This window comes from Sphingobacterium sp. xlx-96 (assembly GCF_011007365.1).
Taxonomy (GTDB): Bacteria; Bacteroidota; Bacteroidia; order Sphingobacteriales; family Sphingobacteriaceae; genus Sphingobacterium; species Sphingobacterium luzhongxinii.
Map to the genome: position 1 here is coordinate 57,672 of NZ_WFKM01000014.1, position 112,916 is coordinate 170,587.

The 112,916-nt window shown below is 39.0% G+C and carries 97 protein-coding genes, 1 tRNA gene, 1 other RNA gene and 1 riboswitch (1 of these 100 only partly in view); of the genes, 42 read left to right on the plus strand and 57 right to left on the minus strand.

All coding sequences use genetic code 11. From position 1 onward, the window contains the following. Together cls and G7B20_RS17175 are read left to right on the plus strand one after the other, a co-directional pair. Nucleotides 1-165 carry the final stretch of a cardiolipin synthase gene (gene cls, locus G7B20_RS17170; protein WP_164112655.1) on the plus strand. It extends 1,314 nt beyond the left edge of the window, so 165 of the gene's 1,479 nt are visible here — the last part of the coding sequence; its start codon lies off the left edge, out of view; the stop codon is at nucleotides 163-165. A 127-nt stretch (nucleotides 166-292) separates the two neighbouring features. Next, nucleotides 293-3,001: a carboxypeptidase regulatory-like domain-containing protein gene (locus tag G7B20_RS17175; RefSeq protein WP_164112656.1), complete on the plus strand. Its 2,709-nt coding sequence runs from the start codon at nucleotides 293-295 to the stop codon at nucleotides 2,999-3,001. 31 nt (nucleotides 3,002-3,032) lie between these two features. Here G7B20_RS17175 and G7B20_RS17180 read toward each other — a convergent pair whose 3' ends face one another. Genes G7B20_RS17180 through G7B20_RS17190 form a run of 3 tightly spaced genes read right to left on the minus strand, consistent with a single transcriptional unit; the run spans nucleotide 3,033 to nucleotide 6,658 of the window. Further along, nucleotides 3,033-3,875, minus strand: a complete 843-nt coding sequence (locus G7B20_RS17180) for a DMT family transporter (protein WP_164112657.1) — start codon at nucleotides 3,873-3,875, stop codon at nucleotides 3,033-3,035. A gap of 28 nt (nucleotides 3,876-3,903) precedes the next feature. Then, nucleotides 3,904-4,908 (minus strand): YihY/virulence factor BrkB family protein, encoded by a 1,005-nt coding sequence (locus tag G7B20_RS17185; RefSeq protein ID WP_164112658.1) that lies wholly within the window; start codon nucleotides 4,906-4,908, stop codon nucleotides 3,904-3,906. Further along, entirely contained in the window at nucleotides 4,898-6,658 is a 1,761-nt protein-coding gene (locus G7B20_RS17190) for an AMP-dependent synthetase/ligase (protein WP_164112659.1), read from the minus strand. Before G7B20_RS17190 ends, G7B20_RS17185 begins: the two co-directional genes overlap by 11 nt. 276 nt (nucleotides 6,659-6,934) lie before the next feature. On the opposite strand from G7B20_RS17190, the gene G7B20_RS17195 reads away from it, so the two are divergent. Continuing rightward, entirely contained in the window at nucleotides 6,935-7,438 is a 504-nt protein-coding gene (locus G7B20_RS17195; protein WP_240452779.1) for a hypothetical protein, read from the plus strand. 155 nt (nucleotides 7,439-7,593) lie between these two features. Here the strand turns inward: G7B20_RS17195 and G7B20_RS17200 are convergent, their stop codons facing one another. Beyond that, nucleotides 7,594-9,330: a M61 family metallopeptidase gene (locus G7B20_RS17200; protein WP_164112660.1), complete on the minus strand. Its 1,737-nt coding sequence runs from the start codon at nucleotides 9,328-9,330 to the stop codon at nucleotides 7,594-7,596. Nucleotides 9,331-9,513: 183 nt separating this feature from the next. Between G7B20_RS17200 and G7B20_RS17205 the strand changes: the two genes are divergently transcribed. Beyond that, nucleotides 9,514-10,377, plus strand: coding sequence for an N-acetylglucosamine kinase (locus tag G7B20_RS17205; RefSeq protein WP_164112661.1), 864 nt, complete (start codon nucleotides 9,514-9,516; stop codon nucleotides 10,375-10,377). A gap of 24 nt (nucleotides 10,378-10,401) precedes the next feature. After that, nucleotides 10,402-10,914 (plus strand): glutathione peroxidase, encoded by a 513-nt coding sequence (locus tag G7B20_RS17210; RefSeq protein ID WP_164112662.1) that lies wholly within the window; start codon nucleotides 10,402-10,404, stop codon nucleotides 10,912-10,914. A gap of 140 nt (nucleotides 10,915-11,054) precedes the next feature. On the opposite strand, the gene G7B20_RS17215 is transcribed toward G7B20_RS17210, so the two are convergent. Then, nucleotides 11,055-11,639 carry a thymidine kinase gene (locus G7B20_RS17215; protein ID WP_164112739.1) on the minus strand — a complete coding sequence of 195 codons (585 nt, stop codon included), beginning with the start codon at nucleotides 11,637-11,639 and terminating at the stop codon, nucleotides 11,055-11,057. 146 nt (nucleotides 11,640-11,785) lie between these two features. Here G7B20_RS17215 and G7B20_RS17220 point away from each other — a divergent pair, with 146 nt between their 5' ends. Further along, complete coding sequence (locus G7B20_RS17220; protein ID WP_164112663.1) at nucleotides 11,786-12,610, plus strand: hypothetical protein; 825 nt, start codon at nucleotides 11,786-11,788, stop codon at nucleotides 12,608-12,610. A gap of 43 nt (nucleotides 12,611-12,653) precedes the next feature. On the opposite strand, the gene G7B20_RS17225 is transcribed toward G7B20_RS17220, so the two are convergent. Next, the gene (locus G7B20_RS17225; protein WP_164112664.1) at nucleotides 12,654-13,136 is read right to left on the minus strand and encodes an ABC transporter substrate-binding protein; all 483 of its coding nucleotides are present in this window, start codon (nucleotides 13,134-13,136) and stop codon (nucleotides 12,654-12,656) included. 146 nt (nucleotides 13,137-13,282) lie between these two features. Here G7B20_RS17225 and G7B20_RS17230 point away from each other — a divergent pair, with 146 nt between their 5' ends. After that, nucleotides 13,283-13,597 (plus strand): YbaB/EbfC family nucleoid-associated protein, encoded by a 315-nt coding sequence (locus G7B20_RS17230; RefSeq protein ID WP_164112740.1) that lies wholly within the window; start codon nucleotides 13,283-13,285, stop codon nucleotides 13,595-13,597. A gap of 20 nt (nucleotides 13,598-13,617) precedes the next feature. Next, on the plus strand, nucleotides 13,618-14,316 hold the full coding sequence (locus tag G7B20_RS17235) for a metal-dependent hydrolase (protein ID WP_240452778.1): 699 nt from the start codon (nucleotides 13,618-13,620) through the stop codon (nucleotides 14,314-14,316). Nucleotides 14,317-14,443: 127 nt separating this feature from the next. Here G7B20_RS17235 and G7B20_RS17240 read toward each other — a convergent pair whose 3' ends face one another. Both G7B20_RS17240 and G7B20_RS17245 read right to left on the minus strand, forming a co-directional pair. Next, nucleotides 14,444-15,301 (minus strand): N-acetylglucosamine kinase, encoded by an 858-nt coding sequence (locus tag G7B20_RS17240; protein ID WP_164112665.1) that lies wholly within the window; start codon nucleotides 15,299-15,301, stop codon nucleotides 14,444-14,446. Nucleotides 15,302-15,498: 197 nt separating this feature from the next. After that, a complete protein-coding gene (locus G7B20_RS17245) occupies nucleotides 15,499-17,223 on the minus strand; it encodes a sugar MFS transporter (RefSeq protein ID WP_164112666.1) in 1,725 nt (574 codons plus the stop codon). Nucleotides 17,224-17,744: 521 nt separating this feature from the next. On the opposite strand from G7B20_RS17245, the gene rho reads away from it, so the two are divergent. Further along, the gene (rho, locus tag G7B20_RS17250; protein WP_164112667.1) at nucleotides 17,745-19,247 is read left to right on the plus strand and encodes a transcription termination factor Rho; all 1,503 of its coding nucleotides are present in this window, start codon (nucleotides 17,745-17,747) and stop codon (nucleotides 19,245-19,247) included. A gap of 157 nt (nucleotides 19,248-19,404) precedes the next feature. Further along, nucleotides 19,405-20,085 carry a CDP-diacylglycerol--serine O-phosphatidyltransferase gene (gene pssA / locus G7B20_RS17255; RefSeq protein WP_164112668.1) on the plus strand — a complete coding sequence of 227 codons (681 nt, stop codon included), beginning with the start codon at nucleotides 19,405-19,407 and terminating at the stop codon, nucleotides 20,083-20,085. A gap of 6 nt (nucleotides 20,086-20,091) precedes the next feature. Here pssA and G7B20_RS17260 read toward each other — a convergent pair whose 3' ends face one another. Next, entirely contained in the window at nucleotides 20,092-20,505 is a 414-nt protein-coding gene (locus G7B20_RS17260) for a hypothetical protein (RefSeq protein ID WP_164112669.1), read from the minus strand. 85 nt (nucleotides 20,506-20,590) lie between these two features. Then, entirely contained in the window at nucleotides 20,591-23,383 is a 2,793-nt protein-coding gene (locus G7B20_RS17265) for a hypothetical protein (protein ID WP_164112670.1), read from the minus strand. Nucleotides 23,384-24,061: 678 nt separating this feature from the next. On the opposite strand from G7B20_RS17265, the gene mgtE reads away from it, so the two are divergent. Both mgtE and G7B20_RS17275 read left to right on the plus strand, forming a co-directional pair. Then, complete coding sequence (gene mgtE / locus G7B20_RS17270; RefSeq protein ID WP_164112671.1) at nucleotides 24,062-25,441, plus strand: magnesium transporter; 1,380 nt, start codon at nucleotides 24,062-24,064, stop codon at nucleotides 25,439-25,441. A 107-nt stretch (nucleotides 25,442-25,548) separates the two neighbouring features. Further along, a tRNA-Asn gene (locus tag G7B20_RS17275) sits at nucleotides 25,549-25,625 on the plus strand. 41 nt (nucleotides 25,626-25,666) lie between these two features. Here the strand turns inward: G7B20_RS17275 and rlmF are convergent. Beyond that, nucleotides 25,667-26,581, minus strand: a complete 915-nt coding sequence (gene rlmF / locus G7B20_RS17280) for a 23S rRNA (adenine(1618)-N(6))-methyltransferase RlmF (protein ID WP_205600268.1) — start codon at nucleotides 26,579-26,581, stop codon at nucleotides 25,667-25,669. Nucleotides 26,582-26,816: 235 nt separating this feature from the next. On the opposite strand from rlmF, the gene thrS reads away from it, so the two are divergent. From thrS to G7B20_RS17310, 6 genes are all read left to right on the plus strand, one after another. Then, nucleotides 26,817-28,742 carry a threonine--tRNA ligase gene (gene thrS / locus G7B20_RS17285; protein ID WP_164112672.1) on the plus strand — a complete coding sequence of 642 codons (1,926 nt, stop codon included), beginning with the start codon at nucleotides 26,817-26,819 and terminating at the stop codon, nucleotides 28,740-28,742. A 48-nt stretch (nucleotides 28,743-28,790) separates the two neighbouring features. After that, the gene (gene infC / locus G7B20_RS17290; protein WP_370626398.1) at nucleotides 28,791-29,315 is read left to right on the plus strand and encodes a translation initiation factor IF-3; all 525 of its coding nucleotides are present in this window, start codon (nucleotides 28,791-28,793) and stop codon (nucleotides 29,313-29,315) included. Between the two features lie 36 nt (nucleotides 29,316-29,351). Then, the gene (gene rpmI, locus G7B20_RS17295) at nucleotides 29,352-29,552 is read left to right on the plus strand and encodes a 50S ribosomal protein L35 (RefSeq protein ID WP_164112674.1); all 201 of its coding nucleotides are present in this window, start codon (nucleotides 29,352-29,354) and stop codon (nucleotides 29,550-29,552) included. A gap of 102 nt (nucleotides 29,553-29,654) precedes the next feature. Next, the gene (rplT, locus tag G7B20_RS17300; RefSeq protein ID WP_079642146.1) at nucleotides 29,655-29,999 is read left to right on the plus strand and encodes a 50S ribosomal protein L20; all 345 of its coding nucleotides are present in this window, start codon (nucleotides 29,655-29,657) and stop codon (nucleotides 29,997-29,999) included. Between the two features lie 314 nt (nucleotides 30,000-30,313). Beyond that, complete coding sequence (locus G7B20_RS17305; protein ID WP_164112675.1) at nucleotides 30,314-31,189, plus strand: glycerophosphodiester phosphodiesterase family protein; 876 nt, start codon at nucleotides 30,314-30,316, stop codon at nucleotides 31,187-31,189. Between the two features lie 65 nt (nucleotides 31,190-31,254). Then, entirely contained in the window at nucleotides 31,255-31,839 is a 585-nt protein-coding gene (locus G7B20_RS17310) for a 2'-5' RNA ligase family protein (RefSeq protein ID WP_164112676.1), read from the plus strand. A 42-nt stretch (nucleotides 31,840-31,881) separates the two neighbouring features. On the opposite strand, the gene lon is transcribed toward G7B20_RS17310, so the two are convergent. Beyond that, nucleotides 31,882-34,359: an endopeptidase La gene (lon, locus tag G7B20_RS17315; RefSeq protein WP_164112677.1), complete on the minus strand. Its 2,478-nt coding sequence runs from the start codon at nucleotides 34,357-34,359 to the stop codon at nucleotides 31,882-31,884. Nucleotides 34,360-34,671: 312 nt separating this feature from the next. On the opposite strand from lon, the gene G7B20_RS17320 reads away from it, so the two are divergent. Further along, a complete protein-coding gene (locus G7B20_RS17320) occupies nucleotides 34,672-35,340 on the plus strand; it encodes a tetratricopeptide repeat protein (protein ID WP_164112678.1) in 669 nt (222 codons plus the stop codon). 153 nt (nucleotides 35,341-35,493) lie between these two features. Here G7B20_RS17320 and G7B20_RS19375 read toward each other — a convergent pair whose 3' ends face one another. From G7B20_RS19375 to G7B20_RS17385, 12 genes are all read right to left on the minus strand, one after another. Then, the gene (locus tag G7B20_RS19375; protein ID WP_205600267.1) at nucleotides 35,494-36,348 is read right to left on the minus strand and encodes a YciI family protein; all 855 of its coding nucleotides are present in this window, start codon (nucleotides 36,346-36,348) and stop codon (nucleotides 35,494-35,496) included. Between the two features lie 2 nt (nucleotides 36,349-36,350). After that, nucleotides 36,351-36,776: a DUF1801 domain-containing protein gene (locus tag G7B20_RS17330; protein ID WP_164112679.1), complete on the minus strand. Its 426-nt coding sequence runs from the start codon at nucleotides 36,774-36,776 to the stop codon at nucleotides 36,351-36,353. A gap of 7 nt (nucleotides 36,777-36,783) precedes the next feature. Then, a complete protein-coding gene (locus G7B20_RS17335; RefSeq protein ID WP_164112680.1) occupies nucleotides 36,784-37,248 on the minus strand; it encodes an SRPBCC domain-containing protein in 465 nt (154 codons plus the stop codon). A gap of 11 nt (nucleotides 37,249-37,259) precedes the next feature. Further along, entirely contained in the window at nucleotides 37,260-37,652 is a 393-nt protein-coding gene (locus tag G7B20_RS17340; RefSeq protein WP_164112681.1) for a VOC family protein, read from the minus strand. Nucleotides 37,653-37,801: 149 nt separating this feature from the next. Continuing rightward, nucleotides 37,802-38,734, minus strand: a complete 933-nt coding sequence (locus G7B20_RS19380; protein ID WP_205600266.1) for a DUF1801 domain-containing protein — start codon at nucleotides 38,732-38,734, stop codon at nucleotides 37,802-37,804. An 11-nt stretch (nucleotides 38,735-38,745) separates the two neighbouring features. Beyond that, on the minus strand, nucleotides 38,746-39,225 hold the full coding sequence (locus G7B20_RS17355) for an SRPBCC domain-containing protein (protein ID WP_164112682.1): 480 nt from the start codon (nucleotides 39,223-39,225) through the stop codon (nucleotides 38,746-38,748). 154 nt (nucleotides 39,226-39,379) lie between these two features. Next, a complete protein-coding gene (locus tag G7B20_RS17360) occupies nucleotides 39,380-41,611 on the minus strand; it encodes a multicopper oxidase family protein (protein ID WP_164112683.1) in 2,232 nt (743 codons plus the stop codon). A gap of 1 nt (nucleotide 41,612) precedes the next feature. Continuing rightward, complete coding sequence (locus G7B20_RS17365) at nucleotides 41,613-42,500, minus strand: DUF3347 domain-containing protein (RefSeq protein ID WP_164112684.1); 888 nt, start codon at nucleotides 42,498-42,500, stop codon at nucleotides 41,613-41,615. Between the two features lie 201 nt (nucleotides 42,501-42,701). Beyond that, nucleotides 42,702-43,073 (minus strand): hypothetical protein, encoded by a 372-nt coding sequence (locus G7B20_RS17370; protein WP_164112685.1) that lies wholly within the window; start codon nucleotides 43,071-43,073, stop codon nucleotides 42,702-42,704. Between the two features lie 165 nt (nucleotides 43,074-43,238). Beyond that, nucleotides 43,239-44,414, minus strand: coding sequence for a glycosyltransferase family 4 protein (locus tag G7B20_RS17375; RefSeq protein ID WP_164112686.1), 1,176 nt, complete (start codon nucleotides 44,412-44,414; stop codon nucleotides 43,239-43,241). After that, on the minus strand, nucleotides 44,398-45,399 hold the full coding sequence (locus tag G7B20_RS17380) for a lysylphosphatidylglycerol synthase transmembrane domain-containing protein (RefSeq protein WP_164112687.1): 1,002 nt from the start codon (nucleotides 45,397-45,399) through the stop codon (nucleotides 44,398-44,400). The genes G7B20_RS17375 and G7B20_RS17380 overlap by 17 nt, the downstream gene beginning before the upstream one ends. Continuing rightward, nucleotides 45,387-46,562 (minus strand): glycosyltransferase family 4 protein, encoded by a 1,176-nt coding sequence (locus tag G7B20_RS17385; protein ID WP_164112688.1) that lies wholly within the window; start codon nucleotides 46,560-46,562, stop codon nucleotides 45,387-45,389. The genes G7B20_RS17380 and G7B20_RS17385 overlap by 13 nt, the downstream gene beginning before the upstream one ends. A 198-nt stretch (nucleotides 46,563-46,760) precedes the next feature. Here G7B20_RS17385 and G7B20_RS17390 point away from each other — a divergent pair, with 198 nt between their 5' ends. Together G7B20_RS17390 and G7B20_RS17395 are read left to right on the plus strand one after the other, a co-directional pair. After that, nucleotides 46,761-47,744 (plus strand): endonuclease/exonuclease/phosphatase family protein, encoded by a 984-nt coding sequence (locus G7B20_RS17390; protein WP_240452777.1) that lies wholly within the window; start codon nucleotides 46,761-46,763, stop codon nucleotides 47,742-47,744. Between the two features lie 111 nt (nucleotides 47,745-47,855). Then, nucleotides 47,856-48,611 (plus strand): endonuclease/exonuclease/phosphatase family protein, encoded by a 756-nt coding sequence (locus tag G7B20_RS17395; RefSeq protein WP_164112689.1) that lies wholly within the window; start codon nucleotides 47,856-47,858, stop codon nucleotides 48,609-48,611. Between the two features lie 3 nt (nucleotides 48,612-48,614). On the opposite strand, the gene G7B20_RS17400 is transcribed toward G7B20_RS17395, so the two are convergent. Next, entirely contained in the window at nucleotides 48,615-49,091 is a 477-nt protein-coding gene (locus G7B20_RS17400) for a copper resistance protein NlpE (protein ID WP_164112690.1), read from the minus strand. Between the two features lie 198 nt (nucleotides 49,092-49,289). Here G7B20_RS17400 and G7B20_RS17405 point away from each other — a divergent pair, with 198 nt between their 5' ends. Next, nucleotides 49,290-49,622 (plus strand): HopJ type III effector protein, encoded by a 333-nt coding sequence (locus tag G7B20_RS17405; protein WP_164112691.1) that lies wholly within the window; start codon nucleotides 49,290-49,292, stop codon nucleotides 49,620-49,622. Nucleotides 49,623-49,658: 36 nt separating this feature from the next. Here G7B20_RS17405 and G7B20_RS17410 read toward each other — a convergent pair whose 3' ends face one another. The 5 genes from G7B20_RS17410 to G7B20_RS17430 are packed head-to-tail and all read right to left on the minus strand — an operon-like array spanning nucleotide 49,659 to nucleotide 52,393. Beyond that, the gene (locus G7B20_RS17410) at nucleotides 49,659-50,177 is read right to left on the minus strand and encodes an SRPBCC family protein (protein WP_164112692.1); all 519 of its coding nucleotides are present in this window, start codon (nucleotides 50,175-50,177) and stop codon (nucleotides 49,659-49,661) included. Nucleotides 50,178-50,231: 54 nt separating this feature from the next. Then, the gene (locus tag G7B20_RS17415) at nucleotides 50,232-51,056 is read right to left on the minus strand and encodes a VOC family protein (protein WP_164112693.1); all 825 of its coding nucleotides are present in this window, start codon (nucleotides 51,054-51,056) and stop codon (nucleotides 50,232-50,234) included. Further along, the gene (locus tag G7B20_RS17420; protein ID WP_164112694.1) at nucleotides 51,053-51,502 is read right to left on the minus strand and encodes a VOC family protein; all 450 of its coding nucleotides are present in this window, start codon (nucleotides 51,500-51,502) and stop codon (nucleotides 51,053-51,055) included. Before G7B20_RS17420 ends, G7B20_RS17415 begins: the two co-directional genes overlap by 4 nt. A 7-nt stretch (nucleotides 51,503-51,509) precedes the next feature. Next, complete coding sequence (locus G7B20_RS17425) at nucleotides 51,510-52,010, minus strand: SRPBCC domain-containing protein (RefSeq protein ID WP_164112695.1); 501 nt, start codon at nucleotides 52,008-52,010, stop codon at nucleotides 51,510-51,512. A gap of 11 nt (nucleotides 52,011-52,021) precedes the next feature. Beyond that, on the minus strand, nucleotides 52,022-52,393 hold the full coding sequence (locus tag G7B20_RS17430; RefSeq protein WP_164112696.1) for a MauE/DoxX family redox-associated membrane protein: 372 nt from the start codon (nucleotides 52,391-52,393) through the stop codon (nucleotides 52,022-52,024). A gap of 133 nt (nucleotides 52,394-52,526) precedes the next feature. On the opposite strand from G7B20_RS17430, the gene rnpB reads away from it, so the two are divergent. Both rnpB and G7B20_RS17440 read left to right on the plus strand, forming a co-directional pair. Beyond that, nucleotides 52,527-52,912: RNase P RNA component class A (gene rnpB, locus G7B20_RS17435), an RNA gene on the plus strand. Nucleotides 52,913-53,085: 173 nt separating this feature from the next. Continuing rightward, nucleotides 53,086-54,450 (plus strand): sigma-54-dependent transcriptional regulator, encoded by a 1,365-nt coding sequence (locus G7B20_RS17440; RefSeq protein WP_164112697.1) that lies wholly within the window; start codon nucleotides 53,086-53,088, stop codon nucleotides 54,448-54,450. A 392-nt stretch (nucleotides 54,451-54,842) separates the two neighbouring features. On the opposite strand, the gene G7B20_RS17445 is transcribed toward G7B20_RS17440, so the two are convergent. The 6 genes from G7B20_RS17445 to G7B20_RS17470 form a co-directional block, all read right to left on the minus strand. Next, nucleotides 54,843-56,024, minus strand: a complete 1,182-nt coding sequence (locus G7B20_RS17445) for a homoserine dehydrogenase (protein ID WP_164112698.1) — start codon at nucleotides 56,022-56,024, stop codon at nucleotides 54,843-54,845. Nucleotides 56,025-56,067: 43 nt separating this feature from the next. Then, nucleotides 56,068-57,375, minus strand: coding sequence for an O-acetylhomoserine aminocarboxypropyltransferase/cysteine synthase family protein (locus tag G7B20_RS17450; RefSeq protein WP_164112699.1), 1,308 nt, complete (start codon nucleotides 57,373-57,375; stop codon nucleotides 56,068-56,070). 243 nt (nucleotides 57,376-57,618) lie between these two features. After that, nucleotides 57,619-57,733, minus strand: a riboswitch (SAM riboswitch). A gap of 126 nt (nucleotides 57,734-57,859) precedes the next feature. Further along, nucleotides 57,860-58,675 (minus strand): AMP nucleosidase, encoded by an 816-nt coding sequence (locus G7B20_RS17455; RefSeq protein WP_164112700.1) that lies wholly within the window; start codon nucleotides 58,673-58,675, stop codon nucleotides 57,860-57,862. Between the two features lie 58 nt (nucleotides 58,676-58,733). Then, the gene (gene clpX, locus G7B20_RS17460; protein WP_164112701.1) at nucleotides 58,734-59,981 is read right to left on the minus strand and encodes an ATP-dependent Clp protease ATP-binding subunit ClpX; all 1,248 of its coding nucleotides are present in this window, start codon (nucleotides 59,979-59,981) and stop codon (nucleotides 58,734-58,736) included. Continuing rightward, a complete protein-coding gene (gene clpP / locus G7B20_RS17465) occupies nucleotides 59,982-60,680 on the minus strand; it encodes an ATP-dependent Clp endopeptidase proteolytic subunit ClpP (protein ID WP_164112702.1) in 699 nt (232 codons plus the stop codon). Nucleotides 60,681-60,750: 70 nt separating this feature from the next. Next, complete coding sequence (locus G7B20_RS17470; RefSeq protein ID WP_164112703.1) at nucleotides 60,751-61,212, minus strand: type I restriction enzyme HsdR N-terminal domain-containing protein; 462 nt, start codon at nucleotides 61,210-61,212, stop codon at nucleotides 60,751-60,753. A gap of 34 nt (nucleotides 61,213-61,246) precedes the next feature. Between G7B20_RS17470 and G7B20_RS17475 the strand changes: the two genes are divergently transcribed. The 5 genes from G7B20_RS17475 to carA all read left to right on the plus strand — a co-directional run bounded on the left by G7B20_RS17475 (nucleotide 61,247) and on the right by carA (nucleotide 65,132). Next, the gene (locus G7B20_RS17475; RefSeq protein ID WP_164112704.1) at nucleotides 61,247-61,447 is read left to right on the plus strand and encodes a hypothetical protein; all 201 of its coding nucleotides are present in this window, start codon (nucleotides 61,247-61,249) and stop codon (nucleotides 61,445-61,447) included. 446 nt (nucleotides 61,448-61,893) lie between these two features. Beyond that, on the plus strand, nucleotides 61,894-62,904 hold the full coding sequence (gene holA, locus G7B20_RS17480; RefSeq protein WP_164112705.1) for a DNA polymerase III subunit delta: 1,011 nt from the start codon (nucleotides 61,894-61,896) through the stop codon (nucleotides 62,902-62,904). A 49-nt stretch (nucleotides 62,905-62,953) separates the two neighbouring features. Then, the gene (locus G7B20_RS17485) at nucleotides 62,954-63,532 is read left to right on the plus strand and encodes a hypothetical protein (RefSeq protein WP_164112706.1); all 579 of its coding nucleotides are present in this window, start codon (nucleotides 62,954-62,956) and stop codon (nucleotides 63,530-63,532) included. A 27-nt stretch (nucleotides 63,533-63,559) separates the two neighbouring features. After that, nucleotides 63,560-63,763: a YwbE family protein gene (locus tag G7B20_RS17490; protein ID WP_079642089.1), complete on the plus strand. Its 204-nt coding sequence runs from the start codon at nucleotides 63,560-63,562 to the stop codon at nucleotides 63,761-63,763. Between the two features lie 268 nt (nucleotides 63,764-64,031). After that, complete coding sequence (gene carA, locus G7B20_RS17495; protein WP_164112707.1) at nucleotides 64,032-65,132, plus strand: glutamine-hydrolyzing carbamoyl-phosphate synthase small subunit; 1,101 nt, start codon at nucleotides 64,032-64,034, stop codon at nucleotides 65,130-65,132. Between the two features lie 59 nt (nucleotides 65,133-65,191). On the opposite strand, the gene G7B20_RS17500 is transcribed toward carA, so the two are convergent. Continuing rightward, complete coding sequence (locus G7B20_RS17500; RefSeq protein WP_240452775.1) at nucleotides 65,192-65,530, minus strand: hypothetical protein; 339 nt, start codon at nucleotides 65,528-65,530, stop codon at nucleotides 65,192-65,194. A 71-nt stretch (nucleotides 65,531-65,601) separates the two neighbouring features. After that, nucleotides 65,602-65,982, minus strand: a complete 381-nt coding sequence (locus G7B20_RS17505) for a hypothetical protein (protein ID WP_164112708.1) — start codon at nucleotides 65,980-65,982, stop codon at nucleotides 65,602-65,604. Nucleotides 65,983-66,182: 200 nt separating this feature from the next. On the opposite strand from G7B20_RS17505, the gene G7B20_RS17510 reads away from it, so the two are divergent. The 3 genes from G7B20_RS17510 (at nucleotide 66,183) to G7B20_RS17520 (ending at nucleotide 69,320) form a co-directional block, all read left to right on the plus strand. Beyond that, nucleotides 66,183-66,575, plus strand: a complete 393-nt coding sequence (locus G7B20_RS17510; protein ID WP_164112709.1) for a hypothetical protein — start codon at nucleotides 66,183-66,185, stop codon at nucleotides 66,573-66,575. A 75-nt stretch (nucleotides 66,576-66,650) separates the two neighbouring features. Beyond that, nucleotides 66,651-68,522, plus strand: coding sequence for an Nramp family divalent metal transporter (locus tag G7B20_RS17515; RefSeq protein WP_164112710.1), 1,872 nt, complete (start codon nucleotides 66,651-66,653; stop codon nucleotides 68,520-68,522). Nucleotides 68,523-68,531: 9 nt separating this feature from the next. Further along, complete coding sequence (locus tag G7B20_RS17520) at nucleotides 68,532-69,320, plus strand: SDR family oxidoreductase (protein ID WP_164112711.1); 789 nt, start codon at nucleotides 68,532-68,534, stop codon at nucleotides 69,318-69,320. Nucleotides 69,321-69,365: 45 nt separating this feature from the next. Here G7B20_RS17520 and G7B20_RS17525 read toward each other — a convergent pair whose 3' ends face one another. From G7B20_RS17525 to G7B20_RS17545, 5 genes are all read right to left on the minus strand, one after another. Next, nucleotides 69,366-70,802, minus strand: coding sequence for a SusD/RagB family nutrient-binding outer membrane lipoprotein (locus tag G7B20_RS17525; protein WP_205600265.1), 1,437 nt, complete (start codon nucleotides 70,800-70,802; stop codon nucleotides 69,366-69,368). Nucleotides 70,803-70,812: 10 nt separating this feature from the next. Then, on the minus strand, nucleotides 70,813-74,031 hold the full coding sequence (locus G7B20_RS17530) for a SusC/RagA family TonB-linked outer membrane protein (protein WP_164112712.1): 3,219 nt from the start codon (nucleotides 74,029-74,031) through the stop codon (nucleotides 70,813-70,815). Nucleotides 74,032-74,116: 85 nt separating this feature from the next. Next, complete coding sequence (locus tag G7B20_RS17535; protein ID WP_164112713.1) at nucleotides 74,117-75,172, minus strand: dipeptide epimerase; 1,056 nt, start codon at nucleotides 75,170-75,172, stop codon at nucleotides 74,117-74,119. 23 nt (nucleotides 75,173-75,195) lie between these two features. Beyond that, nucleotides 75,196-76,416 (minus strand): C40 family peptidase, encoded by a 1,221-nt coding sequence (locus G7B20_RS17540; protein ID WP_164112714.1) that lies wholly within the window; start codon nucleotides 76,414-76,416, stop codon nucleotides 75,196-75,198. 231 nt (nucleotides 76,417-76,647) lie between these two features. Further along, nucleotides 76,648-79,284: a DNA gyrase/topoisomerase IV subunit A gene (locus G7B20_RS17545; protein ID WP_164112715.1), complete on the minus strand. Its 2,637-nt coding sequence runs from the start codon at nucleotides 79,282-79,284 to the stop codon at nucleotides 76,648-76,650. 267 nt (nucleotides 79,285-79,551) lie between these two features. On the opposite strand from G7B20_RS17545, the gene G7B20_RS17550 reads away from it, so the two are divergent. Continuing rightward, nucleotides 79,552-80,190 (plus strand): sterol desaturase family protein, encoded by a 639-nt coding sequence (locus G7B20_RS17550; RefSeq protein ID WP_240452774.1) that lies wholly within the window; start codon nucleotides 79,552-79,554, stop codon nucleotides 80,188-80,190. Between the two features lie 12 nt (nucleotides 80,191-80,202). Here G7B20_RS17550 and G7B20_RS17555 read toward each other — a convergent pair whose 3' ends face one another. From G7B20_RS17555 to G7B20_RS17570, 4 genes are all read right to left on the minus strand, one after another. Beyond that, entirely contained in the window at nucleotides 80,203-83,373 is a 3,171-nt protein-coding gene (locus G7B20_RS17555; RefSeq protein ID WP_164112716.1) for an AsmA-like C-terminal region-containing protein, read from the minus strand. Nucleotides 83,374-84,036: 663 nt separating this feature from the next. After that, nucleotides 84,037-84,759: a murein L,D-transpeptidase family protein gene (locus G7B20_RS17560; RefSeq protein WP_164112717.1), complete on the minus strand. Its 723-nt coding sequence runs from the start codon at nucleotides 84,757-84,759 to the stop codon at nucleotides 84,037-84,039. A gap of 23 nt (nucleotides 84,760-84,782) precedes the next feature. Further along, nucleotides 84,783-85,355 (minus strand): Crp/Fnr family transcriptional regulator, encoded by a 573-nt coding sequence (locus G7B20_RS17565; protein WP_164112718.1) that lies wholly within the window; start codon nucleotides 85,353-85,355, stop codon nucleotides 84,783-84,785. Between the two features lie 57 nt (nucleotides 85,356-85,412). Further along, nucleotides 85,413-87,098 (minus strand): RluA family pseudouridine synthase, encoded by a 1,686-nt coding sequence (locus G7B20_RS17570; RefSeq protein ID WP_164112719.1) that lies wholly within the window; start codon nucleotides 87,096-87,098, stop codon nucleotides 85,413-85,415. Between the two features lie 236 nt (nucleotides 87,099-87,334). Here G7B20_RS17570 and G7B20_RS17575 point away from each other — a divergent pair, with 236 nt between their 5' ends. From G7B20_RS17575 to fabV, 3 genes are all read left to right on the plus strand, one after another. Beyond that, nucleotides 87,335-88,294 carry an aldo/keto reductase gene (locus G7B20_RS17575; RefSeq protein WP_317164255.1) on the plus strand — a complete coding sequence of 320 codons (960 nt, stop codon included), beginning with the start codon at nucleotides 87,335-87,337 and terminating at the stop codon, nucleotides 88,292-88,294. A gap of 90 nt (nucleotides 88,295-88,384) precedes the next feature. Continuing rightward, nucleotides 88,385-88,855 carry a Dps family protein gene (locus G7B20_RS17580; protein ID WP_164112720.1) on the plus strand — a complete coding sequence of 157 codons (471 nt, stop codon included), beginning with the start codon at nucleotides 88,385-88,387 and terminating at the stop codon, nucleotides 88,853-88,855. A 143-nt stretch (nucleotides 88,856-88,998) separates the two neighbouring features. After that, nucleotides 88,999-90,201 carry an enoyl-ACP reductase FabV gene (gene fabV / locus G7B20_RS17585; protein WP_079642060.1) on the plus strand — a complete coding sequence of 401 codons (1,203 nt, stop codon included), beginning with the start codon at nucleotides 88,999-89,001 and terminating at the stop codon, nucleotides 90,199-90,201. 71 nt (nucleotides 90,202-90,272) lie between these two features. On the opposite strand, the gene G7B20_RS17590 is transcribed toward fabV, so the two are convergent. Then, nucleotides 90,273-91,946, minus strand: a complete 1,674-nt coding sequence (locus G7B20_RS17590; RefSeq protein ID WP_164112721.1) for a DNA polymerase/3'-5' exonuclease PolX — start codon at nucleotides 91,944-91,946, stop codon at nucleotides 90,273-90,275. 274 nt (nucleotides 91,947-92,220) lie between these two features. On the opposite strand from G7B20_RS17590, the gene G7B20_RS17595 reads away from it, so the two are divergent. Next, the gene (locus G7B20_RS17595) at nucleotides 92,221-96,078 is read left to right on the plus strand and encodes a TIM-barrel domain-containing protein (protein WP_164112722.1); all 3,858 of its coding nucleotides are present in this window, start codon (nucleotides 92,221-92,223) and stop codon (nucleotides 96,076-96,078) included. An 88-nt stretch (nucleotides 96,079-96,166) separates the two neighbouring features. Here the strand turns inward: G7B20_RS17595 and G7B20_RS17600 are convergent, their stop codons facing one another. The 7 genes from G7B20_RS17600 to G7B20_RS17630 all read right to left on the minus strand — a co-directional run bounded on the left by G7B20_RS17600 (nucleotide 96,167) and on the right by G7B20_RS17630 (nucleotide 102,573). Continuing rightward, nucleotides 96,167-97,480 carry an NAD(P)/FAD-dependent oxidoreductase gene (locus G7B20_RS17600; protein ID WP_164112723.1) on the minus strand — a complete coding sequence of 438 codons (1,314 nt, stop codon included), beginning with the start codon at nucleotides 97,478-97,480 and terminating at the stop codon, nucleotides 96,167-96,169. Nucleotides 97,481-97,658: 178 nt separating this feature from the next. Continuing rightward, entirely contained in the window at nucleotides 97,659-97,991 is a 333-nt protein-coding gene (locus G7B20_RS17605) for a 2Fe-2S iron-sulfur cluster-binding protein (RefSeq protein ID WP_164112724.1), read from the minus strand. 145 nt (nucleotides 97,992-98,136) lie between these two features. Beyond that, nucleotides 98,137-99,141, minus strand: coding sequence for an NAD(P)/FAD-dependent oxidoreductase (locus tag G7B20_RS17610; protein WP_164112725.1), 1,005 nt, complete (start codon nucleotides 99,139-99,141; stop codon nucleotides 98,137-98,139). Nucleotides 99,142-99,145: 4 nt separating this feature from the next. Next, nucleotides 99,146-99,583 (minus strand): MarR family winged helix-turn-helix transcriptional regulator, encoded by a 438-nt coding sequence (locus tag G7B20_RS17615; RefSeq protein WP_164112726.1) that lies wholly within the window; start codon nucleotides 99,581-99,583, stop codon nucleotides 99,146-99,148. A gap of 522 nt (nucleotides 99,584-100,105) precedes the next feature. Then, nucleotides 100,106-100,444: a hypothetical protein gene (locus G7B20_RS17620; protein WP_164112727.1), complete on the minus strand. Its 339-nt coding sequence runs from the start codon at nucleotides 100,442-100,444 to the stop codon at nucleotides 100,106-100,108. 558 nt (nucleotides 100,445-101,002) lie between these two features. Next, nucleotides 101,003-101,452, minus strand: coding sequence for an SRPBCC family protein (locus tag G7B20_RS17625; RefSeq protein WP_164112728.1), 450 nt, complete (start codon nucleotides 101,450-101,452; stop codon nucleotides 101,003-101,005). Nucleotides 101,453-101,577: 125 nt separating this feature from the next. Then, entirely contained in the window at nucleotides 101,578-102,573 is a 996-nt protein-coding gene (locus G7B20_RS17630; protein ID WP_164112729.1) for an acyl-ACP desaturase, read from the minus strand. A gap of 743 nt (nucleotides 102,574-103,316) precedes the next feature. Here G7B20_RS17630 and G7B20_RS17635 point away from each other — a divergent pair. The 4 genes from G7B20_RS17635 to G7B20_RS17650 all read left to right on the plus strand — a co-directional run bounded on the left by G7B20_RS17635 (nucleotide 103,317) and on the right by G7B20_RS17650 (nucleotide 109,219). Further along, nucleotides 103,317-104,540, plus strand: a complete 1,224-nt coding sequence (locus tag G7B20_RS17635; protein WP_164112730.1) for a cysteine desulfurase — start codon at nucleotides 103,317-103,319, stop codon at nucleotides 104,538-104,540. 44 nt (nucleotides 104,541-104,584) lie between these two features. Next, nucleotides 104,585-105,007 (plus strand): SufE family protein, encoded by a 423-nt coding sequence (locus G7B20_RS17640; protein ID WP_262886572.1) that lies wholly within the window; start codon nucleotides 104,585-104,587, stop codon nucleotides 105,005-105,007. Between the two features lie 448 nt (nucleotides 105,008-105,455). Then, the gene (locus tag G7B20_RS17645) at nucleotides 105,456-107,690 is read left to right on the plus strand and encodes a glycoside hydrolase family 2 protein (RefSeq protein ID WP_164112731.1); all 2,235 of its coding nucleotides are present in this window, start codon (nucleotides 105,456-105,458) and stop codon (nucleotides 107,688-107,690) included. A 26-nt stretch (nucleotides 107,691-107,716) separates the two neighbouring features. Beyond that, nucleotides 107,717-109,219, plus strand: coding sequence for an alpha-L-fucosidase (locus G7B20_RS17650; RefSeq protein WP_164112732.1), 1,503 nt, complete (start codon nucleotides 107,717-107,719; stop codon nucleotides 109,217-109,219). 27 nt (nucleotides 109,220-109,246) lie between these two features. Here G7B20_RS17650 and murI read toward each other — a convergent pair whose 3' ends face one another. Both murI and G7B20_RS17660 read right to left on the minus strand, forming a co-directional pair. After that, nucleotides 109,247-110,059 carry a glutamate racemase gene (gene murI, locus G7B20_RS17655; protein ID WP_164112733.1) on the minus strand — a complete coding sequence of 271 codons (813 nt, stop codon included), beginning with the start codon at nucleotides 110,057-110,059 and terminating at the stop codon, nucleotides 109,247-109,249. Between the two features lie 75 nt (nucleotides 110,060-110,134). Then, entirely contained in the window at nucleotides 110,135-111,550 is a 1,416-nt protein-coding gene (locus G7B20_RS17660) for a glycoside hydrolase family 125 protein (protein WP_164112734.1), read from the minus strand. A 926-nt stretch (nucleotides 111,551-112,476) separates the two neighbouring features. Between G7B20_RS17660 and G7B20_RS17665 the strand changes: the two genes are divergently transcribed. Continuing rightward, a complete protein-coding gene (locus G7B20_RS17665; protein ID WP_164112735.1) occupies nucleotides 112,477-112,863 on the plus strand; it encodes a hypothetical protein in 387 nt (128 codons plus the stop codon). Nucleotides 112,864-112,916: the final 53 nt, after the last annotated feature.

Sequence of the window (112,916 nt, forward strand, 5' to 3'; positions counted from 1 at the left end):
ATTGCAGCTGTCGTTTCGGACTCCTCACTATGTTTACGAAGTGAGCAACAATTTGATCTGGACAAGCGGGACTGTGTGGTTTTAACTTTGGAAGATTGGAAAAATCGTCCACGCTGGAAACGAGGGGCTGATTCGATATGTCGCTTAATGGCGCCACTATTATAAGACCTAAAAATGTGTTAAATTAAGCGCTTAATTAGGTGTTTTGAAGTAGATAGAATTTAATTTTTTTATCTTTAGCTGAATACCTGTTTTAATGATGCCGTAAGTCGGTTTAACAGAACTTAATTAAATGAAAAAGACACACCTTATTTATTCCTTATTTCTATTGTTTTTATTTGTTCAAGCGGTGCAGGCGCAAGAAGTGCCTAAAATACCTATTAACACTGTTGTAGAGCGTGTACAGAAGTACTTTGGGGTATATCCCTTAGAAAAAGTACATTTACACTTTGATAAACCTTACTATGCTGTGGGGGATACCTTATGGTTTAAAACGTATTTATACCATAATCAGATTGCCTATGATCCGAGTAAAATTGCTTATGTGGATGTGATTAATGGAAGAGATTCTTTGATTCAAACCCTTCGTATCCCTTTAAAGAATAATAGTGGAGCAGGGTATTTTGTTCTTGATCCGCAGGTTATAAAGCAGGATAATTATCGAATTAGAGGATATACTAAATGGATGATGAATTTTGATGTCAATTACTTTTTCAATAAAGTTGTCACCGTAGGAGATGCTATAAATAAGAAATTGGGAACAGAGATTACCTACACCCCTGATGGTAATAAGACCAAAGCTACTATTCAATTTAGGGATTCTAAAGGCGCATTGTTGAGCAAGAAGAAGGTGACCTGGGAAGCGATTGATGGTTGGGATCCGTTTGATAAAGGGAAGTCTGAAACAGATGATATGGGAAGGGTGACTCTGTCATTCTCATCAAAAGACAAGGAAATGTTGAAAAAGGGACGTTTGATTGTCAAAGTAGAGGGCGAGTCATCTATGGTGGGAGACTTTCCTTTAAAGAATGCTTTGGCCGATGCAATAGATGTGCAGTTTTTTCCGGAGGGAGGGGATCTTTTGGAAGGAGTAGCTAAAAATGTAGCTTTTAAGGCTATAGGTACCAATGGTAAAGGGGTGAAGTTAAGCGGTAAGATCGTCGATAGCAAAAAGAAGGTGGTGGTAGAATTTGCTGATCTTGGATTGGGGATGGGGTATTTTAACTTATTGCCTCTTGCGGGGGAGCAATATAAAGCCTTGGTTACACCGGAAGGTGGGACGGAAAGATCTTTTGACCTGCCTGCGGTTAAAGCTGATGGTATTAATGTTGTGATTTCAAAAATAGATGCAGAGGCGGTACAAGTAGGCTTGGTAGCTAGTGAGAGCTATTTTTCAAAGATTGTAAATCAACCTTTTTATATTTTTGGACAGATGAATGGCCAGCTGATTTATGGCGCACAGGCGACGATGAAAAACTCGAGCTTGGCGTTGTCTGTTCCAGTGAAAGAGTTGCCTAATGGTATTATTCAGTTTACGTTGATGAGCCCAGCTGGTAAAGCGCTGAGTGAGCGTTTGGTGTTTTATGATTTGGCTGAAAACTTAACTATTCAAGTTAAGTCTAATAAGGCAAGTTATACTAAAAAAGAGCACGTTAAGTTGGATATCAGTAATGGTACATCGGAAAAATTGTTGAGTTCTTTGTCGGTAGCCGTTATTGATGAATCTAAAGTGCCATTTGATGATCATCAAGAAAATGGTATACTAAGTAGCCTATTATTGACATCAGATTTGACTGGATTTGTTGAAAAACCTGGCTATTATTTTGATCCAGAAGTCTCCAATAGAAAGCAGGCCTTAGATGCCTTGTTGATGACGCAAGGATTTCGTCGGTTTAGTTATGATGAACTGGTTGCAGAGAAATATCCTCCTGTTAACTTTATGCCAGAACAGGGGATAACATTAGCAGGAACATTGCGCTTGAATACTGGAAAGCCCTATCCTAATGGAGGATTGTTGCTTTCTATTCCTGCACGGGCTCTGCGAAAAGATACCTATACGGACAAGGATGGCCGTTTTGCATTTCAAGATTTAAATTTTCCTGATTCGGTGAAAGTGACCATTAATGCTCGGAGTAATGACAATTATCGCAATTTGGTGATCAATCTGGATCAGTCTTTCTATCCAGAAATAGATAGTAATAATCCTTATAAAGCAAATGATATCTTAAATATCGATAAACAGATGGTGGATTATCTTGCAAACAGTAAGAATGAATTCAGGACATCTAACCTTATTGATGAGGTTACAGTAACGGCTTCGCGTAAAGAGGTGCGCACGAGTAAAGAGTTTTCGGCATTATCGGGATTATCTATGGCTGATCATCGTATCGAAGGAGATCGTTTAAATGGTTGTAATATGCTGACAATGTGTTTGAATACCTTGTTGACGGGGGTTACTTACGACAGTCAAACGTTAAAATATTATTTGACGCGAAATTATAATCAGGGCAGTAGGGTGCCCGTACAGTTTTTTTTAAACGGGATGCCTATTGATGAAAATACATTGAACTCCATAGTACCTATGGAGATCGAGGCGATTGAAATATTCAATCGCGACGATTTGGGTACAGTAAGTAGATTGTATCAGAATGACGGTGTCGTATCAATTATTACCAAGAAAGAAAAGCCTAAGGGCCCACGTATGACAATGGCACAAATCGAGGCTTTATTACCTAAATCTAATGTTGTTGATCTCTATCCACTAGGCTATATTAAAGAACGTAAGTTCTATACGCCGAGGTATGATACGGACCAAAGTAAATCAACAAATGATTACCGAACTACGGTTTATTGGAATCCAGACGTGTTATTGGATGAGAAGGGAACTATTAGTTTGGATTATTTCAATGCAGATGGTAATGGAAAATATAAAGTTGTGGTAGAGGGTATTGATAATGCCGGCAGAATCGGTCGAACTGTCTACCATTATAATGTGAAGTAAAAAATAAGGGGCTTACAACAAATAAGCCCCCTTATTTTTGCAGTTTAATAGGCCGTATCTTCATTAAGATTTTTTGATCAAAAAGATTAAGAAATACGCCGGTCAATATAACGAGAATAGCAATAAAACTCATGGTATTAAAACTTTCATCGAAGAGAATGTAACCAAAACCTAAAGCATAAATTACACCTAAGTAATTTAGACTTGCTACTTTTGCCAGATTTGCTGTTTGATAGGATAATGTCATGTAATATTGTGCCAATTGGGAAAAGATCCCAATGAATAAGAGGTAAATCCAGTCTAATGCTATTGGGGTGACCCAATTGTAAAGGGAGTATATCCCGGCTACTGGTATAGTCAATAAAGGAAAATAGAAGATGATGACGAGGGGATGTTCATCGTTTTTGGCTTTGGCGATCATATTATAAGCAAGGCCTGCAAAAAAGGCGGAGCTTAATCCGATGATTAGATCTAATGTGTTGATCCTGATGTCAAATCCTTTTAATAGGATGACACCGGCTATAGAGATTGCAAAATATAAAAATTGTAGGGCTCTTACTTTTTGTCTGACAATAAATATTCCTAATATCGCTGTAAAGAAAGGGGATAGGTAGTTGATCGTCACTGCTGAGGCTAAGGGGATATGTTGTAAGGTGTAGAAGGAACCGATCAAGCCGAGACAGCCCGCTATACCCCGTAGTGTTAGTGTTACTTTGTTTTTACCTAGCGGAGGAATGTTGTTTTTACGTAGTAAATAATAGGTAACACAAAGGCTGAAAACTGAACGAAAGAAGACGACTTCCAATGTTGGAAGATGTGATACATATTTGACACATACATTCATAATAGCAAAGAAAAATCCCGCTAAAAGCATGTGTTGAACACTTTTGTCTTGCACTGGCTTATTGTACTGGATTATTATGTTTTTTTACCAATTCACGTGTTCCGGTTTGGGGATCTATCTCCAATTCAGTTTGTTTTACCAACACTGCAAAGGAAGAGGGGGATATCCCTTTGCCATATTTAATAGCATACTCCTTGGTGAATTCAGCACCGTAATATAAAATGGCAGCAGAGTAATATACCCATGCTAAAAGAATGATCATCGATCCTGCTGCGCCATAGGCAGTAGCCGTGGCGCTGACAGATAGGTATAAGGAAATGCCATACTTGCCTATCATGAATAAAACGGTCGTAAAAATAGAACCTCCCACTATATCACGGAAGCGAACCTTGGCATCTGGGAGGAATGCAAAGATGAATCCAAACAATACAGCTATGATGACAAAGGTTATCCCTGAATTAATTAATCCCCAAAGCTCTATATTCCAACCACCAAGTATACGTTCTATATTCTTACTCAAGATACCAATGACACTACTGATCAGTAAGGATGCAATGAGGAGAAAACTAAGTCCAAGTATCATGGAAAAGGATATTAGACGGTTGATAATCAGTTTTATCCAACCTTTTCTTGGTTTTGCTTTAACTTTCCATATGGTATTAATGGAGTTTTGTATATCGACAAAGATGGTGGTAGAGGTGATGATTAAGGTAGAAAAACCTATAATAAGACCAATGTGGGATTTATTTTCAAAAGAGATCTTCTGTATAGCGCTTTCCAACAGTTTAGATATTTCAGGACCGAATAGTTCGGTTAATTCGGACATTACTGTGTCGCGTGCGCCGTCTGGCCCTTCTAAATGGCTGCCATACAGAAATCCCAGGGCCCACACGAGTATAATCAACAGTGGGCCAATGGAGAAAACGGTATAGTAGGCTAGAGAAGCGCTGAGCTTCATACAATTGTCTTCTATAAAGCCGTTTCCTGCATCAACGAGTAGGCGGCCAAAACTCTTTATCTTCTGAATTACTGATTCTTTTTCCTTTACTGTACTATGCTGCATAAATGCCTTTAATCGTTGTCTCAAACTTCTGGAGGATGACCTTTCTTTTTAAGGATAGTTTTGGCGTAAGTTCACCGTTGTCTATGGTCCACTCTTTGGGTAGCAATACGAACTTCTTGATTTGCTCCCAATGTCCAAAGTTAACATTTGCTTTATTAACTTCTTGCTGATACTTTTCTAAAATCTGTTTATTTTCAAGGATTTTTTCTCTGGATTCGAATGGGATTCCTTTAAATTTGCAGTATTTTTCCAGTTCTTCGAAAGCAGGTACAATCAAAGCTGAGGGAAAGCGTTGATTTTCGCCGATGACCATTACCTGGGCTATTAAAGTAGATTCCATAAGCTTGTTTTCCAATACTTGAGGCGCAACATATTTGCCTCCAGCGGTTTTAAACATTTCTTTTTTACGATCGGTAATCCTAAGGAAGCCATCCGGAGTCAGTTCGCCAATGTCGCCGGTATGGAAATAATTCTGGGCGTCGATTGCTTCCTTGGTGGCCTCTTCATTTTTGTAGTATCCAGAAGATATAGAGGGCCCCTTGACTAAAATCTCTCCGTCTTCTGCTATTTTGACATCTAGGTTCTCTAGCACTCGGCCTACAGAACCAAATTTAACATCTTTTGGATCCCAAGAGTTGACTGCAATAACAGGCGAAGTTTCGGTGAGGCCATATCCTTCAAGTACTTTGATACCAGCAGCCCAAAATACACGGGCTAATCTTTCCTGAAGTGCTGCCCCCCCAGAAATAATAAAGCGTATGCGTCCTCCGAGTGCTTCTTGCCATTTAGAAAAAATTAGTTTTCGGGCTATACCTAATTTAAAGTTGTAAAAGGCAGAATTTAAAGCAGGTTCTTTGTATTGATGTCCTAGATTGACAGCCCAAAAGAAAAGTGATTTCTTAATACCGGTAAGTGCTTTTCCTTTTTCGATGATTTTGTCGTAAACTTTTTCTAAAACACGTGGAACAGTGGTGAAGACCTCTGGTTTTACATCGTTGATATCTACGACAATATTGTCGAGATTCTCGGCATAGTAGATATGGACATTTTTGGAAAAGTACATATAGACAACCATCCGTTCGAAAATATGGCACAAAGGCAGAAAGCTAAGTGCTTTATTAATGTCATCGGTAAGTAGGTGTCTACTGGCTTCTACGTTGCTGATGACATTTTTGTGCGTCAGACAGACACCTTTCGGTTTGCCTGTCGTTCCTGATGTGTAAATGAGTGTCAGCAGATCATCGGTGGTTACGGCATCATTGTAGCTTGTTAGGTCAATAGTTTGTTTTTTACCCTCTTCAATTAGCTCATTGAAGTTCTTGTAAGACGTTATTTGTTCAAAGGTATACAGGTCGATGTTTAAATTATTGTCCTGAGTTACTTTTTTCGCCTTATGGGTTAGGTCTTCATTACTGACAAAAAGTAGCTTTACATCGGCATCGTTCAATATGTACGTAAGGTCTTGGGCAGAAAGTGTGGGATAGAGGGGGACCAGTGCAATGCCAATTTGATTACAAGCAAAGTCCACGAGATTCCATTCTGGTCTGTTACCAGACATCAGTGCAACACGGTCTCCTTTTTTCAGTCCTTTGACGAGCATTCCTTTGCTTAGATTGTCGACAAGGTCTATTATTTCTTTCTTATCGTACTCTTTCCAACCGTTAGTTTGTCTCTTTGCTAATAAGAGCTCACGGCCTGCTGTTGGGTGATTGTTTTTTAGATAATCAAATAATCTTGTTGCACTGCTCATAATATTCTTGATTTTGAAATTTACAAATGGTACGAACCATATCTGTGGCTTCTATAAATATAGTCAATAGGGCTGAACAATTGAAATCAAAAAATGTAAAAAAGAGTTGAATGGTATATACCTATTCTTTTTTTTGTGCGTTATATGTTATAATACCTAAGCTGAGGTGTTGGTAGGTTGGGGCCGGATATAGTTTGCGGAAAATCGCTTTACCATTTGGTTTTTTTTACAAAGGAATTGTTTTAATTTTGGAGTTTATCGGGATATAATATTAATATGAATAACATTTTACGTAGTTTTTTTTTCGTAGTGGCTTTACTTTTTGTTGGTAAAGATGGTTTTGCTCAACTGGATAGTCAACATGCTTTGGGAGCTAGATTTGGCTCTGCAACTGGTATTAATTACCGATATACATTATCGGAAGATCGGGCTGTGGAAGGAATTATGAGTATTCAAAGTAACTCTAGATCTAATCGTTTTCGAGTGGTAGGTCTTTATGAATTTCATAAACCGTTGTCTGGTGCTTTCTCTTGGTACTATGGTTTTGGTGGTAGTGTAGGAAGCTATACGTACAAAGCTTATACAGATGCTAACGGTAATCGTTTTGATAAAAAATCAGAGATCGCCTTGAGTGTGGATGGTATTATTGGGGTGGAATATAGTATTCCTACAACCCCTTTGTCTATTTCTTTGGATGTTAAACCTTATTTTGATTTTATTCAAGAATCAAGTATTCGTTTGATTGACCCTTTTGGTTTTTCTATCCGTTACAAATTTTAAAGATTGATATTAGGGGAAAAGCCTTCTATCAACGTCATACTGACCTTGTGGAGGTATCTATCAACTATTAAGGACTAGCCTTTGTTTTTAGATTTTCGTTTCGAGAGTCCGCCAACTGGCGGATTCTCCGCTTCGGTAGAGATGACGATGATGGGTTAATTTTTAGCCAGCCATGTAGTACCTAATGTTTTAGCCGCAGGATCTGCATTGGGGTCTGCTTCTATGCTGTATGCTTTTTTATCTGATAAATGGACTGGAATTTCCAATGTACTGATCAAACCATCCCGCGCAATCAATACGGTCAATTGGTCACCATCTTTGGCCCGGGAAAGTATAAAGTCCATTGCTTTTCCTTGTGATTCTAGTCGATAGCCGTTGACTGCGATAAGTTCGTCTTCAACGTTAAGGCCGGCTACCCACGCGCCAGAGTTGCGGTCGACCTGTTTGACAATGATTCGATTGTCTGAGATAACTGTTTTTACGCCTAGTGTCACACTTTGCTGTCCCGCGTTGTGATCGACTAATTGGTAGCCTACCTTTTTAAAATAGAGGTTGTAATCCAACTCATATAAGCCATGTGCGGCTAGAAAGATGTCGTTTAGATCTACTCCGGTGATATTTTGTGCCAATTCCTGGAATTCATCTTCTTCAAAACCACGGTTCTCTATAATATAGAACTGCTGATAGGCAGCTTTAAGAACATCATCTAGTCTATGTTTGCCCTGTGTCTCTGAGATAATCTGGATGTCGAGTGCTGCAGCTAACATAGCCCCCTTGTTATAATAGGATATGCTGCTGTTTTGCGAGTTCTCGTCAGGTCTATACTGCTTAATCCAAGTGTCAAAACTTGACATCGCTGCACTCTGTAATTTATACCCAGGACGGTTGTATACGGTGTTGAAGTCTATGGCCAACTGTTGAAGATATTCTTTTTCATCAAAGAAACCACATCTACGTATAATCAGGTTGTCGTAATAAGCTGTAAAACCTTCCATTATCCACAAGGCTGTGGTGTAATTTTCCTGTTCATAATCAAATGGACCTAATGCTCTGGGACGTAGTCGCTTTACATTCCAAAGATGGAAGTACTCGTGAGCAACAAGGCTTAAATAGTTTTTGTAGGTGCTGGGCTGACTGTAAGCAAATCTGGATGCTGCAAGAACAGTAGAATTAAGATGCTCTAATCCTCCTGTAGAACTTTGATAATTGTGGGTAATGAATGTGTAATGCGAATTGGGATTAGAACCCCAAATCCGATTTTCTTCACTTATAATTTTTGTTATGTCTTCGGTCAGTTGTTCCTTATCGTAATCGGCGGTTCCAACCATTGCAAACTCATGTGGGACACCTTCTACTTCGAAGGACCAAACATCTTGATTGCCAATTTCTATTGGACTATCGTATAGAATATCGAAGTTAACAGCGCTGTATTCTTTTGCATTGTTTGTTGGTTCAAGTCCTGTCGATACTTTGTGCCAGTGGGTAGGCATTTCGATGGTTACCTTGGCGGAAAGATCCAAGTGTCCGTCAACGTACATGAACACACCTACTGGACTTAAAAAGGCATGAGAATAGTCAATATGACTAGTCCTAACAGAGGTTTCGAAAGCGTACACGGCATATTTTATAACTACATCTGTACCTTGGTGTTCTATTCTCCATGTATTTTTACTTGTTTTATATGCTGCGAGGTCTTGTCCATTTAACGAAGTTGCTGAAAAACGTTCTACATTTTTAGGATATTCCCGGATTAAATAAGATCCTGGTGCCCATACCGGCATTTTGATGTCAAGGTGATGAACAGAGGAAAATCCCTTAACGTGCATCTGTACTTCTACATAATGTGCTTGTGGTTCGCTGAATGAGAGTGTAAAATGGATTGACGGGTACATATGATGTGTGTTCTTGTTTTGAAACCAAAATCAAAGGTAGGGCTAATGAAGTGGAGTTCAAAATTATATCGGAGATATAAAAAGGTGTATTTTAAAGTTATTTTTTGTTTTGATACTGGCGAATGCAAAGCATTTTATCTAAGTTTGACATACAAAAGAATTGTTATTTGTTAAGTAAAAAGAATGATTTTAGTCGCTGATAGTGGATCTTCGAGTTCGGACTGGATGTTGAATGTGCCCGATAGTAAACCCTTATTTTTTAAAACAAAAGGTCTTAACCCCTTTTTCGTCAATGAAAAGGAGATTGAGAGAGTTTTAAAAGATGTTCCTGAAATTATACCGTATATTGAAGAAGTTAAAGAAGTATACTTTTTTGGGGCAGGTTGTATCACTCCTGACCGAAGAGAGATCGTTTCTAATGCGTTGACCTTACTTTTTCCCCAAGCTTTTATCGCTGTTGAATCTGATTTGCTGGGGGCTGCGTTTGCAACTTGCGGTATGGGAAAGGGGTTGGTTGCTACCTTGGGTACTGGTTCGGATATCAGTTATTATGACGGAGAAAATCTGTTGCCTAGTGTTCATGGCAACGGTTATGTGTTGGGCGACGAAGGGTCTGGAGCTTGGTTTGGTAAGCGTCTGATTACTAGTTTTCTGTATGGGACCATGCCGAGGGATCTAGCAAAGATTTTTGAAACGAAGTATCGCATAACCAAGGATATTGTTATCAAAAATGTTTATCAACGCGATAGACCGAACTCTTTTCTGGCTTCATTTACTCCTTTTATGTCGGAGAATAGGTCACATCCGTTTATCGATAAGCTTCTTACGGATGGGTTTGATGAATTTGTGCGTACTAATATCATGACTTATCCCAATTTTTGGGAATATAAATGCAATTTTGTAGGCAGTATCGCCTATGTTTTTGATATGCATCTTCACGCTGTCTGTAATCTTCACGGCGTACAGGTTGGAAAGATTTTACGTTCTCCGATAGAGGAGATCTTTCATTTTATTATTCAAAGAGAAACAAGTAATATAGGTTATTAATCCATTTAATAAGGAGACAAGATTATGTTTACAGTAGCATTAATAATGGTGCTTAATATCATTGCACCGCAACCATCGATTTATGATTTTTCTTTTACTTCTATTGATGGAAAGAAGATTGAATTTTCTGAATTTAAAGGGAAGAAGTTGCTTATCGTGAATACAGCTTCGAAATGTGGGTTTACAAAACAATATAAGGATCTTCAGGAACTCCATAAGTTGTACGGTGATAAACTGGTCATCATTGGTTTTCCAGCAAATAATTTTGGGAATCAGGAACCTGGATCTAATGATGATATCAAAGGATTTTGCGAGCAGAATTATGGCGTTAGTTTTTTGATGGCTGAAAAGGTGGAGGTAAAAGGAGATCAAATCCATCCGTTGTTTAAATTTTTGACCGAGCAACCTAATCCTGATTTTACAGGAGCGATCAAATGGAACTTTGAAAAGTTTTTAGTTGACGAAAACGGAAAGCTTATCCATCGTTACCGCTCTCAGGTGAATCCGATGGATATGGTGTTGACGGGACAGTTATAAAAAAAGCACTCTTGATGGGCAAGAGTGCTTTAAACTAACCAATTTTTAACCTAAATTTTGATGAAACTCATCTTTTTGAAGTACACTACAAAAGTAAGGTGCTCCCTGCATATTTATGGCTATTTAAAATTAAGTTTGTGTTAAATGTCATTTGCTATATGATAACAATACCTGCATAGTGGTTCGTAGTTTTCTTTTTCTCCCAATAATACGAGGTTAGCGCTTTCAGCCGTGCGGTGTGAATAAGTTGCCGGAGCACCACAACGTACACATACTGCATGTACTTTTGAGATGTGTTCTGCAATAGCAAGGAGAGCGGGGATTGGTCCGAAGGGTTTGCCTTGAAAATCCATGTCTAATCCCGCTACAATAACACGTACTCCTCTATTGGCCAGTTGTGTGCATACATAAGGAAGTTCTTCATCAAAAAACTGGGCTTCGTCTATACCGACGACCTTTGTGTCGCTACTCAATAATAAGATTGCCGAAGAATGGTTTACTGGAGTTGATGGAATACTGTTGCTATCATGTGATACGACTTCTTTGTCTCCATATCGGGTATCGATACTGGGTTTGAATATTTCAACGGGAAGTTTAGCAAATTGCGCACGTCTCATTCGACGGATTAATTCCTCTGTTTTTCCGGAAAACATAGATCCACAAATAACTTCTATACTGCCGACCTGCCCCTCTCTTCTATTAAAATATTGTTCAGAAAATAACATCATATATTTTTAAAAAATGCCTTTGAAGATTTGTTAATATATCACAAAAGCTTACTTACGACTGCACGAATATCGAAATTATATCTTATTTTTGGTATATATAAGATGTAGGATAGTAGTGTTCATTATAAAATTTTACGATACCCATGGCAAAATCTAAAGATCAATTGTTCGCGAAAATAGATAACCTTCTGTTTGATATTAATTCTAAGTATGAAATATTAAAGTCTAATGAAGAACTCAATGCTTTAGAACTGACGTTGTTGGAAGGTGATATACACTACCTGTCTAATCGTGTTAAGGCGTTGGGCTATTTTGTAGGATCAGGATTAATAAAGGAAGCTGAATATGAACCTGCGGCTGTTGTGTTTACTCCTCCTTCGGATATTATCGCGAAAATAGATGAGCAACCTGTGTATGAAGAAATTGTGGAAGCTCCACAGAGAGTCAACGAAGAGAAAATCGATGTAGGAAATGTGCAAGAGGGATTTTTTAGTGAATTCGAAAGGAAAGAAGAAAGGCCGTCGAACAGTGAAGAATCTATTGCAGGTGCATCTCCAGAACAACCTATCGTCCGTGAAGTGGTTGAAGAAGAGAAAGTTTTAATCATTGAGACGGAAACGATAGCTGAACAGCCGGCACGACCATTGACTATAAATGAGTTAATCCAACAGCAGCGGCAGGCGGGTGTCAATATCACGCAGCAGTTTCAGACATCAACTGCTCAGGAACGCGTTACGGATTTAAGAACTGCGGTAAGCTTGAATGATAAATTATTGTTTATCAAGGATTTATTTAATGGTTATAGTTTGGCATACAGTGAAGCTTTAGAACTGTTAAATAGGTTTAATAATTTGGCAGAGGCGGATGCATTCTTGCAGTCGAACTATGCGTTGAAAAATGGATGGGCAGAGAAACCGCAGAGTGTGGACAAGTTTTACGTGCTTTTGAGAAAGAAGTTCTCAAACTAAATAATAAAAATATAAAGGGCGTCTTTTAATGCCCTTTGTATTTTTATACTAAATCAAATTTGATCCAGTCGTGCACATCCCGTCCAAATATGAAATATTTAGACTGAATGATTTCTGCAAGTATCTCGATATCCTGTAAGTAGTTCTCATCGTTTGCGTCGAATTGCGGGCTATGTATTACGTAGAGGTTATTGTTTATGATTGCTTTGGTGTCTTGCTGTTTCTGGATGAAAGAAGGGACGATGCTGTATAGACTTTCATCCTTCTGAAGAATAATAAATATACCTATGTTCTTATCGAAATCTGAGACTAATTTTCCTCCGGCAATTTTAACCTTTTCTTGAAGGTCTAAGGAATAGACAATTTGAAAATCATTGCTTTGATCTACTATACAGACGGAAGGAATGGCGTCTGAAGGAAGGAATTTTAACTTATGCACGATCGTATCAATTTCTTCTTCCCAATGTTCAGCCAATTGGCTGTCTTTTTGCTTTAGTGTAGCAATAATCTCATTGTATTTTGTCATACTACAAATTTAAGCAGGTATATGGTATAAACCTAATTATGATTGTTATTTTGCGCTACAATCTTGATTTCGTATTTTGGTGGTGAAAAGTAGTTAAGATACTTTTATTGGTAGATAATGTAAAATTCGAATTAGAGATAAGTATTATGTTTGATAAGTTGTTTCAAGCGCAACAAAAAGCGCAGGAGATTAAGGATAGGTTGGATAATATCTCGGTATCAGCTGAGGCTGAAGGAGGTAAAGTACGTGTTGTAGCAACCGCAAATAAGGAAATTAAAGAGGTCGTGATCAGTGAAGAGCTTTTTAAGGAAGGGGATAAGGAGCAAATTGAGGATTTGCTATTGGTGGCTTTAAATAAGGCCTTGGCACAGGCTGAAAATGTGAGCCAAACCGAAATGCAAGCTGCTACTCAGGATATGTTTGGTGGATTGGGTGGTTTAGGCAATCTTTTTAATAAATAGTATCTAGAGGATTTAAATATATGAGTAATAATTCTGTGTCGGCCCGGTACTTAGGCCAATCTTGTGTAGAGTTTGATTTTAATGGAACAAAAGTGCTGTTGGACCCATTTGTATCTTTTAATCCTATGGCCAGCGGAGTGGATATTAATACGCTACGTCCTTCCTATATTTTTCTTAGCCATGCACACCAGGATCACGTAGCTGATATGTTTGAGATCCAGAAAAATAGTGATGCTACTGTATCTGCAATAGTTGAGACTGCAGCTTGGGTGAGAAGGCAGGGAATTTCTGAGGATAAGGTGATCGAGTTTAATTTTGGAGGTACATTGAGTCTTCCTTTTGGAAAGGTGAAAATGGTATATGCGCTACATACAAACTCTACCCCCGATGGAGAATATGCTGGCGTTCCTTGTGGATTTGTTTTCTTTGTAGGTGATAAGAAGATCTATTTTGCAGGGGATACGGCATTGACATTGGAAATGAAATTGTTAGAAGATCTTGAGTTGGATTGGGCTTTTCTCCCGATAGGAGGGTATTATACAATGGATATGTATGATGCGGTCAAAGCCGCTAGGTTTATTAATTGTAAACAGATTGTAGGGATTCATTACAATACTTTCACCCCGATTTCTATAAATGTAATGGAGGCCCAGGACCTGTTTTCTAGAGAGGGAGTTGTGTTGCATCTGCCTGCATTGGGAGAGACTATAACTTTATAATAGAACTTTCATGATCCGCAAGTTGGTGGGGCATGAAGGTTCTTGATAGCCACTGAGAATATACAGTATCAGAAAAAAAGGAGTATTGAAAAATACTCCTTTTTATATTATTTAATACACGACTTATTTAGTTGACCAGTGATCTTTCAATATGAAACTTTACCAAGTCGTCAATAGGTGAACGTAATATTTTACCTACTTTCATTCCGTATTGTGTTGCTTTTTCTTCGAGTACATTTCTGAAATTATAACCTACAGAACCGATGCAGTTGAATGTATAGTTTTGATAGTTAGGGTATTTGCTTACTAAGTTTGCGAAGAAAGCTTCGAAAGAATCGTCAACAATTTTGCGGGTATACTCGATATTAACGTTGTTGTCGTATACGAACTTACTAAAACTAGCACAGAAGCGATTTGCAAGAGGTTTCGTGTACACATTGTCCATGATCTCATCGGGAGTCAGCTTGTAGGTGTCAAAAAATACTTTTGATACATCGCTTGGCATTAAATCACGAACAAAGTCTGTTAGTAATTTCTTTCCAATGTAAGATCCCGAACCTTCATCTCCTAAGATATAAGCTGCGGAATTGATGTTATGGGTGATTTCATTGCCATCGTAAATACAGCTGTTAGTTCCTGTTCCTAATATTGCTGCAAAGCCAGCTTCCTTGCCTAATAAAGCGCGTGCTGCTGCCAATAAATCGTGTCCGATTTCAATTTTAGCGTTAGGAAACAATACACGAAAAGCGTCCTCAACAATTTTTGCTTTTTCTTCGTTATGTACTCCTGCTCCGTAATAATTTACTTCTTTTATTTTGTCTAGAGGAAGATCTTGTGGCAACCCTTTCTTTAAAGAGTTTACGATGTAGTCACTTCCTACGAAGTACGGATTATAGCCCTCTGTGTTAAAATAGATTTTTTTTTGATTATCGTCTAATAGGCACCAATTGGTTTTGGTTGAACCTCCATCTGCAATAATGATCATTATAGTTTGTTTTAGTCCAGTGATTCAAATGTTTATATGCACTTCGAAGATACATTTTTATTAACAAATATCCATGATAAACTATTGTAATATTTTACTTTAAAAGCGGCTTAAATAAAAAAAACGCCCTTATTGAGTTATTGAGGGCGTTTTTTTTATTTAAAACTTAGTGTAAAAAGTACAATTAGTTTTTCGTCTTAGTGGCTTGTGGCACTATCGACTTGGTCAATATCTATGTTTTGTTTCTTAAGGAAGCGCTTTGCAAGGATTGCGAAAACTATAATGTAAGAAAAACCTATCAACGGGATGATATAAGAATTGTGGATTCCGATAATGTCGGCCAACTTTCCCTGTATCGGAGGTATGATCCCTCCTCCTAGTATCATCATAACTAAAAATGCGGAACCTTGTTCGGTGTATTTACCGATTCCAACTATGGAAAGCGAGAAAATGGATCCCCACATGATGGAACAAGCGAGTCCACCTGTAAGGAAAGCGTAAATCGCTACGGTGCCTGAGGATAAAAGTCCGATAAGCATGGAAAGTACGCCCAGTGTACCGAAGATTATTAAAGTCTGCACAGGTTTTTCCTTGCTTACGAAAAATGCGATCACTTGTACGGCAATACAAATGGCAAAGAAATACAGATGTGACATGTCAAATCCTGCGATGGAGTTAACCGTTAAGATAATTCCAAATGCTACGAATGGGATGGTAGCAACTAGAATCTGTTTGGTGGATTGTGCGAAATTGAATGCTGTAACAGCCCCAGCCCATCGTCCAATCATCATTCCGCCCCAATACATAGAGATATAGGGAGTGATTTCTGATGATTGAAGACTGCCGAATTCTTCTAAAGTCAGCAGCTCACCCAAGTTACTTCCAATTGCAACTTCTACACCGACATATATAAATAAGGCGAGCATCCCAAGTACCAATTGTGGGTATTTCATTGCTCCCCAACCTTCAGGTGCTTTGTTTGCTTTGCTATAGGCGAATAGTAAAGAACCAACCACCACGATAAGAGCACCAAACAGAAGAGCCATTCGGTTTAATTCTAACGTATGTCCTGTTTCTTTAATTTGAGCTTTTAGTTCTTGTATTATTCCTGCGTCGGAAGTTGCTTTAATCTGATCCTGTAATCCAACAATTTGAAGTGCAGTATCGCTTTTATAACTTAAGAATACAGGGATAAACATACATGCCAATAACACGGTCATTGTAATCAGTGTGTTTTTAGCCTTATTAGCAGATTCCATAGGTTCGTTGTTGATACCTGCTGGTACCTTTTTGGAGAAATGAAATAATGCTGCGGCTAGAATAAATAGTAATCCTACTGCAATGTATAGGTAAATTACTTTATTAAGAGGAAGGTTTGAGATCTCGGTGTCTGAGATTGTTTCAAAGGTTCCGAACAATGCATAGCCAATCACTAATGGCCCAATCGTCGTCCCGAAGGAGTTGACCGCGCCACCTAGATTGACCCGAGAAGCTCCCGTTTTGGGGTCGCCTAATAATACGGCAAATGGATTGGCAGCTGTTTGCTGTAGTGAAAAACCTAGGGCGACAATAAATAGACCGATTAACATGCCGAAATATAGGTTTACTTCTACTGCGACAATCATTGCAGCAGCTCCCAGCGCGGAAAAAAGGAGTCCATAGACGATACTTTTTTTATATCCCCATTTTCCGACGATGTCTTTCCCGGATAATGTGCCAAAGATAAATAGTAATAACGCTCCGACATAATAGGCGCTGTAAAATGCAAAATCAATTAATTGGGATTGAAATTGGTCTAGATGAAAGTAGTTTTTGCAGAATGGAATGAAAATACTATTTCCAGCGGCAATGAAGCCCCAAAAGAAGAATACAACAATTAAGGTGTATAGGGCGGAATAATTTGTTTCCTTATTATTATTCATATGTGTTTAATTATTTATGCGTGTTTGTTTTCTTCTGTATAAATGAGCTTGTTTCACTCGGTTTGTTTTTAATGGTTATATGGAATACGCATGGATGTTTGTGCTTCGCTATACATGAGTAATATTATACGTGTTTAGTTATTTTATGAGTGTTTGATTTCATTTTATAAATGAGCTCGTTTCACTCGGTTTGTGCTTTATCTATGATTGCAAGACCAATTCATTTGGCTTAGGCGTACTTACAGGGGCTAAACTTACAAAAAAAATAAATATGTTGGATTCATTGTGTTATCTATATGTGCAATAAGTACTTGTGCTCAGGTAGATTTTTATTTTTTTTTTTGAAATATCAAATCTTATGGTTTTCTTTGTGCATTCTCAAGTTTATCCTGATTCAGAATAAGAAAGTGATATTTTTTTCGTTTTGAATTTAATAACTTAAATTAAAATGTTTTTTTAAGTTTTAAGGCTAAATTTCAAATTATTAAAATCCAAAGAAATACAATCATAATTCAACATTAATGAATATTAACGAATTGAATTCAAAACTCGTGTCGGAATTGCGCGAGATAGCGAAGGTGTTAGGCATTGTAGAGGTTGAAAAGCTTCGTAAGCAAGAATTAATTGATAAGATTGCTGAAATTGCACAACAACCAGTTGCAGAATCTCAACCTGCGGCTGCTAAAAATGAAGACGATACCGATGACGCTGACAAGCCTCGTCGTCGTACACGAACACTGAAAACAGAAGCGTCTCCTGTAGTGCGTAGAGATAAAGCAGATGATCAATCTGCTCCAACTTTATTTACAACGGAGTCTACTTCAAACGAATCGGTACCAACGACTCAGGAACAAGAAAGAGTTGTTGAAAGTAAGAAAGCAGAAAGTGCTTCTTCAGCGAATACTGATTTTGATAATGTTATTGTCAACGAAGGCGTATTGGAGATAATGCCTGATGGCTATGGTTTCTTACGTTCTTCAGATTATAATTATTTGACTTCTCCTGATGATATCTACGTTTCTCAGTCTCAAATAAAGTTGTTTGGACTTAAAACCGGTGATAATGTAAGAGGGTGCATCCGTCCTCCAAAAGAAGGTGAGAAGTACTTTCCTTTGGTGAGAATTGAATCTATAAATGGCCAAAATCCTGCCGAGATAAGAGACCGCGTGCCATTTGACTTCTTAACACCTTTATTTCCTGATGAGAAGTTGAATTTAGATTTAGGTACAAACAATTATTCAACGCGAATTATGGATTTGTTTACCCCAATAGGTAAAGGCCAGCGTGGACTGATCGTAGCTCAACCTAAAACCGGTAAAACTAACTTATTAAAAGAAGTCGCGAATGCGATTGCTAAAAATCACCCAGAGGTTTATCTTATTATTTTATTGATTGATGAACGTCCTGAGGAGGTGACTGATATGGCTAGGTCTGTGCGTGCAGAAGTGGTATCATCGACATTTGATGAGCCTGCTGATAGACATGTGAAGATCGCAAATATTGTGTTGGAGAAAGCGAAACGTATGGTTGAGTGTGGCCATGATGTAGTTATTCTTTTGGATTCTATTACACGACTTGCGCGTGCTTATAATACGGTAGCTCCGGCTTCAGGAAAGATTTTATCAGGTGGTGTTGATGCGAATGCACTGCACAAACCTAAACGTTTTTTCGGAGCTGCCCGAAATATTGAAAACGGCGGTTCTCTTACTATCTTAGCAACTGCCTTGACTGATACGGGTTCTAAGATGGACGATGTGATCTTTGAGGAGTTTAAAGGTACAGGTAATATGGAGCTTCAGTTGGATCGTAAGTTGGCGAATAAGCGATTATTCCCAGCAATTGATTTGACGGCATCCAGTACTCGTCGTGATGATCTATTGATGGATAAAGAAGCCTTACAGCGCTTGTGGGTACTCCGAAACCACTTGTCTGATATGAACTCGACTGAGGCTATGGAATTTTTATTGCAACAATTGAGAGGAACTCGTTCGAATGAAGAGTTTTTAATTAGTATGAACGGGTAATTTCAAATGTAAATAGTTTTTTAATTGTTATATGGAATATCCAAAGTGATTTTATTCGTGTTGTGAAGTTAGTGTTTTATGGATATTTCGTATTAATTTGATATTTTTAAGCCATCTAATTTTAGATGGCTTTTTTTATAAAAGAGACGGATTACTTATGAAGAAATATATACCGAATACTATAACTTGTTTAAACCTTTTTAGTGGTTGTATAGGTGTTTTGTTTGTTTTGAAGGGAGAGTTTACACTTGCTTTGTATTGCGTTTTGGCTTCCGGTATTTTTGATTTTTTTGATGGCATGGTAGCTCGTCTGCTTCATGTGAAGTCGTTAATAGGTAAGGAGCTGGATTCTCTTGCGGATGTAGTCAGCTTTGGATTTCTTCCAGGGACTATAATGTATATGTTACTGCAGCAGGGTACGACGGATAGCTATATTCCGTATTTGGGTTTTTTGATTACCGTATTTTCTGCTCTTCGCTTGGCAAAGTTTAATATTGATGAACGTCAGATATCGGATTTTATCGGGGTAAATACTCCTATGAATACTTTTTTGATTGTTTCCTTACCTTTTCTTGCGGTACAGTATCCCGACTTGATGGAAAATGTTTATTTTCTGTTGGGATTGACATTAGTTTCCAGTTTACTTTTGGTGTCAGAGCTTCGTCTTTTTTCCATGAAATTGAATTCTCTAGGTTGGCGGGAAAATAAATTTAAATACCTTTTTCTGATAATTTCTTTTCTGATTATTTTGCTGTTAAAGGTTAGCGCAATACCGCTTGTATTCGTGTTGTATATTCTGTTTTCATTACTTCATTTTGGAAAAAAGGAAGAGGTTTAACTGGAATTAACAGTAGGTGTGTTCATGTATTGTGTTTTCGATCTTATCGACCCATAGCTTTGTGATGGCTGCAAGTTCATATTTTTCTTCTTCAGCAAGCTGTATCATAAGTTGATTGAGTGTTTGATGCATTTCTAGGTAGTCCGGAAATTGACCGTAAATGTCTTTGAAGTCGTTGATGATGTCAATCAGGTGACAGTACATTTCGTATTCCATGAATTTGTGCTGATGACAGATGTTGGCTTTTATCCATCCCTGATCAGATGTAAAGCCATTTTGTATGTGCTTGTCACAAGCGATATTGAACTCTTCTCTCATGTGTACGAGTTCGCTTTTTACGTACCCCTTCTTAAGAAGAAGAGTGTCGAAAATTGCCATGAGTCCCACTTGAAGTTCTGTTTCTTTTGGTATCAGTGCCATAATTCTGTTGCTGAGATCGTGTGTGCATAATACGTAACAAATTGATTTGATGTTTGTTTTGTCTAAGTTGTAATTGCTTCGCGAATTAATAATTGTAATTTAATCCGAATGCAGGAAATACTTGTTTTTGTGCGTTAGTGTCATTTATATAAGTAATTCGGGCGGAAGCTGTAAATAGCGGTAACGTGTACTTAAAAAGGTTGAAATCAATGTCAATGCCGAGGCTGTTTGATTTAGGCGCTAGCTGAGTATGATGAATATTTTGGTAATTGGCTGAAATGCGTGCTCTGATTCTCTTGATGTATGCAAATTGTCCGATTGATAGGTCTGGATAGCTTATCGGAAGTCTGTAGTCAAATAGTAGTGTGTTTTTGATTGTTTCATACGGTACAAATGAAAACCCCTCAATCATAGGGATGTCTTGAGTGTAAGTGTATCTGCCAGTATTGGATTGCATCGCATATCTGAGCTGTAAACTATGATTCAATAGGATTCCAGGAAAATAGAAATTTGTCCGAACGGACCAAGCTGTCCCCGTAAGAGCGCTTTCAAAAGGTAAATGTCGTAATGTGAAACTGACGTTTTGCCCCCATCGTGGAGTTATATCCATAATGGCACGACGTGAATTTTTATTAAAGTAAATTTGATAATTTAATGGAAAGGCAATCTCATCATTGAAGTTTTGGAGATTAGGTAGACTGATACGATATCTTTTTAGGTAGGATGTGCCAAAGTTAAATCCATAAGAATAGATGGTGTTGCCCCGGTATTTACTAAAGGGAATACTGATGTCTAGTGCCATAACGCGCTCTCTCCAATCGAAGGGGATAGGGGGTGAATTATTGCTTTTTGCGGCACCGATCTGTCCTTTATCGGTATACGATAACGTTATCTTTGGGTAGTACTTTTGGTAAGTAAGGGAAGCGGAATAACTACTTTTTCGGATATCCGTATCGTATTCGTAACCAAGTTTAAGGTTTGTAGTATTGAGAAGGTCATTGGAAAGCCAAAAGATACCCGGCTTTAGATTGTCAAAACTCTCAAAATCGTTGCCGCTAAGTGTAAGACTATGGAAGTTAATGCTGTTTTTTAGTGTATTATATTCCTTTATGGCGTAATCTCTTATGTCGCTATCGTCATCTGATGAGGCAGTATGTGGCCTTAAATCTTGTTTGCTATAAAGGGCTTTTATGGGTTCCACTTTAACTGGAAGCTCTTGGATTTGCGATAATGACAAAGAACTTACCTGATAGCCTTGTGATGTATAGTCATTATACCATAGTGTGTCTCCTTGTAGAGATGGGTTAAAGGCACCGAAGCGACTATTGGTGAGTCGTGTCAAAGATCCTTTGCTCCATCTGAATATATCGTCTTTATTGCCATAATTGGCTTTGAATATAATGTCCTCCTTATCGAAAATAGGTCGTTCTATTTGAATGTTTGACCAGTCTAAAAGTGTGCTGAATGATTTATCCTGAAGGTTGATGTGTAGTAAATTTGTTCCTTTTTCGCTGACTGCTATCGCTACGACCTCAGTTCCTGAAGCGTTAAATTGAGGCTGTTGAAGGTGTGTGCCTACAGGTAAAAGGAGAGAATCTACTTTTTTGGAGGACGGTATATCTAGTCGTACTAGGGACGTTTGATTTGCAAGATTAACCTCAATACAAAGAATCTCTTTCTTATTTGGAGCTATAATGGGACTGTAATATCTACTGTTTTTGCTAATTTGTTTTTTCTTTTTCCGGAGGACATCATATAGCATAATTACATTGTAGGTCTGCTTCTCAAACCTTGCGTCTTTACGATATTCGTCCCAGGTGATAAGCTCATCACGTAGATTAAAATAGGGCATAATCTGCATGCCGAGCGTTAGGATTGTCTTGTTTTTTTGAGTTGAATCTTGGTTAACCTGGACTATTCTTGTTGTTTTTTGAGGCCCATCTTGTAGTGCATAAACAGTGCCATTCCCGTATTGTGGGAGTAGGTAACTCGTGGGATACTTGTCTCTTTTAGGCACGTTGTCTGTGTAAAGATCTAGGGAATCTACACCCCATTTTTGACCTAAGTTGACCATGGTTAAGTCAAAAATATCACTTGCTTTATGTCCATAAATCTTCTTTAGACTCCGTTGAAAATTGAATGGACGGAGTAGTTTTCCATTCATTTCATGGTGTATCTTGCCTTGAATTAAGGGGTCTTTCTGATAAATTTCACTGTTCATAAAGTACCCTATTGTATAAAAACTAGGTACGATATCTTTAAAAGATCCATGTACATATTTGTTAAAATCATAAGATCGACCAGTTAAAATATCTGTCCGTATAGGCATCTGCCAGGACGATAACCTACCTCTTCCTCCTTCAGAAAATAGTGTTTCCTGTAGGACAGCATCGCCTTCAAAGTACCAGCTGGGTAGGTTTAAACCGAATAGTGCAAGTGCTAATTGTTCTCCAAAAGGACCTCTTATTTTTCCTGTCAAATTGTCAAATTGGGCGATGTGTCTGGATTCATGCAATGCTAGATTCGGTAACCATTCTTGGTTGTCAGCTACAGCAGATGGGGTAGAGTAGAGTTCTGATTTTCGAGGAGCTAATTGTACGAATCCGTTTTGCTGAATGTGATTTTGCTGGACAATAATATTTATAAAACGCGATTTTCTTTGTAAATCGGAAGACGTTTTTTTGATGTATTTTTCTAGATTATGGACTAGTTGTGGTGCGGCAGAACTAAACTCTTTGGGGAAAATGAGACGGAATTGATCCGTGGTTATTTGCATCCATTTTACGTTAAAATGGGCTTGACTTTGATCGAAAACCTGACTGAATAATATATGGAAATTAATAGTTAATATAATAGTGGTTAATGTTTTGATTTTCATATATTAAGTTATTTTAATTGTCTTGTAATCGCTTTTTGCTAATTTTGTTAGTGTTTTTGTGTTTGTTTTTATTTAGTGTTTGTTTAGTTTTGTTTATTTAAATATCTGATTATTATTGTTTAATTGTTTTATGAAATGATTTTGTTTTTGTGTTTTATTTGTTGTTATAGTATGGTGTGTCCTTATTTTTTTTAGGATAATTTTTAGTTGTATATGGATTTACTAATGTACTGTTTTTTTGTTAACTGGATATATCCAGATGTATTTTTGTTGATAGCGATCGAAAGCGTTAGTTCTTGTTATCGTGTGTTAGTTGAGGATGTAGAAATGTTGGGTTCTTTGAAGATATCCTGTTGTGACATCCTGTGATTTTGTCTTGTGGTTTTTGAGCTTTTTAAGTGTCGGATATTTTTTCCGTTTTACGGGAGGGATGAAGGCTTTGGATTGGGGTTCTAAGTTTTTTTTTTTCTTTAGGGTTATGTCATAATGTCTTCTTTTATTAAACACTGAGAAGCTTTTTTTAGTAAGTATTGGGCGAAAAAAAAGATTATATTTTTTGGTTTAAAAAAGCGACTTTTGCAACGTACTTAAACCACTGTGGTGTGTTTAGTAGGTGCACACTAATTAACATACTCTTTCAAAAGAAGTAAATCATGTAGGATAAATATCGGAGGCAATATGGAAGAATTGGAAATGCAAGTTGTGTATATAGAGCAGCTGATCGAAAAAGGCGATTTAGGAGAACTAGAAACTTTTCTGAATGAGCTTAATATTTCTGACGTCGAGGAATTGATCGATGAACTTCCTGAGCACGGTGCGCTTTTTTTGGAGACGCTTAGTCTAAAGCGAGCTGTTAATGTATTCCGTATTTTAGACTTCCCGACGCAGGAACGTATCTTCAAAAAATTATCAGCTACAAAAATTCGAGAGATCATCAATGAGATGCCACCGGATGACCGGACATCTTTTTTTGGTGAGCTAAAGGGGGACGTTGTGAAACGTCTGATCATTATGCTTTCACCGGAAGAAAGAAAGGAAGCACTGTCGTTATTGGGATACCCAGAGGATAGTGTCGGACGACTGATGACTCCTGATTATATTACCGTCAAAGCGCATTGGAGTATAACTCGAATCTTGGATCATATTCGAAGATATGGAGGAGCATCTGAAACAATTGATGTTCTGTACGTGATTGATTCAGACGGTAAGCTTATAGATGATATCCGTATCAAAGATATTCTACTTGCCGAACCTGATATGAGAGTGGGGGATTTAATCGACAACCGTTTGATTTCTTTGAATGCAAACGATCCTCAGGAAGATGCAGTCACTATTTTCCGGATGAACAATAGGGTAGCTTTGCCAGTTGTAGATGAGCAGGGTATAATGTTGGGAATTGTGACAATCGATGATATCCTGTGGGTCGCAAACGAGGAGTATACCGAGGATATGCAGCGTTTCGGTGGTACCGAGGCTTTGGATGAGCCTTACTTGGATGTTTCAATTTTGCATTTAGTGAAGAAACGTGCTGGTTGGTTGATTGTTCTATTCTTGGGACAGCTCCTGACTGCAACGGTTATTGAACATTTTGAGACTCAGGTTGCATCAGTGGTTTTCTTGTTTGCGCTGATGCCATTGATTATTTCTAGTGGAGGAAATAGCGGATCACAAGCTTCGACATTGGTTATTCAGGCCATGGCTTTGGGAGAAGTAACGCTGATTGATTGGTGGCGTGTGATGAAAAGAGAGATAATATCCGGTACGATCTTAGGGGTTATTCTGGGGGTGCTAGGTTTTATAAGGATTGCAACATGGCAGTTTTTTACCGATAATTATGGAGAGCATTGGGCATTGGTGGCGTTAGTAGTTTCTTTGTCTCTTGTGGGTGTGGTCTTGTTGGGTTCATTGACCGGATCAATGTTGCCGTTTTTGTTGAGACGTTTGGGGGCAGACCCAGCGAGTTCGTCAGCACCTTTTGTATCGACTTTGGTCGATGTAACGGGTCTGTTGATTTACTTTACTTTTATTACCCTTATTCTATCGGGAGTGTTGTTGTAAATTATTTTTTTGGCAATGAATGACTTGCGTTTTTTTTGATAGAAATATTTGCAAAGACAAATTAAACTTCCGATAATTGCATCACCGAAAGGGAAACAAGATAAGATTCCTGAATAGCTCAGTTGGTTAGAGCATCTGACTGTTAATCAGAGGGTCGCTGGTTCGAGCCCAGCTTCAGGAGCCATTTTTTTAAAGCCATCAACTTTAGTTGATGGCTTTTTTATTTTACCATTTCCAGGCAAGAATCCTTGAAATTTTTTGCCCCTGTTGCATAGGGATAATCTCGATCACTGTCGCTTTGTGATACTCTAGTATAGCAACTAGTGGTTTGATGTGATCTTTGCTGGATACAAGCGTAGTCACCCAGTTGAGGTGGTCTTTGAGTTGGAGGCTTTCATAGATCAGTTTAGCTATAAAAGCTTTTTCCCCACCAGGATACCAAAGCTCATTGGGATGTCCAGAGAAATTTTGAACAGTGGGCTGTTCTTTATCTTTATGTAAGTTCTGGAATTTTTTTGAACTGACTTTCCAGTTGTCTTCTCTAGATTTAAAAAACGGTGGGTTGCACATCACGGCATCGAAATGGTCTTTTTCGAATATGATTCCTTGTAAGATATGTTCTTTGTTGTCTTGGAATCTCAATTGTATCTTCTTTTTGAGCCAAGTGTTTTTGTTGATGTTTATTTCTGCACATTGAATGGATTTGGGATCAATCTCGGTCGCAGTGAAATTCCATTCGTATTCTTGTGCACCTATGAGGGGATAGATCAAACTTGATCCGGTTCCGATATCGAGAATTTTGATCTTCTCGCCTGTGGGGATTTGATTTTCGTTGTCTTTTGCCAAAAGGTCAGCAAGGGAGTGGATGTAGTCGGCTCTCCCAGGGATACCAGGGCAAAGGCTGTTTGGGCTGATCTGCCAGTTTTTGATTTTATACTCATTTACGAGTAACGCTTTATTTAGCTCGAATACCGCTTTCGGGTTTGCAAAGTCAATACTCTGTGTACCGAAATCATTTGTAAAGACATAAGCTAGAAGGGCAGGGTTGCTTTTGCACAGTTTGTCCATCTGGTAGCCGTTGCGATGTTTGTTTCGAGGATGTAATTTTGAAGAAGTAACGCCTTTATGGATCATGTTCATTTACTATTGTTTAAAGAACAAAGGTACATTTGTAAGGCTATTAAATTGCATGTAAACGTAAAATTAGTGGTTGTCGAGACCTTTTTTCCATTTGGGATTCGAGAATACCAAGCATTTTATCTATGTTTGGACATTATTAAATAACTAGATGTGGCTGCATGTAGCACAGTGTAATTGTACACACTGTATGTGGATGTGTCTAAAACATTAACAAATTTTAAAATCATAATTGTAGATGATTAACATTACTCTCCCAGACGGTTCGGTACGTCAGTATGAAAAGGGAATTACTGCTATGCAGGTGGCGCTCTCTATCTCCGAAGGTTTAGCTCGAAATGTCTTAGCCGCAGAAGTAAATGGTGAAGTATGGGATGCTTCCCGTGCCATTGATTCGGATGCTGCTGTCAAGTTGTTGACTTGGAATGACGATAAGGGCAAATCTACTTTTTGGCATTCTTCTGCGCATTTATTGGCAGAGGCTTTGGAAGAATTGTATCCTGGAATTAAATTTGGTATAGGTCCTGCTATTGAAACAGGATTTTACTACGACGTTGATTTTGGAGATCAGATTTTTTCTTCTGATGACTTTAAGAAGATTGAAGATAAAATGCTGGAACTAGCGAAGCAGAAAGAGGTCTTTGATCGTAGAAGTGTGTCGAAGGCGGAAGCGCTTGCTTATTTCGAAGAAAAAGGGGACGAGTATAAGCTTGATTTAATTAAAGATCTGGAGGACGGATCTATAACATTCTATTCGCAAGGTAATTTTACGGATTTGTGTCGTGGTCCACATATTCCGAATACAGGCTTTATTAAAGCTATAAAATTGACTAACGTAGCGGGTGCTTACTGGCGCGGTGATGAAACCAGAAAGCAGTTGACACGTATATATGGTGTTACTTTTCCGAAAGCTTCTGAATTGACTGAGTATATCAAGTTTATCGAAGAAGCTAAGAAAAGAGATCATCGTAAGTTGGGAAAAGAACTAGAGCTTTTTGCTTTCTCTGAAAAGGTTGGTATGGGCTTGCCGTTATGGTTGCCTAAGGGAACTGCTTTACGTCAGAAGTTAACGGACTTTTTGCAGAAGGCACAACTTAACTCAGGGTATGAGCCTGTGATGACTCCACATATTGGACATAAGCAGCTCTATATCACTTCGGGCCATTATGAGAAGTATGGAGCGGATTCATTCCAACCGATCAAAACACCTGTAGAAGGGGAAGAGTTTTTGTTGAAACCGATGAATTGTCCTCATCACTGCGAAATTTATAAAACTAAGCCGCGTTCCTATAAGGATCTGCCAGTGCGCTTTTCAGAGTTTGGAACAGTATACCGTTATGAACAATCTGGCGAGCTTCATGGATTGACCCGTGTTCGTGGATTTACACAGGATGATGCCCACTTATTCTGCCGTCCTGATCAGGTAAAAGAGGAATTTAAGAAAGTTATTGATCTAGTGCTTTACGTGTTTGGAGCCTTAGGCTTTAATGAGTACACTGCACAGGTTTCTTTGCGCGACCCGGACAATAAAACAAAGTATATTGGTTCAGATGAAAATTGGGCATTGGCTGAATCTGCCATCATTGAGGCTGCGGCTGAAAAAGGACTCCCTACGGTAGTGGAGTATGGTGAGGCAGCATTCTATGGACCTAAGCTTGATTTTATGGTGAAGGATGCACTTGGCCGGAAATGGCAATTAGGTACTATACAAGTAGATTATAATCTGCCTGAGCGTTTTGAATTGGAGTATACAGGTAGTGATAATCAAAAACACCGTCCGGTGATGATTCACCGTGCACCGTTTGGATCGATGGAAAGATTTGTCGCCGTTTTGATTGAACACTGTGGAGGGCAGTTTCCGTTATGGCTTGCACCTGAGCAGTTTATCGTCTTGCCTGTGTCAGAAAAATATGAAGATTATGCGCAAAAACTTTTAGAATCGCTAAATAATTCCGATATTCGCGGTCTAATCGATCTTCGTGACGAGAAAGTAGGGCGTAAAATACGTGATGCTGAAGTTAAGAAATTGCCTTATATGCTTATTGTAGGGGAAAAGGAGATGGAAAGTGGCACAGTTTCTGTTCGTAAGCATGGTTCAGTGGATTTAGGTTCAATGACGTCTGATGAATTTAGAGATTTATTAATAAAAGAAATAACCGTTTAAAATTTTAAACATTTGGCATTAAAAAGACCTAGTGGTCCTAGACCACCAATGAGGAAAAAAGAACCGGAGCACCGTATCAACGAATTCATACGTGTGCCAGAGGTACGTTTAGTTGGGGATAATGTTGAGCCAGGGGTATATCCTACCCGCAAAGCGTTAGAGCTGGCCGATGAATTGGAGCTAGATCTAGTCGAGATTTCTCCAAATGCTGTTCCTCCTGTTTGTAAAATTGTTGATTATAGCAAGTTTATTTACGAACAGAAGAAAAAGCAAAAGGAAATCAAAGCTAATGCCAAACAAACAGTTATTAAGGAGATTCGTTTTGGACCGAATACGAGCGAGCATGATTTCGAATTCAAATTGAAACACGCAATGCGTTTTTTGGAATCCGGAGAGAAAGTCCGTGCCTATGTACACTTTAAAGGGCGTGCTATTGTCTTTAAAGAGCAGGGAGAGATTTTGTTGTTAAAGTTTGCGCAAGCATTGGAAGACTATGGGAAAGTGGAGTTACTTCCAAAGTTAGAAGGGAAACGTATGTTTTTGACCTTGGCACCTAAAACAACAAAGAAATAAGAGTATTCTAACAGATTGATATAAATAATAAGTATTATGCCAAAAGTAAAAACCAATTCCAGCGCGAAAAAACGTTTCAAATTGACTGGAACAGGTAAGATTGCAAGAAAAAGTGCTTTCAAAAGCCACATCTTAACGAAAAAGACTACGAAGCAAAAACGTAATCTAACACAAACAACTTATGTTTCTGACGGAGACTTAGGTAATGTGAAACGTATGTTAGCTATCGGTAAATAGTTTTCAGACTTAAGTTAAATAAACAATATTTTTTGACCGGGTATAGGGTTGTAAGATTACTGAAAAACGTAACACCTTTTACCAAATTAAATTTTAATCAATATGCCACGTTCGGTTAACGCAGTAGCTTCTAGAAGAAGAAGAAAAAGAATCTTGAAATTAGCAAAAGGCTATTTCGGTTCACGTAGCAAAGTATATACTATTGCTAAAAATACAGTTGAAAAAGGTTTACAGTACGCTTATCGCGACCGTAAGACCAAAAAACGCGAGTTCAGAGCTTTATGGATTCAGCGTATCAATGCAGGATCACGTCAACACGGAATTTCTTATTCTCAGTTGATCGGTAAGTTGAATGCTAAGAATATCGGTTTAAACCGTAAGGTTTTAGCTGATTTAGCATTGAATAATCCTGATGCTTTTAAAGCAGTCATTGACGCTGTAAAATAGTTTAGTTTTAAATCGCAATCGATTTGTTAGATATTAAAAGGAACCCTATCGGGTTCCTTTTTTTTTCTGAAAGTTTATGTTCTTATTGACCATTAAGAACTTTTTTCATGATGTTTTCTTTTAATCGGGCATTCAAGAGCTGTCCCGATAATGTTAAGATCGGTTCATCTCTATTGGTGATCTGCCAGCTGGCGGATCATGAAAGTTTTATTGGAATATCTTTTGTTTCTACTAAAGTATTTATCGAAACTAAATAAATTGGTAACAATTTCTTAAGATAGAATGGTTAGCTTTGTTGTAGAAAATCTAATTCAATGAAAAACCTTATTGTTTCGGTTATTACTGCTCTTTTTGTATTGTCCTTAAGTTTGCTTCATGCGCAAAACCTACATACACTAAACTTTGAAAGTGCAAGAGAAATGCGCGATTATTTCAGATATAGTGGTGATAAAAAAATAATATCTGGTCATCGGGGGACTATTGAATTGGGCTTGCCTGAAAATTCAATAGCGGGTATGACCGAAGTGTTAAAGCATACCTCTGCGATTTTTGAGGTAGACCCTCGGCTGACGAAAGATGGGGTCGCTGTAATGATACACGATGCGACATTGGACCGTAGTACAACAGGGAAGGGGAAAGTATCGGACTATACTTGGAAAGAGCTTAAAAAGCTCCACTTGAAAGACTATGCTGGCAAGCCAACGATCTATCGTATTAATACTTTAGATGAAATGATTATGTGGGCTAAAGGGAAGACTATTTTAAATCTTGATAAAAAAGATCTGCCTTTGGAGGTGACGGCTGAAATCATCCGTAAGCATAAGGCTTATGCATGGGTGTGGGTCACTGTTCATACGGTGGAGCAGGCTAAGTTTTATTTAGAAAAAAATCCCGAGCAGTATATGTCTATGCATATTAAGGATCAGAAGGCATTGGAAGCATTTAAGAATTCTGGCTTACCTTATGATAGAATGATTGTTTATATTGGTCCTGAAATCAAGCCTGAAAATCAAGATATGTATAATTTCTTTAAAGAGAAAGGGGTGTTGTGTATGATTTCTACAGCGCCTACATATGACAAATTATCAAGTAAAGATAAACGTGCAGAAAAATACCGAGCAGTATTTGCCGACGGGGCGCGTATACTTGAATCGGACTTACCCATAGCGGTTAGTGAGGCAATTAAGTAGCGCATTCTAACTGGGACGTTATGGTTTTATTTCTTATCTTTAAGATGGACCATAAATTGTAGGTGATGGAAAGCGTTAAGGTATCTTTGGCATTTGTACCTTGTGAAAGTGTTAATGCAAAAATTAGAAATTTAAAGGAAAATCTTAAATCAGTGATAGGCTGGTATTCAAGTTGCAACTCTGCGGGACATGTTACGATATGTGAGTTTGAAACTACCCGGGATGAGTTAAAGGGAGTTGCTAGTCTGCTTATAGAAAAACTGCAGTACGAGCATGCTCAACATGTTTATTTTAATGATTATTCGATCTTTCAACATGGAAATACCTATACTTACTATATTGTACCAACAGTACAATCCAAATATTATTTTAACCAGCGTTCGGCGGCGGTTATTGACGCCTTGAAAGATAGATTCTCGTTAAAGTCTATTTCTAAAGAGCCCCATTTATCGATAGGGCGTAAGCTGGAAGAGGGGGCTCTTAAGGACGCTAAAAGTAGTCTGAAGCAGATTGACCTAGACTTCTATTGTGATTCGGTATATATTCGGGTCTTTAATCCCGATGTAAAGCAGTACGATATTTTTTTTAAGATTCCTTTTGGTGGGAAGGAGCGTTTGTTGGGTGCTGGTCAGTTAAGTTTTAACTTCTAATAAAAAAGCATCATTTGGTGAAATGATGCTTTTTGTGTTTTCTTATTTTTTTACCGGATCTGTATTGAATCTATTAATATCTTTAGCATGTTTGACTTTGCTTTTTAATAGCGCTAGATCAATCACTTCGGACATTTCGGATACGTAATAAAACTTCATATCTTTAACATAGTCTTCTTTGATCTCTAATATATCTTTTTGATTGGATTTGCAAAGGATAATCTCTTTGATGTTGGCTCTTTTAGCTGCTAATATCTTTTCTTTTATACCACCTACCGGTAGGACTTTGCCACGGAGGGTAATTTCTCCTGTCATAGCTAGTTTTTCTTTGACCTTACGTTGGGTAAATAACGATGTAAGTGCTGTCAGCATAGTGATACCGGCAGAAGGCCCATCTTTAGGCGTGGCTCCAGCAGGAACGTGTATATTTACATCCCAATGGTCAAAGATACGGTAGTCTATTCCGAAATCTTCTGCATGTGAACGTAAATACGCCATGGCTATTGCGGCAGACTCTTTCATAACATCACCTAGGTTACCTGTTAGACTGAGTTTGCCTTTTCCTGGACTTAAACTGGATTCGATGAATAAAATATCACCACCGACTGCTGTCCAAGCTAATCCTGTTACTACACCTGCTACTTCATTATTCTCATAGATGTCTTTGTCAAAAATAGGAGCCCCCAATATTTCTTCTACAACATCTGTGTTAACACTCGACGCATGAGGTTTTTCCATGACAATTTTAGTCGCTATACCGCGTACTACAGAGCCTATCTTTTTTTCTAAACCACGTACACCAGATTCGCGAGTATATTCTTCAATGATCTTTTCGATCACCTTATTGTTTAATGTCACATCCTTACTTTGTAGCCCATGCATTTCACGCTGCTTGGGAAGAAGGTGTTTTTTTGCTATCTCGATTTTCTCTTCTATGGTGTAACCATTCACTTCGATAATCTCCATACGGTCGAGTAAAGCCGGTTGGATTGTGTTTAATGAATTAGCTGTGGCTATAAACATGACTTTAGATAAGTCGTACTCCATTTCTACGTAATGGTCATAGAAATGTGTGTTTTGTTCGGGGTCTAGCACTTCTAATAACGCGGAAGATGGATCTCCTTTAAAGTCAGAACCAATCTTATCGATTTCATCCAGCACAAACACAGGGTTAGAAGTTCCCGCTTTTTTAAGCGATTGAATAATACGTCCGGGCATAGCACCTATATACGTTTTGCGGTGCCCTCTGATTTCAGCTTCATCACGGACTCCTCCTAAGGCCATACGGGTATATTTACGGCCTAATGCTTTGGCGATAGATTTTCCTAATGATGTCTTACCTACCCCAGGAGGACCTACGAGACAAAGTATAGGCGCTTTCATATCGTTCTTCAGTTTCAAGACAGCTAGGTATTCAACAATACGTTGCTTAACTTTATCTAGACCGTAATGATCTTTGTCTAGAACTTTTACGGCTCTATTTAAGTCAAACTTGTCTTTTGTGAATTCTCCCCAAGGCAGGTCTAGCATTAACTCTAAATAGTTGAGTTGTACGGAATAATCTGCAGCAGCTGGGTTAATTCGTGCTAGTTTTTCTAATTCTTTGTCAAAGTGTTTTTTGACATCCTCAGGCCATTTTTTACTTCTGGAACGTTTTTTTAAATCTTCTATTTCCAGGTCAGGGGTATTACCGCCTAATTCTTCCTGAATTGTTTTTAACTGCTGGTTTAAAAAATAATCCCGTTGCTGTTTGTCTAAATCGATGCGTACTTTATTTTGGATCTGGTTTTTTAGTTCCAACATCTGTACTTCGGTAGTTAGATGTTCTAGCAATAGTTTAGCGCGTTTGACAAAGTCTTTTAGCTCCAATAGGTCCTGTTTGGCAGCAAGTTCTAAAGCCAAATTAGACGATATGAAATTTACCAAAAATGTGGGGCTTTCAATATTTTTAATTGCGATTCCAGCTTCTGAAGGAAGATTTGGAGATAATTGTATAATCTGTAACGCCAGTTCTTTAATAGAAGAAATTAAAGCCTTAAATTCCTTACTGCTCGTTTTTGGTTTTTCTTCTGCGAAGCGTTCGACCTTAGCCTTTATATAAGGATCAGATTGAACTAGCTCCTGAAGTTTAAAACGTTGCTTCCCTTGTATAATTACCGTTGTATTTCCATCGGGCATTTGCAATATCTTAATAATATTGGCAACGGTTCCGACTTTATTTAACTGATCAAAGCCTGGATCTTCTACGGACATGTCTTTTTGCGAGACAACACCGATTGTGCGATCGCCTTTATAGGCTTCTTTTACGAGTTTTATAGATTTATCCCGGCCAACAGTAATCGGAATCACAACTCCCGGAAACAACACGGTGTTACGGAGTGGGAGAATGGACAGGATCTCGGGTATATCTTCGTTTCGCATTTCGTCTTCATCCTGTGGGCTTAATAGGGGGAAGAATTCGGTGTCTTCACTAATTATTGGAATAGCCTGGTTGAAATCGAATGTGTCAAATTTGCTCATATATTGTTTTGTTTAAAATCCGACAACATGTCAGACTTTAGGTGTACTTTTTCCGTTATGGATTATGAATGTTTATAATGCAAGCTGAATGCCAATCGTAAAAAGTGGTATTATTTATGCTGTACTCCTTATGAAACCTGCAAAATAGTCATAAAGTTTTGGATTTATGACAGCATTTTGATAAAGTAGGTTGATGTAAAAATAAAAGAAAATGTATTATTGTGGAAATGTTTATAAGTATTTATTGATGACTTAAACTTATTGTGGCATTTTTACTCTAACACGTATAATAGAAACATTTAAATCAAGGATATGAATATTAAAATTGCAAATAATCAATTGAGATCATTAAAGTTGGGGATGTCGGCATTAGCCTTGGCCTTGATGACATTAACAGCTCAAGCACAGCAACAGGAGCATAGTAACCCTAATGTGCGATTGGGACAGAAAGCACTGCTTGAGGGTGATTTCAAATCTGCAGTTTCACATTTAGAGAAAGCAATGCCTACAGAGTCAAAAGATCCAGATGTTCTCTATCTTTTAGGGTACTCCCAATTTCAATCTGGTGATTTCCAAAAGGCCGTGACGTCATTTGGTAAGGTTGTTGCTTTGGATGCGAAGAATGCAAATGCTTATTATTACAAAGCGAAAGCTAACAATACATTGGCAGTAGCAAAGAATAGTAAACTTTCTAATGCGCAAAAGGAACAGTTGTTGCAATCAGCAGTTGGTGATTATACAAAGGCTATTGCTGTAAACGCAAATGATGCCAAGTTGTATCAAAATAGGGCTGTCGCTTATCGTGATTTGGGTATTTTAAAAGGAACTGCCGGTACGGATAATTACAATAAAGTAGCAGCTACTGAAGCCTATAATAAGGCGGTGACAGATTATGAAAAAGTGCTTTCTTATGACGCTGCACGTAAAGATATACAAACCGAATTAAAAAAGGCAAAGGTATACCGCGATAATCTGAAGTAAATCAAGAAATAAAAAAAGGCTTTCATTTTGAAAGCCTTTTTTTCTGAAAGTATATGTTTTCAGAGGCCATCAAGAACTTTGATCTCTGTTGGAGATTCAATGGAATCATGAAATTTTTTTCTGAAAATGTATGTGGAAGCAATCAAGATCTTGTTATGGCGTTTCTTTGGATATCTTTCGGGCGGTTTCGAGATATACAGGCAGCGCCGCCGACCCGTACCAGGTGTAAATTGTATAGTCCAGATAGTTGTTTTTGATAGCCAGATCGGATTGTAGGATGTTTTTAAGTTCTTGTTCGCTTGTAAGGTTATGGAAGATAAAAATACCTCTATAGTTTTTATCATTTTTCGCAATAGGACCAGCTACCACTAGTTTTTGCTGTTCGACTAGTTTTTGGATGTTTTTTAGATGTTGTGCAAAACTGTTCTTTCGTTCTTCGGTGTCTGTTGACGGGTTTTTACCTGTGTTTAAGATTACTAGGAAGTAGGATTTCATTCCATATGAGTCGGCACCTAGTGATTTAGCAAGTGCCTCATCATACGGTGTGTATTTGTCATCATCTTTTGATACCTGTCGTTCCAAAAAGTAAGACATCGATTTAGTTTCCATATCTGAAATGCTAACCAACAACCTGTTGTCATTGATGTATTTATAGGAAATAAGCTTCGGAAAGTCATGTGTCGGATTGGCTACGGATAATGTGCTGTCTTTTGCCTCTCCCTCAAAGCCTATTGTATTACCCTTGTTTTGTCCGATAAGACTGGCATCATAACGCCATCGTTCGTTTTGTTTGTTTAATGATAAATACTCTGTGATATTTAATGTATTGCCTTGGCTCGAGGAATAAGAAAACCCCTTCAATGAGCTATCATTAAGTTTGTCCCAATGTTCGAATCGTTCTTTGTTTTCGACTTTCCAAGTTCCAGGCAATAGCTTAAGCCAGTTTACTTGTGCTATTGTCATTGAAGGCATGCTGATTAGAAAAAGATAGAATAATATGATTTTCATATTTAGGTGAGTCTGTTGTATTTTTCAGCTATAAAATTTATAGAGACAGTCATCATTCGGATTAGCTTTTCCTCATCTATATCAGCTAGTTTTTTGATGTATATACAAGCCTTGCCCATCGTAAATTTTCCCAATCCTTCCAGTAGATAGGCATGTTCGTCTGCTCCTGTGAAAACATAAAGTGAAATGGCAGCTTTGCGAGGAGAAAACCCTAGGAGGGGAGCTTCACCCTCATGGCCACTTGCATACTTATAGTAATAGTTGCCAAATCCAATTATCGAAGGGCCGTACATTTTGGCCGATTGACCTGTGGCTTTTTCCATAAGTTTTAGAAGCCGATAACTATCCGCTTTTTTTTGCGGGTTTTCAACTTTTTCAATATAAGCAATGACGTCTTCGTCTGTGTATTCTGTTTTATTTTTAGCCATGTTAAATTTATTTTTCGCAAAGTTCTTTTAATCGTTCCAGTGCTTTGGGCCATATATCTTCAAACATCTTCTCGTGCTCTTCGCTGTCTACTTCTACAGAGCAGATTAGATCAGTACCTCCATTTTCGACAACTTTATATCTATATATTTCGAATGAGTTTTTCCATCCGTCTACGTGTTCTCCCTCATAGAGCTCTCCATCTTTTGAAAATATGCCAATTGATCTTATGGTTAAAAGTTCGCCAGGTATATTTTTATCGATTATGGAGATCATGCCCATCTCATCTCCATTCATGTCTTTTGAAAGGAAGTATATTTTCGATCCTTCAGACCAGTCTCCCCTAAAGTCCGAGTCTTCACCAAAGAATGAAGTCCAGTCTTTGTAGCTTTCTTTTGCGAGCATTACCTTATGAACATGAAGTGGTGATGCTTCAATATTCGCTTTGTAGTATAATGTTTTTAAATTTTTCATGATCCTTATTTTTACATATTTCCCATTCCGAAAACAGTTCCCTGTGGATCTTTTACAATCACATAGTTGAGGGTGCCGTCTCGTTTTTTACTGTCTTTTAGTAGTGTACCTCCAAGTTGTAGGCAGGTGGAAAGGCTTTCATGAACATCATCGACAAAAAAATAGGGAATCCATTGTGGAGGAATACCTGTATTGACTCCTCGGTGTGTGCATATTCCACCAGCAGCTGTTTCCGTATCAACGGCCATGGCATAGTCTTCATACGATTCATCACCATCTTTCATAGCAACTCCTATTTCTTGCCATCCAAATAGTGTTTTATAAAACTCTTTTAATTCAGTGGGGTTATTCACCGTCAGGTCCGTCCAATAAAATTGTCCCTGTTTAGGTTTATCTTTACTCATATGGTTACGGTGTATAATTGTTGAAATTGATTAACATCCTTTGGTAATAGCGTATCGAGTTTATACGATAGATTAATACTTTAGCGATTCATTATTAAATATAGTGATCTGAATCTGATACTGTACTTGACATAAGACAAGAATTACTGTTAGCGTTTGTACTTGTCGTGTAGCCCCTTTCCTGCCAAAATAAGAGGAGTGATTTTCTCTATTCGAGTTTGTTTTGTTTTGTCCTGTTTCGCTTCGTTGATGTAAGCGATATACTCTTTCTGTTTTCCAGGGGTCAAACTATCAAATGCTTTCTTTAAGGCTTTATCCTGTTCTAATGCTTCTTTGAAAAATCCTTGTGGTGGTTGAGCGGGAGAGCGTTCAATCTTTATCTCCTTACCGTCTTTAATGGTCTGTATACTTTCACTAATGTAGCTAAGTATCTTTTTTGCATCCATTTCTTTTACGCTTTTGAAACGCCACTGCCGCAAGGCTTTTGTCTTTCCTTCAGATGCTGATACCAATACTTTATCGCGGTCTTCTAAAAAAACACCGTTGTAAAACCAAAGCGAAAAGAAATTTTTAAAACCAGCCCATCCGATTACATTTTTACCGTTAAAGGTATAGATAGCTGTTCCCCATTTGAATTCCTTTTTTAGTTCGGTTTGAAGTATCAACTGGTTCATGAATTCTTCACAGTCTATCCACTTGTCACGATGAGAATCCCAGATGGGTCCCTGCTTGTCTTTGAGCTGATCTGTATTGAAATGGACGATTTGGGTGATTAACTCTCTAGGTAGTTCTTGATCCAGTGGAATTTGGATGGCGCCTTTGGTCGTTTTAAAGGAGCTTAACCTGTCTGCTAAAGCCACTATTGCAGCTGGGCCGGGATATATTCCTATGTGGTTTTTAAACTTGGCAAAGTGTATGAGGTTACCGTGCCAACGATAGGTGGGCATAGCGTAATTAATCGTCTCTTTGGCATCCGTTGGTGCTGCGTCACGAATAATTTCACGTAGTTCTTTGAGCTTTTGCTGGGCCTCTTGATCAAAGCTGTGAATGTACTCGTCTATGGAAGAGAAAGATGTCTGCATCGTATTTGTGTTTAAGTGATGGGATCGCTTGTTTGTTTAATATTCTTCATAAAATCAAAAGCACCCATACGAAGATTTATTCCGTATTCTAAGTAGGCTTTTAGACAGGCTAAAAAATTAGCCCATCCCTCAGTCTGACCAATCGCTTGTTGGATCCCATTTTCATCGGCTGTCATCTGGCTTTCTTTGATACGGACGACTGTGCTACCGTCTGCTTGTGATTCTAAGAATATCTCTACTAACATGCCTTCGGCACCGCCGCTCCAGTCAAAGGAAATATACTCGTTTTGATTTATTTGCTGGCCAGTTACGGGAAATTGGTCTTCAAATTCGGGGAATTTCCATTGAACGATTTCACCGGTTTCTAGCCGCCCTGTACCGTGTTCGATAAAATAGTGATTCATCTTTTCTGGAGAAATGATAGCGTCAAAAACTTGTTCTTTGGGCTTCTGAATCTGAATTGAAGCCTTTGCAGATAATGTCTTGTTCATCTATTGTTGTTTTTAGTCTACTTGGTTAAAAAGCCTCATTACACTAAAAACAAAAATAGTGAAAATAGGTTTTTAATTGTTCGTACAAGGAATCATAACAACAAATTCGCTATCTGTTTATCGAGATAACGAATTTGTTTGATCGTAATTATTTTTAGTAATTGATAGCGAGCCCTACCCCAAATCCCATATCACTGTCATAGTGTGTGCGGATTCCCAGGTTTTTATGAACAATATATCTAAGATCTACCATATATTCTTTATCGGTGTTAACCATAAATCCACCGCGCAATCTTCTGGAGAGAGGGATGTCTTCCCGCATTAAGGAAAGTCTAGCAACACCATCATGGTACACCTCGGCCTGGAAGTTGATTAATAGGGGTAGGGTATACATCACCCCTAAACTAACTGCACTTCTATTGTCTTTTTTATTTACCTGTCCAAACATGTTTTTTTCATGCTCGTCTTCGCCCATTCTGCGATAGCGCCAATCAAATCCGATAAAAGGCATGAGCCATTGCATTTTACCGATATACCTTCCCAAATGGGTTTCGACCTCATAGCCATGAATGTCATTATAACCCAAACGCCATTCCGTTCCTAAACTCCAACGGGCATTCTGTACCATGGCTTCACCATCATTTCCGTTAGTAGCAAAGTCATTTTGGGCCATAAAGTGAACCATGTTACTTTCTTTTTGTAGCGTTTTATATGCCTTTTCTTTGTTTGGGAGCAGGGGATTATCGTAATTTCCGACCTCAAATACGCGATTCATTCCTGCCATCATATGATATAAGATATGACAATGGAAAAACCAATCTCCTTCACGATTAGCCTCAAATTCAATAACGTTGGTCTCCATAGGCATAATATCCATCACATTCTTCATGGGAGCGTAATCTCCTTGACCATTGATCAGCCTGAAGTCGAATCCATGGAGATGCATGGGGTGACGCATCATCGAATTATTATAAAGCGTAATTCTAAGGACTTCTCCTTTTTTTATAGGGATTTTGTCGGTTTCCGACATCACTTTATTGTCCATACTCCAGACATAACGGTTCATATTTCCCGTGAGCTCAAATTTAAGTTCTCTAACCGGGGCATTCGCATCGAGTGTTGTCTTCTCGGTTGCTTTTAGCATACTGTAATTTAGGGTTACTATATCACTTCTGTTGCTAGGCGTTCCATGCCCTTGATGATCGGATGCGTTTTGTGAGGAAGAAGTGGTTTCCTGTGATACGGCTATTTCGGGATACATGACTGCATTCATGTCCATTTTCTGTAAATTCATTTGCATCCCCATGTCATTCATATCGCCATTCATCTTCATCATATCGTTCATCATCTTCATCCCTTCAAAATAGCGTAGCCGAGGTAATGGTGCTTTTAATTGGCGAATGCCATTTCCGACAAAAAGTGATGCAGAGCCCGAACGGTCTTCTGCAGTAGCGGCTAGCTCATAAGATGTGTTTTCTGCTGGAATAGTGACAATAATATCGTATGTTTCTGATACGCCTATAATCAGTCGATCTACATCAACAGGTTCGACATCATTACCGTCGTTTGCAATTACCGTTATTTTTCCACCGGCATAGGTCAACCAAAAGTAAGAAGAAGCTCCGCCGTTAGCTATTCGTAAGCGTACGCGATCTCCAGCTTTGAATTGACTGAGTTGGCTTGTAGCTTGTCCGTTTATCAAGAACTGCTCATAGTAGACATCACTCACGTCCATTGCCTCCATGCGTTTCCATTCATTGGTTACTTTTGTCTTAAAATGACCTTCTTTTATGGCTTCTCCATAGCTTTGTACGGCATTTTTCTTGATGCCTGGCCAATCGTTGCCGGTATGAAGCATACGCTGTACGGTCTCGGGTTTGGTATTGGTCCATTCGCTAAGCAGTACAGATACCGTCGGTATATCATCGATACCCTTTCGGAAAGTAGGGTCTCCTTTCTGCTTATGGAAGATGATGGATCCATACATTCCTATTTGTTCCTGCAAACCTGAATGACTATGATACCAGTATGTTCCGTTTTGTATTACCGGAAAGCGATAGGTATATGTGGTGCCGGGAGCTATTGGCATCTGGGTGAGAAAGGGTACCCCATCTTCCCGATTGGGGAGCCACACGCCATGCCAATGCAGTGAGCTGCTTTCCTTCAATTGATTGTGCACAACAATTTCGGCGGTATCTCCTTCCGTAAATACTAATGTTGGCATGGGGATTTGACCGTTTGCAGCAATCGCTCTTTTTTTAACACCTCCATAGGTTACTACGGTATCTTGAAGGTATAAATGGTAGGTTACGGTTTGCTGCGCCTGTGCAAAGGTGATGAAGGATAGCAATATAGCCAGGATTATCTTGATTTCTCTTACTGTCATATTAATCAATTTTTTCCTTTACACTACCGCAAGTCATCATTTTAGAACCATAGTAGGGGTTTTTTATATTTTGTTCTAAGCTTAACCAGTTGGCTCCTTTGCCTTCATTATACATCGGACAGTTTTGGTAATATACAGGCTTGTCTAAGGGGGAAGCTTTTATAAGCGCATAAACTTTTAAGGATAATGTTGCAAAATACTGGCGTTGGCTGGCGATATCCTGACTGGTAGATATTTTGGTTGCATATGTGCTAATCTCCTTCTTATTACTCATCCACACTTGGTGTGCTTCGTTGGTTAAAGACTCCATCTTTAAGGCCTCGATATTTGTAAGCATTTTTTTTGCCTGCGTAGCAGCGGCTTTTGAATCTGAATTTACGAAGGCATTTTTGAGGTCGAAATAGGGTGTTATGATGGTTTCAATACCTTTTCCATTACTAGCTTTTATCGTATTTTGTTTGTCCATATTGATTTGCGTATGGTCGTGGTGTTGCTTTGGACTATGCGCTGCATGCTGTGATTTTATTGGAGCAACTTCTTTGCTTTTCAACGTCCTATCGTATTGGCAACAACCATGTAATTTAGCATAGGTGTCGTCGGGGGCCAAGTATTTTTCATTATCGTATCCTGCTAGAGCTATACGTTTTAAAATAGCATCTGCGGAAGTTTTTTTCGCATCGTAGCTTATATTTGCACTTTGCGTTGCTGCATCCCAAGTTACTTGAGATTCCTTATTCTTGTTTCCGGCTTTTTCAATGGTAGCTTTGCACATACCACAATTGCCATTAACGTGAAAGGTTTCTGTCTTTGAATTTTTAACCTGTGCTGATATAGTGGTTGTGGATAGTATTATGCTGGAGATACTGATCCAAAAATAATTTGCGTTCATATGTATATTATTTTATAGTTTTAATATTCATAGGGGTGTATAGATATATAAACACCGCATATGGTTTTTAGTTTTACGATAGAAAGTGCGCGATTGTATCAACATTAAGCGTCCTCTATCGAATAAAAAATGGTGGAATAGAGCCTGTGTTGGCACGATCCCCTAAGGAATAGACGTACCTATGGCTAGCAAGGGGATATATTAACCTATTTTAGGAGGAAGCCAAATGGAAGAGAAACCCGACGAGAGCTGGTTGTCTTTGTCGTAAAAGCCCTCTTTTTTATCAAAAAAGAAAGGACATTCATAGTTTTTTTGTGCGACAATGAACAACTGGAATTTCGGACTGTTTTGCTGACAGCCTGCGCCTTTACATTTGCCGTCACAATGGTCATTATGTTCGTGTTTGGGGCTGTCCTGAGAGAGGCAACAAGTATGTTCTGTGGTGTTTTCTTGGTGGTCACAGCAAGAAAGTGTGTTTGTAATCGACTTACTTTGCTCGCAAGCAGAAACAAACTTAGTCAACGATAGTAGACTAAAGAGTATCGTAAGACATATAACCAGAGACTTTCTCATTCGATGTAAAAATACATATTTTTTTTAAATAATTGAAATACTCATGTATAGGCGAAGCACAAACCGCATGAATTCGCTAGCTGGCGGATGACGGAAAAAAACAAATTTGATACATATGAAAAAATTCTTGTCAAATATAGATATACAATAAACAGGCCTTACAAATTACATCTTTCGACAAAGTTCAATAAAAGCAGAGCTATAAGCGCGCGCCATTTTATCCCAACTGTAATGTAACCGGGTATATTCTGTGTAAGGACCAATATGTTTATGAAAAGATTCACTGTCATTGATTAGATCTTGGAGGATTGACGCCCAAGCTACTTCATCTTCTGATGGAAGGAGTAAGCCATTTTTATCATGTTTTATTGCACTGTTTATACCTTCTAAATCAGAAGCTAGGACAAGGGCACCGGCTATAGATGCTTCGAGACAGACTAGTCCAAAGCCTTCCATATCACCTGGAACAGCTATGTTGGGCATGAGAAAGGCCACAGAACCTTTCATTAGTGTTTGTAAATCGTCGAGAGACACTTTGCCGAGATGTACCACTTTTGGGGCTTGTTTGGGGAGCAGTTTTTGGAGCATTTTCTGGTCAGATGGGTATCCTAAAAAAAGCATGCTAAGTGAACGTAGTTTCTTTGGAAATAGTGAGAGGATAAGGTCTTTTATTACTTTTTTGGAAGAATAAGGGCCTAACATCACGAGTTGAAAATCTCCTTTTAAGTGGGGGACAACATGTTGGATTAGCCAGGAAAACCCTTTGCGCTTTACAGGGCGACCGAGCGTTATGAAGTATTTTTTTTGGGGTTGCAACGCCGGATGTCTCTGGTATATGCTATGTGCGTTGTCATGATCTATCAACGGAGGGGTATCAACACCGTTTGGAATAATCTGAATAATTTCTGCCTTTATTCCTCTCTCCAATGCTGCTTTGGCCGTAGCTTCACTTACGGCAAAGATGGCGTCAAAGTTGTTAAAACGGGGAATGATCTTTTTTTGGAAGTAAGATAACGGAAAGACAACATCTAGGCCGTGCAGTGTTGCGGTTTTCTTTACGTGCTTGTACCCTTTGTGGAAGGTAGCAAATGATGCAAGCAGTCCATCGTTGAAATGTAGGATCTGAATGTCAGGATTTGCTTTAAGAAGTTTTTTTATCCGGTCGTTTAATTTGAAGAAGAATATCCAAAGAGGCTCTTTATGATTGTACACAAGCGTGTGTACTTTGAGATAAAGAGCCGTGCCGTTGATTAATTCGTAGCTTTGTTTTTCCATTCCACCTGTTGCAGGAGGTGATTTGTGGCTTATAAATAATACCTCAATATCAGAGTGCTGTTGCATGCTTTATCTCTTTTTTATGAAAAATAGTCATCAGAATACCGACTGCAATCCAGGTCAATTGTCTTAGGCGTCGAAGTATAGAAATCGAAATCCACACGGTAGCTCCTTGAATACCAATTATTGTTAAGGTTATTTTATTAGCGAGTTCTTCAATTCCAATCTGCCCTGGGACAACTGCCCCCATACTTTTGATAACGATAACCGACATATCAAGAACTAGTCCGTGCATAGGTTGTATAGAAATTTCCATGAACGAAAGCAGAAAGTAAAACTCTAGACTTCCAACAATCCAATGTAAAGTAAAGAATAAGTAGGAGTACCAGAATATTTTTTTTTCTTGCTGAAAGCATATTTTTGTGTTATAAAGGGTCGCAATTATGGATGACTTTATTCTATTCCAAATCGAGTTTTTCTGTACTGTTGGTTTTTCTTTTAGGGGTTTTGCCAACCAGATAAATAAAGCGACTTTAATGATGAATAATATGCCTATTGATCCCGCGATCAACAATTTTACTTCTATAGAGAATATATTTTGACGTTGGCTAAGAAGTAGCCATAGCATTGCCATAATGAATAACATTAGCTGTGATAGTGTAGCGGTTATTCTAGAAACTGTAACTGATTTAAGGGCTGTCTCGGAATCTATCTGGTAGGTAGTGAGTAGTTTAGCTTTTAATAGATCGCCCGCTACCACACTGGTTGGATTGAACAGTGCTAACGTTTCACCAATCTGTCGAATAACAAATAACTGAAATAAACCAATATTTTTCTTTTTGTCACCCATGCATACTTGCCAGCCCAGTGTGCCCAAAAGATAGGCAGTAAATGTCAAGAGCAGCATGTAAGTGAATTTAAAACTCACCCGATTAATTTCGTTTATCAAGGTGTTGTAATCCGTATTTATTACAAATAGGGCTATAGATAGGAGAGCGATGATTACTAACGCAGTCTTGCTGAATTTTAGCCAGGTATTTAGTTTGCCCATGCCAAACCAGAGGTATTGCTTTTGATGCTTAATTGTTGTACATCTAGAAAATATTGGTGGGATAATTTATTCCAGTCGAGCTGCGATACGAATTCAAGGCCTTCCCTTATGAATCTTTGTCGCAAAGTGGAGTTGTTGATGATCTTTTCTAGAAAGTAAACATATTCTTGTGCACTTTCGGGAGCACATTTATATCCCGATATACCGTGTACGATCAGCGAGGCGGACCCCCCGCCGTTTGCAATGACACAGGGCAGGCCAGAAGCCATTGCCTCAACGACTACATTTCCGTAGGTCTCTGATGTAGAGGTGAATACAAATGCATCTGCCGAGGCATATAATTTGGAAAGCTGTTCATGATTCTGCTTGCCTAAAAAATGAGCTTTTGGCATTTCTTGCATGGCGATGAACTTGGCAGTTCCTTCTCCCGCTATCATTAGATTATAGTCACGCCCTGATCCTTCTAGAGCTTGATAGATCTCAATTAGCGTCTTTATGTTCTTTTCCCAGACGAGGCGACTTACAAATAGTATGTTTGGGTTTGTATTTCCGGTTATACCCCTCAGGTACGATTTGTCGCTCTTGGAAGGGTTGAATAGATTGCAATCAATACCACGGGGCCAAATCTTTATTTTTTGATGGTCAATTCCGATATTGGAAAGTTCGGTAGCAATGGATTGGGTGGGTACGTAGGTTATCCCACAGCGGTTATAGAAGCTGAGCATTGCCTTCTTTATCCAGTGTTGGGTTGGTTTTACCAATGAGGTCATATTCCTGAAATAGTAATCTATATAGGAAATGAAATGTGTGTGATAAATGGTTAGCACAGGGATACCTCGCTTTTTTGCGTAGTTGAGTGCAAAAAAGCCTAACAATGAGGGGGTAGCTATGTGAATGGTATCTGGACCAAATTCATCCAGGGCCGATTCAAGTTTCGCCTTTATAAAGTGTGGGATTGCTAAGCAGTAATCTTCATTAACCGGAATTCTGAATGAAGGTACTTTGTACGATTTAAAATTACGGAATTGTTCAGGACCATTGCCATAGATAAAGAAATAATCGAATTCGGTATTGTCAATTCGATCTATTAGCTGGAACATAGTGCGTGAAGCACCATCAAAATCTGCTATCAATATTTCTGTAAAGAAGGCTACTTTTCTCATCTCTTAAGCTTTGCCCGTAAAAATATTGCTCATGCATGATGTTAAAGATAAGTTGCGATTAAGATTATGTGAATAATTTATGATTAAATTCTTTTCTGTTCATTTTTTATGCATATACAGCATACGTATAAATAATATTGAAGTCAAGTTGAGTTTACATGAGGGCTCTAATTTTGTATTATATCAGAATCAATAGTTATGTTGTTGTATTTATCTTATGAAAGAAATCGAAAGCAATGGAATATCAGGATTTTAATTCTATCGTTTGTATGTTGTCTAGCATGGTTTCTACAGGCTTTCAGAACAGAGGGGGGGGCGCAAGAAAGGATCTTTGAACCTATCGTTTCTGCACTTCCAGTCGCTAACAGCGGAGAGATGACTATTTTGACGTATAATATTGCCGGACTTCCTGAGTTGCTGTCTAGTGCCAAGACACCTCGTGAATCCAGCATCCAAATGATCGGAAAGAGAATAAATAGTTTTGATCTGGTGAATGTCCAGGAAGACTTCAATTATAATAAGTTTCTTTATGCGGATAATACACATTCTTATCGTACAGCAACTATGGGAGGAGTACCTTTTGGTGACGGTTTAAGCACGCTGTCCAAGTATCCGATTACAAGATTTGAGCGTGTTGCCTGGGCGGATTGTAACGGTGCGGATTGCTTAACTCCTAAAGGGTTTTCTTATGCGAGAGTACAATTGGCTTTGGATGTCTTTTTGGATGTCTATAACGTACATGCTACGGCTCAGGATGATCTTAGGGCTACTGTGGCCAGAAAGCATAACCTTCAACAACTGGCTTCGTTTATTAGAGAACATTCTGATGGTCAGCCGGTTTTGCTTATGGGGGATTTTAATGCGCATTATTCTTTTGAAAGAGAATGGATAAAGGATTTTCAGGAGCATGTGGATGTTGTTGATAGTTGGGTGCTGCTACAGAATAAAGGTGAGTTTCCGGAGATTGATAGCAGTTTTTGTGCAAAGCATGCTCTTAGTGTTTCGGATCATTGTGAGAGCATTGATAAGATTTATTTTAGAAATAGTGAGCATATGGTATTAACACCAAGTGCTTATAAGGTAGAAAGGGCACTTTTTGAAAATGAGTTTGGGGAACAGTTGTCTGATCACTGCGCCGTATCTTTAAAGGTTTCTTGGGAAATACGTAATAGCGTACAATAAAACTCGACGGAATTATCTGAGGAATACTAATTATGTGATCATCAGCGGAATTTATGTATTATTTGAATGGTATATTTCTATAGTGTTGTTGTTTTACTATTCGTGTTTTTCTTGAAATTCAAGAATGCCAAAAAGATATCAATTTGTGCAGAACAACCTCTTCTTGATTTAGATGATTTCCAGAGAGGTGAGCTGCGTGTACTGACTTATAATACCGCTGGACTACCTCAACATATTTCTAGTGCAAGCACTCCGCGCCGAACGAGCATAGCTTTGATCGGTAAATATTTGAATTCATACGATATTGTGAATTTGCAGGAGGATTTCAATTATAATAAATCTTTATACAGCACTACTGAACATCGCTATAAGACTTTACACAAGGGAAGAGTGCCTTTTGGAGATGGATTGAGTACCTTGTCTCGATTTCCTATTGTGGAGTACCGACGTATCCCTTGGACGTCCTGGAATGGCTCGGATTGTTTGACTCCAAAAGGGTTTAGCTATAGTCAGATTCAGCTTTCCAAAAAGATTACAATTGATGTCTATAATCTTCATGCAAATGCCCATGACAATGTTCGGTCTGCGCAGGTCCGTCGAAAGAATTTGGATCAGCTGGCGCGATATATACATGATCATTCTTCTGAAAGGCCATTGTTGGTGATGGGTGACTTTAATGCGCATTACGCCCATGGATTGGATAATCTGTTTGATTTTCTTAAGATCATGTTTCGAAACAGTACCCATTTTAAGTTCGAGCCTACTTTGTATGCTATTGATCGCACTATTTTTAAAGACGATACTAGTCTTCCGCTATCGGATCATTTGGCAGTAATCGTGAACTTAAAATGGGAATGGACTTCTTGAGAACTATTGTTGTACTTTTTTTAACATATAGTTTTCTGCCAGTGTACCGGTGATTTCTTTGCCCTCTGTATCTAACTGTATTAATACATTTTCTCCCACTTTGTATTTAATATCTGTTTCTTTACCTTTCAAGTGTACTGTACCCCCGTTATCATGCCACATGAATTTTCCAGTGTCTGCAACAGTAAGGTTTCGGTCTTGATAAGTGGCTTTATAGGAAAAGGTTTCATCTTGATAGAGTTTAACTTCGGTTTCGATTCCTGGGCAATCTGCACATGGAACCGTGCCTTTGTATGTTCCCATCCAGTCCACAGAATTTTGGGAGTTGTGTTCATCCGGATGAGCGTGATTGTGACCATCGTTGTGGCTGTGGTGATGTCCTGTTGAATCCTGATGTTGTGTGTTTGTTGAGGTGTTCGAATTACAGGCTGTCACAGCCAAAATTGAAAATAGCGCAATCGTAGTAAGTGATTTGTTCATATTTAAAAAAATTGTAAATGATGCTTTATTATAAGAAACCGTTTTTGTTCCTTATTGTTTTATTAACTCGCAAAAGTTACCCTTTAATATTCTTTTCCTAAAATTGAAATCAGATTTTTATTTTATTTTTTCGTGTTATGGATGGCTTGGCGACTCCTTGCTATTGTACGCAAACGTGGATTTACGTAGGTTTGCAGTATGAAAGATATTCAATTATTGGAATTGCTCAAGAACGATGTTCAATTTGAGGATGTTTTAGAACTGATTAAGAATGGCTATGCGTATACACCATCTGCTTTTAAAAACGGAGATCATTACAATGCAGAAAGTGAAAATCAGGGAAGCGCCCGTGTACTTTATGCAGCGTATTTAAATCAGCTAACGGAGCAGGAAACATTGCGTCTTTTTGGAGAACATTTTCGATCTGTATTAAATAATCCAGATGGGAGAGATCATCAAAATATACGCCAATTTTTAAAGCATGGGTGGTCAGGAGTTCGTTTTGAACGTGAAGTACTGACTAGGAAATAGTAAATGTCTTCTTTTAAGTAGGGGGCAATGTGCGGTTTATTTCTCAAGGATTACCTTTAGATTTTTTAATCCTTCGTCAAAATCCTTATTCATATCATAGCATAGCGTCATCAGATTAAAAGGATAAGGCATCTTTCCGTCTATAGCCCATTTGACTTGACTTTGGTTTGGAGCGATAGAGTCAACTTGAATAAAGGACTTGTTCGCTTGGTCTGAACCATTAAAAAATAAATCCATTTCTACACGTTTTCCATCGTCTATTTTGGTTATTACTTGTTTCCCATCACCAACCTTTTTGCTTTTCCAATTATAAGTAAAACCTACTGTGGCATCGGTACCTGTATATTCTTTTTGTATTTGAGGGTCTTGTTTGGACCAGTTGTCGTAATTACCTTGATTTTTTATTTGCTTTACATAATCGAAGACCTCTTGCTGAGGCTTGTTAATGACGATTTCACTACCAGCGTGAAAATCCTTAGGCATTATGGCTGCAACGATCAGAATGATAGCTATCAGACCGAGTATTGTTAATAGAAAATACTTAAAAAACTTCATACGTCAATAGTTTTGTTTTCTCCCTATATACTATACTGGGAGTTTGGTTTGAAATTATTTTAATTCGTTAATTATTATTTTTTTCATTTTCAAAAGCGCTGTTGTAGCTTTTGGGTTTTGTAACATTTTTTCTATCCCTTTTGGGATAACCTGCCAGCTTACTCCATATGGATCTTTGCACCAACCACACATACTTTCTTTTCCTTGGTGCGTAAACGCATTCCAATAATAATCGATATCTTCTTGATTGTCGCAGTGTACAACAAGAGATACACCTTCATTGAAAGCAAAGTTGTGTGCCAACCCTCCATCCATTGCCATTAACAGGAAGTTATTTGCCGAGAATTGAGTATGTTGTACCTTACCAGATAGCTCTCCGTCTTGGTGTCTCAGGATTCCAAACTTATGAAATGTCGGGAATACCGACTGATAGAATTCTACCGCTTCTTCGCATTTGCCATTTTGCTCTTGTGTAAATAGTAAGGTCGGGACTATCTGCTGTCCGATTACGTCCTTTAAATTGCCCAAATAAAGCTGCCAACTAACACCATATCTGTCCTCTAGCCAACCGTAATAATCACTCCATGGATATTTGTCCAGTGCCATCAGTATCTTACCCCCGGGTAATAATTTTTTCCATATCGTATCTATTTCTTCTTTTGTCTCTAAAGTGACCATAAAAGAAATAGCGGGATTAGGTCTAAAGGCCGTCCCTCCGTTTATTCCTGTAAATTTAACTCCCGATAGTGTTGCAGTGGTTACTACTGTGTCACTATGATTGACTTGGCTGTTTGGGAAAGCTGATGCATAAAAATGCATTGCTTCCTTGGCCTCTTTGTCAAACCATAGGGCAATTGATATTTGAGCTTTGTCTTTCATGACTGACTCATTTTATTTTTACCTTCGTAATGAATCATCCAAGAGATTCCAAATTGATCGGTAAAAGAAGCATACAATTCTGCGAAAAATTGTTCTCCTAAAGGCATCTCTATATGTTGGGCATTGACAATCAATGCGTCATATAGTTTTTTAGCTTCTTGAGGTGATTCTACATCTAGCATGATATATGTATTAGTGCCTGGAACGGCTTTATGGCCAAACTGTTCTATACAATCGGATCCCATGAGCATACTGTCTGCATTAATCATTAGCGCGGTATGCATTATTTTGTTTTTGTCTTCTTCTGCGAGAGGGAAGTTGGGATCAGCAGGCATATCACCAAATCGATAAGTGCCTACACCATCCGTGTTAAAGATTGTTCTGTAAAAAGCAAATGCTTGCTCGCAATTGCCGTTAAAATTTAAGTAAGCATGAATCTTTGCCATGTTGTATTTATTTGTTAGTTTGATTAGAAAGGTATTTTTCTAAATTGTCCAATCCGCTCTGAAAGCCTTCTTGGAAGCCCATATCGAGCATATCGTCCATTGCTTTAGTAGAATCGAAGCTGATGAGGTTGGTAACTGTTGTTTCTCTGTTGCCTTGTTCGAATGAGGTGTGCCATTTACTTCCTGGATGCTGACTGTAATTTTTTGCACCGTTTTCGTCACAGAATGCATCTATTCCAATAAAATATTGAAGTGGAGATATTTCTATATATTCGATTAAACTCCATATTTTCTCCCCTTCGGGAGAGACCATCGCATATAACCATCTGCCATCTTGAACAAAATTCATTTCTTTAGTTTCTACTTTCCAGGGCTGCGGAGCCCACCAGTTATCCAACATCGCGGATTGCGTCCACGCTGCCCAAAGGAGCTCTAAGGATGCCTGATATTTAGAAATTACAGTGATTGTATGTTTATTTCTATCAATATCGAATAGGGTATTGCTCATGGTATTTGGTTTTAGTTAAGAAGATTTTTGTATTTTTCTCTCCCTTCGATTATCACCCACATATTAATCAAAAAGATTATTATTGCCATTGGAAGTCCTTCTTGGGCATAAAAGAAATGGTGTAGTAATATTCCAATTATGATGGGGAAGATCATTATTGCGGCTAAGTTTCTGGTCTTAGGGATAATGAATAATAGACCTGCGATAATTTCTATTGTCGCAATTAGAGGCATCAACCATTTGATGGTGCCAAATGCTTCATTTACTTTTCGAAGTTCCTCTGGCATTTCCGGGACAGGAATATACATAAAAAATTTATTGAGCCCTGCATTTATAAAGAGTAGGCCAAATAGTAAGCAAATAATAAATTTTACGATTTTCATGGTCTTCTTCTGTTTATAATCTGATAATTATTTCTTAAAGTTATCAGTGAGATAAAGAAAACAACTTAGCATAAGATAAGTTTTACAATTTTTTAAAATATTTGTCACTAAAAATATGCTACTTTTGCAGGAGAAGCAAACTGGTTCTATCGCTGTTTCGATATTATCGGAAGAGAGGAAAGTCCGGGCAACAAAGAGCAACACGCTTCCTAACGGGAAGGACCCAATTTATTGGGTACAGAAAGTGCCACAGAAAATATACCGCCACGATTTTCGGGGTAAGGGTGAAAACGTGAGGTAAGAGCTCACGGTATTGTATGGCGACATGCATTACGGTAAACCTCGTGTGTTGAAAAACCAAATAGGTTGCAGGAATCGAAGGCTGCTCGTTTTCTCTCGACTTGTCGGGACCTGCAATGGGTAGGTTGATGGACCCCAAGAGTGATCTTGGGGCTAGATAAATGATAGAGATCCCAATACATTGGGATACAGAACCCGGCTTACAAGGTTTGCTTCTTTTTCTCTTTTTATAGTTCTCTTCAGGGGGCTAAATTTTTATGGATTTGTTTTTGGTTTATTTAACATTAATGCGTTCGCTTTACGTGCTGTAACGAACTTTTCTGACCGCTTGAGATTCATTGGAATCCTGAAAGTTTTTTCTTATTTTGCTCGACATTAATTTAAATGTGAATATGGCTACAGTTTTAATAATTGATGATGAACGTCCTATCCGTAGTTCTTTGCGTGATATTTTGGAGTATGAGGATTATAAAGTTTTTGATGTAGACAATGGTATAGATGGTTTAGAGCTTCTTAAAAAGGAAAAGATAGATCTCACACTCTGTGATATCAAGATGAATAAAATGGATGGGATGGAGGTTCTGACTGCTGCTAAGGAATTTTCAGATACGCCATTTATTATGATCTCTGGGCACGGTACGATAGAGACTGCTGTTGAAGCGGCTCGAAAAGGGGCATATGACTTTCTGGAAAAGCCGCTAGACTTAAATCGTTTATTGATTACTGTGCGTAATGCTCTTGAAAAAGGGTCTTTGGTAAAAGAGACAAAGGTTCTTAAGCGTAAAGTTTCTAAAACAAAGGAGATATTGGGAAATTCTGAGGGCATTTCACTCATCAAGGAGAGTATTGAGAAGGTTGCTCCTACAGAAGCGAGGGTACTAATCACAGGCGCCAATGGTTCAGGGAAGGAGTTGGTCGCTCGATGGTTGCATGAGAAATCCAATAGGGCTTCATCTGCACTTGTCGAGGTAAATTGTGCGGCTATACCGTCCGAACTGATCGAATCCGAATTGTTTGGCCATGAAAAAGGGTCATTTACGTCTGCTGTGAAGCAACGTATAGGTAAGTTTGAGCAAGCTAGTGGAGGTACGTTGTTTTTGGATGAGATTGGAGATATGAGCCTGTCTGCCCAAGCAAAAGTATTACGTGCTCTTCAGGAGAATAAAATAACCCGTGTAGGCGGGGAAAAGGAGATCTCCGTGGATGTTCGTGTTGTGGCTGCTACAAACAAGGATCTTTTAAAAGAAATCGATGCGGGTAATTTCAGGATGGACTTGTACCATAGGCTTAGTGTTATTCTAATCCATGTGCCTTCTTTGGCAGATCGTAAGGATGATATCCCTACTTTAGCAACGGCTTTTTGTGAGGAGATCTGTGCGGACTACAATATACCGACTAAAGAGATAACTTCTGAAGCAATGAAAGCACTACAAGCGCTTCCGTGGACGGGTAACATTCGGGAATTACGCAACATGGTAGAGCGTCTTATTATTTTGAGTGATCGTAAGATAACCGAAAAGGAAGTTAGATCTTTTGCAAATCCTTCTATATCTACGCATCATGGATTGGGTGGAGGATCAGCTATGATCGATTTGGATAGAATGAATAATCTAGAAGACTTTTTAACTTTCGCGGAAGAGAAATTTTTGGTATATAAGCTAAATAAAAATGGTGGTGATACGGGGCGAACAGCTAAGCTTTTGGGTATTTCTGAAGATGGGCTTCGTGAACGAGTAAGGAAATATAATATTGTATAATGATTAAAAAAAGGGCATTAGCCCTTTTTTTAATCATTATACTTTCGTTTTTGTTTATTAAATAACATAAATACTACTATAATAAGTAGTACAATTCCTATAATAATAAATACTATAGGTGATTGTTGATCTGAATCAATTCCTGACTGGGCCCACCCCATATTAGAAAGCAACATCAGGAAAAACACACTATGCCATTTTCTCATAATACTAATATAAATCGTTAACCTTTAAATATACTCAATATTGTTGGTTAAAGCAATTGATTTAAAGTTTTTTAACATCTGAGTAATTCCTTTTTTTGGTAGTTAGCGTCTTTTTTGAAGGTCTATTAAAACACAAGAAGGTGTCCTGATCGGGACACCTTCTTCATAATTTTAGGGGCTAATATGTTAAGATATCTCCGCTAAGAAATACCCCGATTGGTTAATTAGTTCTCTTTTGTTAATGATCTCCTGTAGATTGATGTGTCCGATCACGTATTTGTAATCCTCTCCATAAAACCGCTCAGAAATATTTTTGAAAGCTATGTTTTCCAAAACATTTTCATCCTCGTAACGGAAATATACTTTGATATCAAAATTGGTAGAATACGCTAGTTCTTGTGCATTCAGGTGTTTTTTATATTCATAACGATAGTCGTATCTAAGTGCCGTGATATCCGAAAGCACAGCAGATCCTGTAGGGTGACCTCCAGCGCCTTTGCCGTAGAAGAACTGTTCATCTGCGAATGCAGCTTTTACTAATACCCCGTTGTTCTCATTCTCTACATTGAATAACATGCTATCCTTAGAGACGAACTTTGGAATTACATACAATACCACTTCGCTGTTACTTACTTCTTTTGCTAGAGGGATAAGTTTAATTTTGAAGTTCTTCTCTTTAGCGTATCGAATATCAGCTGTGCTAAGCTTGTCTATTCCTAAGTTAAGTATCTTGTTTGGGTCTACAAATAAGCCGTATGCATGCGATGCTACGATTGCTAATTTGAACTTTGGATCATAACCTCCAACATCTAAAGTAGGGTCGGTTTCAGCAAAGCCTAACTCTTGTGCTTTTTTCAGTGCTGTATCGTAACTCTGGTTTTCGTTGAATATCTTGGATAAGATATAGTTAGATGAACCGTTAAAGATACCACTTACCGAATGTAGCAACTCATTGTCGTAGTATTCCTCTAGGTTTCTAATGATTGGAATACTGCCACAGACTGCACCTTCGTATAATAACGATGTGCCGTGCTTTTGTTGCAATGTTGTAAGTTCCTGTAGATGGGTAGCGATCATCTTTTTGTTTGCGGACACTACATTCTTACCGGTTGATAGTGCTTTTTTTGTGATTTCAAATGCAGCATCGGCATCATCGATCAATTCGACTACGGTATTGATTTCGGGATCATCCAATATAGCGCTAGCATCCGTCGAAAAGAGTTCAGCAGGTAAGCTTCGCTCTTTCTGAGCGTTTTTGATAACGAACTTTTTGATTTCTAAATTGAGATTTTTGGTTTTGATGATGTCGTACAACCCTTGTCCTACAACACCAAACCCAAACATACCAATTGTAAGCTTTTTACTCATTTCCCTTTTTTATACTGTGATTTAAGTTTTACTATTTCTTTTGTTATTTTATCTTGTCAAAGGCTTGCTGTAGATCTGCCTTTATATCGTCAATATGCTCGATTCCTACAGATAAGCGTAGTGATCCAGGGTAAACTCCTGCTGCCTTTTGTGCTTCAGCACTTAATTGTTGGTGCGTTGTCGCAGAAGGGTGTATAATTAATGTCTTCGCATCACCAACATTTGCTAAGTGACTGATCAGTTCTAAAGAGTCTATAAACTCATCTGCTTTCTGTGCACCACCCTTTATGGTGAAGGAGAGAACAGCGCCATATCCATTTTTAAGATACTTTTGAGCCAGTAGGTGATGAGGGTGACTTTTTAGCCCTGGATAGCTCACTTCTTCTACTTGTGGGTGTGCTTCTAGCCATTGCGCTATTTCCTGTGTGTTGTCAACATGACGCTGTACACGCAGGGATAACGTTTCTAATCCTTGCACAAGTAAAAATGAGTTGAAAGGGGATAATGCCGGGCCGAAATCTCTCAGTCCTTCTACACGGGCTCTAATCGCGAATTGGATGTTTCCAAAGGGGCCGTCTACACCGAATACATCGGAGAATACTAGACCATGATATCCTTCAGATGGCTCGGAGAATTGTTTGAATTTTCCATTCCCCCAGTTATAGTTACCTCCATCGATGATCACACCTCCTATACTTGTACCATGTCCACCGATCCATTTTGTTGCTGATTCAACGACTACGTTGGCACCATGTTCAAGTGGTTTGAATAAATATCCACCAGCTCCAAAAGTATTGTCTACAATTAATGGCAAGTCGTATTTGCGTGCTACAGTAGCAATTTTTTCGAAATCAGGAATGTTGTAGCTCGGATTACCAATTGTCTCAACGTATATCGCTTTTGTTTTATCGTCTATTAACTTTTCTATGTTTTCGGCATCGGTATTAGCTGCAAACCTAGCCTCAATGCCCAGTCTTTTGAAGGATACTTTGAATTGGTTATAGGTACCCCCATAAAGATTTGCGCTAGATACGAAGTTCTCTCCACTTTCTAAAATATTTGTTAGTGCAATAAATTGCGCTGCTTGACCTGAGGCTACTGCTACTGCTGCTACACCACCTTCTAATGCTGCGATCCTTTTTTCGAAAACGTCGGTCGTAGGATTCATAATACGGGTGTAAATATTTCCAAACTGCTTCAACGCAAATAGGTTTGCTCCATGTTCTGCATTTTCAAATACAAAAGATGAGGTTTGGTAGATAGGTAACGCGCGGGATCCTGTCGTAGGATCTACTTCTTGTCCTGCATGCACCTGTAATGTTTCGAAATTTAAACTTTTATTATTAGCCATTTTTATTTTTTTTTGCTGTAAGATATTATGTGGAAATGCGAAAGAAATTTGGTTTTTGGTCGTCATTTATAGTGTCAATTGCATATCACCTTATTATTCGGGACTGCAATAGATACTGACGACTAGCGCATTCGGGTAGAGATACAACTGATATTGGTTGTATAAAAGGAGATTTTGCGAGTAGGTTTACTATTCGCAACAATTGCTAATTGTCTTGTGAAATTTAATGTCATCGTCTTTTTTCATTTATATGCTCCAAAGATTTATTTCTTTGGACAGGAATTGGCACCTTTTCAAATCTTTTTTGAAGGTTGCCAGCGGGTCATTGAGCCAGTCTCTCGCCGCTTCTTTATAAACCAAGACCTATACTAGAAAGGTGTTGATTAGATACACTATCTATCGATAGTGCAGCGCAAATATAATACAAACTTTTAAATAACAAAAAAAATAGGACAAGTTTCTGCGAACTGTTGTAGTCAAGCCCTTAAAACTTCAGGTGCTTGACTGTTAGTCCATTGTTTATAAGTTGCTTTAATGCGGCGATACCAATAGTTAAGTGGGTTTCGACAAACTTTGCGGTAACCGATAGATCGCTTTCAATTGTTTTAACGCCTTCTGGAATCATTGGTTGATCCGAAACGAGTAAGAGTGCTCCTGTAGGGATTTTGTTTGCAAAACCCACGCTGAAAATGGTCGCGGTCTCCATATCTACGGCCATGACACGTATAGTCTTTAAGTATTTTTTAAAAGCTTTATCGTGCTCCCATACCCGCCTATTTGTAGTATAAACCGTTCCTGTCCAATAGTCTCTGGCATGATCCCGAATTGTAGTGGATATTGCTTTTTGCAGTGCGAATGCGGGTAGGGAAGGCACTTCTGGTGGAAAATAATCATTTGAAGTTCCTTCTCCCCGAATAGCAGCAATTGGCAGTATTAATTCGCCCACAGCAATTTTCTTTTTTAATCCACCTGTTTTTCCTAGAAATAGGACAGCTTTGGGTTTAATTGACGATAACAGATCCATTACTGTGGCAGCCATAGGGCTTCCCATGCCAAAGTTGATGATGGTTATCCCGTTGGCGGTGCATGCTTGCATGGCCTTGTCTTCGCCGTAAACAGGGGCATCTTCATGCATAGCAGAGAACATCTTAACATATTTAGAGAAATTTGTCAAGAGGATATACTCGCCAAACTCTTCTAAAGGTTTGCCTGTGTAACGGGGCAACCAATTTGAAACAATATCTTCTTTTGATTTGAGTCCAGGTGTTATTGGAGTCTCTACAGATTTAGTTTTTTTCATGTTCCGTGGTTTTTAATTAAAAAATAATCCCCCACCGAATGGGTGAGGGATCGTTGTATTAGGCTACTTTCAATTTCTTGATATCTGATTTAGCAAATTTTTTCTTTGCATAATCGAGCGTTATATGTAGCGTGGTGTCCTCACTTTCTTCTTTGCTTGTCGGTATCTCGAACATCGCATCGAGCATGATTGCCTCACATATACTTCGTAGACCTCTAGCGCCTAGCTTAAAGTCCCAAGCTTTGTCAACGATAAAATTATAAACCTCCTTGTCAAATTTGAGTTCTATTCCCTCGTACTCAAATAACTTGACGTATTGTTTTATCAACGCATTTTTAGGTTCTGTGAGGATACTTAATAAAGTTTCTTTATCAAGCGGATTCAAATGCGTTAATACCGGTAGTCGGCCTATCAGCTCCGGAATTAGGCCAAAGCTTTTTAGGTCTTGAGGTGTTATATATTTATACAGATTATTAAGGTCGATATCTTCCTCTTCTTCTATCATTTTATAACCTACGGTCTGTGTTCTTAGGCGGTTGGCAATCTTCTTTTGTATACCGTCAAAAGCTCCACCACAGATGAATAAAATGTTACTCGTATTTACCGTTATCATTTTTTGATCGGGATGTTTTCGGCCACCTTGGGGAGGTACGTTTACATTCGTTCCTTCTAAAATTTTAAGTAATGCTTGTTGTACACCCTCGCCAGATACATCTCTTGTGATCGAAGGATTATCGCTTTTACGAGCGATCTTATCAATCTCGTCAATATAGATGATTCCTCTTTCAGCGGAAGCTACATCGTAGTCCGCAGACTGTAGTAGACGGGTAAGTATACTTTCCACATCTTCCCCCACGTATCCGGCTTCCGTTAGTACAGTGGCATCGACTATGGAGAAAGGTACATTAAGAATTTTAGCGACGGTTTTTGCTAATAAAGTTTTGCCTGTACCTGTTTCTCCAACTATGATTAAGTTAGATTTCTCGATTTCAGTTTCATCTGAACTCGATTTTTGATTCAATCTTTTGTAATGGTTGTATACGGCTACAGAAATAACTTTTTTAGCATCATCTTGTCCAATTACATACTGGTCTAAATGCTGTTTGATTTCTAAAGGACGGATTAACTTTAGCGTGGTTTGTAGCGATTTATTTTTTCGCTGATTTAATTCTTCCGCTAAAATTTCGCCTGCTTGGGTCACACAGCGATCACAGATATGCGCTCCATCTCCGGCGATCAGCATCAATGCTTCGTTTTTGCTGATCCCGCAGAAAGAACAGTGGATATCTTTATTGTTCTTACTCATTTATTTACTTTCTTTTCTAGGTGCTAAGACCTCATCAATCATTCCAAATTCCTTCGCTTCTGCTGCCCTCATCCAGTAGTCACGGTCAGATGATTTCTCAACCCATTCGTAGGATTGACCTGAATGTTCCGCGATAATGGTGTACAACTCTTCCTTAAGCTTTAACATTTCGCGCAAATTGATTTCCATATCTGCTGCTACTCCCTGAGCTCCCCCAGAAGGCTGGTGAATCATGACACGCGAGTGTTTTAATGCGGCGCGTTTCCCTTTTGCTCCAGCGACCAATAAAACTGCTCCCATAGAAGCAGCCATACCTGTACAAATAGTCGCTACATCTGGAGAGATATACTGCATGGTATCATAGATCCCTAATCCCGCATATACACTACCTCCTGGGGAGTTGATGTATATTTGTATATCTCTTTGTGCATCAGTGGATTGTAGGAATAGTAGTTGCGCCTGAATGATGTTGGCAACTTGATCATTGACCCCATCTCCTAAGAAAATGATACGATCCATCATTAATCTGGAGAATACGTCCATCTGCGCTACATTTAACTGCCGTTCCTCAACGATGTAAGGCGTCAAATTGGTTGGTGTTTGAGTCTCTATACGGGAAATAAATCCGTCAACATGTTGAGAGCCAATGCGGTGGTGTTTGATGGCATATTTTCTGAATTCGTTTTTATCTATATTCATTTTTTGGTGATTTTACTTTTATAAATTATTAGACTAATATAAATTGTATTTTCTTAAATACAAATAATATTTATGTCTCCTTATTGTAAATTGGTAGATCTGAAATAAAATCTATGGTACTGTTTTCAAAATTAACTTTACAAAAATAGTGCTGCAAGCCGTTGCTAACTAATAAAAGCGGGATTTTGTGTTTGCTGTTGTAATTCCCAATCTGTTCAAAAGTACTTTGTGAGATCTTGACTCCTGGTGCTTTAAACTCAGCGAGTAAGATTTTTTCTCCTTTGTTATTAAATATGACAAGGTCGCTTCTTTTTTGCAACTCATTTATGAGCAGGCCCCCTTCTATTTGCATCAATGATTTGGGATACTTTTTGTGAAGATGTAAAAAATGTACCCAATGTTGCCTTACCCATTCCTCTGGTGTGAGTACCAAATTTTTCTTTCTGAGGATATCAAATACATAAACTTTGTTTTGAATACGGGTCAGCTTTAAAGGAAAAGGAGGTAAGTTTAATGGTACTGGCTTAAACATACGCAAATTTACGGAATTTTGGCTGTATAACAAAATGGAAGGGTGGACAGTGGTTAATTTTAAAGAACGTTTGTTCTTGTCGCTCAAGCCGCGACTGGCTTCTCCTTTTGTCTTGCCAAAAGGAGGCAAAAGCGCGTCACTATACCGGCTTGCCACAAAGCCTTCCTATCCCTTCAATTGGCAACCCGCCAAGGTGACATTTTCCAAAGTGAAAGAAGCTGCGAACAAGGTATAAAATTTTTGAGAAAGCGACCTTGTAGCATATGGAGTCAAAAGCCGTAAAGTTATCATAGTACAGCAGTACATCTTGCAGTAGATAAGGATTTACCTTCGGTGAGTTCACAAGCTCGGTTTCAGTCTAGGGGAGCAAATGTTTGGAGACCGAGGAAATCGCCATGATAGCTTTACGTACTGTGATGAACATAGGCTACAAAGCCTTGATTTATGGACTTTTGTTGATTTTGGTGTCCATGAGCTCCCTACGGTCAGTTTTTTGCTTCGTTTTTTTAACAAGCAAACCTTCAAAGATGCTCTTGAATGCCTTTAAAAAACAAACACAATGAAAAATAATGAAGGCTCTGTTCTGGCAAGGACAAAAGATAATTCAAACCTTCTTTAAAAGACATCAATATTTTAGCAACTTCCTATATATTCCTGTAGAATGTGTATTTTCGCAAGGTCATGAGTGCACAATCCATCTTAAGCGATATAAAGCAACGTAAGTTCAAACCGCTGTATTTATTGCATGGCGAAGAGTCATACTACATAGATCTAATTACAGATAGTGTCGAAAATAATGTTCTCAATGAAGGACAGAAGGGCTTTGACCAAACTATTCTTTATGGTAAAGATACCGACTTCTCTACGATAGTGAGTGCTGCTAAGCGCTATCCGATGATGAGCGATTATCAGGTAATTATTATTAAGGAAGCACAGGGACTGAAATGGAAAGGGGATGACGCATTCTTAACAAAGTATATAGATCAGCCTACTCCCACAACTATTTTGGTCTTCGCTTTTAAGCATGGCAAATTTGATAAGCGTACGAAGCTATATAAATCAATAGAAAAAAAGGGTATTGTCTTTGAATCCGAGAAGCTTTATGATAATAAAGTTGCCCCTTGGATTTTGGAAGAATTGCAACGTAATGGGCAAAGGATACATCCTCAGGCGGCAGCTTTAATGGCAGATTATTTGGGGACGGACCTATCGAAGATTGCTAATGAAGTACAGAAGCTTGTACTTAATGTACCCAAGGATCGGGAAATATCGGTTCAGGACATAGAACAAAATATCGGTATCAGTAAAGATTTTAATGTTTTTGAGTTGAATTCTGCTTTGGGCAAGCGCGAATTAATGAAGGCTGTTCAGATAGTCGATTATTTTGCATCAAACCCTAAATCGAATCCCTTTGTTGTTGTAATAGGTGCTGTTGCTGGATATTTCACGAAGTTATTGAAGTATCATTATTTACCGGATAAATCCTCGGCTGTGGTGGCTAAGGAACTCGGTGTGCATCCTTTTTTTACGAAAGAATACGACGCAGCAGCGCGTAACTTTAATCGTCGTAAACTATTTGATGTACTAGCTGTTTTACGGGAATATGATTTGAAGTCTAAAGGGGTAAATGCAGGCCCCAACATCAACGATGGTGAGTTGATGCGGGAGATGGTATTCAAGATTCTCAGTTAAAACGTTTCCCATCGGATAAGAGATAACTAGATCCATAAACTGATGGATCATGAATAATTATACACATATGGAAAAACTTTTTCTTTTCTTTTTAGGTTTCATTTGTTACACGGGGCTTCGTGCGCAGTCATTCTATACTGTAATTCAAGGAGGGGGCAATTTGGGCTTTGCCAACGAAGGTTATAAAGGAGCCTTTAATGGTTATTCCTTACATTTTATCTTTGGAAAGAACTTTGACGACAGAGCCTACCTTGGGCTTGGTTTGGGAAACGAACGGTTAAAAGGTAATTACAGAACGAATGACCCACATCAGGATGATCAAAAGAAATATAATTATGATCAGAATCTATTCCCCATATTTATTGATGGTAGATTGCCTTTCGGCGAGATAGGAGCTAGCGCCAGAATAGGTCTACTGATTAACGGCGGATATGCACCTCGACTGAGCCCACAATATGATAATGGGTTCTTATTCAAAGGAGGTTTTTTCTATCTGCATGAAGCTCCGGGTAGAACCGATTGGACGGTTTCAGCCAGTTACGGCTATCAGCAACTGACGAAGAACATTTTTAGAAAGGATTTTCAGCATCAACATTTTAATCTGTCAGTGGGTATAATGCTGAAGTAGTCCATTTAAACTTTTAACTTTACGAATATGAAGAACGGAAAAACGAGAGCAGATATTAAGCCAGGGATGTTAGTTAATATCGTGTTAAAGAAAGACCAACGAACAGGTATTCTGACGGAGGGTATTGTGAAAGATCTATTAACTTCGGCTCCGGTTCATCACCGTGGTATCAAAGTACGGTTGGATGATGGGCAGATTGGTAGGGTACAGGAAATATTGGAGGAGGATTAGCGATATTTTTTTATTTTTATTTTTTACTTGTTACTTTTCTTTCTACCTTTGTCCCTCGTGAAAATTGATGTTTCTGATTTGATTTCCAAAGACAATTTGTTCAATGTTTACATTGAAATATCACGAGATTGATACGTATAGCCCATTTGGGCTTTTTTTATGTCCAAAAATTGATCTTTGATTTCCATAAGGAAGTGTCACCCACAGTGAAGAAGGTATATATTCCTTATTCTCAGTTTGAAATTATTTAGTATTTTTAATATAAAAAATGACCAGCTACAGTAAATTACCCGCAATTTTAGTTTTAGAAGATGGAACAGTTTTTCACGGTAAGGCAGCCGGAAAGATTGGAACAACTACTGGAGAAATTTGTTTCAATACCGGCACTACGGGATACCAGGAAATATTTACCGATCCGTCTTATTTTGGACAGATTATGGTGACTACCAATGCTCATATTGGTAATTATGGTATTGATGAAGATGACGCCGAGTCTGATAAAATTCAGATTGCAGGACTGGTTTGTAAAAATTATAATATTAACTATAGCCGTAAAATGGCTGATGAGTCGATTCAGTCTTATTTTGAAGAGCAGAACTTAGTTGGTATTTCGGATATTGATACGCGTTCATTGGTGCGTCATATTCGTGACAAAGGAGCCATGAACGCTATTATATCGTCCGAAAATCTTGACGCAGACTCTTTAAAAGCAGCGTTGGCCAAAGTGCCTTCTATGGATGGGTTAGAATTATCGTCTTCGGTGACGACCAAAGAGCCTTACTTCTATGGTGATGAGACAGCTAGCACCCGTATAGCTGTATTGGATTTGGGAATTAAGAAAAACATCTTGCGCAATTTTGATGCGAGACAGGTGTATGCTAAAGTATTTCCTGCTAAAACTACGTTTGCAGAGATGGAAGCTTGGGGAGCGGACGGTTATTTTATTTCTAATGGCCCCGGTGATCCTTCTGCGATGGATTATGCGATTACTACTGTTCAACAGATTTTGGCGGCAGAAAAGCCTATGTTCGGAATCTGTTTAGGACACCAGATTTTGGCTTTGGCACATGGTATCCGTACACAAAAAATGTTTAACGGTCATCGCGGTATCAATCATCCGGTAAAAAATATCATTGCGGATAAATGTGAGATTACATCACAAAATCACGGATTTGGTGTTGTAAGGGAAGATATTGAAAATTCGGAAAATATTGAAGTGACTCACATCAATTTGAATGATAACTCGATAGAAGGTATACGTGTTAAAGGCAAGAATGCTTTCTCGGTACAATATCACCCTGAGTCTTCTCCTGGCCCACACGATTCCCGGTATTTATTTGATGACTTTATCAGCATGATAAAAGGATAATAAATAGAAAGAGCTCAGATGATTAACTGAGCTCTTTCTATTTAATAAAACTATTAGCCTTAAAAAACTTGATTCTTATCGCCAAATGTGATCATGATCATTCCTGCTACGATGACGAAAATGCCTAAAATCTGCATCCAGGAAATAGCGGTTTTGAAATATAAAGCCATGGCAAGTTGAACAGTGATAAACGTCCCGCCCGAGCATAAAGCAATTACGATCGGTTGTGACACATTTTTGAATAACTGTACCAAAAACCAACTTGCAGAAAGAAGTATAATATTTCCAATAATCAATGCATGCCAATGATATTTTGGATTGATTCCGCCCCACTTAAATAGGATACTGGATATGATTTGACAGGCCCAAAACGAGGCAAAATAGATGTAATTGATCATTATGTTATTGTTCGTTAACCGAAATTAAAACGAATATACGAATGGTAACTATGATTTTTTTATTTTCGTGTTTAATATACCCGGGGACTTTCTAACAGGTCGGTAACATAGCCTAAAATCTCAATTTCACTTTCGCCATCTTCAAGCATGGAAAATGTTAAATAGGCCGCATATATCTCACAGCTGAATACGATGTGTTTGTCCTGGATAATCGTATCTATTATTTCATCTCTAGTTTCAAAACCAATGTGCTGAAGCTCATTGTGTAGATTTGTTGAGATAGATTCATGACACTCGCCACTAGCAAAACCTACGATGATATGTAATATTAATTTATCAAAAATATCGGGGTCTAGACCTTTGAATCGATTGGCATAAAGCTCGTAATCAAAACGCTTTTTTGCACTATTAACTATTTTATCCCAGATCAAAAATTCTGTTTTCGTCTGCATAACTGCTCGTGTTTATAAAAGTGGTTAAGTAAATATAAGATATTCAGATTGTATTTCAAAGGCTAAAAAATCTTGATTTAGATTTTGAAGTCTGTCGGATTCGTATTATTCAGAAGTGTTAAAACTATTTTATAAACATAATTGTATATAGATTATACGGATTATTATGCCGTGAGGAACTACAAGAAAAGGAGGATATCATGTTGATCAACCATTATGTCGATCCAGAAGAGGATTTTGATTCTGACGAAAATGAGAAAGAAGCGTTAGAAGTGAACGATTTGGCTTTTGACGAAGAAAAAGGAAGTTATCGATTTGATGTGGAGGATAATGACCCCGATTGGGATCATCCTGCAGACTACGATACACTGAGTAGGGGGGCGGAGGATGATGCTTCTACCTATGATGTTTCTAATCCTTTCGTCGGTTCGGAATATTCAGATTTAGACGATTTAAAACAAGAGGATCTTGAAAATTCGGGAATGCGGATTACCAATAAGAAAAATCTGAAAGTTTCTAAGCTAGATCGGGATTTAGCTAAAGATGAAGAAGATTTCAGAGATGATCTGGATGAGGAGGGGTATCCTCGATAAAAGCTTTTGTTACATCTTTACATTGTTTACAAATAGATCTATTTTTGGTTGAGGTTAGTAAAGCAATCTCATTTTATGTCATTTAACCGTCATAAATCACTTGAAGACGTTCACGAAAGTGTGCACGTTTATCAGGGGCGTTCAAGGATAAAACGTTTACTCAGTTTCTTCGGTCCAGCTTATTTGATATCGGTTGGTTATATGGATCCGGGAAATTGGGCGACAGACTTAGCTGGTGGTAGTGCATTCGGCTATGCGTTACTATGGGTGCTTCTGTTAAGCAATTTGATTGCATTGCTACTTCAGAGTCTTTGCGCTCGATTGGGAATTGTGCGTGGAAAAGATTTAGCACAATGTAATAGAGAGCTATATCCTAAACGAACCAATTTTTTCTTGTACCTACTTGCCGAGATAGCGATTGCAGCCTGCGACCTGGCTGAGGTTTTGGGTATGGCTATCGGATTAAATTTACTTTTTGGCATTGATCTTATTTGGGGAGTGATAATTAGTTTCGCGGATACATTCTTACTTCTTTATTTACAAAAGTTAGGCATGCGGAAGCTAGAATTGTTTATTGTAGGGACTATTGCATTGATAGGCGCTTGTTTTGTTGTGGAGATGTTCTTAGCAAAACCAGATTTGGAGGAGGTGGCGAAAGGTTTAATACCCTCTATACCCAATGGAGCAAGGTTGTATTTAGCTATTGGGATTATTGGGGCAACAGTGATGCCGCACAATCTTTATCTACACAGCGCTTTAGTGCAGACCAGGAAAATAGAGAAAAACTTTACGTCTATTAAGAAGGCTATTAAGTACAATTTTTTAGATAGTGCAGTAGCGTTGAATTTGGCCTTTTTCGTCAATGCTGCTATTCTGATTTTATCAGCATCTGTTTTTTACAAAAATGGAATGCATGAAGTTGCCGAATTAGGTGATGCTTACCATTTACTTGGAAATATACTGGGTACGGAATGGGCGCCCAAATTATTTGCCATAGCATTGATTTTAGCGGGACAAAGCTCTACGGTAACGGGAACATTGGCGGGGCAAATCGTTATGGAAGGATATTTAAGGTTGCGGATTAGCCCCTTACTGCGCAGGCTTATTACTCGATTATTGGCTGTCGTTCCGGCTATTTTGGTGATACTTCATTTTGGGGAAGGTTATGTCGGGCAGATGTTGATTTTTTCACAGGTCTTGTTGAGTATGCAGTTGGCATTCGCTATCATTCCCTTGATACACTTTGTGAGCGACAAAAAAACAATGGGAGCATTTGTCATCACTCCTTCTGTAAAGGTATTATCTTGGACTGTTGCTGTTGTGATTTCGATTCTAAATTTCAAATTAGTGTATGAGGAAGTTTCCGGGTGGATTGCTTTATATCAAAATTTTTGGATTACTATTTTGTTGTTAACGGGCAGTCTTGGGGTGTTGGCTTTACTGCTGGTTACCATTTTTTATCCGTATACTAATGTTGGTAAGCCCGCGACATTGGACTTGCATTCTGCCTTTGAAGAGCTGGAGTTTGGACGGACGAATCAAATAAAAAGAATACTTTTGGCGTTAGACTTCTCTAAATCGGATGAAGCAGTTATTAACCAAGCGCTGTCTTTCAACAAAGATGATGTTATATTTGTCTTAACACATGTCGTAGAAAGTGCCTCGGTTAATTATTCCGGTGAAGATACGGGAGATTATGAATCTGTGCACGACAAAGAGCATATCCGTAAATATGTAGAGCTGCTCCGTGGATTCGGATTTAATGCATCATATGAACTGGGCTATAGCAATAGGGTTAAAGCCATTAAAGGTTTAGTTGAGAAATTGGATATTGACCTTTTAATTGTTGGGTCACATGGGCATAACGGCTTTAAAGATCTTATTTTTGGAGAAACGGTAAACAAATTACGTCACACCGTTAAAATTCCGGTTTTAATAGCGCAATAGGAGATAATTATGGAAATAAAACTAATAGGGAAAAAGGCTCTGGTAGGCGGGAGTTCTTCAGGAATTGGAAAGGCCATTGCAATAGAGCTTGCAAAATGTGGTGCTGAGGTGACTTTAATGGCTCGCTCAGTAGATAAACTTGAGATGGTGTTGAAAGAGTTGGACGTAAGTTTTGGACAACAACATGGCTATCTACATACCGATTTTAATGATCCGAAAAGGCATAGGGATAATTTGAAAGATTATTTTTCAAATCATAAGGTAGATATCTTGGTGAATAATACCAACGGTCCGCAGGCCGGAGATGTGTTGTCGAAAGACGAGTTTGACTATCAGCAAGCTTTTGATTTGCTGTTCCAAAATGCGGTATTAACAAGCCAACTAGCATTGCCCTATATGAAAAGTCAGGGTTTTGGGCGGATTATTAACGTGTCATCGATGACAGTTAAAGAGCCTCAAGATGCTCTTGTTCTATCAAATACGATGCGTACGGCTCTTGTATCTTGGAGCAAAAGCTTGTCGAATGCTGTCGCAGCGGAAGGTATTACTGTCAATTCTATCTTAACGGGATATTTTGATACGGATCGTCTTAATAGTTTGATGGAGTCTCAGGCTCAAAGCAGGGGAGTTAGTGTAGACGAGATCCGTCAACAACGTATTGCATCGGTACCCATGCATCGATTGGGGGATCCGAGCGAGTATGGGTATTTAGCGGCATTTTTAGCTTCCGAGTATGCGGCATTTCTTACAGGAACGGCTATTCCTTTGGATGGAGGGATTGCAAAGACAATATTTTAGAAAAGAGTAAAGGGACGATACATTACATCGTCCCTTTATAAATTGTTATGGCTTATCCCACCACACTCTAGTGTTTAAACCATCAGTTCCTCCGTATGGGAAAGCCTTTACAGCTGCCTCATAATTTGTCTTGTTATTTGATGCTTCTTGTGTTGGGTAACCTTCTCGACGAGGCATTTGACCACCATTGATATCAGCTGCAACTGTTAAGTTAGGGTATCCTGTTCTTCTCCATTCTGCCCAGCCTTCGTATCCGTAAGGGAATAAGTGAATCCAACGTTGTGTAGCAATTTGTTCAATTGCCTTATTTGCATTATATGCAATATCTATATTGGTTAAATATGTTGCTACATCTGTTGTAGAACCAGTCCATTGTGCGATAGATTGTTTAATAGCTTCTTCATAAAAAGATTTTGCCTGACTATCCCCCCCACTTATCCATCCCAACTTTGCAGCTTCTGCTTTAGCGAATAATAGTTGTGCATATGTCACTAGATGAACAGGTGAATCTTGCTTTCTAATTGAACTGCCAAAAAGTGATATTTTTGGTATATCAACATCAGGATTGGGGACTAGTTTACCAAACTCTAAGCCTGCATATCCTCCAGTGTTATTTTTATCGCCGAAAACAGGTAGACGAGGGTCGTTATATGGTAACATATGATCAACCAAAGTTTTGCTTAAAGCATACCAGTTTCTTTTTAGGACAGTAAACGAGTTATACCAGAAATTTTCATGAGCTGATTCTGCTAGGTGAGGATAGGATAAGTTATCACTGTTGGAAGTTAAGATGCCAGCATCCATTGCTTTTACAAACTCCGCTTTTCCTTTTTCAGGATTTACTTTAGAAAGGCGTAATGCCATTAACATATGGATAGAGTTACCTAATTTTTTCCATTTTGCAATATCACCTTTGTAAACAATATCATTTTTGATATTTCCATTCGTTAAAACAATATTATTGTTTGCTTCATCTAATAGTTTGAATATGCTATTATAAATTTCTTCCTGTTTATCATATTTTGGATTAGATAACCCTATTCCTTTAAGTGCTTCATTCATAGGGACATCTCCCCATCGGTCTGTGACGTGCCACATGAAGAAAGCCTTTAATGTTTTTGCGACGGCAATCTGATTGACAACAGGTCCTTCATTGGCATTTAACTCTTTCTCACTTTGGAGTACTGCTTCAAGATTCATCAGTGGACCAGCATACCAGGTAGAAAAATTAAAGTTAGTTGCTATAAATCTTGAATTGTCAGTGAAAGTTGTTAGACTAAGATATTGGGGGTAATGTACACCATATGCGCTTGAGCTCACATTGGATAGATAGAGCTGTGAATTAGCTATAAGTTGTGTTCCGGAAGCTTTACTTGGTCTATTCGGATCCTCATAATATGAATCGTCAAACTTTGTACAGGAGATAATTAACATTGGACTGATAGCAATCCATAGATACTTCATTATATTATGCTTTTTCATGACTTTCTATTTAAAACTTAACACTTAAATTAAAACCATAGGAGCGTACGGTCTGTAATTCTCCTTTTTCTATCCAGCTGATGTTCGCACTACCTGAAGACAACTCTGATGGATCAAGACCTTTTGGCGCTTTTTGCCAAATCATCCAAGGATTTCGGGCTATAGCAGAAATTCGTATTGATTTTAAAGGAGTTCTGCCTAATTGATTATCAGTGAATGTATAGCCTAAACTAACTTCCCGTAATTTGATATACGAAGCATCGAATACCCACTCTTCATAAATTCTAGTACCAATCTGATTTCTAAAATAGGTTCTTGCATCAATAAATGCGTTTACCTCTTGTCCTGATGATTGTGATATCCCGTTGATTTCATAACCTCCACCATCAACTAAAGGATCACGGACATTTTTACCTTTGCTATTTAGAACTGCAGTTTCTTCAGCCTGACCGGACTTTACTGCTAACATTTTTGACCAACTAAAGAATTTTCCTCCCGATTGGAAGTCTATCATGGTATTCAAGTCAAAGTTTTTATATCTGAAACTATTAATAAATCCACCGGTGAATTTTGGAACAACCGAACCAAAATTCTTATTTAACTCTTGAATCGGTAAGTTCGCGTTGTCTAGTAATATTTTTCCAGTCGCCTCATCTCTTTTGTATCCAGGTCCTACTAATGAACCAAATGCTTCTCCTTTATTAGCATATAGATATACTGTTTGACTTGAGTAGGTGTTGTTGTCCAGTTGATAGGAATCAATTCCTGTTATCAGTTCGTGAATAATACTGTTGTTTCTTGCCCCGTTAAGTGTTGTGTTCCAAGTAAAGTTACTAGTTTGAACTGGGGTTGCTGTCAGTGACAACTCAATACCGTTATTTTCTATATCGCCTGCATTCACCCTAAATTGAGTGAATCCAGTCGCTACAGGAGAAGAGAGTCCAATAACTTGATCTTTGTTTCTTTGCATGTAATAAGTGAAATCTAATCCTAATCTATTGTTGAAGAATTTTAAATCTGTACCAATTTCAAAGGAATTCGCAAATGATGGTTTCAAACTAGGGTTATTTAAAACATCAGGTACATAAAGTGTATTTATCGGTCCATTCGAACTCGTGTACACGGATCCAATTTCGTAATTTAAAATAGTAGAATATGGTGGGACAGAAGCTCCTGCTACAGCGTATGAACTTCTTAGTTTACCAAAACTTAAGATTGAAGATTCTATCAAATTACTGAATACAAAAGAACCAGATACAGAGGAATAGTTGTAGGCATTGTTGTCTTTTGGCAATGCTGAAGAAATATCTCTTCTGAAAGATCCGTCAATAAAGTAGGTTTCTTTGTAGCCTAAAGAAGTCATTATATATGCGGATCGTGTTTGTTCCTTTAGTTTGTATGAGGCGACAGCAGGCCTATCTATTGAGGCTTCGATGTTATAGAAACCAATTGAACTCAGTCCTCCTTGTGTACGTTGGCTGAGGTAGTCATAATTACGTATATAAATATTTCCACCAAGGTTGGTATTGAGGGATAAGTCTCCCCATACTTTATCATATTGAGCAAGAAATTCATAATTGCTTTCTTCGTTTTGGTATTTGCCCACACTATATCCTTGATTTGATTTGAAAGTACCATCGGCACTTTCTGATCGTCCTCCGATAGCGAGTCTTCTGCTGATGTTTTGTGTAAATTGATCTCTTCTTATGAAACCTGAGACCTTAAGTTCTGAAAAAATCTTGTAGGTTACTCCAACATCTCCAAAAAATCGATCTCTAGAATCATTGTTTAGATTTTCATAGGCGTCAAAAAATGGATTATTCCAGTCTGACGGTGTGTTATTGACTATTAATTCTGAAGTTGTATTTGGATTCACATTCCAGTTTAGAATGGTACCATCAGCATACTTATAATTCCGTAATCGGTTGATGTCTATATTTCTTTGAAACCATTGTGTCGCCCCCGTAAAGGATCCTTGATAACCTTGTGTAGGGCGTTGTCCTTTGTTGTTGGCATAATTGATATTAGCAGATGCGGTCAGTTTTTCTGTTATGTCCAGTGATCCATTAACAGCAAAGTTGTTTCTTTTGAGCCATGTATTAGGGTAAGTACCTTTGATATATGCGTTATTATAAGAAAAACGAATAGCACTGTTTTCTGCCCCTCCACTTATCGTAATTCCGTTATTGGTATTTATCCCTGTATTGAAGAAATCTTTGATATTGTCAGGTTGTGGTACGAATGGGCTAGCCTTTCCATAATCTGGATCCTGAGGATAAAAGCTATAAAACATTCGGACAGGTGTTCCATCCATTTTTGGCCCCCAAGATTCATCATTACCATTTACGTAGAATTCTCCTGAAGCCAATTTCAAAAAGTTCTGGTTATTGCCCACTCCATATGTGTTTTGTAGGGGCATAAAATTGCCAACCCGTTCGAATGAAGTTGCAGAGCTAAGATCTATTGCTACTGATTTAGGGCCTTTCTTGCCTTTTTTTGTAGTTATCATAATAACTCCATACTGCCCACGGATACCATAGAGCGCCGACGCTGTGGGGCCTTTTAGTATGTTGATGTTTTCGATGTCTTCTGGGTTGATATCTTGTCCTACGTTTCCTAGGTCGACTCCATTTCCATTACTTGAACTGAAATTTGAGTTGGAGATGGGGGTTCCATCAATTACCATTAAGGGTTGCCCCCCTCCTGTCACTGAATTAATCCCCCTTAATTTTATTTTTTGAGTTCCTCCTAAATTTGCTCCCGAAGAACCAGTTACCTGAGCACCGGCGACCTTTCCCGCTAGAGATCCTAAAACGTTAGTTTCCTTTGTGAAAGTCAAATCATCTCCTCCAATTTTCTGGGTAGAGTAACCTAACGATTTTTGAGATCTTTGGATCCCTAGAGCTGTTACAACAACTTCTTCTATATCCTCTTCTCCTGATAGCAGTGTTATTCTTATCGTCTTTCTGCCTCTTACCTCTATTTCCTGCGGGCTGTATCCAACAGCAGAAATTAATAATGTTGAATTTTGGTCTGTATTCAAAGAGAATAGACCGCTGGAGTTTGTTGAAGTTGCAGTAGAGGTCCCTTTGACCGTGATTGTCACTCCTGAAAGTGGAGTGCCATTTTGATCGGTCACTTTCCCAGCTACTGAAACCTGCTGCGCATTTACAACCTGTAAACCGGCGCTAGCCATCACACATAGTGTGGTGAGTAGATGAATTTTCATGAATAAGGCTTATTAGTTTATAATTATTAAGTTTGTATGGTTACTCCGACCGACTTAACGGTCGGAGATTTTTTTGGTTCTGGTGTTAGGCGTTTTTCAATACCCCTATCCCCGGACGATCAGGCAGTATACACTGACCATCTTGTACTATCATTCCACTATAGATATCATTACCGATTAATAATGCTCCATCCAAATCTGCCCAGTCGATTAGTGGTGCAAGCTGTGCTGCAGCGGATATTGCACAAGAGGTCTCGGTCATGCACCCCAGCATGACTTTCAAGTCCAAGGCACGTGCTAGTTCGGCCATCCGTTTTGCTTCACGCATTCCTGTGCATTTCATCAATTTGATGTTTATTCCTGTATACACGCCTTGCAGTTTCGGTATATCGATCAGCCGTTGACAACCCTCATCTGCAATGGTTGGAATGGGGGAGTGGGCGGTAAGCCAGGCATTCTCATCTAGCATTTCTTTCGGCATAGGTTGCTCTAAAAATACTACATTCCTTTCATTAAGCCAGTAAGCCATTTCCAATGCTTCTTCTTTATTTTTCCAACCCTGGTTTACATCGGCACATAAGGGTACATCGGTGACCGAACGGATGGTGTCAATAATCATCTTATCCGTATCGAGACCCAATTTCACTTTTAATATCTTAAATTGTTCCGCTTCTTTTACTTTTTTACGAATCATCTCCTCACTATCGATACCAATAGTGTATGAGGTAGGGGGGATTCGATTGGGGTTTAATCCCCATATCTTGTAAAAGGGCTGTTGCATTATTTTTCCCAATAAATCGTGCAATGCGATATCAATAGATGCCTTGGCTGCTGTATTTTTCTCTTCCAAGAGATCTACATAAGAAAGGATCTCTTCTGTCTCGAACGGTGATGAAAAAGCTGATAAATCTACTTTTCGTAAAAAAGTGCAAACACTTTCCTGTGACTCGCCCAAATAGGGAGGCATACTTGCTTCGCCATATCCAATGATGCCGTCGTATTCTATTTCGGTCAATACCACGGGAGTAGTCGTTCTACTAAATGATGCAACTGTAAAAACGTGACGCATTTCTAAGGTATAAGGCCTAAAGCGCAACGTGAATTTCCCCATTTTCTTTGTTTGCCAATCTGTGGTGTTCATGGTGTTATGATTGTGCTAAATAATTATTTTTTATAAAATGAATTGTCCTGCACGCGTTCGATTGCTTTATCGTTTGATCCTACGTAACGTTTGGCAGCAACCACAGTCCTCGTTTGGAAGTCATCGTAATTGTTTGCATCTTTCAGTATAGAATTGATGCGTACCGTCCCTGCGGAATGAATAAATTCGCCATTGCTGATATATAGTGCTACGTGTGTGACACGAGCATTGGGGCTATTGGCCTTTCCGGCAGCAAAGAACAGCAAGTCGGCGGGTTTTAGATTCTTTAATGCTTTGGAAGGATCAAAATGCCCCTCTTGGTCTAGAATGTCGACTGGATCACCCACTAATACTTGTTGGGAAGCGTCTCGTGGTATTACATAGCCATTCATAAAGAAAGCGGTTTTTGTGAAACCGCTGCAATCTACTCCTTTGACAGATGTCCCTCCCCAAAGATAGGGAAGTCCCAGCATGCTTTGGGCACTACTTAATACGTTGTCGGCGGTAAGGCTTCTAGACTTTATCCAGGTATTTAGATCGGTAGCTTCGCTTTTAGGTACGTATCCAATTCGTCCGTCGGGATAGGCTATCTCGTAATACTGAGTGGTTTCTTTTTGCAATGCCAGAATATTACCATATACTAAGTCTGATACGCGTACACTTTTAGGATCTGGTTTTGATAAAGATTTCCCAAAGTCACTGATGTATATGATTTTTCTCTGTGCCTTCCACTTTTGTAATTCAGGGGATGACATAGCTACTACCGAAGAGGTGGGGACCCAAGAGATATAACCTTCAGGTGTACGTACTCTATATTCTCCTTTGGATCGTTGTAGAATATCTACCTGTGTCCCTAAAAGAGCTTGAGAAGCCATTTCAGAGGCGTGCCCTGGTTTTGTACGTAGATTAGCTACCGATAAGTTTATAATCCCTGTCGACTTTGTCCCTACCGAAGTATCGGGATAGAGTTGTATTTTTATTTGCGCCCCACTATTTCGTAACTTTTCTTCCAAAAAAGGAACCGCGTTGACTTCGGTTGTTTGTACTACAAATGAATTTTTTTGGAGGTCTGCGGTGGTCAATTCGATTAACTTCGTTCTTTTATCTGGAGCAAACTTTGACTTTCCCGCTTCTATGGAAGCAACAACAATTTTGTATGTAGTAGAATCAACTTGAGCAGCGATTTCAAGCGATGAAAATACAGTTAATATAGGAAAACAAAAGTATGCGATTTTTTTTGTCATAATCATAATCTCAATAGTGGAAGGCCTCTTTAATCAACGTCTAATTTACAACAAAAATGCAAAGAAATGCAATTTTTAGTGTATTAATTAAATGTTTTTGCGGTTTTTTATTGACAGTTTGATTAAAATCGAAAAACAGGAATAAAACTATAATTGGGCTGTGTGAAGTCAATAGTTGGTAGTGGGCAGCGGCAAAAACAAGAGGAGCCGTATGTAGCTCCTCTTGTTTTTTTATTGAAATAGGCCGATCTGACCGTCATTGTCGGTCTGGATATCTTCTGGATTTGTAATTTCAAAAGGAATCGTATCTGTTTCCTTTTCCGGAATTACCGCTAGGTCAATTTCTTCACGAAGGCTGGTAACTTTGTGTACATTATGAAAGGATAGTCTATTTCCTTGAGCTTTGATTTTTTTTACATCTATTAATTCATTCAGCGGTTGTTCTATTGTTTCCGGTACTTGGGACTTGCCTTTAAGTTGATCAATTTTTACTATTGGATCTGGATGATTGGTCAATAAGATCAATTTAGATCCAGGTTCTTCATTGATGAAGGAGATGCGTTTGCCTACCTGAACATCCTCAAACACGAACCGTTTGACATAGTATGCACCGGACTTCCCGTCTTGGTGTACTGCGGTATATACATGATTCGGATAGTGTTTTTCTATTCGGATCATTTTTTCGTCAAAGTGATTGTTGAGATCAAAATTGGATAACTCGAAAGAACCGTCGCTAAAGATGAGCAATATTTTATCATCCCCATCAAACTCACCCAAGAATTTACCTCTTTCGTCTGCGTTGAGTCGCTTTAATATGTCGTCATACCATATTTTGCGTCCAGCAAGTGTCGAAACTCCCGCACTTTTGAAGGTTATTTTCTTTACGGGGTATTTGGAAACAATATTTCCCATCGAATTTTTTCCTTTTATGGCGATCTCTGCAAAATTTTGATCAAATGTGGTCTTCCGTAATTTGGTATGCGGCTTGAGTTGGATATTTACTACTTCGGCTTCTCCATTGGGGTTGGCTGAGAAATATAACAGCTTGGACCCTTTTGTTCCCTTAGTGATATCATAGTCTTTGTCTCTTGTTACACCGGTTACGGAGAATCTTTTTATATAAGTAGTTCCATTAGGACCATCTACGTAAATAGCATTGTATATGGTGCGTTCGTCCCCTTTTTTGAAAACGGCGACGTGGATAATATCTTTTCCGACAAAGACCTTATCTTGCACCTTGACTACACTGTATTTACCATCTTCGCGGAAGACAATAATATCATCAATGTCTGAGCAGTCAGAGACAAACTCATCCTTCTTCATACCTGTTCCGATAAAACCTTCGGCGCGATTGACATATAGTTTAGCGTTGGCTAAAGCAACTTGGGCAGCTTCTACTTTATCAAATACACGTAGCTCGGTTTTGCGTTCACGTCCTTTGGCATATTTGCTGCGCAAGCGTTCAAACCAAGCGATTGTAAATTCGGTAAGTTGTCTAAGGTTTTTCTTAACTTCTTTAATCTCGTCTTCCAGTGCTCTCATCTGTTCGTCGGCTTTTTTAACGTCGAATCTAGTGATGCTACTCATTGGTTTATCGATGAGTTTTTTATAATCCTCGGCAACGATTTCTCGGTAGAACTGGTCGAAGTAAGGTGTGAAAAGACGAGTCAACACTTGAACTACAGTGTCGAAATCTCCAGAATTTTCGTAATCCGGATGCTTGTACATTCCCTCTTGGATAAAGATCTTTAAGAGGTTACTAAAGAAAATTTTCTCCTGTAATTCGCGGAGACGGATTTCAAGTTCAAGTTTTAATAAGGCCTTTGTTTGTACTGTGTTTTCAATAAGAATGTCATTGACACTCATAAAGTAAGGTTTACTTTCCTTGATGACACAGGTATTGGGTGATATTGACGATTCACAGGATGTAAAGGCGTATAGCGCATCTATAGTGACATCTGGAGAGATGCCCGGGGCTAAGTGAACGATAATCTCTACGTTCTCAGCTGTATTGTCCTCTATTTTTTTGATTTTAATTTTTCCCTTGTCATTGGCCGAGACTATACTTTCGATCAAAGCCCCTGTGGTGGTACCAAAAGGGATTTGGGTGATGGCAAGTGTTTTTTTATCGCGCTCCTCGATTTTGGCTCTTACTCTTATTTTCCCTCCGCGTTGTCCTTCATTGTAGTTGGAAACGTCAGCTAGACCTCCTGTGGGGAAGTCGGGGAATATATTTGGTCGTTCGCCTTGAAGTACTTGAATGGAGCCATCTATTAGTTCAATAAAGTTGTGCGGCATGATTTTGGTCGCTAGACCTACTGCGATACCTTCGGCTCCTTGTGCCAAGAGTAGAGGAAACTTGACAGGTAGCGTAATAGGTTCTTTATTCCGTCCATCATAACTCAATTGCCAATCTGTAGTATCTGGATTAAATACCACCTCATTCGCGAATTTAGAAAGACGTCCTTCAATATAACGTGGTGCTGCTGCCGAATCACCGGTTACTGGATCACCCCAGTTACCTTGGCAGTCAATCAAAAGGTCTTTTTGACCGATCTGTACCATAGCATCTCCAATAGAAGCATCACCATGTGGGTGGTATTTCATCGTGTTTCCAATGACGTTAGCAGCTTTGTTGAAACGACCATCGTCCATTTCTTTCAAAGAGTGAAGAATACGACGCTGTACGGGTTTAAATCCATCGTTGATATGAGGAACTGCCCGATCCAATATAACATAGGATGCATAGTCTAGAAACCAAGTTTCGTACAGTCCTGATAGTGGAATCGTGTTGCTGGCTTGTTCAGTGTCCTGTTGTTGGTTGTTTTCTAAATTGTTCTCTTCAGAACCGTTTATTTCATCAATCATTTACGTTACTTTAATTATGCTAAGTCTGTCTTAAGGGGTGTTTCTAACTTGGTAAAATTACAAATTTCTTTGTGATTTTCGGCATTGAAAGGGGGCATATCAAAGAAATGTTCGTTGACCCCATAAAACTAACCTTATTGGTATAAAAGTCAGTAATTGGACATAAATATGACGAATAAGTCTTTCGAATGTTATTTGCGAATATTAATTTTGTGTTAACTCTATTTGTAAATCACTTTGTAGGGGATAATTGGATTATTTGATGTTATGGCAAAGAAAAACTACGTTTCAAATTCAACAGAATCCACCCGGATGTTTAAAAACGATTTTCTAGAGTCGTTGACCAAGGTTCATTTTACGGTCCCCTTGATTTTTTGGATACCGGTTATCATCTATTTTATTCGCAAATCGTATGTGGTTGGCGACATGTCTGTTGGTAGTATTTTACTTTACTTTTTACTGGGTTTAGCATTTTGGACATTTGCCGAATATATCCTGCATCGCTGGGTATTCCATTTCGTGCCCAAAAGTAAAATAGGATTGCGTATTCATTTTATCTTTCACGGGGTACACCATGATTATCCAAAAGATAGACTACGTTTGGTGATGCCGCTATCGGCGAGTATTCCTATGGCGACTATTATATATTTTATTTTTTATGTTTTCTTTCCTGAATTTATATTAGCATCTTTTTTTGCGGGATTTTTATTCGGTTATCTGATTTATGACGAATGTCATTATGCGATGCACCATGCTAATTTTAAGTCAGGATTGTTTAAGAAAATAAAAGACCACCACATGTTGCATCACTACTCGGATCCGGAAAAAGGATTTGGAGTCAGTTCTGCTATTTGGGATAAAGTATTTGATTCGGGATTTCCGAAGAAAGAGCCTAAAAATAAATAGGCTTTTTCTTTATCAATTATTGGATACGCTATCCTTTTTTAAAGAGGCCTCATAGTTCGCTTTATCCTCCTCATCCATCTCAGTGTCCAGATCATCTTCTTTGTAGCGCCCTAGTTTTATTTTGAAATTCTCGGATGTCCCGTTGATTCGCATTGGGATACCTAATATTCCGAAGGGTGGCAGTCCTAATCTAAAGCCGATGTTCATCCTGCCATCCAAGGTGACCTGTCCCTCAAAACGGGGGCGAAATCCTGCCATTTTCATCTTCGTACGTTCGATCGTTATTACATTGTTCTTGATGAAGGTAGGGATTTTAACTTTCTTGAGATCTGCATCGAGAAAGCCTTCTTTCGAGGTTGCCTGACTGATACCATTCAATAATTTGAAGTTTTTAAATCGGATTTTATCCAGGTTTAATGTCCCTTTTCCTTGTATCGAAGGCATGATAGGAGACATCGTACCATCTAACAGTCCTGCCAATTGGTAATCTAAAGAAATGATGCCGTGGGCATCTTTAGCAGAAGTTACCATTTGTTGGAATAGCGGTATTTCTTGATAGGCCCGCTGAATGTCAAAACTGTCTGCTTTCACTGTAAAATCAAATCGCGCTTTGTAAGGATTTAGCGGACGATATTTTATGGACATGTCTGTTTTGAGACCTGCGAGTTCAAAACCAGTATTGTCGATAGCGAGATTACCGGACTTTAGTTTTAGATTGCCTTTGAAGTTCTTGAGGAGAATTTTTTCGTAATAGACTTGATCTACAGCGCCAAGGATCTCGACGTCGAGCAATTGTGGTAACAATATCACTCCTGAGTTGCTATTCGATGTACTAGACATTGTTTTAGGTGTACTGAAGGCCATGAAGTCGTCTAACGTAATTTTTCTGCTGTGCAGATTGAAGCTGCCTTTAAGGATATCTGTATTTAAGGTCAGGTAGTTGACGATATTATTGATATATCCTTTTATGCTGATTTCGTTATTTCCATACTGGGCGACAAACTTATTAAAATTGAGCTTTTCTTGTTTGAAAGAGAATTTCCCGCTTTTAATATAAATATCCTGAGGTAGGAGCTCTGTGTTGACTCTTATACTGCCGATATCCACCTGCCCTTCATTTTTCAGCCTATTGTATCGACCCTGCATAGCATCACTTTGCAATCCAGCTAGATCGATATCTGTACGGATATAGCCATCAATATCTGTTCCTTCATTTGCAAAAAGCTTATAGATAGATCCCAGATTAAGCTTGCCTTTAGATTGAACTGCATATTTGATATTGTTGAAGTTTTGAAAATCCGCCTGCAAGAAAAATGGTTCGCTCGCCAGTTTGAATGAAACAGGAAGGATCTTTATGCTCAAATCGCCTAAGGAACCTTTCTTGCTGTTGATATAAGTCTCTACATGAATATCTTCCAATGGGATCGGATAGGCTGTCGACTTGAAATAGCCATTCTTCATCGTAACCGTTGCACTCGTTTCGGGGATCACATTTTTCTTCAGATCCATGAAGCCTTGCGAGATAATATTCACAAATACATTTCCGGCAATTTCAGCACTTTCAATAGGGTATATCTTCTTAATGTCTGAAAGGTCAATGTCGGCCTGAATGTTTGCATCGAGATGGAGTCTTTGAAAATCCTTGATATCAGCATGTCCTTTTATGAAATTGTTTAGGGAAGCGATATCAATGTCCTTTATCGCAATTTTTGCGTTTTTGATCTGATTGTCTGTTCCTGAGGCCTCTAGCGAATAGGCTATTCTTTCTATTGCAACGGGTAAGGCCGTTAGTTTGAAATAGCCATTTTTCAACGAGTTTTTTATGTTGAATGTGGGAATGGATGATATGTATACTTCTTTTTTATTTCGTAGTCCATAGGTCAATGTATCTGTCGAGTAAGTGCCTTCAACATGTCCATCTAGATCCAATTGTCCAGCAAAGCTGAAATCTGGCCATTGTATCGCTTGGTATAGATTTCCTAAATCAAGTGAGCTGTTTACTGTTGAATGAATTTGCATGGGATCGACTCCTTTAATCTGTCCTTCTGTTTTGAAAAATCCATTTGCGACCTTGAATTCAAATTGTTTCAGGTCGATTGCCAAGGAGTCTAGATTGAGCTGAGGGAGATCTACTCTGAACTTGGCATTCCAAGCCGTAATAGGTGTCTTTGTATTGTTGTAGGATAGGTAGCCATCATTGATGATTAGCCCCAGACTTAGGTTGGGCATTTTGTGTTCGTCTGCGATATAGTCACCTTCCAGATTCATAAAGACTTCTGATGTACCCTTTACCTGCGTGTCTTTGAGCCAGTTTGCGTAGGCCGTAGGAACTAACGATAGGAGTTCGTTGAGCGTACTTTCCTGTGATTTTAACTTGAAATCTAAGTGATATCCGTTGGAAAGGAAGGCGAAAGCTCCTTTAAAGCGCACCGGAAGCCGGTTGATACGAATATCGTTTTTCTCAAAGAGAAAAGAAAGGTCGTTGGTATTGATGCGGGTGATAAGCTGTGCATCAATACTCTTGTGCTCTACATATTTTTCGTTGTCGAATGTGAATGAAAAAGCTTCAATTTTAGCATCGGTCTTAAGGTCAAAAATAGCGGAGCTTAAGTCACCTTTGCCCTCGTAATTTATATTTTGGGCTTCAATTTCCATTGGTATTGAAGCATCAAAGTAATGCAGGTCTACATTTTTTAATCGTAACAATTTAAACGCAATTTGACCACCTGTGGAATCGCTATTGGTTTGTGCTGTACTGTCTGTACTGTTGTAAATGTTATAATTTGCCGCCCCCAGCGAATCCACCAATACGTTTATCTTTCCTTCGCTCAAAATCAGCTTGTCCAAAATAATCTTGTCGCTGAATAGCGATATTAGATCAACTCCGATGCTGACCTCTTTTAGAGCCAGTAGTGTACTGTCTTGATATGGAGCGGATCCTTTGAGTTGTACATCATGTATAGAGGTGGTCAATGATGGGAAATGAGTAAAGAAGCTAACATTGACACCACGGTAATCAAGTGTACCTTGGATTGTTTTATTAGCGATTTCTTTGAGGGTATTATTGATTTGATCTTTGAAAAAATAGGGGAGGATAAGCATTGCCAATAATATTGTGGCAATTAATCCAGTAAATAGGTAAGATATTCTCTTAAGAACGATTATAGGACTCTTTTTCGGCACCGTGATATTATTTTAGTGCTGCAAAACTGCTAAAATTTAAGGAGAATAAGGGGACAGGGAGGGATAAATATTTTGAATCTTAAGGAGATGAGGGGGGAGAAGTTTAAGGAAGGTTTATTATCGATATCTTTTTGTCGCTCAAGCCGCGCTTTTACCTCCTTTTGTCTTGCCAAAAGGAGGTAAAAGCGCGTCACTGTGCCGGCTTGCCACAACAGATTACCATTACTACAATTGGCAACCCGCCAAGGTGACATTTTCAAAAGTGTAAGAAATTGCGAACAATCAATGTAAAGTAGAACGATCGACCTTGTAGCATATGGAGTCAAAGGCCGTAAAGCTATCGTAGCACAGCAGTACATCTTGCAATAGATAAGGTTTTCCAGTCTTGGGTAGGCCAATAACCGGGAGACCTAGAAAACCGCCTTGATTGCTTTACGTGCTGTGATGAACATAGGCTAAACAGTCTTGATTTATGGACTTTTGTTGATTTTGGTGTCCATGAGCTCCCTACGGTCAGTTTTTTGCTTCGTTTTTTGATCAAGCAAACCCTCGAAGAGGCTCTTGAATGCCTTTAAAAAACAAACACAATGAAAAATAATGAAGGCCCTGTCCTGGCAAGGACAAAAGATGTTTTAATGGTTCATTTAAAATATACGCAGCGATCTAATCAAACACATATCGTTCATTCTGTACGGAATACTGGAGTTCCTTTGAGTTTTTATGAAACAGGTCATAACCTTCTTTTAGATTATTCCAGAATGCTAAAGTTGCTTCATCGACTTCGGATTTATGTTTTTCGATGTTTTCATCCGTCATCTCGAACGGGAAGATGTATACAGGAATCTGTTTCTGTCCATTTTCTTTGGCCCATAGCGCATAACAGTATATTTCTTTGATAAGATCGTCGGTCATAGGCAAGCAGCCTACGGTTTCGCATTTTCCATGGATAAAAATATCGGATCCGGTGTATCCTAAGTTTTTATCCAGTTCGTTGGGGTAATTGAGCCCTAAGGATAGGTAGTACAAGCTTTGGGGATTGAATCGATCGATATGATAAAAACCTTCGGGGACTTGTTTGTCTCCTTCTGCTTTTTTGGGACCTAGCACATCCGAGCGTTTACATATTGGGTAGGTATGTAATAGGGTATAGGATGTGTCTGTCTTTTTCTTGGCATATAAATCCAGTTTATCTGAACTTTTATAGGCTAGCAATAGGACGTTGAGATTTTCAGGTAATAATCCCAGAGCAGTTAATCTGCTTTTTAAAAGGTTTTCCTTTTCTTTCTTTGTCTCCGCAACTCGGTCTTCGGTTTGCTGCTGTTTAGGATGATTCTGGCAGGCAATGCTCATCAATAGGATTATTAAACATGGGATAATCTTGTACATAGGTTTATTCGGTGATTGTGTGTTTATATATGTGCGATTTCCTTTCGTATACGGCTCAGTGAGGTATCGGTGATGCCTAGGTAGGTTGCGATGTGTTTCAGCGGTGCCTGTTGGATTACTTGGGGTCTTTCCTGCATGAGTTGAAGGTATCGCTTTGTCGCAGGTTCTGTAATCATTTCAGTAGCTCTCTTTTTGCTTAGGTACAGCTCAAAAGCCATCCATGCGCGGCCCCACTCCCGCATTGCTGGTATTTGATGGAAAAGATCTTGAAAGTCATCAAATTTAATTTTCCAAAGGGTACAGTCGGTGAGACATTGTATGTACTCCTGCGTAGGTACACGTTGGAAAAGTGATGCTACCTCAATGGCGACTTCGTTATTGCCTTTAAAATCAATCGTTATCTCATTGCCTTCATAATCGTAGAGATAGGAGCGGACTAGCCCAGCTTCGATCACATGGTATTCATTGGCGGTCTGCCCCTTTTGTAACAAGAAGTCTCCTTTTGATAGACTTTTCTTTTCATGTGCATCGCATATTAATTCAAAGTCTTTGGCTTCTAATAGGGGGTGTTGATAGGCATATCGTAGTGCTTCCATTTGGTGTTTTAAATTTATTCCAAGTTAAGGAAATGCATCAATATTCTATAATTCTTATTAGAAAGGGTCGTTGATCTCGAAGCTAACGCTTTGTTTTGTAGTGGGATGTATGAATTGAATATATCCGGCATGCAGATGTAACCTGTTCGCTCGTCTGCCGTAAAGATCATCTCCATATATAGGTGTGTTGAGCCCCTTTTGGTGCGCTGAATGTACGCGTAGTTGGTGTGTGCGCCCTGTCAATGGGAAATAGTGAATGCGTGTTCTGTTTCCCTCTACCGCTACGACTTGATATTGCGTTTGTGCATTTTTGCCATGTTCGTAGCATAACATTTGTCGCGGACGGTCTTCTAGATCTACACGCAATGGGAAGTCAATCAGACCTTTTTCTTCATTAATTATACCATCGAGCACTGCGGTGTATCTTTTCTTTACGGTGTGACGGATGAACTGGTCTTGAATAAACTGATGTGCTTCTTTGTTCTTTGCAAGTACTAAAATACCGGAAGTGGACATATCAAGCCTATGTATGATGAGTGGTCCTGTTATTTCGGGATTACGCTGTAGAATGCGTGTCTGAACCGAATCGTGAACATGAATGCCCGGGACAGAAAGAAATTCTTCCGGTTTGTTTACAACAATTATATCGTTGTCTTCAAAAATGATAGGCAACTCTTTGTTGTCTGCAGGATTTTCAAGAAGAGGGCTGGGGTCTAGTGGTAGTCCCTGTAGCATATGGTTTAAGATAGGTTCGCACTTCCCTTTGCAGGCTGGGTAGAAATACCGGTGCTTGCGTATTTCCGATGCAGGTGATGCCCCCCACCAGAATTCGGCCATACAGACCGGCTTGAGGTTGTTGAGGTAGGCGTGTTGGAGCAGCTTGGGCGCAGCACATTCTCCGGCACCAGCAGGAGGAAGCATCTGAATAGCTTCTTCAAAAATTGGAAGCAGGGACTTTTTATGACCGTTTGCGTCGAGAAAAACATATTGATCGAAGAGTTGCTGCTGCAAATTGGCAGAAAGCTGTTTTCGATTTTCCTTCTTGTCTGATATCCGGACCAGTAGATCCTGCAGTTGGTTTTCTAGAAAAGCAATAATATCTTTACTTTTTTGCTTTAAGACATCATACTCGTGTTGATCCCTGTAGCTCTGCTTAACGAGATCCTGTTCTAGTACCTTATAATCTTCTTCGGATAGCAGCGGCTTTTGTTCGTGACGTATTGTTTTCCGCTGGCTTTTATTTTGTTTATGGCGTGTGCGTAGATTGCTTAATTCTTCTGCTGTCTGCTGTTGTGTTTCTTGTAGCCGTTGACGTAACAATGGGATGTCGGGCATTTCTTCCAGGATTTCGATTTCTCTGTTGAGTTTGTTGATTATTGCTTCTTGCTGAAGAAAAAATCCTTCGGGATCGAGCATATCGAAAAGAGGGGGTACCAAGTGTTTGTGTAGATTTGTTCCAGCTAGTTTTCCCGAGCAGGCGGCCAAATACCCCAATGTTCCCTGTTGATCTTCAACAACGAGTACTCCAAACATTTTTCCAATAGGGCTACCTTGTTGACCGTCTACTAGTCCAAAATTGTGTTCAAAATCCTGTTGATGCGTTAAATAGTCTTGAAGTTCTTGAGCGGCTACTAGACTTAATGGATGTGGTTCATAACAAAAGGGGAAAGTGAATTTATCTGGTTTTTCCAGCGAGGTGATATCTTGTTTGAAAAGGTGGAAAAAGGGATTCGAATTATTCATTTTGTTATTCCTGTATTATGAAGTGCAAAAGTAGAAAGAAATATGTTAAGTAGTTAATAAGTTATCGAGTTAACAAGGAATGAAGTTGTTTAATTATCTAATTATGAGGCGAATTCGATAGGTAGACCACAAGAGAACATGATCATAGCATCATTAACTGACTTAAATATTACATGGTAAGTTCTGAAATGACTCGAAAAATCGGTAACTTGTAATATTTGAAAAACGATAGATTTATGATGGATAAAAGGCAATTGGGAAGCTCTTCTCTTACTATAGCACCTTTGATTTTTGGTGGAAATGTATTTGGCTGGACATTAGATGAGGAGGGTTCTTACAATATCTTGGATAGTTTTCTAGATTTGGGATTTAATGCGATTGATACGGCTAATAACTATTCACATTGGGTTCCAACGAACAAAGGAGGTGAGTCTGAGGCTATAATTGGAAATTGGTTACACAGGCGTGGATGTAGGAATAAGGTTGTTCTTATGACAAAGGTGGGGGGACGATTCGGCTATGATACGAAGCCGAATGTCCAGGGTGCTTATATCAAAGAACAGGTTGAACATTCGCTACGTCGATTGCAAACGGACTATATCGACCTTTATCAAACGCATTATGATGATGAGGTTACTGCTGTAGAAGAGACTTTAAGGGCTTATGAGGATTTGATTAATGCTGGAAAAGTACGTTATATAGGAGCTTCAAATATATCTCCTGAGCGTCTTATAGAGAGTTTAGAGGTATCGGATACTAAACAGATCGCTTCTTATGTCTCATTACAGCCTGAATACAACCTGTATGATCGTGCGAAATTCGAAAATTTGTACGAAAAAATAGCTTTTGAAAAACAAATTGGTGTTATTCCGTATTATTCATTAGCGAGTGGTTTTTTAACAGGCAAGTATACTTCGGATGCTGATTTTGGAAAGTCCGTTCGGGGAGAGGGGATTCAGAAGAAATATTGGAATGAACGTGGGCGACGTATCTTGAAGGCATTGGATGATGTATCGCTAACTTATGGAATATCCGTGTCGGCGGTAGCATTAGCATGGTTGTTGGCGCAAAGAACGGTTACAGCTCCTATTGCAAGTGCAACTAAAGGAGCACATTTGGATGCTTTTGTACAGGCAATCGATATCAGCCTAGATACTGAAAGCTTAAAGAAATTGAATGAGGCTAGTGCTTATTAAGGTTGATAGGGGAGACAAGGTTATAAAAGTGACAAAGTTACGGGGCATGAAGTGGACAAACATTAATCATTAACAATTAAATACAATTATATGAAAGCAAACATAGGAATTAAAGAAAAAGATACAGCTGCTGTGGCGGCTCTATTGAACAAGTTGTTGGCAGATGAAAACGTGTTGTACATTAAGGTGCGTAACGCACACTGGAATATTGAAGGCGTAGATTTTCATGCACAACATTTGTTTTTTGAAGGATTGTATGATGAATTAGCTGAGTTGATCGATGAGGTCGCTGAGCGTGTGCGGGCTATTGGACACTATGCTGTAGGCACGATGAAGCAGTTTTTGGAATTGACGCAGCTAACTGAAATGAAGTATGGTAAGAATGATAGTCAAGGGTATATTAAGGAGTTACTGGGAGATTATGAAAGCCTGATCATTACCATCCGTGAATATATTGATGTGGTGGATAAACATGGTGATGCCGGGACGGAAGATTTTTTGGTGGGTGTGCTTGCCAAGCATGAAAAAACAGCATGGATGCTTAGAGCACACGTAAAGTAGCAATAAAATCAAAAGGCTTTCGTTTTCGAAAGCCTTTTGATTTTATGTCCTTGTTAACTTTTTGTGCGACCTATTGCTTGAATTCAAAGCATTTTATATAAGTTTGTACCTTTGTTAACATCATTAACATCTAAGTATTAAATATGATTATTCAACCACGCGTAAGAGGTTTTATCTGTTTGACTTCACATCCTGAAGGAACGGCACAAAATGTGAAAAACCAAATTGAATATGTTAAATCGAAAGGTAAAATAAGTAATGGTCCTAAGAAAGTATTGGTCGTAGGAGCTTCTACTGGCTTTGGTTTGGCTTCACGTATCAGTGCTGCATTCGGTTCAGATGCAGCTACTATCGGTGTCTTTTTCGAAAAACCAGCTGCAGAGGGTAAACCAGGTACTGCTGGATGGTATAATACTGCTGCATTTGAAAAAGAAGCGCACGCGGCAGGTTTGTATGCTAAGAGTATCAATGGCGATGCATTTTCAGATGATATCAAAAAGCAGACTATAGAGTTGATCAAGAAAGATTTAGGTCAAGTAGATTTAATTGTTTACTCTTTGGCTTCTCCAAGACGTACACATCCTAAAACAGGTGTAGCACATGCTTCTGTTTTAAAACCTATAGCACAATCTTTTACCAATAAGACAGTAGATTTTCATGCGGGTGTGGTTTCGGATATTTCGATTCAACCGGTGGAGAACGAAGAAGATATTGCTAACACGATTGCAGTAATGGGCGGCGAGGATTGGAAATTCTGGATTGAGGATATGAAGGCTGCGGGTGTATTGGCAGACGGTGTAAAAACTGTAGCTTATTCCTACATCGGTCCTGAGCTTACCTACCCTATCTACAGAAACGGTACGATTGGTAAAGCAAAAGATGATTTAGAAGGTACAGTTCCTGTGATCAACGACTTGTTAAAAGATCTTAACGGAGTTTCATATGTCTCTGTCAATAAAGCATTGGTTACGCAATCAAGCTCGGCTATACCTGTAGTTCCTTTGTACATTTCCTTGCTTTATAAAGTAATGAAAGAAAAAGGAATCCATGAGGGTACGATTGAGCAGATGCAACGTTTGTTTGCAGAGCGCCTTTACAGTGCTGATGGACAACTTGCTTTGGATGAAAAAGGACGTATCCGTGTTGACGATTGGGAAATGCGCGATGATGTACAGGAAGAAGTTGCGAAACTTTGGGAACAAGCGACGACAGAAAATTTAGAGGAAATTTCGGATATTCAAGGGTACCGTGACGAATTCTTCCATTTGTTCGGCTTTAACTTCCCTGAAGTAAATTATGAAGCAGATACTAACGAAGTGGTTACTATTCCAAGTATTGAAGGATAAGTAGTTTACTTTACCGCTTATAAAAAAAGCCATCCGTTTGTTTCGGATGGCTTTTTTTATAAGCGGTGTTCTTAAATTTTAACCTTGCGATTTGTAAAATAAGTCGAAATTTCTTGCAGCGTAAAGCCATTCAGACACCTTTCTTTTGTCAAGCCCCCTTTACGGGCTACGTGTATACCGTAATGCATGTCTAGTAAACCTTCGGTACGGTGTGCATCGGGGTTAATGGAGAGAATTACGCCTTTTTCTAATGCATATCGATGCCAACGCCAGTCCAAATCCAAGCGTAGTGGGTTCGCATTGATTTCAATGACGACTTGGTTTGCAGCACAGGCATCGATTATTTTTTTGAAATCTAAGGGATAGCCCGCACGTGCCAGAAGAAGCCTTCCTGTAGGATGCCCCAATATGGTCGTATATGGATTTTCAATGGCTTTGATGAGACGAGCAGTAGCTTTTTCCTCATCCATCTTTAGGTTGCTGTGTACAGAAGCGACAACAAAGTCAAATTTAGCCAAGATATCATCGGAATAATCAAGAGATCCATCGGATAAGATGTCGCTCTCGATACCTTTGAATATCCGGAAGGGGGCAAGTTCGGTATTGAGTTTGTCAATTTCCGCCCACTGTTGTTCTAAGCGATCAACCGTCAGGCCGTTTGCATACACGGCAGTCTTAGAGTGATCGCATATCCCGAAGTAGGAAAGCCCCAAGTTATCCTTGCAATATAGTGCCATTTCTTTTAACGAGTGAACGCCGTCCGAGTAGGTGGAGTGGTTGTGCAGCGTGCCTTTCAGGTCACCAAACTCGATAAGTTGCGGTAGTTGTTGTCTATGAGCGAGGCTGACCTCATCTAGACCTTCTCTCAGTTCGGGAAGGATGTAGTCTAAGCCCAGATTTTTATAGATATCAGCTTCTGTATCGCCCGTAGGTATTGCTGTGCTCAGCGCCTTTAAAAGAGCCAAATGATCTTCAGATCCTGTGCGTATCAGCCAGTCGTGCGCAAAGGACGAAGGGGTAGAGGAATAAATAACGAAAGGACAGGTATTTTCATCCTTAAATGAAAGCTGATCGGTGTCTTCTTCGATAGCTACTTCATTTTGGAGTGTAGTCACGGCCTTACGGATAGTCGCGATATCGGTATCGATAATTAGTTCTACCTGTGACAGTACCTCACATTTTCTGCGGAATTCACCGGTGAACTCTACTTGGTTGTCGGGTAAGGCTTTTCTGAGATGCGTTAATACAGTGTCTGCTGATGCAATGACTTTTGCATATAAAAACCAGCCTTGGTTTGCCATCGAAAATTCAATGGCCTTTTTAATATCTTCTTGTGTTTTTAAGCCGAAGCCTTTGGCTTCAATGAGGCGATTCTCATTGCAGGCGTAATAAAGCTCACCTACGGTCTCTATAGCTAGATCATTCCATATAATCTGTATCTTTTTAGGTCCAAGACCTTTGATTTTGAGCATTTCTAAGATCCCTTCCGGAGTTTTGGTCAAAAGTTCATCCAATTCGGGAAAAGTACAAGTGGTTACGATCTGTTTTATTTTCTCGGCAGTACTTTTTCCTATTCCCGGCTGCTCACTTAGTTTTTCCAGGCTTGCTTCTGCTGCTTGGAAGGGTAGCTTGTCCACCTTGAACGAAGCACTAGCTATGGCTTTACTACGGAATGGATTTTCATTGTGTAGTTCCATGAGTTGTCCGCAAAGCTTAAAGGTGCGCGCTATCGTTTTGTTGTCCATATCTATTCTATTTTGAAGGTTATTCAAAGTTAATAAACTTAAGTTGTTTCGGAATACATCTCTTTTTTTATAGGAAGGATTTCTTCTTTATTTTTATTACTTGGGGTAGGATAGTGCGTATGCAACATTATTATTAGACAATCGTTTGCATCCTGTTGACGCTTTTTTACTTGGAGATACTATTGTATTATTGTTTCGTTAAATATAAAAGCCAAGTGTTTGTATCGCATGGATTACAATACAAAATGGCTATTCATTATTATAAACCACGCGTATGAAGGTATCTTTTTGGATTGCCAAAGCACAAGTCAGTTTGTTGGTAGGATTGGCTTCTCCATTTATTTTTCAACCTGCCAAACTCAGTGCAAATCCTCCTATTGTTAGCGTACAGCGTATCGATAAAAACAGTAAGATTATTGCTGTTCAGAAAATAAATCCGACAACAGTAGAGATTGTATATGACAACCTTCAGAGACTGACTTTGGATTTTTATGGTAATCATGTTTTCAGAATGTTTCAGGATGTAAAGGGAGGAATCATCCGCGATCCGGAAGCAAAACCGGAAGCCAAGATTCTGGTTGAACAACCCCGAAGAGGTGTCGATCAACTCGAAGTAAAGGAAACTGGGAATCAGGTAACGATAACGACAAAGGATATTGAATTTACAATAGACAAAGAGACTTCGCATTTCCGGATTTTAAACAGGCAGAATAACCGGGTAGTTGTAGAAAGCCTAAAACCTATTACTTTCGAAGAAAAGCAAGTGACCATCGAATTGAAGGAAGGTGAGGAGGAGTATTTTTTTGGTGGGGGAGTTCAGAATGGGAGATTTTCACATAAAGGAAAAACTATAGCGATTGAAAACCAGAATAGTTGGACGGATGGTGGCGTGGCATCGCCTACACCTTACTTTTGGTCAACCAACGGCTATGGTTTTATGTGGCATACTTTTAAAAAAGGTAGTTATGCCTTTGGTGCGAAGTCAAAAGGAACCGTGCGTCTGTCTCACGATACGGACTATTTGGATGTCTTTTTTATGATAAGCGATGGCGCTGTTCCTTTGTTGAATGACTTTTATCAATTGACGGGCAATCCTGTTCTACTACCAAAATTTGGTTTGTACCAGGGGCACTTGAATGCCTATAACCGAGACTACTGGATAGCGGACGAAAAAGGAATTCTTTTCGAGGATGGTAAGCGTTATAAAGAGAGCCAAAAGGATAATGGCGGTGTTAAAGAATCATTGAATGGAGCAGAAAATAATTACCAGTTTTCAGCTCGGGCGGTTATCGACCGTTATAAAGCTCATGATATGCCTTTGGGTTGGATATTGCCCAACGATGGCTATGGGGCAGGATATGGTCAAACTGAAACGCTGGATGGGAATATCAAAAATCTAAAAGAATTTGGTGATTACGCGCGTAAAAATGGCGTGGAAATAGGGTTGTGGACACAGTCTGATCTGCACCCCAAGGATAGTATTAGTGCTTTACTACAGCGGGATATTGTAAAAGAGGTGCGCGATGCAGGGGTACGTGTGCTAAAGACGGACGTAGCATGGGTAGGCCCGGGGTATTCCTTTGGTTTGAATGGAGTGGCAGATGTAGGACATACTATGCCTTACTACGGTAATAATGCACGTCCATTTATCATCTCTTTGGATGGATGGGCAGGAACTCAGCGTTATGCGGGAATCTGGTCTGGTGATCAGACAGGAGGGGTGTGGGAGTACATACGATTCCATATTCCTACCTATATAGGCTCCGGGCTTTCAGGCCAACCAAATATTACTTCCGATATGGATGGGATCTTTGGTGGTAAAAATTTTAAGGTCAATATTCGGGATTTTCAGTGGAAAACCTGGACGCCTATGGAACTAAATATGGACGGCTGGGGCTCCAATGAGAAATACCCTCATGCGTTGGGCGAACCCGCTACTTCGATCAATCGCTTTTACCTAAAATTGAAATCACAACTGGTTCCTTATAGCTATAGTCTTGCTAAGCAGGCCATCGATGGTCTACCTATGATACGGGCTATGTTCTTAGAACAGGCAAATCCATATACTTTAGGCAAGTCTACACAATATCAGTATATGTATGGACCGAGTTTTTTGGTCGCGCCCATCTATAAAGAGACAAATGTAGATGAGGAAGGTAACGATATCCGCAACGGTATCTATCTGCCAGAGGGGGAATGGATAGATTACTTCACTGGCGATAAGTACGAGGGAAACCGTGTTATTAACGATTTTAAAACTCCCATTTGGAAATTACCTGTTTTTGTGAAAAACGGGGCTATTATTCCATTGACGAGTCCGAACAATAACATATTGGAGATAAAGAAAGATCACCGTATTTATGAAGTTTATCCGTTCGGAAATTCGAATTTTACGGAGTATGACGATGATGGTAAGACCGAAGCTTATCGTTATGGAAAAGGTGTGCATACGAAAATTACTTCGGTCTTGGCGGGAAATAAAGCCTTGTTCACGATTGCCCCATCCGAAGGTGATTTTGAGGGATTTGAAAGAATGAAATCTACGGAGGTCCGTTTCAATGTAACAGAAGCGCCCAAAAAAGTTGTTGTGAAGGTGAATAAAAAAGGTGTAAAGCTTCAGGAAGTACATTCGTTGGCAGCGTTTAATAACACGGACAACGTTTACTTTTATGATGCCCAGCCGGATTTAAACAAATTTGCTACTAAAGGTTCCGAGTTTGAGAAAACCAGTCTGATCAAAAATCCAATGGTCTTGGTGCGTATTGGTAAACAAGATGTTTCTGCGACAACCTTTGAAATACAGGTCGACGGTTTTGAGTATGCACCGGTGGATAAATACCTGTCACAGACAGGAGCATTGGCTATGCCTAAAGCGGTAGTGCCAGATAGTAGTAGGCAAGCCTATACATTGTTGCCACAATGGGAAAAGATAGCAAATGCCGACTATTATGAAATTGCGTTTATCGATTTGATTTACTCGACAATCCAGGGGAATCAGTTACTTTTCGAGAATCTGGAAGCAGAAAGTGACTATGTTTTTAAAATTAGAGCGGTGAATAGGTCGGGTGTGTCGGATTGGAGTACATTTACGGCTAAAACTAAAGCTAATCCGTTGGAGTTTGCTATCGAAGGCATTCAAGCTGAAACGTCGGTGGATAATCAGGGTGGAAGCGGAATCAATAAGCTGTTTAACTACGATGAGGGAGATATGTGGCATACCAAATGGGGACAAAAAGCTGTTCCATTTGAGCTGGTTTTGGATCTTAGGTCCGTCAACCAGTTAGACAAGTTTGAGTATCTTCCGAGGACAGATGGCGGAAACGGCATCCTTCAAAAGGGGACGGTTTCTTATAGTAACGATAAAAGCAACTGGACAGAAGCAGGTAGCTTTGAATGGAAGCGCGATGGGGAAATGAAGCGCTTTAATTTCAATAATCACCCCGTAGCGCGTTTTATTAAAATATCGGTTACAGAAGCTGTAGGTGGCTTTGGATCTGGTCGGGAGCTTTATGTTTTTAAGGTTCCGGGATCTTCGAGTTATTTGCCGGGGGATATCAATAATGACCGTCTTATTGATCAGAATGACCTGACGTCGTATATTAATTATACGGGATTACGGATGGGAGATGGTGATTTCGAGGGTTATGTAAGTAATGGTGATGTGAATAAAAATAATCTAATAGATGCCTATGATATTTCGAATGTCGCAGTTGTTATTGAAGGAGGGGCTAAGCCTGCCAAAGACGAGCAGGTAGCTGGTGTGTTGAAATTGCTCCCCTCTAGAACTGTATTGAAAGCTGGAGAGATTGTAGAGGTGAGCGTAACGGGAGAAAACCTCAAAGCTGTCAATGCACTTAGTTTTGCCTTGCCTTACAATAATGGAGATTTTGAATTTGTAGGTGTGGAGTCGCTACATATGAAGACGATGAATAATTATACCAATGACCGTCTTCATACCAATGGTAGTAAATTTTTGTACCCTACTTTTGTGAATCTTGGAAACAAAGAGACGTTAAATGGCTCTGAAGTTTTGTTTAAGATTAAGTTGAAAGCAAAACGGAATGTAAGTTTTAATCTGAAGGCTGTCGACGGTCTGTTAGTGGATAAAAAGCTCAATTCGATTACCTTTTAACTAACATCGGGTCATCAATAATAAAGGGGGGATTTTATAAAATCCCCCCTTTATTATTTCTGTTAAAATGGTCTTGCTTTGACTGGTCTTAAACTTTCTGTTCTTTTGCGTTATTGACTGGTTGCGGTCTGTCGTAACGATGTGTAATCAATCTGATTCCTGAGTTTTTCGTGAAGAACTTGAGTGTCCAGTTGACAAAAGTTATTAATCTATTGCGGAACCCGAAGATGGATACCAAGTGGACAAACATCCAAGTCATCCATGCGATGAATCCTTTCATATGGAATTTACCCATATCTACAACAGCTCTGTTACGGCCGACTGTAGCCATAGACCCTTTGTCAAAGTACTTGAAATTCTCTTCGTTAGGCTTTCCAGAAAGGATGTTCATGATGTGTTGGGCAACGTATTTACCTTGTTGCTGTGCTGCTGGTGCTACACCTGGAAGCCCGCGAGGTGTCTCCTCGGTAATCATTGCTGATACATCGCCGATAGCGTAAATACCATCAAATCCTTCTACCTGACACTGTCCATTGGTTCGGATACGATTTCCCCTTTCGATGTAATCAGCATGTATGCCTTCTGGGAATTGTCCTTTTACTCCTGCTCCCCATATAACGGTTTTGGTTGCGATACTTTCGCCGTTGTTGAACGTGATCGTATTACCGTCGTAACCTGTCACCTGTGTGTTGACCATTACTTTGACTCCCAATTCTTTTAGGTAGCGTTCGGCATCACGGGATGATTTTTCTGAAAGTGCGCCTAATATTTTGCCTGTACCTTCTACAAGATATACCTTCATTTCATTTTCAGAAAGTTCTGGATAATCTTTCTTCAGCATGTGCAATTGAATTTCGGCGATAGCACCGGAAAGCTCGACACCTGTCGGACCACCACCTACTACTACAAAGTTAAGGTAACGTTCGCGATCAGAAATGTTTTTGCGAAGTACTGCTTCTTCGAGATTTTGTAATACATAACTACGGATATTTAGAGCTTCTCGAATACTTTTCATTGGAAGAGAGTATTTTTCGACTTCCGTATTACCAAAGAAGTTTGATGTTGCACCGGTTGCAATAACCAGGTAATCGTAATCATAAGTTCCTACCGAAGTGTGTACTTCTTTTTTGTCTTTGTCAATACGCAGTACTTCCGCCATACGGAATCGGAAATTGGACTGTGATTTGAACATTTTACGGATCGGAAAAGAAATGGCATCAGCGGCTAAGGTTCCCGTAGCGACTTGATACATTAACGGTTGGAACACGTGAAAATTGTTTCGATCGATCAACACTACTTCCACCTCTTTGTCTTTAAGCTTACGCGCAACTTCCACACCTCCAAAGCCTCCACCAATAATGATTACCCGAGGGAAAGAACGTTCTGTACGATTCAACAACATATATCGTTTAGTTTTATTGTTTTAAATTTTAATGCAAATATCTTAAAAAAATATAATATTTCAATAGCAAAATTTTATTGATATGCCCTTGTTTTTGCAATTAAAACAGCGTTGACTAGTCTATAAAGGTAATTCTAGTTGTTTAAACAAGAATGTCTTAGTGTTTTTTGTACACACTTTATTGCAATGCACCGCGTAGTCTAATCGATAGCCCTTGATTTTGATCCGTTAATCGAATTTGGCAGGCTAGCCTACTGTTGCTATCCGTATCAGGTAGGGTGTCTAGCATGTCAAGCTCTTGATCCTCAGCATGGGGAAGTTGGCCTGCCCCCGCTTTGATTTCGACATGACAGGTGGCGCATAGTGCCATCCCTCCACAGGTTGCCAGCACTTCATAGCCGGATGCTTTGAGAATTTCCATTAAACTTAAGTTGACATCCGTAGGGACTTCGATGGTCTCTGTACTGCCATCGCGGTCTTCAATTTCTATTTCGATGATGTGGTTTTCCATTTTTATTAAATTGAGTTTTGGTAGTTATGGTAGTTATGAAGTTATAGAGGTTATGAAGTTATAGGATTATGGTAGTTAATTTATTTGTCTTTTAAAACCTTGTAACCTTTATAACCATGTAACCTTATAACTTTATCACTTTTCCCTAAAAAGCATTCACTCCGTTGACAGTTGTATATTTAAAACTTAGTTTTTGATCGGGATAAACATATTTAAATGCGGATTGTACCATCAGTGTTGCTTCGTGGTATCCACATAGGATCAATTTTAGCTTGCCAGGGTAGGTGTTGATATCGCCTATGGCATATATGCGCTCTACATTAGTCGAATAGTCGAACGTGTTGACTTCTATTGCATTTTTGTCGATGTTTAACCCCCAATCTGCAATTGGTCCTAATTTCGGGGTTAGCCCATATAGCGGTATTAGGTAGTCTGTCTCCAGTAAGAACTCTTCTTTTCCTTTATTTGCAACTTTAACATGCGATAGCGATCCATTGCCGTGGGCACTCAGTAGGTTATGAGAAAGTAATAAATCGATTTTTCCTTTTTGTGCCAGATCGTATACTTTATCAGCGGAGTCCGGTGCACCTCGGAAGCTATCGCTACGGTGTACTAATGTCACTTTTTTTGCGTAATCACTTAGATATATTGTCCAATCGAGGGCTGAATCGCCACCACCTGCAATGACAAGCGTTTTGTCTCGGTAGGTTTCCGGATTTTTGACCATATAGTCTATCCCCCTACGTTCGAAGGTTGTAATACCCTCCAGTTCGGGTTTCCTCGGTTCAAAACAACCTAAACCACCTGCTATTGCAATGACCTGACAGTGCACCTGTGTGTTATCGGAAGTGGTCACGATATAAGAACCATCTTCTTGCTTCTCCACTTTATCTACGCGTTCGCCCAATGTAAATGTGGGGTCGAAGGGTTTTATCTGTTCCATCTGATTGTCTATCAGCTCCTGTGCTTTGACAATCGGGTATCCAGGGATATCGTAAATGGGCTTGTGTGGATATATCTCAGAGAGTTGACCTCCTACTTGTGGTAACACATCGATCAGATGGCAACGCATTTTCAACAAACCAGCTTCAAAAACTGCAAATAGGCCTACGGGCCCGGCACCAATAATGCAAATATCCGTTTGTATCATGATTTTATTTTTGTGTTAAGTTATCGTATATGGTATTTAATATCCTAGTAAATTGAGCGAAATCATCGTCGTTCAGGTTCTTCCATGCCTGCATGCGGAAGTGAGCTACTTTAGGTGCAATTTCCTGTATTTTACTTTTTCCTTTTGCTGTAATCTGCAAGTGTAAAGCCCGGCGGTCCGACGTATTTGTTATCCGTTCAGCAAGCTCTTTCTTAATCAATAAATCAATGATTCTAGTTAGTGTAGGTTGGTCTTTACCGCACAGCTCTGCCATTTCTTTGTTCGTCAGATCAGGTTTTTCAAAAATCGTACGTAGTACAGTCCACTGATCTACTGTAAGGTCAAACTGATACAACGTAAATGCACTTTGTGCATATTGTTTTACTTTTTTCGCTGTCCTATCCAGTATAAAAGAGTACTGGTTGTATTTTTCGTTTAGCATAACAATAATTAGTGTGACAAATATAATTATTGTTTTTCACTTTGACGGTATGAAAAGTCATACCAGCGTAATACTGTCGGAGACATTTATCGGTACTATCGTTGTTATAGTAGGGATGGGTTGCTTATTAGCTCGATGGCAATGACGGCGCCTATCTGTCAAAATGATTAAGGGTAGGCTTTGTTGTATTATGAGCCTATATTGTATGCGGCGATAATTCCTGCAGGATTAAAGGTTTCGCGGTGTTAAGTAGGGCATCAAAACCACTTTCCTGTGTAAGGTAAATTGTCGACATGTTTATCAGGACGCAGTCGTATTGTTTATTCTTGACCTCGAAAACATGTGTTTGTGGACTGACATGTGAATCATTTTCGCTATAACGCGCTAACTTGATCTCTATATTTCCAATAGAGGTGCTCTGTTTTATGCTAAAATCTATGGCTATGACATCAATTTACATGATGAGGTGACTACATTTATTCGGTATATTGAAGTTTCGCTGCGCATCCAATGCGGGGAGTTCTACCGTCTTACTGCCTTTTTTGCAAATGTTATCTGCGGCGTAAAGTATATTTGGTCATAGATATGGCAATTATTGTTAAACTGAAAGTCGACCAACCGTTGGATGTTGCTGTGTTTGACTTGTAATAAACCTTGCTTGCATTTCATATTTCCACGCAGTACTCGGAGCATGTATTGAACCAGTTTGTTGTGCATTTCGTTGTCGTACATATCGCGATGTACTGCTCTAAAAGCACGGGGTATTACCGCTCTTGCTGCACTTGCCGTTCCGAAATCAGCTGCTGCATTTTGTGTCCATTGAGTCTGCTTTAGTTTATCCGATGGTTTGGTCTGTATCACATTTAGTGAATGTTTTTACGAGTGATTCAATATAGGATTATATTTTTGAGTCAGCTAACTCCTTCTCTAACCGCGCGATTTTTTCAGATTGAAGTTGTTTGGTCTCTTCTAATAGTTCTAATTGCTTTTAATAAGCTAATCATTGTGTTTGGCTCCGGCTCATAGGATTTAGTGTGTTCCTCTTTTGCTGGTGGATTATACCGGTTTGCTTCTGCTGTATCAGCTGATTGATATTGAGGTTAAGACTTATCTAAAATGTACGGTTGATTTTATCCCAGAGGGTGTAAGGCTGCACTCATTAATTGATTGGTGTGACATTGCACATACAGAGGTTATTGATCTCTTTTGCGATTGGAATGAGGTGAAAAAAAAGTTTTTATTCTTGCGATGGAGTCCCAGAGGCTTTGTTGGATGGGGGGCTGCTTCGAGACGATGTCTTGATGAGAGAAGAACAGATTTTAAAGGTTTTTATTTGTTTTGAATTTATATATATTGAAAAGGGATCGAATTTGATTCAGTAAAGGGTATTATTCAAAAATTGGGGTAGGTATTACTGATTTAATTTGATGTCTGATAGGGATTCCCTTTGCCTGTTTCAAGAAATTGTTGTAGGCTGCTTAAGAACTGTCGCCAACCATCCGCACATATGGTATAGCATTCAACAGCTGGGTGTAAGCCCTGGTGGGTCAATTGCAATTTGCTGCCATTTATCTGAGGAGCGATTTCCCAAATGATGATCGTATCTATCCATTCTTTTTTATTTTTGAGCTCGGGAATGTTCAGCAAAGCATCGGTAACAACCCAAACGACCTTTCTGGCCGGTGACAGTTGTTTTACTTGCATGGTTTTAAAGACATTCTTGCCAAATCGGAGGGTAAAACTACAGTCTTGGTGGTCGGCATTTCCGGTAAACATTACCGTCCACCACAAAGAGATTTGCCGGGTTAATGCGTTGTACACTTTGTCTACGGTTGTATTGATGTAGATAGTTTTGTAGAAATTGTTCATAACTTCATCGTTTATACTAGCAAATTTACCATATTGCTAACCTAAAGGAAGTTGTCTTAGGACAGGATTTTTGTGTGTTGCTTAAAAAAGCTTCCGTCATTTATAAGTGACGGAAGCTTTTCCTTTTATCCATATATCCACTTGAATTTGTATTGTAGATCTGGTATTTTGATCCGGTCGGCTAATCTCGTCAAGCGATCCGGTAGTTTCATTAAATAATCTCTGGCCTTTTCCCCTTGTTCATTCAATCCGGCTACTTGATCGATTTTCCATTCGTTGATGAGCTCTTTCAGGATCTCGACATAATCTAGGGCCGTATAGACGTCTAGACGTTGTGCAGCATCTGAAAAATGTGCGAAAGCTCCGCCTTGGGGACCTCCTGATTCTCTTAAGAAGTGTGCAGGCATTACAATTTTCTTGCGCATCATATCTTCAAAAGCCAACATAACTTCACTTGGATCTACGGTCATTGCTTTTGAGATGAACGACATGTAGGCTTTGGCATGTCTTGCTTCATCGGCTGCAATAACACCACACATTTTGGCTAATAATTTATCTCCGCTTTTTTTGGATATTCCCGCAACACGGCGGTGGGAAACGTTAGTAGCAAGCTCTTGGAAAGAGGTGTATATAAAGTTACGGTAAGGGTCTGCACCTGTACCAATATCAAAACCATCAGCGATTAGATATTGCGTGCTCATCTCAAATTCGCGCATGTTGATTCTACCTGAAAGGTAGAGATATTTGTTCAGCAAGTCTCCGTGTCTGTTCTCTTCAGCAGTCCAGGCACGAACCCATTTCATCCAACCACCTTGTTCGTTTTTCTCTACATCTTCCACCATGGTCAACCAAGATTCGTAGGTTGGTAAAGCTTCTTCGGTGATGGTATCACCAATGAGTACGGCCACCAAATCATAAGGAAGTTCTTTTGCACTTTCCTGTAGATCCCTAACCTCTTCAAAAAAGGTACTGCGTGAGGAGTCTGGGAGAAAATCGGCAGGTTGCCACATCTGCTCCACAGGCTTTAAATACTCACTCATCTCGTTGAGCATGAAAGGCTCTAGATAAGTCATTACTTCTTTCCTTGATCCTTCTGGTATATTTAAGGGTTTCTCTTGCATAATTAGTACAAATTTACATAAAATGCTTTGTATTCAATAATGCATGCAAAAAAACCTTTATGTGTTAATTTTGGGTTGATTGTATGGTTTGGGGGTATATAGGGTTTTTATAAGAACCATTGCTTTTGTCACTTAGGCCGTGACTGGCCCATACTTTTTTCCGCAAAAAAGTATGCAAAAAACTCGTCACTGTGCCGGCTTGCCACAACGGATCACCATTCCTACTATTGGCAACCCACCAAGGTGGCATTTGCTAAACTGTCAGGAAGCGCGAACAACCAATGTAAACTGATTAAAAAGAGCCTTGTAGCATATGGAGTCAAAGGCCGTAAAGCTATCGTTTCACAACGATACATCTTGCAGTAGATATGGATTTACCTACAGTGAGCTCGCAAGCTCGGTTCCAGTCACGGGATGGGCAAGCTCAATGGAGATCTAGGAAACCGCCTTGATAGCTTTACGTGCTGTGATGAACATTGGGTACACCGTCTTGATTTGTTTGCTTCTTTATTCATCAAGCAAACCCTCGAAGAGGCTCTTGAATGCCTTTAAAAAACAAACACAATGAAAAATAATGAAGGCCCCGTCCAGGCAAGGACAAAAGATATTTTAATGGTTCCTAAAAAGTAACATACCATTCATAACCTTATTGCATACCATAAAACCAAAAAGAATACACTATCTTGATACTATTTGGTTATATATATAGTAACTTTGTACCTCAAAATTTACATAGAAACGTCTTGAAAACATTTGATATCCATAAAGTACGTGCTGATTTTCCATTGTTAAAGCGAGAGGTGAATGGTAAGCCTCTGGTATATTTGGACAATGGTGCGACTACGCAAAAACCGCAGTCGGTGATCGATGCCATCATTCATTATTACTCGGACATGAACTCGAATGTGCATCGGGGAGTTCACTACTTAAGCCAGATATCTACGGATGCTTTTGAAGTAACCAGACGTAAAGTGAAAGACTTTATAAATGCTGAAGAAGAGGTCGAGATTATTATCACGAAAGGAACTACGGATAGTATCAATTTGGTCGCCCAATGTTATGGTAAAGCATTTATTGGCACGGGAGATGAGATCATTATTTCGGCTATGGAGCACCATTCGAATATCGTGCCTTGGCAGATGTTGTGTGAGGAGAAGGGAGCTGTACTGAAGGTGATTCCAATGGATGAACGTGGTGTTTTGGATATGGAGGCCTATCGTAAGCTGCTTTCCGAAAAAACGAAGATTGTTTCCGTCACTTATGTATCTAATGCACTAGGTACTGTTAATCCGGTAGAAGAGATTATCGCTTTGGCTCATAAAAATGGAACACCTGTGCTATTGGATGCTGCTCAGGCAATACAACATATCGCAATAGATGTACAACAGCTAGATGTGGATTTTCTAGTTTTCTCTGGTCACAAGATGTATGCGCCAACAGGGGTAGGTGTATTGTATGGGAAAGCGGAGTGGTTGAATGCCATGCCTCCTTATCAGGGTGGTGGCGATATGATTAAAGATGTCTCTTTTGAGAAGACTACTTATAATGAACTCCCTTTTAAGTTTGAGGCTGGAACACCCAATATTGAAGCGGGTATATGTCTGGCTGCCGCCATTGATTATATCACGGAAATAGGTATCGATAATATAAAGGCTTATGAAGATGAACTATTGGCTTATGCCACAGCTCGATTGAACGAGGTTGAAGGGCTTCGTCTTATCGGTACGGCAGACAAAAAATCTTCAGTTATTTCTTTTGTGGTAGACGGTGTACATCCTTATGATATCGGTGTGATTTTAGATAAATTGGGAATTGCCGTACGTACAGGACATCACTGTGCACAACCTATCATGGATCAATTGCAGATACCTGGTACAGTACGTGCTAGTTTAGCTATGTATAATACCAAAGAAGATGTGGATACCTTGGTGGCTGGACTAAGAAGGGCTTTAAGTATGCTAAAGTAGTGATTGGTACTTGGTATTTAACTCCTTAACTTTCTAACTTTTTAATGAAAATGACAATAAACGAGATACAGGACGAATTAATTGAAGACTTTGCTTTCTATTCGGATTGGATGGAAAAATATGAATATATCATTCAGTTAGGTAAAGAGTTACCTCTGATTGAAGAACAGTACAAACAGGACCAATATATTATCAAAGGCTGTCAATCTAAAGTATGGTTGTACCCAGAACTGAAAGAGGGAAAACTTTATTTTACCGCCGATAGTGATGCGTTGATTACAAAAGGTTTGGTGAGTTTGATGGTCAAAGTATTGTCGGGGCATACCCCGAAAGAAATCGTTGATACGGATTTGTATTTTATCGATCAGATAGGGCTTAAGGATCACCTTTCTCCAACACGTGCGAACGGTTTGTTGTCTATGGTCAAACAGATGAAATTGTACGCCCTGGCCCTGCAGAATAGGTAGTATTTGTATCGGTTTTATAGAAAAGCCTTCGAACAATCATTGTTCGAAGGCTTTTCTATTTAGACTCTCCTAAAAAAGGGACTTTTCCATTGTATGGAAGTATATCGATTCCGAATTTGTAGACCTGTTCTTCTGGAAAAACAAATAATTAAAAGCTTATTTGTTTGTTTTTCGCCACAATGGATGAATCTGGAGGGTTCGATAAAGGAACAAAATCGTGGAATATCGCCATACCTGTCAAGTAATGCAACATTCCGGTTACTTTACGAAATTCCACTCAAACGATATAGTTTCGTTTTATAGGTTTTGGGAGGTGTATTTTGCAGGTTTTAACGCTCAAAAGTCAAGGATGATAATCTTGTTGTTTTTACTTTCATACGGTAGTCATTATATTTGAGAGTGACCCTTAAACAATTTTATAGCTAAATTTATTATTACGATCTAAAACATGAGAATTACTTCCTTATTGAGTTTGTGTTTGTTTTGTTTGCTTCAATGGTCTTTTGCGCGAGAAGTTATTCCTTTTAATTCGGACTGGGCGTTTAAGAAGGGGCCATTTGCCGATGAGAGAATGCAATTTGGTGCCATATTTCAAGGCAAATGGCAAACAGTACAGGTACCTCATACCTGGAATGCCAACGATATGCAGTTGAAAGATATCAAGGTAGGTAGCTTTGCCCGCAACGAACGGTTTTATATTGGAGATGCTTATTATAGAAAGTCATTTTCGGTGCCAGCATCTTGGAAAGGGAAGCGGGTATTTGTCAAGTTTGAAGGTGTGAATACGAATACGGAGGTATACCTAAATACAAAAGCTCCTGTGACCAAGCAAGAAAAGGGATTCGTCAATTATACGGAACAGACCCTAACAAATAGTTATCAATTTGTAGGTCGTCACCAAGGGGGGTATTCGGCCTTCGTATTTGAACTGACCGAAATGATTTCATACGGACAGGAAAATGAGTTATTGGTCAAAGTGAACAATGAGGCCACGCCTCAGGTTATTCCTGTCAACCATACGCTGTTTCCGATGTATGGTGGAATCTATCGTCCTGTAGAACTGATTGTAACGGATGCTGTAAGTATTGCAACTTCGGATTTTGCGTCTTCAGGCGTATACATCACCCAGAGAAATGTATCCAAGAAAAATGCGGATATCGGCTTTAAGGTAAAACTAGAGAATAAGACCGGAAAAATACAGCCAATCGAGGTCGTAACGACCATATATGAAAAGGATGGCAAGGTTAAGGCATTTTACAAGGAGCCATATTCGTTATTGCCTCAGGGCAGACAAGAAGTAAAGTACGAGATTAATGTTAAAAATCCGCACCTGTGGCAGGGATTGGACGACCCGTACTTGTATAAGGTCGTAACGCATATTAAGAAGGATAATCAGGTGATTGATGAAATCGTGGAGCCGCTGGGTATCCGGAAGTTTGAACTAATCGCTAGTAAAGGTTTTTTTCTGAATGACATAAAGTACCCGTTGTACGGTGTCTGCCGCCATCAGGACAGACTGGGGAAGGGATCAGCCTTGAGTAATGCAGATCACGATGAAGACCTGGCTATTATTCAGGAAATGGGTGCTACAAGTATCCGTCTGGCGCACTATCAGCAATCGGAATATTTTTACGCTAAGTGTGATAGCCTGGGATTGATCGTATGGGCAGAGATTCCTTTTGTAAATCGTGTAACCACGTATGAAGAAAACAATGCTCTGCAGCAAATGAAAGAGCTGATACGCCAAAATTTTAATCATCCGTCGATTTATATCTGGGGCCTACATAATGAAGTTTATACCCCCAATACGTATACAGTGGAGCTGACTACAAAACTACATGATCTGGCGAAATCTGAAGATCCTGACCGATACACCGTTCAGGTAAGTGGGTATAACGTGGTTAATCATGCGGTCAATAACAATGCCGATGTGCAGGGAATCAATCATTACTTCGGTTGGTATAACGGAGAGTTAGAGAATCAGTCGGAAAAAAATGATGATGTTGAGACCTGGGCAAAGCGTATTTCTGAGGAATTTAAAGATTATAAATTGATTTTTTCGGAGTATGGCGCGGAGGCTGTTATTGAAGATCAAGCGGAGGTAACTGGCAATTTTGGTAATCAGTTCAGTAGGCCCGATTTCTTTCCAGAAGATTTTGCGACTAGATTCCACGAGATCAATTGGGGTGTTATCGCTAAAACCCCAACTTTATTAGGGTCTTATTTATGGAATACGTTTGAATTTGCTACACCAATTACTGGTTTAAATGTCAATCCGCGTAACTATAAAGGTATTGTAACCTTTGATAGAAAGGTGAAAAAAGACGCTTTCTATTGGTATAAAGCCAATTGGAGTAAAGCTGCTGTAGTATATATAACACAACGAAGAGTGGTAAATAGGGGGAATGAGATTACACCAATAACCGTGTATTCGAATCAAGGGGTACCTGTACTTAAGGTGAATGGAAAGGAAGTAAAAAGCTATAAAATGGGTACGACAGCTGTTCATTATATTTTTGAAAATGTCAAGTTGGAATTAGGAGAGAATACTGTTGTTGCCGAAGTTAAAAGCTCAGCAAATGGTACCGTTACGAGGGATGAAATCAAATGGAACTACGATCCCAAATACAAAAGGGCCGTTGGTGAACCATCGGTAACTAAAGATGAACATGTTGGACTTTAAATTTTATCCTGAATACTAAATTTATTATGAGAATACTGAAAAGAACATTATTACTTACAACATCGCTGCTGATGGCTAGTTTAGCTGTACATGCACAATGGACTGGGCCAAAGAAAAAGCCCACGCAGCAGGTTCAGCTTAAATATGGGCCGATTACTCCTGCACATCGTACCGATGCGAATATGGTGGCTTTCCGTGACTACGGTTTGGGGCAGTTTATACATTGGGGGGTGTATGCTATCCCTGGAAATGAATGGGAAGGGGTAAGTGCCCGTGGTGGTGCTGCTGCCTCTGAATGGATCCGTAGTTGGGGCGGACCAACTGCTCCAAAGGATTGGAAAAATACCTATGATAACCTGTACAAACAATTTGCAGCGAAGGACTTTGATGCAAAGAAATGGGCGAAGCAGGCGAAAGAAATGGGTGCTAAATATATGATATTTACAACCAAACACCACGACGGATTTGCGCTATGGCCTACTAAATATTCGGAATATAATATTACAAAATCCCCGTATGGTAAAGATATCGTAAAAGAGGTAGTGGATGCGTATACTGCTGAAGGAATAGACGTGTATCTTTATTTCTCTATTCTGGAATGGAATAATCCTGATTATATGGGTAAAGTACCCCAAACAGCGGATGAAAAACAACGTTTTGACCGTTTTTTGGATTATACGCGCAACCAATTGATAGAGCTATCTGATAACTATTCAAAAATCAAAGGCTTTTGGTTTGATGGCACTTGGGATGCTTCCTGGAAATCAGCCTATGACTTTACCTATAAACTGGAAAAGGAATTAAGAGACCGTCACCCTGGATTGGTTATTGGTTCCCGCTTTAGAAATGATGAAAACGGGTCTAGACACTTTGATACCAATGGTAGGCTACTTGGGGACTATGAGCAGGGCTGGGAACGCAAGTTGCCTCAGGAGTTTGAATGGCTAGATGGTAACGATTGGGATGCTGTCATGACGATACCTCCTAACGGTTGGGGATACATGAAAGATTGGTCTGGACTATACATTAAGACAACTGATGATATCATTGATATGTTAATGCATTCTGTCTCTATGAATGGAAATTTTGTCTTGAATTTTGGACCTGATGGTGATGGTAAAATGCATGTGGGTGAGGATAAGATAGCGAAAGAATTGGGTGATTGGATGAAGGTAAACGGGGAGGCTGTCTACGGCGTTAGGCATGCCGATTTACCGGTTTCAAAGTTAGGCTATTATACCCAAAAAGGAGATGTTCTGTATCTCACGGTGATAAGTAGACCGGTAAATAATATTGTACGTATAGCTGTTCCTAAAAAGACCAAAGAAGTCCCCGTTGAGGCATCGTTGTTGTCGAATAATAAGTCGTTACAGGTCAAGCATTCAGATGTCGGTCTGGATCTCGATAAAAATACGTATTATGATGTCCTATTACCTGAGCAATTTAAATCAAACCGGGCTTTTGTTATCAAAATGAAATTGGGTGCTCCATCGTCAAAGACCGATAAGTTGATGGATGCCAAGATGTAATTCTATCTCCAGATTTTCAGGCAGGTTTTATACTTTAATATGGTCTGCCTGGATTTTTTGGCCAAAGAAGATGGTAGCCTTCTCTTCAAATTCTTTTGCGCTATCCGTGGTGTAGAATGTAAGTTGGCCTCCTTTACGGCACAAATTTTCTACTTCGGGATGTCGTAGGAGATAGTCGGCCAGGCTTTTCGCTACTAACGAACCTTGAGAAAGTATATTTATGCCTTGCGGGACATACTTTTTAATAATAGGGAGTAATAAAGGGTAATGAGTGCAGGCGAGGATTAAGGTATCAATACTATCTGAAAGGGATAAGATGCTGGCGATGTCTTTCTGCACAAAATAGTGAGCCCCCTCACTATAAATCTCATTGTTCTCAACCAGTGGAACCCAAAAGGGACAGGCATGTTGAAAGACCTCAATTTCGGGATGAAATTTATGGATTTCTATTTTATAAGATCCGGAAAGAACAGTCCCCTGCGTGGCTAGAACGCCTACTTTGTTGGTCTTGGTGTATTTGTCTACGACCTCGGTCGTAGGACGTATGACTCCCAATACTTTTTTGCCTGGAGGAAGATCGTGTTGTTGAATGGTACGTAGTGCTTTGGCTGATGCGGTATTACAAGCCAAGACGACCAAATTGCAACCTAGGTCGAATAGTTTGAATACGCATTCTTTGGTAAACTCGTAAACGGCTTCGAAGGAGCGGGTGCCATAAGGCACGCGGGCATTGTCCCCCAGATATATGTAATCATATTGAGGTAGTTGCTTTTGTATTTCTTTAAATACAGTTAATCCACCGTAGCCCGAATCAAAAATGCCAATAGGTCCGCTAATCATATGCTATAAAAATAAGGAGATTTGTACCTTACTCATGGTACAAATCTCCTTAAAAAAATTAAATGTAACGTTATTTTAAACCAATAAATGTGGTTTTTCTTTATATGTTTTCCATAACAGCTCACCAAACAGTGTATTTGCCCAGGCGAACCAATGACGGGTGAATTTTTTAGGATCATCTTTATGGAAGGATTCGTGCATAAAGCCGGTACCTCCATGCGTGGCTGCCAATGTCTTGATACATGTACGTATCTCATCGTCATTGGTTGATGTAAAAGCGCGCATAGTGATTGCCATAGGCCATATCATATCCCGGCCTATATGTGGTCCGCCTACGCCTTCTGCTGCGGTACCTTTAAAGAAAAACGGATTATTTTTTGACAAGATGTAGTTTCTTGTACGTTGGTATACTTCGTCTTTGACATCTACCGATTCGAGATAAGGTAATGCAAGGAGAGAAGGGACATTGGCATCATCCATCATCATATAGCTTCCGAAGCCATCGACCTCAAATGCGTATACACGCCCGTGTTGTGGGTGGTCAATAATACCATATTTTTGTACTGCCTGCTCAACTTCATTTGCTAAACGTTCCATCCTGCTTGCTAGTTCTATATTATTGATTTTACGTAAAATCTCTGCGGATTGGCGTAGGCTCTTTATCGCAAATAGATTGGACGGTATCAAGAATAAGAATATTGTACAGTCATCTGAAGGCCGGAAGCTGGAACAGATCAAACCAACAGGGTTGACGGGATACCCCCATCCATCTACCTGTAATGTATCCGTACCACGAGAGGTAGTTCTCGAAAAATTGTAAGGCCCTAAGTTCTCTTTTCGCTGCTGCTCGACGAAAGTCTGATAAGTGTTTTCCTGTGCTTTTACCCAGTCTGCGTCGAATGGCGTAGTGTCTCCTGTTTCTTTCCAATAGCGGTGTGCTAGTCGGATAGGGTAGCATAGTGAATCGATCTCCCATTTACGTTCGTGTATGCCGGGCTTCATTTTTGTGTGATCTGAAAACCACTCTCCTTTTTTAGTAGGGTCGTTGTAAAAAGCATTGGCATATGGATCGATATTGATACATTGGGACTGCTTGTTGATTAAGCCCAGGATAAGGTTTTTAAGCTTAGGATCCTTTTTCATAAAAGGAATATAAGGCCATACTTGGGCACTGCTATCCCGAAGCCACATGGCATCAATGTCACCTGTTATCACGTAGGTAAGCTTCTTATTGGCTGTAGACTCATCGTATATAGTGGTATCCAATGTGTTGGGGAAACAGTTGTTGAACAACCACCCTAGTTCTGGGTTTTTTACGTTTTTCTGGAACTCTTTGATGGCATCTTCAATGACCGGGCTACTGAAATGTCTTTTGTCTGCAGCTACTCGTACATTGGGGAACGTATTTGCCGCTGTAGCAAAAGAGAGTTTGCTAGCTAATACGCTAGCTCCTAATACGGCACTTTGCTGGATGAAAGTTCTGCGTTTCATATGTATTTAATTTGTTTTTTAATGGCCATATGGAATAATCATGACTGTTTGTGCTTTGCAAAACATGAGTATTTCATTATAATTTATGTGGTTTTTAGGATTCAACTTTAGAAAGCAAGATGCAATAATTTATTTAAAATAACAACAAAAAACGTTTTAGCATCGTTATTTTGTCTTGTTGATTTGAGAAAGAGTTTTTTTAAGTAAAAAAATCAAGACTGTGTAGCCTACGATCTATTTCTTGGACAAAGAATGCTTTTTACCCCGGTAAGCGAACACTATTTGGAAAGCTTTGATGTAGAATCAGGTTCTATAAATAAAAAAATGGAGAGCGATATTATGTATTTTTCAATGTGTTTATTAGGAGGTAGTTAGGGGTGTGTAGGTCATCGACGTAAAACGCGGTATCTTTACTAAATGATTTTGTAGTATACTATTTATTTGGTATTTTAGGTCAGACATTATAAACAATACTTACCTTATTTTAAGCTAGTTATGAATATAAAATTTAAGCCACTATTTTCCTTAGTTATACTTTTTTTTACTCTAAATAGTTGCAATACATGTGTTTATGTTTTTGTAGATGCACTTAACATTGCGGAAGCTAAGGCATTTTACGAGTCTCAGATTAACCCTGTTACAACCGGGGGGGGACAATCCTTTATTTAACCGACATCAGTTAGTTGTAGATTGGAAGTCTTATAAGCAAACTGATGAAAATATATTTTCTATCCCAGTTGTTCCTGTCGCGGAGCGTATAATTGACCCCAAGAAAGGTGTAATCATGTAGCGAAAACTACGCAAATACGAATGACCGCGAAGCAGCATGCACACCAATTGCAACAAAATGTGCATAATATAGTTTGGATATTCCATCCCGACAAGTCGGGGCAAGCTAATAACAACCAAAATCAAATTATAGATATATGAAAAAAAAGAATATAATACGTTCACTAACTTTCCTTAGTTTATTTGGATTATTAGTCTATATTACAAATTTTACAGATTTAAAGATATTTTTTATTAGAGTAATCGAGTTCAGCAACTATAATGGAACATACTATTATTATCAAAATAGGTTGAAAGGAGAAACAGATAGTCAAAGGTCTAAGTCATATGCTCATTTCTTAAGCCAAAATTCAAATATCGAAGACAAACAGTTATACCGTAGATTTAGAATGGATCTTTGGCGGTTTTGGGAGTGGAGTGATTTCTACTATTTTTCAGATCAATATAAGCTACCTTATATTTCAGAAAAGGAGATTAACGAAAACAGAAAAAGGGAGGGGTTACCTCCAATAGTGTTTGATTAGAAGGTGGTCATTTTTTCTCTTTATATAATTCTAATGTGTATCAATGAGAATCT

Coding starts and splice junctions, on each gene's coding strand:
- G7B20_RS17225 (WP_164112664.1), bottom strand. CDS start 13,136: ATGACAAAATACAATGAGATTATTGCTACACTAAAGCAAAAAGACAGC.
- G7B20_RS17420 (WP_164112694.1), bottom strand. CDS start 51,502: ATGGCAAAGATTCATGCTTACTTAAATTTTAACGGCAATTGCGAGCAA.
- G7B20_RS17630 (WP_164112729.1), bottom strand. CDS start 102,573: ATGCAAGAGAAACCCTTAAATATACCAGAAGGATCAAGGAAAGAAGTA.
- G7B20_RS17265 (WP_164112670.1), bottom strand. CDS start 23,383: ATGAAAATCAAAACATTAACCACTATTATATTAACTATTAATTTCCAT.
- G7B20_RS17235 (WP_240452778.1), top strand. CDS start 13,618: ATGAGTAATAATTCTGTGTCGGCCCGGTACTTAGGCCAATCTTGTGTA.
- holA (WP_164112705.1), top strand. CDS start 61,894: ATGAGTGCACAATCCATCTTAAGCGATATAAAGCAACGTAAGTTCAAA.
- G7B20_RS17640 (WP_262886572.1), top strand. CDS start 104,585: ATGAAAATGACAATAAACGAGATACAGGACGAATTAATTGAAGACTTT.
- G7B20_RS17500 (WP_240452775.1), bottom strand. CDS start 65,530: ATGATCAATTACATCTATTTTGCCTCGTTTTGGGCCTGTCAAATCATA.
- G7B20_RS17660 (WP_164112734.1), bottom strand. CDS start 111,550: ATGAAACGCAGAACTTTCATCCAGCAAAGTGCCGTATTAGGAGCTAGC.
- G7B20_RS17450 (WP_164112699.1), bottom strand. CDS start 57,375: ATGGCTAATAATAAAAGTTTAAATTTCGAAACATTACAGGTGCATGCA.
- G7B20_RS17180 (WP_164112657.1), bottom strand. CDS start 3,875: ATGCTTTTAGCGGGATTTTTCTTTGCTATTATGAATGTATGTGTCAAA.
- G7B20_RS17540 (WP_164112714.1), bottom strand. CDS start 76,416: ATGACAAAAAAAATCGCATACTTTTGTTTTCCTATATTAACTGTATTT.
- infC (WP_370626398.1), top strand. CDS start 28,791: ATGAGGAAAAAAGAACCGGAGCACCGTATCAACGAATTCATACGTGTG.
- G7B20_RS17335 (WP_164112680.1), bottom strand. CDS start 37,248: ATGAAAAATTTAAAAACATTATACTACAAAGCGAATATTGAAGCATCA.
- G7B20_RS17590 (WP_164112721.1), bottom strand. CDS start 91,946: ATGGACAACAAAACGATAGCGCGCACCTTTAAGCTTTGCGGACAACTC.
- G7B20_RS17355 (WP_164112682.1), bottom strand. CDS start 39,225: ATGAACAAGACATTATCTGCAAAGGCTTCAATTCAGATTCAGAAGCCC.
- G7B20_RS17425 (WP_164112695.1), bottom strand. CDS start 52,010: ATGAGCAATACCCTATTCGATATTGATAGAAATAAACATACAATCACT.
- G7B20_RS17510 (WP_164112709.1), top strand. CDS start 66,183: ATGTTGATCAACCATTATGTCGATCCAGAAGAGGATTTTGATTCTGAC.
- G7B20_RS17625 (WP_164112728.1), bottom strand. CDS start 101,452: ATGAACAATTTCTACAAAACTATCTACATCAATACAACCGTAGACAAA.
- G7B20_RS17535 (WP_164112713.1), bottom strand. CDS start 75,172: ATGAACACCACAGATTGGCAAACAAAGAAAATGGGGAAATTCACGTTG.
- G7B20_RS17490 (WP_079642089.1), top strand. CDS start 63,560: ATGAAGAACGGAAAAACGAGAGCAGATATTAAGCCAGGGATGTTAGTT.
- G7B20_RS17575 (WP_317164255.1), top strand. CDS start 87,335: ATGATGGATAAAAGGCAATTGGGAAGCTCTTCTCTTACTATAGCACCT.
- rho (WP_164112667.1), top strand. CDS start 17,745: ATGAATATTAACGAATTGAATTCAAAACTCGTGTCGGAATTGCGCGAG.
- G7B20_RS17400 (WP_164112690.1), bottom strand. CDS start 49,091: ATGAACAAATCACTTACTACGATTGCGCTATTTTCAATTTTGGCTGTG.
- G7B20_RS17320 (WP_164112678.1), top strand. CDS start 34,672: ATGAATATTAAAATTGCAAATAATCAATTGAGATCATTAAAGTTGGGG.
- G7B20_RS17375 (WP_164112686.1), bottom strand. CDS start 44,414: ATGCAACAGCACTCTGATATTGAGGTATTATTTATAAGCCACAAATCA.
- rlmF (WP_205600268.1), bottom strand. CDS start 26,581: ATGAACATGATCCATAAAGGCGTTACTTCTTCAAAATTACATCCTCGA.
- G7B20_RS17570 (WP_164112719.1), bottom strand. CDS start 87,098: ATGAATAATTCGAATCCCTTTTTCCACCTTTTCAAACAAGATATCACC.
- G7B20_RS17520 (WP_164112711.1), top strand. CDS start 68,532: ATGGAAATAAAACTAATAGGGAAAAAGGCTCTGGTAGGCGGGAGTTCT.
- clpP (WP_164112702.1), bottom strand. CDS start 60,680: ATGAATATAGATAAAAACGAATTCAGAAAATATGCCATCAAACACCAC.
- G7B20_RS17305 (WP_164112675.1), top strand. CDS start 30,314: ATGAAAAACCTTATTGTTTCGGTTATTACTGCTCTTTTTGTATTGTCC.
- G7B20_RS17645 (WP_164112731.1), top strand. CDS start 105,456: ATGAGAATTACTTCCTTATTGAGTTTGTGTTTGTTTTGTTTGCTTCAA.
- G7B20_RS19380 (WP_205600266.1), bottom strand. CDS start 38,734: ATGCAGACATCTTTCTCTTCCATAGACGAGTACATTCACAGCTTTGAT.
- G7B20_RS17610 (WP_164112725.1), bottom strand. CDS start 99,141: ATGATACAAACGGATATTTGCATTATTGGTGCCGGGCCCGTAGGCCTA.
- G7B20_RS17340 (WP_164112681.1), bottom strand. CDS start 37,652: ATGAGTAAAGATAAACCTAAACAGGGACAATTTTATTGGACGGACCTG.
- clpX (WP_164112701.1), bottom strand. CDS start 59,981: ATGAGTAAGAACAATAAAGATATCCACTGTTCTTTCTGCGGGATCAGC.
- G7B20_RS17475 (WP_164112704.1), top strand. CDS start 61,247: ATGGAAGGGTGGACAGTGGTTAATTTTAAAGAACGTTTGTTCTTGTCG.
- G7B20_RS17485 (WP_164112706.1), top strand. CDS start 62,954: ATGAATAATTATACACATATGGAAAAACTTTTTCTTTTCTTTTTAGGT.
- G7B20_RS17605 (WP_164112724.1), bottom strand. CDS start 97,991: ATGGAAAACCACATCATCGAAATAGAAATTGAAGACCGCGATGGCAGT.
- fabV (WP_079642060.1), top strand. CDS start 88,999: ATGATTATTCAACCACGCGTAAGAGGTTTTATCTGTTTGACTTCACAT.
- G7B20_RS17310 (WP_164112676.1), top strand. CDS start 31,255: ATGGAAAGCGTTAAGGTATCTTTGGCATTTGTACCTTGTGAAAGTGTT.
- G7B20_RS17185 (WP_164112658.1), bottom strand. CDS start 4,908: ATGCAGCATAGTACAGTAAAGGAAAAAGAATCAGTAATTCAGAAGATA.
- G7B20_RS17505 (WP_164112708.1), bottom strand. CDS start 65,982: ATGCAGACGAAAACAGAATTTTTGATCTGGGATAAAATAGTTAATAGT.
- G7B20_RS17440 (WP_164112697.1), top strand. CDS start 53,086: ATGGCTACAGTTTTAATAATTGATGATGAACGTCCTATCCGTAGTTCT.
- G7B20_RS17385 (WP_164112688.1), bottom strand. CDS start 46,562: ATGAGAAAAGTAGCCTTCTTTACAGAAATATTGATAGCAGATTTTGAT.
- rplT (WP_079642146.1), top strand. CDS start 29,655: ATGCCACGTTCGGTTAACGCAGTAGCTTCTAGAAGAAGAAGAAAAAGA.
- G7B20_RS17530 (WP_164112712.1), bottom strand. CDS start 74,031: ATGAAAATTCATCTACTCACCACACTATGTGTGATGGCTAGCGCCGGT.
- G7B20_RS17545 (WP_164112715.1), bottom strand. CDS start 79,284: ATGATTGATGAAATAAACGGTTCTGAAGAGAACAATTTAGAAAACAAC.
- G7B20_RS17415 (WP_164112693.1), bottom strand. CDS start 51,056: ATGAAAGACAAAGCTCAAATATCAATTGCCCTATGGTTTGACAAAGAG.
- G7B20_RS17410 (WP_164112692.1), bottom strand. CDS start 50,177: ATGAAGTTTTTTAAGTATTTTCTATTAACAATACTCGGTCTGATAGCT.
- G7B20_RS17455 (WP_164112700.1), bottom strand. CDS start 58,675: ATGAAAAAAACTAAATCTGTAGAGACTCCAATAACACCTGGACTCAAA.
- G7B20_RS17215 (WP_164112739.1), bottom strand. CDS start 11,639: ATGTTATTTTCTGAACAATATTTTAATAGAAGAGAGGGGCAGGTCGGC.
- G7B20_RS17370 (WP_164112685.1), bottom strand. CDS start 43,073: ATGAGAAAGTCTCTGGTTATATGTCTTACGATACTCTTTAGTCTACTA.
- G7B20_RS17330 (WP_164112679.1), bottom strand. CDS start 36,776: ATGGCTAAAAATAAAACAGAATACACAGACGAAGACGTCATTGCTTAT.
- G7B20_RS17205 (WP_164112661.1), top strand. CDS start 9,514: ATGATTTTAGTCGCTGATAGTGGATCTTCGAGTTCGGACTGGATGTTG.
- murI (WP_164112733.1), bottom strand. CDS start 110,059: ATGATTAGCGGACCTATTGGCATTTTTGATTCGGGCTACGGTGGATTA.
- G7B20_RS17405 (WP_164112691.1), top strand. CDS start 49,290: ATGAAAGATATTCAATTATTGGAATTGCTCAAGAACGATGTTCAATTT.
- G7B20_RS17525 (WP_205600265.1), bottom strand. CDS start 70,802: ATGAAAAAGCATAATATAATGAAGTATCTATGGATTGCTATCAGTCCA.
- G7B20_RS17515 (WP_164112710.1), top strand. CDS start 66,651: ATGTCATTTAACCGTCATAAATCACTTGAAGACGTTCACGAAAGTGTG.
- thrS (WP_164112672.1), top strand. CDS start 26,817: ATGATTAACATTACTCTCCCAGACGGTTCGGTACGTCAGTATGAAAAG.
- G7B20_RS17600 (WP_164112723.1), bottom strand. CDS start 97,480: ATGTTGTTGAATCGTACAGAACGTTCTTTCCCTCGGGTAATCATTATT.
- lon (WP_164112677.1), bottom strand. CDS start 34,359: ATGAGCAAATTTGACACATTCGATTTCAACCAGGCTATTCCAATAATT.
- G7B20_RS17470 (WP_164112703.1), bottom strand. CDS start 61,212: ATGTTTAAGCCAGTACCATTAAACTTACCTCCTTTTCCTTTAAAGCTG.
- G7B20_RS17365 (WP_164112684.1), bottom strand. CDS start 42,500: ATGAACGCAAATTATTTTTGGATCAGTATCTCCAGCATAATACTATCC.
- G7B20_RS17195 (WP_240452779.1), top strand. CDS start 6,935: ATGAATAACATTTTACGTAGTTTTTTTTTCGTAGTGGCTTTACTTTTT.
- carA (WP_164112707.1), top strand. CDS start 64,032: ATGACCAGCTACAGTAAATTACCCGCAATTTTAGTTTTAGAAGATGGA.
- G7B20_RS17260 (WP_164112669.1), bottom strand. CDS start 20,505: ATGGCACTGATACCAAAAGAAACAGAACTTCAAGTGGGACTCATGGCA.
- rpmI (WP_164112674.1), top strand. CDS start 29,352: ATGCCAAAAGTAAAAACCAATTCCAGCGCGAAAAAACGTTTCAAATTG.
- G7B20_RS17200 (WP_164112660.1), bottom strand. CDS start 9,330: ATGTACCCGTCAATCCATTTTACACTCTCATTCAGCGAACCACAAGCA.
- mgtE (WP_164112671.1), top strand. CDS start 24,062: ATGGAAGAATTGGAAATGCAAGTTGTGTATATAGAGCAGCTGATCGAA.
- G7B20_RS17430 (WP_164112696.1), bottom strand. CDS start 52,393: ATGAAAATCGTAAAATTTATTATTTGCTTACTATTTGGCCTACTCTTT.
- G7B20_RS17565 (WP_164112718.1), bottom strand. CDS start 85,355: ATGGAAGCACTACGATATGCCTATCAACACCCCCTATTAGAAGCCAAA.
- G7B20_RS17240 (WP_164112665.1), bottom strand. CDS start 15,301: ATGATCATTATTGCAGATGGAGGTTCAACCAAAACCAATTGGTGCCTA.
- G7B20_RS17595 (WP_164112722.1), top strand. CDS start 92,221: ATGAAGGTATCTTTTTGGATTGCCAAAGCACAAGTCAGTTTGTTGGTA.
- G7B20_RS17650 (WP_164112732.1), top strand. CDS start 107,717: ATGAGAATACTGAAAAGAACATTATTACTTACAACATCGCTGCTGATG.
- G7B20_RS17445 (WP_164112698.1), bottom strand. CDS start 56,024: ATGAGTAAAAAGCTTACAATTGGTATGTTTGGGTTTGGTGTTGTAGGA.
- G7B20_RS17580 (WP_164112720.1), top strand. CDS start 88,385: ATGAAAGCAAACATAGGAATTAAAGAAAAAGATACAGCTGCTGTGGCG.
- G7B20_RS17550 (WP_240452774.1), top strand. CDS start 79,552: ATGGCAAAGAAAAACTACGTTTCAAATTCAACAGAATCCACCCGGATG.
- G7B20_RS17175 (WP_164112656.1), top strand. CDS start 293: ATGAAAAAGACACACCTTATTTATTCCTTATTTCTATTGTTTTTATTT.
- G7B20_RS17380 (WP_164112687.1), bottom strand. CDS start 45,399: ATGGGCAAACTAAATACCTGGCTAAAATTCAGCAAGACTGCGTTAGTA.
- G7B20_RS17390 (WP_240452777.1), top strand. CDS start 46,761: ATGTTGTTGTATTTATCTTATGAAAGAAATCGAAAGCAATGGAATATC.
- pssA (WP_164112668.1), top strand. CDS start 19,405: ATGAAGAAATATATACCGAATACTATAACTTGTTTAAACCTTTTTAGT.
- G7B20_RS17230 (WP_164112740.1), top strand. CDS start 13,283: ATGTTTGATAAGTTGTTTCAAGCGCAACAAAAAGCGCAGGAGATTAAG.
- G7B20_RS19375 (WP_205600267.1), bottom strand. CDS start 36,348: ATGAAAATCATATTATTCTATCTTTTTCTAATCAGCATGCCTTCAATG.
- G7B20_RS17360 (WP_164112683.1), bottom strand. CDS start 41,611: ATGACAGTAAGAGAAATCAAGATAATCCTGGCTATATTGCTATCCTTC.
- G7B20_RS17220 (WP_164112663.1), top strand. CDS start 11,786: ATGGCAAAATCTAAAGATCAATTGTTCGCGAAAATAGATAACCTTCTG.
- G7B20_RS17665 (WP_164112735.1), top strand. CDS start 112,477: ATGAAAAAAAAGAATATAATACGTTCACTAACTTTCCTTAGTTTATTT.
- G7B20_RS17245 (WP_164112666.1), bottom strand. CDS start 17,223: ATGAATAATAATAAGGAAACAAATTATTCCGCCCTATACACCTTAATT.
- G7B20_RS17190 (WP_164112659.1), bottom strand. CDS start 6,658: ATGAGCAGTGCAACAAGATTATTTGATTATCTAAAAAACAATCACCCA.
- G7B20_RS17615 (WP_164112726.1), bottom strand. CDS start 99,583: ATGCTAAACGAAAAATACAACCAGTACTCTTTTATACTGGATAGGACA.
- G7B20_RS17210 (WP_164112662.1), top strand. CDS start 10,402: ATGTTTACAGTAGCATTAATAATGGTGCTTAATATCATTGCACCGCAA.
- G7B20_RS17560 (WP_164112717.1), bottom strand. CDS start 84,759: ATGTACAAGATTATCCCATGTTTAATAATCCTATTGATGAGCATTGCC.